This window comes from Actinoplanes sp. NPDC051859, from assembly GCF_044452725.1.
Classification (GTDB): Bacteria; Actinomycetota; Actinomycetes; order Mycobacteriales; family Micromonosporaceae; genus Actinoplanes.
This window is the reverse complement of record NZ_JBITBX010000002.1, coordinates 260,202-372,842: the sequence shown is the minus strand read 5'-3', so window position 1 is coordinate 372,842 and position 112,641 is coordinate 260,202. Positions and strand designations below refer to the sequence as shown.

At 70.2% G+C, this 112,641-nt stretch carries 114 protein-coding genes and 2 pseudogenes (1 of these 116 cut by a window edge); 50 read left to right on the top strand and 66 right to left on the bottom strand.

The features are described from left to right. From ACIA1L_RS05720 to metF, 3 genes are all read right to left on the bottom strand, one after another. Positions 1-133, bottom strand: partial view of an HNH endonuclease gene (locus ACIA1L_RS05720; RefSeq protein WP_396071340.1) — the beginning only. 311 nt of this gene lie to the left of the window's left edge; only the first 133 of its 444 coding nucleotides appear in the window; it begins with the start codon at positions 131-133; its stop codon lies off the left edge, out of view. Positions 134-346: 213 nt separating this feature from the next. After that, positions 347-997, bottom strand: a complete 651-nt coding sequence (locus ACIA1L_RS05715; RefSeq protein ID WP_396071339.1) for a CDP-alcohol phosphatidyltransferase family protein — start codon at positions 995-997, stop codon at positions 347-349. A gap of 8 nt (positions 998-1,005) precedes the next feature. After that, entirely contained in the window at positions 1,006-1,932 is a 927-nt protein-coding gene (metF, locus tag ACIA1L_RS05710) for a methylenetetrahydrofolate reductase [NAD(P)H] (protein ID WP_396071338.1), read from the bottom strand. 64 nt (positions 1,933-1,996) lie between these two features. Between metF and ACIA1L_RS05705 the strand changes: the two genes are divergently transcribed. Further along, complete coding sequence (locus ACIA1L_RS05705) at positions 1,997-3,052, top strand: polyprenyl synthetase family protein (RefSeq protein ID WP_396071767.1); 1,056 nt, start codon at positions 1,997-1,999, stop codon at positions 3,050-3,052. Between the two features lie 101 nt (positions 3,053-3,153). Here the strand turns inward: ACIA1L_RS05705 and ACIA1L_RS05700 are convergent, their stop codons facing one another. From ACIA1L_RS05700 to ACIA1L_RS05690, 3 genes are read right to left on the bottom strand one after another with little or no spacing between them, the layout of a single operon-like run. Further along, positions 3,154-3,507 (bottom strand): lycopene cyclase domain-containing protein, encoded by a 354-nt coding sequence (locus ACIA1L_RS05700; protein WP_396071337.1) that lies wholly within the window; start codon positions 3,505-3,507, stop codon positions 3,154-3,156. Beyond that, on the bottom strand, positions 3,504-3,836 hold the full coding sequence (locus tag ACIA1L_RS05695; protein WP_396071336.1) for a lycopene cyclase domain-containing protein: 333 nt from the start codon (positions 3,834-3,836) through the stop codon (positions 3,504-3,506). The genes ACIA1L_RS05700 and ACIA1L_RS05695 overlap by 4 nt, the downstream gene beginning before the upstream one ends. A 7-nt stretch (positions 3,837-3,843) precedes the next feature. After that, positions 3,844-4,203: an Rv2175c family DNA-binding protein gene (locus ACIA1L_RS05690; protein WP_396071335.1), complete on the bottom strand. Its 360-nt coding sequence runs from the start codon at positions 4,201-4,203 to the stop codon at positions 3,844-3,846. Between the two features lie 333 nt (positions 4,204-4,536). On the opposite strand from ACIA1L_RS05690, the gene ACIA1L_RS05685 reads away from it, so the two are divergent. The 3 genes from ACIA1L_RS05685 (at position 4,537) to ACIA1L_RS05675 (ending at position 8,288) form a co-directional block, all read left to right on the top strand. Then, complete coding sequence (locus ACIA1L_RS05685; RefSeq protein WP_396071334.1) at positions 4,537-5,325, top strand: hypothetical protein; 789 nt, start codon at positions 4,537-4,539, stop codon at positions 5,323-5,325. Positions 5,326-5,478: 153 nt separating this feature from the next. Continuing rightward, positions 5,479-7,431 carry a Stk1 family PASTA domain-containing Ser/Thr kinase gene (gene pknB / locus ACIA1L_RS05680; protein ID WP_396071333.1) on the top strand — a complete coding sequence of 651 codons (1,953 nt, stop codon included), beginning with the start codon at positions 5,479-5,481 and terminating at the stop codon, positions 7,429-7,431. Next, the gene (locus tag ACIA1L_RS05675; RefSeq protein ID WP_396071332.1) at positions 7,422-8,288 is read left to right on the top strand and encodes a deoxyribonuclease IV; all 867 of its coding nucleotides are present in this window, start codon (positions 7,422-7,424) and stop codon (positions 8,286-8,288) included. Before pknB ends, ACIA1L_RS05675 begins: the two co-directional genes overlap by 10 nt. 91 nt (positions 8,289-8,379) lie before the next feature. Here ACIA1L_RS05675 and ACIA1L_RS05670 read toward each other — a convergent pair whose 3' ends face one another. From ACIA1L_RS05670 to ACIA1L_RS05655, 4 genes are all read right to left on the bottom strand, one after another. Further along, positions 8,380-8,769, bottom strand: a complete 390-nt coding sequence (locus ACIA1L_RS05670) for a DUF3224 domain-containing protein (protein ID WP_396071331.1) — start codon at positions 8,767-8,769, stop codon at positions 8,380-8,382. Between the two features lie 47 nt (positions 8,770-8,816). Then, positions 8,817-9,842, bottom strand: coding sequence for a threonine aldolase family protein (locus ACIA1L_RS05665; RefSeq protein ID WP_396071766.1), 1,026 nt, complete (start codon positions 9,840-9,842; stop codon positions 8,817-8,819). 28 nt (positions 9,843-9,870) lie between these two features. After that, a complete protein-coding gene (locus tag ACIA1L_RS05660; protein WP_396071330.1) occupies positions 9,871-11,277 on the bottom strand; it encodes a class II 3-deoxy-7-phosphoheptulonate synthase in 1,407 nt (468 codons plus the stop codon). 71 nt (positions 11,278-11,348) lie between these two features. Beyond that, positions 11,349-12,806: a glycosyl hydrolase family 18 protein gene (locus ACIA1L_RS05655; protein WP_396071329.1), complete on the bottom strand. Its 1,458-nt coding sequence runs from the start codon at positions 12,804-12,806 to the stop codon at positions 11,349-11,351. Positions 12,807-12,965: 159 nt separating this feature from the next. On the opposite strand from ACIA1L_RS05655, the gene ACIA1L_RS05650 reads away from it, so the two are divergent. Next, positions 12,966-13,475, top strand: coding sequence for a glutathione peroxidase (locus ACIA1L_RS05650; RefSeq protein ID WP_396071328.1), 510 nt, complete (start codon positions 12,966-12,968; stop codon positions 13,473-13,475). Positions 13,476-13,486: 11 nt separating this feature from the next. Beyond that, a complete protein-coding gene (locus ACIA1L_RS05645) occupies positions 13,487-14,164 on the top strand; it encodes a DUF429 domain-containing protein (RefSeq protein ID WP_396071327.1) in 678 nt (225 codons plus the stop codon). Between the two features lie 73 nt (positions 14,165-14,237). Here the strand turns inward: ACIA1L_RS05645 and ACIA1L_RS05640 are convergent, their stop codons facing one another. The 5 genes from ACIA1L_RS05640 to ACIA1L_RS05620 all read right to left on the bottom strand — a co-directional run bounded on the left by ACIA1L_RS05640 (position 14,238) and on the right by ACIA1L_RS05620 (position 20,072). Then, a complete protein-coding gene (locus tag ACIA1L_RS05640; protein WP_396071326.1) occupies positions 14,238-16,655 on the bottom strand; it encodes a hypothetical protein in 2,418 nt (805 codons plus the stop codon). 119 nt (positions 16,656-16,774) lie between these two features. Next, the gene (gene proC / locus ACIA1L_RS05635) at positions 16,775-17,587 is read right to left on the bottom strand and encodes a pyrroline-5-carboxylate reductase (RefSeq protein ID WP_396071325.1); all 813 of its coding nucleotides are present in this window, start codon (positions 17,585-17,587) and stop codon (positions 16,775-16,777) included. Positions 17,588-17,643: 56 nt separating this feature from the next. Beyond that, positions 17,644-18,672, bottom strand: coding sequence for a 6-phosphofructokinase (locus tag ACIA1L_RS05630; protein WP_396071324.1), 1,029 nt, complete (start codon positions 18,670-18,672; stop codon positions 17,644-17,646). 139 nt (positions 18,673-18,811) lie between these two features. Then, a complete protein-coding gene (locus tag ACIA1L_RS05625) occupies positions 18,812-19,312 on the bottom strand; it encodes a pyridoxamine 5'-phosphate oxidase family protein (RefSeq protein ID WP_396071323.1) in 501 nt (166 codons plus the stop codon). A 67-nt stretch (positions 19,313-19,379) separates the two neighbouring features. Further along, positions 19,380-20,072, bottom strand: a complete 693-nt coding sequence (locus ACIA1L_RS05620; protein WP_396071322.1) for a Crp/Fnr family transcriptional regulator — start codon at positions 20,070-20,072, stop codon at positions 19,380-19,382. 280 nt (positions 20,073-20,352) lie between these two features. On the opposite strand from ACIA1L_RS05620, the gene ACIA1L_RS05615 reads away from it, so the two are divergent. Next, positions 20,353-21,234 (top strand): phosphotransferase enzyme family protein, encoded by an 882-nt coding sequence (locus tag ACIA1L_RS05615; protein ID WP_396071321.1) that lies wholly within the window; start codon positions 20,353-20,355, stop codon positions 21,232-21,234. A gap of 65 nt (positions 21,235-21,299) precedes the next feature. Further along, a complete protein-coding gene (locus ACIA1L_RS05610) occupies positions 21,300-21,794 on the top strand; it encodes a polyadenylate-specific 3'-exoribonuclease AS (RefSeq protein ID WP_396071320.1) in 495 nt (164 codons plus the stop codon). Between the two features lie 9 nt (positions 21,795-21,803). On the opposite strand, the gene ACIA1L_RS05605 is transcribed toward ACIA1L_RS05610, so the two are convergent. Beyond that, a complete protein-coding gene (locus tag ACIA1L_RS05605; protein ID WP_396071319.1) occupies positions 21,804-22,193 on the bottom strand; it encodes a ChaB family protein in 390 nt (129 codons plus the stop codon). A gap of 21 nt (positions 22,194-22,214) precedes the next feature. After that, positions 22,215-22,943, bottom strand: a complete 729-nt coding sequence (locus ACIA1L_RS05600) for a lysophospholipid acyltransferase family protein (RefSeq protein WP_396071318.1) — start codon at positions 22,941-22,943, stop codon at positions 22,215-22,217. A 148-nt stretch (positions 22,944-23,091) separates the two neighbouring features. Between ACIA1L_RS05600 and ACIA1L_RS05595 the strand changes: the two genes are divergently transcribed. Both ACIA1L_RS05595 and ACIA1L_RS05590 read left to right on the top strand, forming a co-directional pair. Then, on the top strand, positions 23,092-23,913 hold the full coding sequence (locus ACIA1L_RS05595; RefSeq protein ID WP_396071317.1) for a DUF308 domain-containing protein: 822 nt from the start codon (positions 23,092-23,094) through the stop codon (positions 23,911-23,913). 69 nt (positions 23,914-23,982) lie between these two features. Further along, complete coding sequence (locus ACIA1L_RS05590; protein WP_396071316.1) at positions 23,983-25,398, top strand: trehalose-6-phosphate synthase; 1,416 nt, start codon at positions 23,983-23,985, stop codon at positions 25,396-25,398. A 9-nt stretch (positions 25,399-25,407) separates the two neighbouring features. Here the strand turns inward: ACIA1L_RS05590 and ACIA1L_RS05585 are convergent, their stop codons facing one another. The 7 genes and pseudogenes from ACIA1L_RS05585 to ACIA1L_RS05555 form a co-directional block, all read right to left on the bottom strand. Beyond that, a complete protein-coding gene (locus ACIA1L_RS05585; protein WP_396071315.1) occupies positions 25,408-27,168 on the bottom strand; it encodes a hypothetical protein in 1,761 nt (586 codons plus the stop codon). Positions 27,169-27,215: 47 nt separating this feature from the next. After that, a complete protein-coding gene (locus ACIA1L_RS05580; RefSeq protein WP_396071314.1) occupies positions 27,216-27,986 on the bottom strand; it encodes an alpha/beta hydrolase in 771 nt (256 codons plus the stop codon). Beyond that, positions 27,983-29,326, bottom strand: a complete 1,344-nt coding sequence (locus ACIA1L_RS05575; RefSeq protein ID WP_396071313.1) for a flavin-containing monooxygenase — start codon at positions 29,324-29,326, stop codon at positions 27,983-27,985. Before ACIA1L_RS05575 ends, ACIA1L_RS05580 begins: the two co-directional genes overlap by 4 nt. Positions 29,327-29,357: 31 nt before the next feature. Further along, positions 29,358-30,047, bottom strand: coding sequence for an endonuclease/exonuclease/phosphatase family protein (locus tag ACIA1L_RS05570; protein ID WP_396071312.1), 690 nt, complete (start codon positions 30,045-30,047; stop codon positions 29,358-29,360). Between the two features lie 10 nt (positions 30,048-30,057). After that, positions 30,058-31,008 carry an ROK family glucokinase gene (locus ACIA1L_RS05565; RefSeq protein ID WP_396071311.1) on the bottom strand — a complete coding sequence of 317 codons (951 nt, stop codon included), beginning with the start codon at positions 31,006-31,008 and terminating at the stop codon, positions 30,058-30,060. A gap of 669 nt (positions 31,009-31,677) precedes the next feature. Next, a pseudogene (locus ACIA1L_RS05560) lies at positions 31,678-32,274 on the bottom strand (hypothetical protein); the annotation flags it as partial. A 541-nt stretch (positions 32,275-32,815) separates the two neighbouring features. Next, positions 32,816-33,268, bottom strand: a complete 453-nt coding sequence (locus ACIA1L_RS05555; RefSeq protein WP_396071310.1) for an SRPBCC family protein — start codon at positions 33,266-33,268, stop codon at positions 32,816-32,818. Between the two features lie 282 nt (positions 33,269-33,550). On the opposite strand from ACIA1L_RS05555, the gene ACIA1L_RS05550 reads away from it, so the two are divergent. The 3 genes from ACIA1L_RS05550 (at position 33,551) to ACIA1L_RS05540 (ending at position 36,573) form a co-directional block, all read left to right on the top strand. Then, complete coding sequence (locus tag ACIA1L_RS05550) at positions 33,551-35,242, top strand: GAF domain-containing sensor histidine kinase (RefSeq protein ID WP_396071309.1); 1,692 nt, start codon at positions 33,551-33,553, stop codon at positions 35,240-35,242. Between the two features lie 7 nt (positions 35,243-35,249). Beyond that, complete coding sequence (locus ACIA1L_RS05545; RefSeq protein WP_023359837.1) at positions 35,250-35,918, top strand: response regulator; 669 nt, start codon at positions 35,250-35,252, stop codon at positions 35,916-35,918. A 70-nt stretch (positions 35,919-35,988) separates the two neighbouring features. Next, positions 35,989-36,573 carry a pyridoxamine 5'-phosphate oxidase family protein gene (locus ACIA1L_RS05540; protein WP_396071308.1) on the top strand — a complete coding sequence of 195 codons (585 nt, stop codon included), beginning with the start codon at positions 35,989-35,991 and terminating at the stop codon, positions 36,571-36,573. Here the strand turns inward: ACIA1L_RS05540 and ACIA1L_RS05535 are convergent. The 5 genes from ACIA1L_RS05535 to ACIA1L_RS05515 form a co-directional block, all read right to left on the bottom strand. Beyond that, complete coding sequence (locus ACIA1L_RS05535; RefSeq protein ID WP_396071307.1) at positions 36,570-37,502, bottom strand: GNAT family N-acetyltransferase; 933 nt, start codon at positions 37,500-37,502, stop codon at positions 36,570-36,572. The genes ACIA1L_RS05540 and ACIA1L_RS05535 overlap by 4 nt on opposite strands. Next, positions 37,499-38,638: a glycosyltransferase family 4 protein gene (locus ACIA1L_RS05530; RefSeq protein WP_396071306.1), complete on the bottom strand. Its 1,140-nt coding sequence runs from the start codon at positions 38,636-38,638 to the stop codon at positions 37,499-37,501. Before ACIA1L_RS05530 ends, ACIA1L_RS05535 begins: the two co-directional genes overlap by 4 nt. Next, positions 38,635-39,891 carry a M48 family metallopeptidase gene (locus tag ACIA1L_RS05525; protein WP_396071305.1) on the bottom strand — a complete coding sequence of 419 codons (1,257 nt, stop codon included), beginning with the start codon at positions 39,889-39,891 and terminating at the stop codon, positions 38,635-38,637. Before ACIA1L_RS05525 ends, ACIA1L_RS05530 begins: the two co-directional genes overlap by 4 nt. Positions 39,892-39,951: 60 nt before the next feature. Next, positions 39,952-40,107, bottom strand: coding sequence for a hypothetical protein (locus tag ACIA1L_RS05520; protein WP_396071304.1), 156 nt, complete (start codon positions 40,105-40,107; stop codon positions 39,952-39,954). Between the two features lie 175 nt (positions 40,108-40,282). Continuing rightward, a complete protein-coding gene (locus ACIA1L_RS05515; protein WP_396071303.1) occupies positions 40,283-41,680 on the bottom strand; it encodes an NYN domain-containing protein in 1,398 nt (465 codons plus the stop codon). A 104-nt stretch (positions 41,681-41,784) separates the two neighbouring features. Here ACIA1L_RS05515 and ACIA1L_RS05510 point away from each other — a divergent pair, with 104 nt between their 5' ends. The 5 genes from ACIA1L_RS05510 (at position 41,785) to ACIA1L_RS05490 (ending at position 47,196) form a co-directional block, all read left to right on the top strand. Continuing rightward, on the top strand, positions 41,785-43,584 hold the full coding sequence (locus ACIA1L_RS05510; RefSeq protein ID WP_396071302.1) for a DEDD exonuclease domain-containing protein: 1,800 nt from the start codon (positions 41,785-41,787) through the stop codon (positions 43,582-43,584). Positions 43,585-43,676: 92 nt separating this feature from the next. Then, entirely contained in the window at positions 43,677-45,449 is a 1,773-nt protein-coding gene (locus ACIA1L_RS05505; protein ID WP_396071301.1) for a RelA/SpoT family protein, read from the top strand. A gap of 84 nt (positions 45,450-45,533) precedes the next feature. After that, the gene (locus ACIA1L_RS05500; protein WP_396071765.1) at positions 45,534-46,037 is read left to right on the top strand and encodes an NUDIX hydrolase; all 504 of its coding nucleotides are present in this window, start codon (positions 45,534-45,536) and stop codon (positions 46,035-46,037) included. Next, the gene (locus tag ACIA1L_RS05495) at positions 46,034-46,876 is read left to right on the top strand and encodes a sugar phosphate nucleotidyltransferase (protein ID WP_396071300.1); all 843 of its coding nucleotides are present in this window, start codon (positions 46,034-46,036) and stop codon (positions 46,874-46,876) included. Before ACIA1L_RS05500 ends, ACIA1L_RS05495 begins: the two co-directional genes overlap by 4 nt. A 32-nt stretch (positions 46,877-46,908) precedes the next feature. Next, a complete protein-coding gene (locus ACIA1L_RS05490) occupies positions 46,909-47,196 on the top strand; it encodes an Lrp/AsnC family transcriptional regulator (protein WP_189201987.1) in 288 nt (95 codons plus the stop codon). Between the two features lie 142 nt (positions 47,197-47,338). Here ACIA1L_RS05490 and ACIA1L_RS05485 read toward each other — a convergent pair whose 3' ends face one another. Next, positions 47,339-50,518: an NACHT domain-containing protein gene (locus ACIA1L_RS05485; protein WP_396071299.1), complete on the bottom strand. Its 3,180-nt coding sequence runs from the start codon at positions 50,516-50,518 to the stop codon at positions 47,339-47,341. 136 nt (positions 50,519-50,654) lie between these two features. On the opposite strand from ACIA1L_RS05485, the gene ACIA1L_RS05480 reads away from it, so the two are divergent. Further along, positions 50,655-50,975, top strand: coding sequence for a hypothetical protein (locus ACIA1L_RS05480; RefSeq protein ID WP_396071298.1), 321 nt, complete (start codon positions 50,655-50,657; stop codon positions 50,973-50,975). A 149-nt stretch (positions 50,976-51,124) separates the two neighbouring features. Here ACIA1L_RS05480 and ACIA1L_RS05475 read toward each other — a convergent pair whose 3' ends face one another. Genes ACIA1L_RS05475 through ACIA1L_RS05460 form a run of 4 tightly spaced genes read right to left on the bottom strand, consistent with a single transcriptional unit; the run spans position 51,125 to position 55,336 of the window. Beyond that, positions 51,125-52,744: a cytochrome bc complex cytochrome b subunit gene (locus tag ACIA1L_RS05475; protein WP_396071297.1), complete on the bottom strand. Its 1,620-nt coding sequence runs from the start codon at positions 52,742-52,744 to the stop codon at positions 51,125-51,127. After that, on the bottom strand, positions 52,741-53,844 hold the full coding sequence (locus ACIA1L_RS05470) for a ubiquinol-cytochrome c reductase iron-sulfur subunit (RefSeq protein WP_396071296.1): 1,104 nt from the start codon (positions 53,842-53,844) through the stop codon (positions 52,741-52,743). Before ACIA1L_RS05470 ends, ACIA1L_RS05475 begins: the two co-directional genes overlap by 4 nt. Continuing rightward, the gene (locus ACIA1L_RS05465) at positions 53,841-54,689 is read right to left on the bottom strand and encodes a c-type cytochrome (protein ID WP_396071295.1); all 849 of its coding nucleotides are present in this window, start codon (positions 54,687-54,689) and stop codon (positions 53,841-53,843) included. The genes ACIA1L_RS05470 and ACIA1L_RS05465 overlap by 4 nt, the downstream gene beginning before the upstream one ends. 50 nt (positions 54,690-54,739) lie before the next feature. Beyond that, on the bottom strand, positions 54,740-55,336 hold the full coding sequence (locus tag ACIA1L_RS05460; protein WP_396071294.1) for a heme-copper oxidase subunit III: 597 nt from the start codon (positions 55,334-55,336) through the stop codon (positions 54,740-54,742). A 109-nt stretch (positions 55,337-55,445) separates the two neighbouring features. Here ACIA1L_RS05460 and ACIA1L_RS05455 point away from each other — a divergent pair, with 109 nt between their 5' ends. The 4 genes from ACIA1L_RS05455 (at position 55,446) to ACIA1L_RS05440 (ending at position 58,805) form a co-directional block, all read left to right on the top strand. Then, the gene (locus ACIA1L_RS05455) at positions 55,446-56,417 is read left to right on the top strand and encodes a cytochrome c oxidase assembly protein (protein ID WP_396071293.1); all 972 of its coding nucleotides are present in this window, start codon (positions 55,446-55,448) and stop codon (positions 56,415-56,417) included. Between the two features lie 52 nt (positions 56,418-56,469). Then, a complete protein-coding gene (locus tag ACIA1L_RS05450; RefSeq protein ID WP_396071292.1) occupies positions 56,470-56,916 on the top strand; it encodes a hypothetical protein in 447 nt (148 codons plus the stop codon). Between the two features lie 220 nt (positions 56,917-57,136). Beyond that, a complete protein-coding gene (gene trpD, locus ACIA1L_RS05445; RefSeq protein WP_396071291.1) occupies positions 57,137-58,201 on the top strand; it encodes an anthranilate phosphoribosyltransferase in 1,065 nt (354 codons plus the stop codon). A gap of 394 nt (positions 58,202-58,595) precedes the next feature. Further along, positions 58,596-58,805 (top strand): hypothetical protein, encoded by a 210-nt coding sequence (locus ACIA1L_RS05440; protein WP_396071290.1) that lies wholly within the window; start codon positions 58,596-58,598, stop codon positions 58,803-58,805. A gap of 81 nt (positions 58,806-58,886) precedes the next feature. Here the strand turns inward: ACIA1L_RS05440 and ACIA1L_RS05435 are convergent, their stop codons facing one another. Next, the gene (locus tag ACIA1L_RS05435) at positions 58,887-59,075 is read right to left on the bottom strand and encodes a DUF397 domain-containing protein (protein WP_396071289.1); all 189 of its coding nucleotides are present in this window, start codon (positions 59,073-59,075) and stop codon (positions 58,887-58,889) included. Positions 59,076-59,083: 8 nt separating this feature from the next. Beyond that, the gene (locus tag ACIA1L_RS05430; RefSeq protein WP_396071288.1) at positions 59,084-59,926 is read right to left on the bottom strand and encodes a helix-turn-helix domain-containing protein; all 843 of its coding nucleotides are present in this window, start codon (positions 59,924-59,926) and stop codon (positions 59,084-59,086) included. A 536-nt stretch (positions 59,927-60,462) separates the two neighbouring features. Here ACIA1L_RS05430 and ACIA1L_RS05425 point away from each other — a divergent pair. After that, positions 60,463-60,768 carry a hypothetical protein gene (locus ACIA1L_RS05425; protein WP_396071287.1) on the top strand — a complete coding sequence of 102 codons (306 nt, stop codon included), beginning with the start codon at positions 60,463-60,465 and terminating at the stop codon, positions 60,766-60,768. Between the two features lie 35 nt (positions 60,769-60,803). Here the strand turns inward: ACIA1L_RS05425 and ACIA1L_RS05420 are convergent, their stop codons facing one another. Beyond that, on the bottom strand, positions 60,804-61,226 hold the full coding sequence (locus ACIA1L_RS05420; protein ID WP_396071286.1) for a cytochrome c oxidase subunit 4: 423 nt from the start codon (positions 61,224-61,226) through the stop codon (positions 60,804-60,806). Between the two features lie 10 nt (positions 61,227-61,236). Then, positions 61,237-62,163 carry a cytochrome c oxidase subunit II gene (coxB, locus tag ACIA1L_RS05415; RefSeq protein WP_396071285.1) on the bottom strand — a complete coding sequence of 309 codons (927 nt, stop codon included), beginning with the start codon at positions 62,161-62,163 and terminating at the stop codon, positions 61,237-61,239. Between the two features lie 172 nt (positions 62,164-62,335). Between coxB and ACIA1L_RS05410 the strand changes: the two genes are divergently transcribed. Then, entirely contained in the window at positions 62,336-63,484 is a 1,149-nt protein-coding gene (locus ACIA1L_RS05410) for a cysteine desulfurase family protein (protein ID WP_396071284.1), read from the top strand. Further along, positions 63,481-63,693, top strand: a complete 213-nt coding sequence (locus ACIA1L_RS05405; RefSeq protein WP_396071283.1) for a sulfurtransferase TusA family protein — start codon at positions 63,481-63,483, stop codon at positions 63,691-63,693. Before ACIA1L_RS05410 ends, ACIA1L_RS05405 begins: the two co-directional genes overlap by 4 nt. Before the next feature lie 4 nt (positions 63,694-63,697). Here the strand turns inward: ACIA1L_RS05405 and ACIA1L_RS05400 are convergent, their stop codons facing one another. From ACIA1L_RS05400 to ACIA1L_RS05385, 4 genes are all read right to left on the bottom strand, one after another. Beyond that, the gene (locus ACIA1L_RS05400; protein ID WP_396071282.1) at positions 63,698-64,198 is read right to left on the bottom strand and encodes an AAA family ATPase; all 501 of its coding nucleotides are present in this window, start codon (positions 64,196-64,198) and stop codon (positions 63,698-63,700) included. Between the two features lie 4 nt (positions 64,199-64,202). After that, the gene (locus ACIA1L_RS05395; RefSeq protein WP_396071281.1) at positions 64,203-65,180 is read right to left on the bottom strand and encodes a carbohydrate kinase family protein; all 978 of its coding nucleotides are present in this window, start codon (positions 65,178-65,180) and stop codon (positions 64,203-64,205) included. Positions 65,181-65,314: 134 nt separating this feature from the next. Further along, complete coding sequence (gene erpA, locus ACIA1L_RS05390; protein WP_396071280.1) at positions 65,315-65,686, bottom strand: iron-sulfur cluster insertion protein ErpA; 372 nt, start codon at positions 65,684-65,686, stop codon at positions 65,315-65,317. A gap of 104 nt (positions 65,687-65,790) precedes the next feature. Then, positions 65,791-66,903, bottom strand: a complete 1,113-nt coding sequence (locus ACIA1L_RS05385; protein WP_396071279.1) for a glycerate kinase — start codon at positions 66,901-66,903, stop codon at positions 65,791-65,793. Positions 66,904-66,953: 50 nt separating this feature from the next. Here ACIA1L_RS05385 and ACIA1L_RS05380 point away from each other — a divergent pair, with 50 nt between their 5' ends. From ACIA1L_RS05380 to ACIA1L_RS05365, 4 genes are all read left to right on the top strand, one after another. Further along, on the top strand, positions 66,954-67,103 hold the full coding sequence (locus ACIA1L_RS05380; protein ID WP_396071278.1) for a hypothetical protein: 150 nt from the start codon (positions 66,954-66,956) through the stop codon (positions 67,101-67,103). A gap of 51 nt (positions 67,104-67,154) precedes the next feature. Further along, the gene (nadA, locus tag ACIA1L_RS05375) at positions 67,155-68,333 is read left to right on the top strand and encodes a quinolinate synthase NadA (RefSeq protein WP_396071277.1); all 1,179 of its coding nucleotides are present in this window, start codon (positions 67,155-67,157) and stop codon (positions 68,331-68,333) included. 179 nt (positions 68,334-68,512) lie between these two features. Beyond that, on the top strand, positions 68,513-69,868 hold the full coding sequence (gene murA / locus ACIA1L_RS05370) for a UDP-N-acetylglucosamine 1-carboxyvinyltransferase (protein ID WP_396071276.1): 1,356 nt from the start codon (positions 68,513-68,515) through the stop codon (positions 69,866-69,868). 88 nt (positions 69,869-69,956) lie between these two features. Continuing rightward, complete coding sequence (locus ACIA1L_RS05365) at positions 69,957-70,583, top strand: DUF3043 domain-containing protein (protein ID WP_396071275.1); 627 nt, start codon at positions 69,957-69,959, stop codon at positions 70,581-70,583. 77 nt (positions 70,584-70,660) lie between these two features. On the opposite strand, the gene ACIA1L_RS05360 is transcribed toward ACIA1L_RS05365, so the two are convergent. Together ACIA1L_RS05360 and ACIA1L_RS05355 are read right to left on the bottom strand one after the other, a co-directional pair. Further along, the gene (locus ACIA1L_RS05360; protein ID WP_396071274.1) at positions 70,661-70,969 is read right to left on the bottom strand and encodes an AzlD domain-containing protein; all 309 of its coding nucleotides are present in this window, start codon (positions 70,967-70,969) and stop codon (positions 70,661-70,663) included. After that, complete coding sequence (locus ACIA1L_RS05355) at positions 70,963-71,682, bottom strand: AzlC family ABC transporter permease (protein ID WP_396071273.1); 720 nt, start codon at positions 71,680-71,682, stop codon at positions 70,963-70,965. Before ACIA1L_RS05355 ends, ACIA1L_RS05360 begins: the two co-directional genes overlap by 7 nt. A 66-nt stretch (positions 71,683-71,748) precedes the next feature. Between ACIA1L_RS05355 and ACIA1L_RS05350 the strand changes: the two genes are divergently transcribed. After that, on the top strand, positions 71,749-72,306 hold the full coding sequence (locus ACIA1L_RS05350; RefSeq protein WP_396071272.1) for a helix-turn-helix domain-containing protein: 558 nt from the start codon (positions 71,749-71,751) through the stop codon (positions 72,304-72,306). Here the strand turns inward: ACIA1L_RS05350 and ACIA1L_RS05345 are convergent. From ACIA1L_RS05345 to ACIA1L_RS05335, 3 genes are all read right to left on the bottom strand, one after another. Continuing rightward, positions 72,303-72,503 carry a hypothetical protein gene (locus ACIA1L_RS05345; protein ID WP_396071271.1) on the bottom strand — a complete coding sequence of 67 codons (201 nt, stop codon included), beginning with the start codon at positions 72,501-72,503 and terminating at the stop codon, positions 72,303-72,305. The two genes, ACIA1L_RS05350 and ACIA1L_RS05345, sit on opposite strands and share 4 nt — an antisense overlap. A 1,438-nt stretch (positions 72,504-73,941) precedes the next feature. Continuing rightward, on the bottom strand, positions 73,942-74,133 hold the full coding sequence (locus tag ACIA1L_RS05340) for a hypothetical protein (protein ID WP_396071270.1): 192 nt from the start codon (positions 74,131-74,133) through the stop codon (positions 73,942-73,944). Between the two features lie 471 nt (positions 74,134-74,604). Further along, entirely contained in the window at positions 74,605-74,931 is a 327-nt protein-coding gene (locus ACIA1L_RS05335; protein ID WP_396071269.1) for a hypothetical protein, read from the bottom strand. Positions 74,932-75,015: 84 nt separating this feature from the next. Here ACIA1L_RS05335 and ACIA1L_RS05330 point away from each other — a divergent pair, with 84 nt between their 5' ends. Next, positions 75,016-77,613: a WG repeat-containing protein gene (locus ACIA1L_RS05330; RefSeq protein WP_396071268.1), complete on the top strand. Its 2,598-nt coding sequence runs from the start codon at positions 75,016-75,018 to the stop codon at positions 77,611-77,613. 21 nt (positions 77,614-77,634) lie between these two features. Continuing rightward, positions 77,635-78,633 carry an aldo/keto reductase family protein gene (locus ACIA1L_RS05325; protein ID WP_396071267.1) on the top strand — a complete coding sequence of 333 codons (999 nt, stop codon included), beginning with the start codon at positions 77,635-77,637 and terminating at the stop codon, positions 78,631-78,633. Here ACIA1L_RS05325 and ACIA1L_RS05320 read toward each other — a convergent pair. Together ACIA1L_RS05320 and ACIA1L_RS05315 are read right to left on the bottom strand one after the other, a co-directional pair. Then, on the bottom strand, positions 78,630-79,460 hold the full coding sequence (locus ACIA1L_RS05320) for a site-2 protease family protein (RefSeq protein ID WP_396071266.1): 831 nt from the start codon (positions 79,458-79,460) through the stop codon (positions 78,630-78,632). The two genes, ACIA1L_RS05325 and ACIA1L_RS05320, sit on opposite strands and share 4 nt — an antisense overlap. Beyond that, entirely contained in the window at positions 79,457-79,654 is a 198-nt protein-coding gene (locus tag ACIA1L_RS05315) for a hypothetical protein (protein WP_396071265.1), read from the bottom strand. The genes ACIA1L_RS05320 and ACIA1L_RS05315 overlap by 4 nt, the downstream gene beginning before the upstream one ends. Before the next feature lie 171 nt (positions 79,655-79,825). On the opposite strand from ACIA1L_RS05315, the gene ACIA1L_RS05310 reads away from it, so the two are divergent. Then, positions 79,826-81,673: a bifunctional adenosylcobinamide kinase/adenosylcobinamide-phosphate guanylyltransferase gene (locus ACIA1L_RS05310; protein ID WP_396071264.1), complete on the top strand. Its 1,848-nt coding sequence runs from the start codon at positions 79,826-79,828 to the stop codon at positions 81,671-81,673. Beyond that, positions 81,666-82,436, top strand: coding sequence for an adenosylcobinamide-GDP ribazoletransferase (locus ACIA1L_RS05305; protein ID WP_396071263.1), 771 nt, complete (start codon positions 81,666-81,668; stop codon positions 82,434-82,436). The genes ACIA1L_RS05310 and ACIA1L_RS05305 overlap by 8 nt, the downstream gene beginning before the upstream one ends. A gap of 89 nt (positions 82,437-82,525) precedes the next feature. Here ACIA1L_RS05305 and gcvT read toward each other — a convergent pair whose 3' ends face one another. Next, positions 82,526-83,629, bottom strand: a complete 1,104-nt coding sequence (gcvT, locus tag ACIA1L_RS05300) for a glycine cleavage system aminomethyltransferase GcvT (RefSeq protein WP_396071262.1) — start codon at positions 83,627-83,629, stop codon at positions 82,526-82,528. Positions 83,630-83,774: 145 nt separating this feature from the next. On the opposite strand from gcvT, the gene ACIA1L_RS05295 reads away from it, so the two are divergent. Further along, positions 83,775-85,325 carry a leucyl aminopeptidase gene (locus tag ACIA1L_RS05295; protein WP_396071261.1) on the top strand — a complete coding sequence of 517 codons (1,551 nt, stop codon included), beginning with the start codon at positions 83,775-83,777 and terminating at the stop codon, positions 85,323-85,325. A 308-nt stretch (positions 85,326-85,633) separates the two neighbouring features. Here the strand turns inward: ACIA1L_RS05295 and ACIA1L_RS05290 are convergent, their stop codons facing one another. Continuing rightward, on the bottom strand, positions 85,634-86,041 hold the full coding sequence (locus tag ACIA1L_RS05290) for a hypothetical protein (protein WP_396071260.1): 408 nt from the start codon (positions 86,039-86,041) through the stop codon (positions 85,634-85,636). An 87-nt stretch (positions 86,042-86,128) separates the two neighbouring features. Between ACIA1L_RS05290 and lpdA the strand changes: the two genes are divergently transcribed. From lpdA to ACIA1L_RS05240, 10 genes are all read left to right on the top strand, one after another. Beyond that, positions 86,129-87,544, top strand: a complete 1,416-nt coding sequence (gene lpdA, locus ACIA1L_RS05285) for a dihydrolipoyl dehydrogenase (RefSeq protein WP_396071259.1) — start codon at positions 86,129-86,131, stop codon at positions 87,542-87,544. A gap of 34 nt (positions 87,545-87,578) precedes the next feature. Then, complete coding sequence (sucB, locus tag ACIA1L_RS05280) at positions 87,579-89,537, top strand: 2-oxoglutarate dehydrogenase, E2 component, dihydrolipoamide succinyltransferase (RefSeq protein WP_396071258.1); 1,959 nt, start codon at positions 87,579-87,581, stop codon at positions 89,535-89,537. Positions 89,538-89,645: 108 nt separating this feature from the next. Next, positions 89,646-90,563 carry a TIGR01777 family oxidoreductase gene (locus tag ACIA1L_RS05275; protein ID WP_396071257.1) on the top strand — a complete coding sequence of 306 codons (918 nt, stop codon included), beginning with the start codon at positions 89,646-89,648 and terminating at the stop codon, positions 90,561-90,563. Positions 90,564-90,612: 49 nt separating this feature from the next. After that, on the top strand, positions 90,613-92,475 hold the full coding sequence (locus tag ACIA1L_RS05270; protein WP_396071256.1) for a DUF2079 domain-containing protein: 1,863 nt from the start codon (positions 90,613-90,615) through the stop codon (positions 92,473-92,475). Between the two features lie 14 nt (positions 92,476-92,489). Further along, positions 92,490-93,164: a lipoyl(octanoyl) transferase LipB gene (gene lipB / locus ACIA1L_RS05265; RefSeq protein WP_396071255.1), complete on the top strand. Its 675-nt coding sequence runs from the start codon at positions 92,490-92,492 to the stop codon at positions 93,162-93,164. Next, the gene (locus ACIA1L_RS05260) at positions 93,161-93,325 is read left to right on the top strand and encodes a peptide ABC transporter substrate-binding protein (RefSeq protein WP_396071254.1); all 165 of its coding nucleotides are present in this window, start codon (positions 93,161-93,163) and stop codon (positions 93,323-93,325) included. The genes lipB and ACIA1L_RS05260 overlap by 4 nt, the downstream gene beginning before the upstream one ends. Further along, positions 93,322-93,816 (top strand): ASCH domain-containing protein, encoded by a 495-nt coding sequence (locus ACIA1L_RS05255; protein ID WP_396071253.1) that lies wholly within the window; start codon positions 93,322-93,324, stop codon positions 93,814-93,816. The genes ACIA1L_RS05260 and ACIA1L_RS05255 overlap by 4 nt, the downstream gene beginning before the upstream one ends. A 102-nt stretch (positions 93,817-93,918) precedes the next feature. Further along, positions 93,919-94,443, top strand: coding sequence for a SigE family RNA polymerase sigma factor (locus tag ACIA1L_RS05250; protein WP_396071252.1), 525 nt, complete (start codon positions 93,919-93,921; stop codon positions 94,441-94,443). A 2-nt stretch (positions 94,444-94,445) separates the two neighbouring features. Beyond that, a complete protein-coding gene (locus tag ACIA1L_RS05245; RefSeq protein WP_396071251.1) occupies positions 94,446-95,120 on the top strand; it encodes a hypothetical protein in 675 nt (224 codons plus the stop codon). A 43-nt stretch (positions 95,121-95,163) separates the two neighbouring features. Beyond that, positions 95,164-95,505, top strand: a complete 342-nt coding sequence (locus ACIA1L_RS05240) for a hypothetical protein (RefSeq protein WP_396071250.1) — start codon at positions 95,164-95,166, stop codon at positions 95,503-95,505. A gap of 107 nt (positions 95,506-95,612) precedes the next feature. Here ACIA1L_RS05240 and aspS read toward each other — a convergent pair whose 3' ends face one another. Beyond that, entirely contained in the window at positions 95,613-96,860 is a 1,248-nt protein-coding gene (gene aspS / locus ACIA1L_RS05235) for an aspartate--tRNA(Asn) ligase (protein WP_396071249.1), read from the bottom strand. Between the two features lie 375 nt (positions 96,861-97,235). On the opposite strand from aspS, the gene lipA reads away from it, so the two are divergent. Then, entirely contained in the window at positions 97,236-98,132 is an 897-nt protein-coding gene (gene lipA, locus ACIA1L_RS05230; protein WP_396071764.1) for a lipoyl synthase, read from the top strand. A 346-nt stretch (positions 98,133-98,478) separates the two neighbouring features. Continuing rightward, complete coding sequence (locus ACIA1L_RS05225; protein WP_396071248.1) at positions 98,479-99,171, top strand: DUF4191 domain-containing protein; 693 nt, start codon at positions 98,479-98,481, stop codon at positions 99,169-99,171. A 24-nt stretch (positions 99,172-99,195) separates the two neighbouring features. Here ACIA1L_RS05225 and ACIA1L_RS05220 read toward each other — a convergent pair whose 3' ends face one another. Both ACIA1L_RS05220 and ACIA1L_RS05215 read right to left on the bottom strand, forming a co-directional pair. Next, a complete protein-coding gene (locus tag ACIA1L_RS05220) occupies positions 99,196-99,828 on the bottom strand; it encodes a hypothetical protein (protein ID WP_396071247.1) in 633 nt (210 codons plus the stop codon). 72 nt (positions 99,829-99,900) lie between these two features. After that, positions 99,901-100,461, bottom strand: a complete 561-nt coding sequence (locus tag ACIA1L_RS05215; RefSeq protein WP_396071246.1) for a dihydrofolate reductase family protein — start codon at positions 100,459-100,461, stop codon at positions 99,901-99,903. Between the two features lie 77 nt (positions 100,462-100,538). On the opposite strand from ACIA1L_RS05215, the gene ACIA1L_RS05210 reads away from it, so the two are divergent. Beyond that, complete coding sequence (locus tag ACIA1L_RS05210; protein ID WP_396071245.1) at positions 100,539-101,105, top strand: TetR/AcrR family transcriptional regulator; 567 nt, start codon at positions 100,539-100,541, stop codon at positions 101,103-101,105. Positions 101,106-101,160: 55 nt separating this feature from the next. On the opposite strand, the gene ACIA1L_RS05205 is transcribed toward ACIA1L_RS05210, so the two are convergent. The 8 genes from ACIA1L_RS05205 to glnA form a co-directional block, all read right to left on the bottom strand. Continuing rightward, positions 101,161-101,484, bottom strand: a complete 324-nt coding sequence (locus ACIA1L_RS05205; protein ID WP_396071244.1) for a hypothetical protein — start codon at positions 101,482-101,484, stop codon at positions 101,161-101,163. A 19-nt stretch (positions 101,485-101,503) separates the two neighbouring features. Then, complete coding sequence (locus tag ACIA1L_RS05200; protein WP_396071243.1) at positions 101,504-101,788, bottom strand: hypothetical protein; 285 nt, start codon at positions 101,786-101,788, stop codon at positions 101,504-101,506. 338 nt (positions 101,789-102,126) lie between these two features. Next, on the bottom strand, positions 102,127-102,717 hold the full coding sequence (locus ACIA1L_RS05195) for a hypothetical protein (protein ID WP_396071242.1): 591 nt from the start codon (positions 102,715-102,717) through the stop codon (positions 102,127-102,129). After that, complete coding sequence (locus ACIA1L_RS05190; protein WP_396071241.1) at positions 102,710-103,474, bottom strand: hypothetical protein; 765 nt, start codon at positions 103,472-103,474, stop codon at positions 102,710-102,712. Before ACIA1L_RS05190 ends, ACIA1L_RS05195 begins: the two co-directional genes overlap by 8 nt. Positions 103,475-103,491: 17 nt before the next feature. Further along, positions 103,492-103,812 carry a PE domain-containing protein gene (locus ACIA1L_RS05185; RefSeq protein WP_396071240.1) on the bottom strand — a complete coding sequence of 107 codons (321 nt, stop codon included), beginning with the start codon at positions 103,810-103,812 and terminating at the stop codon, positions 103,492-103,494. Positions 103,813-103,842: 30 nt separating this feature from the next. Further along, positions 103,843-104,460 carry a hypothetical protein gene (locus tag ACIA1L_RS05180; RefSeq protein WP_396071239.1) on the bottom strand — a complete coding sequence of 206 codons (618 nt, stop codon included), beginning with the start codon at positions 104,458-104,460 and terminating at the stop codon, positions 103,843-103,845. A 66-nt stretch (positions 104,461-104,526) separates the two neighbouring features. After that, entirely contained in the window at positions 104,527-104,793 is a 267-nt protein-coding gene (locus ACIA1L_RS05175) for a transcriptional regulator (protein WP_396071238.1), read from the bottom strand. A gap of 451 nt (positions 104,794-105,244) precedes the next feature. Then, on the bottom strand, positions 105,245-106,669 hold the full coding sequence (glnA, locus tag ACIA1L_RS05170; RefSeq protein ID WP_396071237.1) for a type I glutamate--ammonia ligase: 1,425 nt from the start codon (positions 106,667-106,669) through the stop codon (positions 105,245-105,247). A 184-nt stretch (positions 106,670-106,853) separates the two neighbouring features. Between glnA and ACIA1L_RS05165 the strand changes: the two genes are divergently transcribed. Further along, positions 106,854-107,228 (top strand): RDD family protein, encoded by a 375-nt coding sequence (locus ACIA1L_RS05165; RefSeq protein WP_396071236.1) that lies wholly within the window; start codon positions 106,854-106,856, stop codon positions 107,226-107,228. Here the strand turns inward: ACIA1L_RS05165 and ACIA1L_RS05160 are convergent. From ACIA1L_RS05160 to ACIA1L_RS05145, 4 genes and pseudogenes are all read right to left on the bottom strand, one after another. Continuing rightward, positions 107,169-108,320 carry a glycosyltransferase 87 family protein gene (locus tag ACIA1L_RS05160; protein WP_396071763.1) on the bottom strand — a complete coding sequence of 384 codons (1,152 nt, stop codon included), beginning with the start codon at positions 108,318-108,320 and terminating at the stop codon, positions 107,169-107,171. The genes ACIA1L_RS05165 and ACIA1L_RS05160 overlap by 60 nt on opposite strands. 11 nt (positions 108,321-108,331) lie before the next feature. Further along, a complete protein-coding gene (mptB, locus tag ACIA1L_RS05155) occupies positions 108,332-109,828 on the bottom strand; it encodes a polyprenol phosphomannose-dependent alpha 1,6 mannosyltransferase MptB (protein ID WP_396071235.1) in 1,497 nt (498 codons plus the stop codon). Continuing rightward, positions 109,825-111,276, bottom strand: a complete 1,452-nt coding sequence (gene mptB / locus ACIA1L_RS05150) for a polyprenol phosphomannose-dependent alpha 1,6 mannosyltransferase MptB (RefSeq protein ID WP_396071234.1) — start codon at positions 111,274-111,276, stop codon at positions 109,825-109,827. The genes mptB (ACIA1L_RS05155) and mptB (ACIA1L_RS05150) overlap by 4 nt, the downstream gene beginning before the upstream one ends. A 27-nt stretch (positions 111,277-111,303) precedes the next feature. Then, a pseudogene (locus ACIA1L_RS05145) lies at positions 111,304-112,641 on the bottom strand (hypothetical protein); the annotation flags it as partial.

The following is a 112,641-nucleotide window of genomic DNA, read 5'->3' as shown; positions in this document are numbered from 1 at the left end:
AGACGCCGATGCGCGCGTCCGGTGCGGCCTCTTCGACCACCGCGACCTCGCGGAACAGCATGCGGATGGCGTGCCGGACGCTGACCCGGTGCAGCGGCCCGAAGTCGGCGTTGAGTACGAGGACCACGCTCATGGCGGGTCACCTCCCTGGGGTCCGGACACGAAAAAGCCGCCCGGCCCCCGTCAACAGAGGGCGAGCGGCGACGGTTGGCGCCCCGTGGCGTCAACCGTGTCCGTAGCCCCTGCAGCAGAGCCGGCAGGCCGTCATGTCGTCTCCTCGCTCACCCGGCGGTTCCGGGCGCGTCGTCGCCTAAAAGTAGGGGCGGCGGCGGAATCGGACAACGGATTAATCGATCAACGCGCGACGGACGGCGGCCAGCAGTTGAGCGAGGCCGACCGCGCCCAGGGTGATCCAGAGGGATACCGCCACGGTCGACGCGGCGGCTGTCCACTCCGGCTTGATCAGGTTGGCGGCGCCGAGGACCAGGAGACCGGTCACGGCCAGCGACACGCGGGTGGGACGCTCCCCCACGGTGATGACGCCGACGTCCGTCATGCCGCCGGCGGTGGCGCGGGCCCGCAGGTATTCGTGCAACCAGCTCACCACCAGGGCTGCCACCACGGTCCAGCCGGGGGCACCGGCCACCCAGAACGCGGCCAGCCAGGCCAACTCGCCCAGCCGGTCGGCGAGCGAGTCGTAGACGAAGCCCAGCCGGGTGGTCCGCCCGGCGACCACCGCCACCGCGCCGTCCAGCGCATCGGCGGCACTCGCCAGCAGCACCAGCAGCGCCCCGGCCAGGGGCGGCACGAACGGCACCGCTGCGCAGAGCAGCAGCCCGACGACGGTCACGGCGGTGGGTCCGATCCGCATCGCCGCCAGCAGGCCGCCGCCACGGTACGCGAGCCGGATCCAGCCACGGACGAGCGGCGAGGCTGACCGCGGGTCGAATCCGCCGTGCAGCGCCGACCAGGCGGTGGCGTACTGCTCCCAGGTCACCGGTCCGGTCAGGCGGCGGCGGGCGTGGCGGTCGCGCCGGTCAGGTGCTGCCAGACCTCGCGCGTCGCCGGAGAGCGGTTCATGGTGATGAAGTGGATGCCGGGGACGCCCTCGTCCAGCAGGGTCTGGCACATCTCACTGCACAGGTCGATGCCCAGGCGGCGGACACCGGCCTCGTCGTCGGCGATCCGCTCGAAGCGCCGGAGCAGGGCGGGTGGGAACGGCGCGCCGGACAGCTGGGCCGAGCGGGCGATCGTCGCCATGCGGAGCACCGGCATCACGCCCGGCACGATGGGGGTGTCGCAGCCGGCGGCCGCCACCCGGTCGCGCAGGCGCAGGTATTCGTCGGCCTCGAAGAACATCTGGGTGATCGCGAAGTCGGCGCCGGCCCGGCACTTGCGGATGAAGTTGCGGGTGTCGCTCTCGACATCGGCCGAGCGGGGGTGCTTGTAGGGGAATGCCGCCACCCCGACGCTGAAGTCGCCGGCCTCGCGCAGCAGTCGCACCAGGTCCTCGGCGTAGAGCACCCCTTCGGGGTGCTGCACCCACTCGCCGTTCGGGTCGCCGGGCGGGTCGCCCCGGACGGCGAGCACGTTGCGGATGCCCGCCCCGGCGAGCCGGCCGACGACGTTGCGCAGCTCGGCGACCGAGTGGCCGACCGCGGTCAGGTGGGCCATGGGCAGCAGGGTGGTCTCGGACGCGACCCGCTCGGTGACGTCGACGGTGGTGTCACGGGTGCTGCCGCCGGCGCCGTACGTGATCGACACGAAGTCGGGCCGCAGCGACTCGAGCTCGCGGATCGTGCGCCATAGCAGCTGCTCCGCTTCGCGGGACTTCGGCGGCATGAACTCGAAGGAGAACGTGGGCGCCGGACGACGGATCAGCTCACCGATCGCCGGAGACGTCGGTAGGCGGGAGGGCAGTCCGAGAGACACGGGGGCATTCTACCGGCTGGCGGTTGCCGGGCGACCCGCTAGGTTTGGCGCCGTGACCTCCCCACTGGAACGAGCCGGCCTGCGGTCCCGGGTCGACAAGGCCCTCACCACCTTCCTTGCCGCGCAGCGCGAGCGGCTGCTGTCGATCGACGAAGCACTGGCTGACCTGGCCGATGCCATGGATGCGTTCGTGCTGGGTGGCGGCAAGCGGCTGCGGCCCGCGTTCGCCTACTGGGGCTATCGCGGCGCTCGTGGCCTGGACGGCGATCCGGTGGTGGCAGCGGTGGCCGCACTGGAGTTGGTGCAGGCCAGCGCCTTGATCCACGACGATTTGATGGACCGGTCGGATACCCGACGCGGAGAGCCGTCGGTGCACAAGCGGTTCGCGGCGCGTCACGCCGCGGCCGCCTGGAACGGCCCCGCGGACGCTTTCGGCGACAACGCCGCGGTCCTGCTCGGCGACCTGGCCCTGGTGTGGTCGGACGAGCTGCTGCACAGCTCCGGGATCGCCAGCGGGGACCTGGCCCGGGCGCGTCCGGTCTTCGACGAGATGCGTACGGAAGTCACGGTCGGCCAGTACCTCGACGTCCTCACTCCGGTGACCGGCGACACGTCGCTGGAGCGGGCCAGCAAGGTCGCGCGGTACAAGTCGGCGAAGTACACCGTTGAACGCCCGCTGCTGCTCGGTGCGGCGTTGGCCGGTGCCGACCCGACGCTCAGCGCGGCCTACTCCGCGTACGGGCTGCCGCTGGGCGAGGCGTTCCAGCTCCGCGACGACGTCCTGGGCGTTTTCGGCGACCCGGAGCGCACCGGCAAGCCGGCGGGCGATGACCTGCGGGAGGGCAAGCGCACGTACCTGGTCGCGGCGGCGTACGAGACGGTGTCGGAGGCGGGGCGGCGGGAGATCGACGGCGGCCTGGGCGACCCGGCGCTGGATGCGGCGGGCGTGGCCCGGCTGCGGGCGATCATCACGGACTGTGGGGCACTGGCCCGGACCGAGGCCCGCATCGCCCTGCTCACCGAGGAGGCGTTGGCTGCCCTGGCTACCGCCGACGTCGAGCCTGAGGCTCGGGGCGTGTTGCTGGAGCTCGCCGACGCCGCGACCCGCCGGGTGGTGTGAGCGCGCGTCACGCGACCCGCCGGGTGGTGTGAGCGCGCGTCACGCGACCCGCCGGGTGGTGTGAGCGCGCGTCACGCGACCCGCCGGGTGGTGTGAGCGCGTCAGCGGTCGAGAAGCCGGCGCAGCAGTGCGCTGCCTTCGCCCGCTCGGGGCTCGCGCTGCACGCCGCGGCGGCCCAGCCACACCCAGACCGACAGCGTGAGCAGCACCATCGCGAAGCCGAAGAACAGGTCTTCGACGGGTGCATAGGCGATCCGCCAGCCGACGATGGCCGCCGGGTCGTAGATCACGATGTGCCGCCCGGTCAGGATCCCGTTCGACAGCAATTGAAAACCGATGATGATCGGGTACGTGGCCCAGAACACCGCCCGGCGTACGAGGCGGGTCCGGAGCACGAACAGGTCGACCAGCACCGCGCCGACCGTGCCGAGCAGGGCGGCCAGGGTGTAACTCACCCGTCACCGTCGCCGGCCGGGCGGCGCAGCACTGCGCGGACGGCTTCGAAGCCCAGCACCGCGCAGATCGGCACCACGACGAAGAACAGCAGCTCGTCGAGGGGCAGGCCGCCGGGGAACAGGATGCCGGTGGTCTGCTCGGGGTCGAACGTCCAGTGTCCGGCGGCGATAGCGCCGAGGTCCCAGAGCACGAACACGACGATGACCGGCAGCAGGGTGAGGCCGAGGCGCCGCCACCGGCGGAACACGTTGACCTTGAACACCGGTTCGAGCCACCCGGCGCAGATCAGACATCCGGCGAGCACCGCCAGGTAGGACAGGTGGCGCATCCGACGCTCAGAAACCGATGGCCTGTGCGCGCCGTTTGACCTCGCGGGCCCAGTCCCCACCGAGTGCGGCCGCGCCGGTGCCGCCCAGCGTCTCGTCGGGCTCGTACAGCCACCCGAGCGCCTCTTCGTCGTTGTACCCAGCGTCGCGGAGCAGCGTGAGGATGCCGGGGAGGTGCTTGAGCACGATGTCGTTCGCTACCAGTTCGGCCGGGACGACCCGGACGCCGTCGCGCTTCACCGCCAGCAGGTGGCCGTCGCGGATCATCTGGTGCACCTTGCTGATCGACACGCCGAGCCGTTCGGAGACGTCCGGCAGGTTGACCCACTCGGTCGGGCCGGCGGCCGGGTTCACAGTTGCATCGGTCACCGAACCAGCGTGCCATGCCGGCTTTCGGCCGCCGCACGCGGAGTCGGCTGGGCCATGCCCTCCTGGCCCTTGCTTCGCTGCGGTGCAGTCGGTCATGGCTGAGTCGGCTGGGCCATGCCCTCCCGGCCCTTGCTTCGCTGCGGTGCAGTCGGTCATGGCTGAGTCGGCTGGGCCATGCCCTCCCGGCCCTTGCTTCGCTGCGGTGCAGTCGGCCATGGCTGAGTCGGCTGGGCCATGCCCTCCCGGCCCTTGCTTCGCTGCGGTGCAGTCGGTCATGGCTGAACCCCTGACGGCGCCGGGACGGACCCGGCTGACAAGCGGAGAGGTGTCCCGATGACCCTGTGGCGGAGAACCCGCAACGAGGTGGCCGGTGCGTGGCGGTCGCTGCGCTACGACCTGGGCCGGCGGGAGGCGGAATCGGCCGGGCGTCCGGCGGGGGTGTTCCCCGCTCGGCGGGACCCGTACCAGGACGTGACGGCTACGGGTTTCAGCACCTTCGGCGGTGTCGGGCTGACCGGCGGCGTGCCGTCTTACGTCGAGGTGCCCACGCGGCGCCCACGTCGGGTGGTCGCGGCCGCTGCGTTCGGCGTGCTGGCGGTCGCCGGCGGTACGGGCAGCTACTTCGCGGTGGTCAACGGCCTGGGCGCACTGCTCGGTGAGCCGGGGGCGGCGCCGTACCCGCTGGCTGCGGCCGCGCCGGGCACCGACGGGGGCGAGGAGTCCAACGAAGGCCTGGGCCGGGGGTCCGGAACTGCGCAGGCGCCGGCGCCGCAGGCGACCGGCGGAACGATCCGGGTGCTGCCGAATCCGGCCGCGACCACTGCGGCGCCCGCAGCTCCCGCACCTCGACCAGGCCGGACCACGGCCGGTGGTGGTGTTCCGGCACCGACTCAGCCTCAGGAGCCGTCGTGCTGTCTGGCGCCGCCGGTGCCGACCCCGACCGCGGCTCCGACCCCGACCTCGCACAGCCCGTCGCCGACACCGGAGCCGAGTGAAACCACGGCGCCACCTTCGCCCGAACCGACCGATTCACCCAGTTCGCCGTCGTCGTCCCACTCTGGAGATGGCGAGGGCGATGGTGGTGGGCGGCCGGAGCGGGCGCGTCACGCTCGCGCGGACTGATCCGATTTGTCACGATAAACCGCCCCGCGGTGCCCGGCACCGCGGGGCGATCCCTGCGATATACGCCACTCGGCGCATCGTGCAATACCCATTAGGTCTCAGCTCGGACATCCTGGGCCGCCTTTTCCCGAGAGACACATACACTTCACGCCGATGGACACGACTGTCGCCGACACGTTGATCGGCACGACGATTGACGGGCGCTACCGGATCACCGGTCGCGTCGCCCGCGGTGGCATGGCGACCGTGTACACCGCCGTGGACGACCGGCTCGAGCGCACGGTCGCTCTCAAGATCATCCACCCGTCGCAGGCCACGAACGTCCACTTCGTGGACCGGTTCACCGACGAAGCCAAAACCATCGCCCGGCTGACCCACCCCAACGTCGTCGCCGTCTACGACCAGGGCCGCCACCTCGGCCTGCCCTACCTGGTGATGGAGTACGTCCAGGGCCGCACCCTGCGCGACCTGCTCACCCAGCGACGCCGCCTCAACCCGGTCGAGGCGCTGGCGATCCTCGAGCAGATGCTCGCCGCCATCGCCGCCGCACATCGCGCCGGCCTGGTGCACCGCGACGTCAAGCCGGAGAACGTGCTCGTCGCCGAGGCACCCAGCGGCGGCATCGCCAACCTGGTCGACAGCGTCGTCAAGGTGGCCGACTTCGGCCTGGCCCGCGCGGTCGAGGCGAGCACCGCCGACGAACCCGGCCAGCTGATGGCGACCGTGGCGTACGTCGCACCCGAGCTGGTCACCAACGGCCACGCCGACGCCCGCACCGACGTCTACTCGGCCGGCGTCGTGCTCTTCGAAATGCTCACCGGCCGGGTGCCGTACGACGGCAAGGAGCCGGTCGAGGTCGCATGGCAGCACGTGGACAACGACGTGCCGGCGCCGTCCAGCATCGTCCGCGGGCTGCCGACCGTCCTGGACGACTTGGTCGCCCGGGCCACCCGCCGCGACCCCGGTGCCCGCCCCACCGACGCCGGCGCCCTGCTGGCCGAGGTCCAGGTGGTCCGCGACGACCTGGGCGCCGCCAACGTCGAGACCGCGCTCCTGCGCCAGGTCCCCGCGCGCTCGCCCATCGCCGATGCCACGACGATCGTGCCGGCCGTCTCCTCGGTCTATCCCGCCGCCAACCGGCCCACCTGGGCTCGCCTGCCCGAGCAGAACAAGGGTGGCCGCGGCCAGCGCCGGTCCGGGCCGATCGAGGCCCCGGCCCCGGTCGGCCGGTTCGGAGACCGCCGCCGGATGCTCATCACGGCCGCCATCGCCATGATGGTCCTCACCGTGCTCGGCAGCACGTGGTGGGTCGCGTTCGGCCGCTACACCGAGGCGCCCCAGCTCGTGAACATGACGAAGACCCAGGCCGAGCAGGAGGCAAAATCGGGTGGCTTCAGCCTGACCTTCGTGGATGGCCGGTTTGACGAGACCATTCCCAAGGATGTGGTGCTCGCCCAGGACCCGCCGGCCACCGAGAAACTGGTCAACGGCGGCGAGCTCACCCTCACCCTGTCGCTCGGCCCGGAGCGCTACCCGGTGCCGGACATCGTGGGCCTGGAGAAAACCGCCGCCCAGGGCGAACTCGAGCAGAGCAAACTCGTCTTCCAGGAAGGCACCGGCGCCTACAGCGACGCCGTGCCGCAAGGCGTGGTCATCTCCACCAGTCCCGCGCCGGGCGAGTCGCTCAAGCCCGGCGATACCGTCACCGTGGTGCTCAGCAAGGGCAAAGCCCCGATCAGCGTGCCCGGCGTGGTCGGCCAGAACATCGACGCCGCCCGGAAAGCGCTGCAAGACCTCGGCCTGTCGGTCGTCGAGCAGTACAAGGACAGCGACCAGCCGGCCAACCAGGTCATCGGGCAGACCCCACAGCCGGGCACCGGCGCCGAGAAGGGCACCGAGATCAAGCTCGAGGTCAGCAAGGGCCCGGCGCAGATTGCCGTCCCCGACCTCACCAACCAGCCGTGCAAGGCGGCCGCGGAGTCCCTGAAGAACCTGGGCCTGACCGCAAAGATCAACCTCAATGAGAACGGTACGGTCCGGCTGCAGAGCCCCGCAGCGAACACACCCGTACCGCCCCAGACGGAGGTCGTGCTCAATTGCCTCTGAGCCGCCGCATCGGTTCCCACACCAAGACCTCCGGCGGGCTCGCGAAAGCCGCCCTGCCGTACGCCGACGCCGCGGGCTCCGAGGCGGTCCAGGTGTACGTCTCCAACTCCCGCGGCTGGGCGCTACCGCCGGGTGACCCGAAGCAAGACGGGCTGTTCCGGGACGGGTGTGGTGAGCGCGGGCTGCCGGCGTACATTCATGCCTCATTGCTCGTGAATCTCGGCTCCCCCACCGAACTGACCGTGACGAAATCGGTCGACACCCTCGAACACGCCCTGCGGCGTGGCGCAGCGATCGGCGCGACCGCCGTCGTCTACCACGCGGGCAGCTCCGTCGACCCGGCCCACGACGACAAGGCGCTGCACCAGCTCCGCGAGGCGCTGCTGCCCCTGCTGGACGTGGCCGCCGCCGAAGGACTGCCCAAGCTGCTGGTCGAGCCCAGCGCCGGCGGTGGGCGCAGCCTCGCCTCGAAGATGAGCGACCTCGGCCCCTACCTGGCTGCTGTGGACCAGCACCCGTGGCTGGGCGTCTGCTTCGACACCTGCCACGCGTGGGCGGCCGGGCACGACCTCGCGACGCCCGGCGGCATGACCGCCACCCTGGACGAGCTCGTCGCCACGATCGGCCCGGACCGGCTGATGCTGGTCCACGCCAACGACTCCAAGGACGCATGCGGCTCGACCCGCGACCGCCACGAAACGATCGGCGCGGGCCGGATCGGCGCGGCCGCCTTCGGCGAACTGCTCGCCCACCCCGCCACGGCCGGCATCCCCGTCATCGTCGAAACCCCCACCAAGGAACACGAGGGCCACGCCGCGGACATCGCCCTCCTCAAGGACCTGCGCCCCGGCGAGTAGTTCAACTGCTGACACCCTCACCCTTGCCGCTCGGCGCCGGTGTCGAAGAAGGCCCTCAGGTAGGCGTCCGGGGTCAAGGTGCTGTCTCGCGTCAGCGCACCGTGATGTCGTAGTCGAAGGTGTAGCGGTGCTCTTCGGAGTCGTTGTCGATGCGGAAGGTGCCGGTGAGGCCGGTCAGTTCGTCGGTGCCGGAGTCGGGCACGACCTGACAGATCAGCGTGGCCGCGCCCCGGTCCATCAGGCCGTAGTGCTGGAGCACGAAGCTGCCGGCACGGCCGTGCAGGGTGCCGGTGATCCGGTCGAGGGCGACGTAGCCGGCCGAGCCGTCGATCGGGGTGCCGACCGACAGCATTTCGGCGCGGCCGGTGCCAATGAGATCGCCCTCGATGGTTTTGTCGATGCGCATCCGGCCGAGGGTGTCGTCGTCGATCGGCAGGGCTTCGAAGACGGTGGTGAAGTGGCCCAGGGCGCGGCGGGTCATCGGGACTCCTCGGCGGTCGGTGGCGGTCCGCCTCCGATGTAAGCAGATCAGGCGGTGCGCAGGAGCTCGGTCAGCACGCCGATCGCCCGGTCGGTGGCGTCGTCGTCCAGGTCGAGGTGGGTGACCAGCCGGGCGGTGCGGGGCAGCATCGCCGCGATCAGCACTCCCTGCTCGGCTGCCGCGGCGGCCAGCGCCGGGGCGTCCAGGGCCGCCTTGGTCAGGTCCAGCAACACGAGGTTCGTGCGGACCGCGGCCGGGTCGGTGACGCCCAGGGGTGCCAGCGACTCGGCGAGGCGGCGGGCGCGGGCGTGGTCGTCGGCGAGGCGGTCGACGTGGTGCTCCAGGGCGTACCTTCCGGCGGCGGCCAGGATGCCCGCCTGCCGCATGCCGCCGCCGAGGCGTTTGCGCAGCACCCGGGCGCGGGCGATCCGGTCGGCGGAGCCGACGATCAACGAACCGACCGGCGCGCCGAGGCCTTTGGACAGACAGACCGAGAGCGTGTCGAAGATTTCACCGTACGCGGACAGCGGCACGCCGTCCGCCACGTGTGCGTGCCAGATCCGGGCGCCGTCGCAGTGCAGCGCGACCCCGGCGGCAGACGTCGTCGCCCGCAGCGCGCGCAGCGTCTCGAGGCTGGTGACGGTGCCGCCGCCGAGGTTGTGCGTCTGCTCGACCGCGATCGCCCGGGTCGGCACCGACGGGTAGCCCACCGGCCGGATCATCGCCTCGATCTGCGCGACGTCGAGCGCCGCGCCGACCGACGGCCAGGTCCGGGTGGAGATGCCCCCCAGTGCGGCGGCACCGCCCAGCTCGTACGTGACGACATGCGCGTCGGCGCCGGCCAGGAGCTCCTCGCCGGGCGCGGCCACGAGCTGGAGGGCGATCTGGTTGGCCATCGTCCCGGACGGGGCGAACAGTGCCGCCTCGTGTCCGAACAGGGCCGCCACGTGCGCTTCGAGGGCGTTGACGCTCGGGTCGTCGCCGAAGACGTCGTCGCCGACCTCGGCGGTCGCCATGACGTCGCGCATCGCTGCGGTGGGTCGGGTGACGGTGTCCGAGCGCAGGTCCGCCACCACCGCCCCGCCGGGTCCCCGGCCGAGATCAACCACGCAGCATCTCCGCGACGAGGAAGGCCAGTTCGAGGCTCTGCTGGGTGTTGAGCCGCGGGTCGCACGCCGTCTCGTAGCGGCCGGGCAGGTCGAGGTCTTCGATGCCCTGTGCCCCGCCGAGGCATTCGGTGACGTCCTCACCGGTCAGTTCGACGTGGATTCCGCCGGGGTGGGTGCCGAGGCCGCGGTGCACCTCGAAGTAGCCGAGGACCTCGTCGACGATCCGGTCGAAGTGCCGGGTCTTGTAGCCGTTGGACGACTCGTGGGTGTTGCCGTGCATCGGGTCGCACTGCCACACGACCTTGGCGCCGGCGGCGCTCACCTTCTCCACGATGGCCGGCAGCGCGTCGCGGACGTTGCCGTTGCCCATCCGGCTGATCAGGGTGAGCTTGCCCGGGATGTTCTCCGGGTTCAGCTTTTCGCACAGCTCGATGGCGGTCTCGGGGGACGTGGTCGGGCCGAGCTTCACGCCGACCGGGTTGGCGAGGCGGCTGACGAAGTCGATGTGCGCGTGGTCGAGCTGGCGGGTGCGCTCGCCGATCCACAGGAAGTGGCCGGAGAGCCCGTACGCCTTCTCCTGCGAGACCCGGGTGAGCGCGCGGTCGTATTCGAGGGCCAGCGCCTCGTGCGAGCAGTAGAGGCTGACCGTCCGCAGGGCTTCGTCGTCGGTCATGCCACAGGCGCGGATGAAGTCGAGGGCGCGGTCGATCTCGCGCGCGATGGCCTCGTAGCGCTCGCCGGCGGGTGAGGCGCGGACGAAGTCCTTGTTCCAGTCGTGCAGGCCGGCCAGGTCGGCGAGGCCGCCCGCCAGGTACGCCCGCAGCATGTTCATCGCCGCGGCACTGTTCGCGTACGCCCGGATCATGCGCTGCGGGTCCGCGATCCGGGCGGACTCGGTCGGCTCCAGCGAGTTGATCATGTCCCCGCGGTACGCCGGCAGGCCCAGCGAATCGGTCGGCGCCGAACGCGGCTTGGTGTACTGCCCGGCGACCCGGGCGACCTTCACCACCGGCATCGACGCGCCGTACGTGAGCACGACCGCCATCTGCAGCAGCGTGCGCGCGTTGGCGAGCAGGTGGCTCTCGGTGTTGTCGGCGAACGTCTCGGCGCAGTCGCCGCCCTGCAGCAGGAACGCGCGGCCCTCGCACACCTCGGCTAGCTTGTGCCGCAGCTGGTCCACCTCGTAGGGCGCGACGATCGACGGCACGTTGTCGAGGACCTTGCAGACCTCGTTGACCTCGTCGAGGTCCGCCCAGGGCGGCATCTGCACGCGCGGCAAGGTGCGCCAGTGGTCGAGGCCCAGCGCCGAGTCCTCGGCGGAGTCGGTGGACGGACGGGAGGTCTGCAGCGCGGTCGCCGCGACCCCCGGATGACTGAGCTGATGCCACTCTCGGCGCATGCCAGCAGCCTAAATGAGGGCGAAGAGCGGGGCGCCGGGAGGATCCCTCGGCGCCCCACTGGATCGATGTCTCAGCCGAGACCGTCACGCATCGCGGTGATCAACTCACCGTTGCTGGTGTCACCGGAGAATTCCCAGAAGAACGCCCCACCCAGACCCTGGTTCTTGGCGTACGTCATCTTGCCGCCGACAGTGGCCGGAGTGTCGTAGCCGTACCAGTTGTTGCCGCACTTCGCGTACGCGGTGCCGCCCACGGTGCCGGTGCTCGGGCAGGTGTTCTTGAGCACCTTGTAGTCCTCGATGCCGGGCTCGTAGGTACCCGGAGCCGGGCCGGTGGCCGTACCGCCGGGGGTGGCCTGGGTGACGCCGGTCCAGCCGCGGCCGTAGAAGCCGATGCCGAGCAGCATCTTGCTCGCCGGCACACCTTTGCCCTTGAGCTTCTGGATCGCCGCGTCGGACCAGAAGCCCTGTTGCGGAATGCCCGCGTACGAGGTGAGCGGCGAGTGCGGTGCGGTGGGTCCCTGCGGGCTGAAGGCGCCGAAGTAGTCGTAGGTCATCGGGAAGACGAGGTCGAGCTTCGCGATGCCGGACGCGTAGTCGGCGGCGTCGAGCTTGCCGTCGGTGGAGCCGTCCGCCGAGATCGCCGAGGTGACGAGGAAGTTGCTGCCGAACTTCGTGCGCAGCGCCGAGACCACGGCGTTGTAGCTGCCGGGGCCGCTGGCGTCGCAGGTGAGGCCGCAGTCGTTCGGGTATTCCCAGTCGACGTCGATGCCGTCGAAGACGTCGGCCCAGCGTGGGTCCTTCACGAGGTTGTAGCAGGAGTTCGCGAAGGCGGTCGGGTTGGCCGCGGCCTGGGTGAAGCCGCCGGACCAGGTCCAGCCGCCGAAGGACCAGAGCACCTTGATGTTCGGGTACTGCTTCTTCAGCTTGCGCAGCTGGTTGAAGGAGCCGCGCAGGGCGCCGTTGTCCCAGGTGTCCGCAACGCCGTCGACGCTTTCCGCCGCCGTGTACGCCCGGTCGTAGTCGGCGTACGAGTCACCGATCGTGCACTGGCCGCCGGTGGTGTTGCCGAAGGCGTACAGGATGTGGGTGAGCTTGGCCGCCGAGCCGCTCGTCACGATGTTCTTGACGTGGTAGTTGCGGCCGTAGACACCCCACTGTGCGAAGTAGCCGACGAGGTTCTTGCCGGCTTGTCCTGGCGGGGTGGTGGGCGGGGTTGTCGGTGGGGTGGTGGGCGGCGTGGTCGGTGGCGTGGTCGGCGGGGTGCCGCCGCCGCAGGTGCCATTGTCGATCCACACGTCCCACTGGCCGCTGTGCGTGGCCGGGGATTCGTTCTGGGTCCACCACTTCGCGGTGTAATTGTGACCGGACTGCGAAGCGGTCATGTCCTTGGTGTAAACCGCTGACGAACTCCACGTGGGAGCGCAAGCGGCGGCGACGGCGGCGGACGCCGTGACCATGGGTACGCCCGTGGCAGCGACCACCACGATTGTCCCGGCCCACAGCGCACGGCGGAGGGTTTTGTGCACGGCGCCTCCTCCAAACTCTTAGGAAACTTTCCAAAGGGAAGATGAAGAGACGGTAGTCACATCTATGAACATCAGTCAAGAACGTGACGGTGGTTTTAACTTCTCGCGACTGAGTGCCACGGCGTGCACTCGCACAGGCACAACGCGTAGTCTGCGGTCATGACCATCTTCGACGTCGCCATCGGAGCCCTCACCGGCGGTTCGGCCGAACTGTCCCAGTACCGCGGCAACGTCGTCCTGGTGGTCAACGTCGCGTCCCGCTGCGGCCTCACCCCGCAGTACGCCGGGCTAGAGCAGCTCTACACCACCTATCGCGACCGCGGCCTGGTGATCCTGGGCGTCCCGTCCAACCAGTTCGCCGCGCAGGAACCCGGCACGGCCGACGACATCGCGCAGTTCTGCTCGGTCAACTACGGCGTGACCTTCCCGCTGACCCAGAAGATCGACGTCAACGGTCCCGGGCGACACCCGCTTTATCAGGAGCTGGTCGGCGAAGGGGAACCCATCGAGTGGAACTTCGAGAAGATCCTGGTCGGCCCGGACGGCACCATCGAGGCCCGCTTCGAACCTGGCACAGAGCCGCAGGACGAAGCCCTCGTCGCCGCCATCGAGAAGCTGCTCCCCCCATCCGACCACCCCGCCGCCGCCCACGACCCGACTCAAGGCTGAGCTGACGGCGGATGAGCCTTCACGTGATCGGCGTCGACGCGTACGCCCTGGGCTGGGTTGGAGTGGAACTGCGAGACGGCCGCTTCGGCCGCGCCATGCTGGCGTCCACCCTCTATGAGATCGTCGCCGGCAGCTCCGGCTCCGCCGTCATCGGCGTCGACATCCCGCTCGGCATGCTCCCCGACCGCTGGCGCGCCGCCGACACCGTTGCGGCCGACCACTTGGGACCGCGCCGCAGCAGCGTCTTCCGCGTCCCGCCGCGCGCGGTCTGGCAGGAGTCCGACTTCGCCGCCGCCAACCGGCTCTGCCGCGAACTCACCGGCGCCGGACTCAGCCGCCAGTCCTGGGCGCTGCGGCCGAAGCTGCTCGAGGCCAACGCGATCTGGGAACGCCATCCCGGCCTCCTCTTCGAGGCCCACCCCGAGGTGTCCTTCCGCGAGATGGCCGGCGAGCCGCTCGCGTACGCAAAAAAGACCTGGACCGGTCAGGCCCGCCGCCGCGAGCTCCTCGCCCGGCACGGCATCGTCCTGCCCGACCAGCTCGGCCCGGCCGGTCAGGCCCCGCCCGACGACATCCTCGACGCGGCCGCGGTCGCCTGGACCGCGCACCGGATGGCCACCGGCACCGCGCTGAGCCACCCCGATCCGCCCGAAGAGGACAACGGAACCCGCATCGCCATCTGGTACTGAAACGACCCGGCGACCGGGGCGCGAGGCCCCGGCCGCCGGGCCGGTCATCCGTGGTGCGGTGGTACGCGGTACGTCAGAGCGCGTCGACGAGTGCCGTGGCCGAGTTCTGCCCGGTCGTCGCGTGGTAGGAGACGACGTGGTAGCGGTTGCCGGCGGTGCCGTTCGGGTCCACGAACTGCTCGGTGGCGGTGCCGGCGGTCAGGCCGATCCGGTCGACCAGGTGCACCTCACCCGCGACGGTGCTGTCCACCGTCACGAAGGCCTGCGCGAAGGCGGCGTTCGCCGGAGCAGCCTCGGTGTACGAGCTGGTGGTCCAGAGACCCGCGACGTCGACCGACTCCCTGTTCGAGGTGAGCATCCGGGCGATCCGGGTGCCGTTCGCGGTGAACCAGACGATGCCGGTACGGGCCCGGTGGCTCGCGCCCAGCGCCTGGTACGACGCGGTCGAGGAGTACTGCTGGCCCGGCGTCACCGCGACCATGCCGCTGGTGGCGCTGATCTGCCCGTCGGCCTTCGAGGTGAGGGCGAGCGAGGAGCCGCCCAGGGCCTCCGGCCCGGTGTGCTGCGACACGGTGGTGCCGGTGCCGGCGGTCCAGCCGCTGACGCCGTTGGTCAGGTTCGCGTCGTCGGCGCTGAGCAGGTTGCCCGGGATGGCGGCGCTACCGACCGGGAAGTCAGCGACCTGGACGCCGTTGCGGTAGACGCGGTAGCCACCGATCGGGAGGTTCTGCAGGGCGTAGGACTCGCTCCACACGACCGAGTCTCCGGTGACGGCCAGCGCGGTCGGCGCCTCGGTCACCTCGGAGGTGCTGGTGTCGCGGATCAGGGTGGCGACGTTGCCACGGATCACGTTGGCGCCGAGCACACCGGCCGGGTCGGTCAGGACGGTGCCGCTCGTGACGGTCTTGGCGTTGCGACCACCGACGTGCACGCCGTAGAGCGTGGTGGGCCGGGCCTGGTTGTCCTCGATCGTGTTGCCGAAGATCCGGTCGCCGATGCCGAGCGAGACGCCGATGCCGGCGGTGTCGAAGCGGGCGGCGCCGGTGCTGTACGACAGCGAGCCGTCGGCGCCGGCGTTGACGATCGTGTTGCCGGTGATGATGTCGGGGGCGCCCTTGGCCGGGTTCCGGGTGCCGGTCAGCAGGATGCCGGAGACGGCCGGGCTGACGATCTTGTTGTCCCGGATGACGTTGTTGCCGCCCGGGCGCACGTAGTGGAACGTCTCGGCCGCGCTGGTGTCGTTCCAGGTGCCGGGACGGCCCCAGCCGGAACCGTCCTCGTAGTCCTCGTAGGACGCGGTGATGCCGGCCCAGTTCGAGTTGCGGATCTCGTTGTTCGCCACCAGCGTGTCGCGCGGGTTGGTGACGTCCTTGTTACGGCCGGTGTGCTCGTACCGGGCGTTGGACTGCAGGATGATGTGGCCGCCGACGAGCAGGTTGCCCGTGACGGTGGCCTCCGGGATGCCCTCGAAGAACATGCTGCCGTAATCCTCGACGTTGCGCTTCGCCATCAGCTCCTTGACGTCGGAGTGCACGACGTTGTTGCGGACCGTGGTGCGGATCGCGTTGGTGAAGTCGAAGGCGTTGCCACGGATCGTACGGTCCCACTGGTTGTACTCGATGACGACGTTGTCGTTCAGGTAGCCGCCACCGCCACCGATGTTGTCCTCCTCGTGCGACTCGGCACCGCCCCAGTTGTCGAAGCGGTTGTCGACGATGTGGACGTTCTTCGCGCTGTGCACCCACAGCTTGAAGGACTCGAGGTTGGTGAAGCGGACCTGGCGGACGGTCCAGTTGTCGGCGACGCTGATGCCGCCGCCGGTGTTGTCCTTGGCCGGGTTCGGGTAGCCCTTCTTGCGGAAGTCGCACGGCTGGCCGGGGTCGGTGACCGGGATCGACGGGTCGGGGTTGCCCATACCGATGCGGCAGCTGCCGTTGACGGTCAGGTCGGAGACCAGGTTGCTGCTGCCGACCTCGTCCACGTCGGACTTGGCCCGGATGATCGACCCGAAGTTGACCCAGTAGTTGGTGTCGAGCACCAGCATGGTCTTGGCGATGCCGCTGCCCCGCAGGTTGACGTTCGTCGGCAGGTCGACGGGCCGGCTCAGCTTGAAGGTGCCCTCCGGGATCAGCACGGTCGCCGTCTTCGCGGGGGTCACGATAGCGCCGTTCGCGTCCAGCACCGCGGGCGCGGTCTTGGCGGCGGCCCGGGCGACGGCCTTGTAGAGCACGGCGTGGTTCTCCACGCTGCTGGGGTCCGGCACCTTCGTCACCTCGCAGGAGGCGTCGGCGCGGCACTGCGCCGCGGTCAGCGGGGCGGGTGCCACGGTCGCCGCCAGCGAGTAGGGGCGGTCCTGGAAATCATCGCCGGCGGCCTGAGCGGGCGAACTCCCACCGAACGCGGATACGGCGGTGAACGGCAGGAGGGCTACGGCTAGACCGCGGGTGGCGGCGCGCCGTGCTCGACGCGCAGCGTTTGGGGACTTGCTCATAGGGTTGGCAGCTCCGGGTTGGGGGGCATTCCGACGTCCATCAGAGTGCGGTCCCCACCTCAAGCGCACCTCAAGCGGGAGCACGAAAGTAGTGTGACAAAGTCCTTTTGGCGGAATACTTATGTTTGGCTGCTTTGTGCCGCGATCTCCCGCGCCCGGTCCCGGGCTGCCTCCAGGGCGGCGAGCAGCGCTGCGCGAACCCCGTGATTCTCCAGCTCCCGAATCGCGGAGATCGTCGTGCCCGCCGGGGACGTGACCGCCTCGCGCAGCTTGACCGGGTGTTCCCCGGAGTCACGGAGCATGACCGCCGAGCCGATCGCCGTTTGCACAATCAGGTCGTGGGCGACCTGGCGGGGCAGCCCGAGCAGGATTCCCGCGTCCACCATCGCCTCGACCAGCAGATAGAAGTACGCCGGACCGGAGCCCGACAGCGCCGTGACCGCGTCCTGCTGGGACTCGGGCACGCGGATGGTCGCGCCCAGCGGCTTGAACATCTCCTCCGCGACGGCGAGGTGGTCGCCGGTGGCGTGCGGGCCGGCCGAGATGGCGGTCATCGCCTCGTCGACCAGGGCCGGTGTGTTGGTCATGACCCGGACCACCGGCGTGCCCTCAGGCAGCCGGGTGGCGAAGAAGCTGGTCGGCAGGCCGGCACAGAGCGACACGACGAGCTTGCCGGCCGGGATCGAGGCACCGATCTCGGCGAGCAGGGCACCCGCGTCCTGCGGCTTGACGGCGATCGCGAGGACGTCCGCCCGCGCGACGGCTTCCGCGTTGCCGACGACACCGATGCCGTAGCGCTCGTGCAGCTCGTCGCCGCGGCTGCTGCGCCGGGTGGTGACGAGCAGTTTGTCAGCGGGCCAGCCGGCACGGAGCAGGCCGGACAGGACCAGTTCGCCGATCTTGCCGGCGCCGAGTACCGCAACGACGGTCATGGGACCTCCCACAGGGAAAGGGCGGGCGCTCGGCGCCCGCCCTCGTACCGATTGACTCAGCTGCCGAAGAAGACTTCGGCCTCGTCGTACCGCTCGATCGGCACGGTCTTCAGCTCGCCGGTGCCGTCGGCGAGCGGGACCCGGACGATGTCGGTGCCGCGCAGCGCCATCATCTTGCCGAAGTCACCCTCGTGGACCGCGTCGATGGCCTGCAGGCCGAAGCGGGTGGCGAGCACCCGGTCGAAGGCGCTCGGGGTGCCGCCGCGCTGGATGTGGCCGAGGACGACCGTGCGGGCCTCCTTGCCGGTCTTCTCCTCCAGCTGCTCCGCGAGCCACTGGCCGATGCCGCCGAGGCGGACGTGGCCGAACGAGTCGAGCTCCTGGTTGTGCAGGACCATCTGGCCGTCGAGCGGCTGGGCACCCTCGGCGACCACGACGATCGGGGCGTACTCGACCTGGAAACGCTTGGTCACGTAGGTGGCGACCTGGTCCACATCGAACTTGCGCTCCGGCAGCAGGATGACGTTGGCACCGCCCGCGAGGCCGGCGTGCAACGCGATCCAGCCGGCGTGCCGGCCCATGACCTCGACGACCAACGTGCGGTGGTGCGACTCGGCGGTGGTGTGCAGCCGGTCGATCGCCTCCATCGCGATGTTGACCGCGGTGTCGAAGCCGAACGTGTAGTCGGTCGCGTTGAGGTCGTTGTCGATGGTCTTCGGCACGCCGACGACCTTGACGCCGAGATCGGTGAGCTTGGTCGCCACGCCGAGGGTGTCTTCGCCGCCGATCGCCACGAGCGCGTCCACGCCCTGTTCGACCAGATTGGACTTGATCTTCTCGACGCCGCCGTCGATCTTGAACGGGTTGGTCCGGGACGAACCCAGAATGGTGCCGCCGCGGGGCAGAATGCCGCGGACCTCGGCGATGCCGAGCGGCTTCGTCAGGCCCTCCAGCGGACCTTTCCAGCCGTCCCGGAAGCCGACGAACTCGTGTCCGTAGACGGCGACGCCCTTGCGCACCACCGCCCGGATCACGGCGTTCAGTCCGGGGCAGTCGCCGCCGCCGGTGAGCACGCCGATACGCATGATGACTCGTCCTCCCTCAAAGGGTCGCGAGAATGCCCTGCTCCCGGGGAAGATCGTCGTCCGGCCTCGCTGCCGGGTCCGGGGGCGGGCCGCATGCGCACTGTAGTCGCCGCGCCCACCCCGGACCACCACCGCCCCGCTACAAACGTACGGTTTCGTTCTCGCCGCCCTGGGTGATTTTCCCGGTCACCGCCGCCTTGGCGTACCCAAGCAGGGTCACTACGCGTGAACTGTGCGCGGCCTCCCAGTACTCAGCGCTCTCGGCACGCACTTTGATCAGGGTCAGGTTCGGCGTCTCGAGGCCGTCCGGGAACCATGCCTTCATCAGCGGGTTCCACAACTCCTCAGCCTTCGCCCGGTCCTCGACCTGCGCTGCCGCGCCGGAGACCGATGTCCAGGCATGCTGCTTGGCGTCGCTGAAGGAAACGTTCACCTGCGGGTGGGCCCGCAGCTCAGCGACCAGATCGGAATCCGCGTACGCGAAGAACCAGAGGTCACCGTCGAACTCGACATCCTGCAACGCCATCGGCCGGCTGAGGTGGCGACCGTCCGCGGTCATCGTGGTGAGCATCCCGATCCGGGCGTCCTTCACCAGTTCCTTCAGCTTTTCGCGCTTCTCCTGCTCGGTGTGCTCAGCCATCAGGGGGCTCCCTTCGTCGGTGCCCCCTGGACTTCCCGCCTGGCCGCCGGCGAAACGAGTCCTCGCCTTACCGGTCGGCCATGCCGGCCCGGCGACGCAGCGCCGACACATCGGTGACCACGATGCGGCGGCCCTCGGTGCGCAGCCAGCCGCGGGTGGCGAACGAGCCGATGGCCTGGTTGACGCTCTGCCGGGAGCCGCCGGCCATCTCGGCGAGCTGGCTCTGGTTGAGCTCGATGGTGATCATCGGGGCCTGGCTGTCGCCGGCCAGCCGAACCAGGGTCTTGGCAACCCGACCGGGGAGGTCCAGGAAAACGTGGTCGGCGTTCTGCTCGGTGAGCCGCCGGATCAGGCCGCCGACCGAACGCATGACCGCGTCGAGGATCCGCGGATTGGAGTGCACCAGGTCCATGAACGCGACCCGGGACAGCGCCAGCGCCTGACTGTCCTCGATCGCCTCGGCGCTGGCGGAACGGGTGGACGCATCGAGCAGCGAAACCTCGCCGAGCACGTCGGGCGGGCGGACCACGTGCAGGACGGCCCGCTCGCCGGTCGGCGCGGTGCGGAAGACCGCGATCGCGCCGCGGCGCAGCACGATCAGCGAGTCGCCCGGATCGTGCTCGACAAACAGGATCTGGCCCTTACGGTACGTCCGCGGCACGGCGGCAGCGATGACCCGCTGCCGCACGTCGGGCTCCAGCCCGGCGAACATTTCCACGCCCGTGAGCGCGTCACCCGGCTCCGGCAGCCGATGATCCACGGTCAGTCCTTCCCCCGGTCGGAACCGACGCCGATACCCCCCACCGACGTCGCCCCCGTGACGTGAACGATCACTCTTAGCATGAAGAGCGCCATCAACGCCATTTGATACCTTCAGCGCCTGCCTTTCGATCATTTCGCGTATGTCGCTCGCTGTATAGCCCCAATCGTCTGGGTGTCACTAATGCATCGAAGCCGTACTCGGGGCAGACGGCGAAGCCACCGACAAAACACCCACGGTGTCCGTCGAAATTACTCAGGGTGCCGAGATAATCGCCGCCGTGCCGGACCATGACCTCCTTCGATCAACCCTGCGGGAGCAGTGGCATCTCGTACCCGCCGAGATCGCGCCCCTGCCCGGTGGCCTGCTGTCGCACGGCTGGGACGTGACCGCGGGTGGTGAACGCTTCATCGCCCGCCTCGCCGAACCAGCGGCTCGGCAGCCCGTGGAGGCGGGCCTGGCCGCGGCCGAGCATCTGCGCACCACCGGCATCGAAGCCGGCGAGCCGATCCGAACCCTGGCCGGCGGGCTGACCGCCGACACTCCGTACGGCGCGATGGCCGTGCTGCGCCGGGCCCCGGGTCGCACCCTCGACGGCCGCGACCCGATCGACCAGCAGTTCTGGGGCGACCGGCTGGGCGCCGTACACCGCACGTTGCAGTCCTTCCACCACCCCGGCCTGCGCGGCTGGAACCTGCTCGACACCGACGCCCCGCACCTCGGCGTGGAACCTTGGCTGCGGGATGCGGTCCACGGCGCGGTCACGGCGATGACCCGGCTCACGGTCACGGACCGGCTCACGTACGGGGTCCTGCACGGCGACCCGGCCGCAGAGATCTTCCTGGTGGACCCGGCAACCGGCCGCGCCGGGCTCCTCGACTGCGGGGCGAGCGGCACCGGCCCGCTGCTCTACGACGTCGCCGCCGCCGTGGTCTACGCGGGCGGCCCGGACACCGCCGCGGAGCTCCTCGACGGCTATCTCGCCGCCGGCCCGGTCGACGCGGGTGAGCTGCACGCCGCCCTGCCGGTTCTGCTGCGGTTCCGCTGGGCCGTGCAGGCGGACTGGGCGGCTCGACGGCTCGTCACCGGCGAAGGTGACGGCAACCGCGAAACACTGCGCAGCGCACAGGTGGCCCTGATCGCGGAGCCCGACCCGCGATAGCCCAGTCGGGCCTCAGGTGGCCCTGGTCGCGAAGGCCGACCCGCGGTAGGCAAGGATGGGCGGCGATGGTCTACCGCTATTTTTACGACTGCGAATTTATCGAGGACGGCCGCACGGTCGACCTCGTGTCGATTGGCGTCGTCGACGAGTACGGCCGCGAGTTCTACGCGGTGTCCACCCAGTTCGACGACTCCCGCGCGGTCCCGTGGGTCCGACGCAACGTGCTGGACAAGCTGCCCTCCCCGGCAGACCCGGCGTGGCGCTCCCGCGAGCGCATCCGCGACGACCTCTACGCGTTCCTCACCGAGCCGGTGCACGGCCGAGACGAGCAGATCGAGCTGTGGGCGTGGTACGCCGCGTACGACCACGTGGCGCTCGCCCAGCTGTGGGGCGCGATGCCGGCGCTGCCGCGGGAGATCCCGCGTTTCACCAAGGATCTGCGCCAGCGCTGGGACGACCTGGGCCGCCCGGCGCTGCCGTCCGCGGACGGCCGCCACGACGCCCTGGTGGACGCGAAGCACAACCTGGCCCGGTGGCGGGCAATGGACGCCGGGGCCTGAACCCCGGCGTCAGCGTGCGTCAGCCTGGCGGTCGCTGCGCTTGTTGGCCTGCTGGATGGCATCGACCAGCTCAGGCTTCGTCATCCGGGAACGCCCGCGGATCTCCAGCCGCTTCGCGACGTCCATGAGGTGCGCCTTGCTGGCATTCGCGTCGACGCCACCCTTGTGCCGCGCCTCCCGGCCGAGGCCGCCGTCGTCACTCGGACCCTTCTCGGCCTTCGCCTCCCAGTGGTCACCGACCTTCTCGAAGGAGTGCTTCACCGCGGCGAACGCGGTGCGGTGCGCACGCTCGCCTTCGCCGTACTGCTCGACGGCGGAGTCGTGGGTCTTCGCGTACGTGTGCTGGGCCTTCTTCGACGACCGCTGCAGGGTGCGGGGCAGGTCCTCGGCTGCGGGCATGGCGACCTCCTCGGGACCTGATCAGCGTGCCCGGTCCTGCACCTGCTCAAACGCCGGGGCGACGGGGCGGGGTGCCTCCACCGAGGTCTTCAGCGATGCGGCGTACACGTCGACGTACTCGCGGCCGGAGAGGGTCATCAGCTCGTACATGATCTCGTCGGTGACCGCGCGCTCGACGAAGCGGTCACCGGCCGAGGCGGCGTACCGGGAAAAGTCCAGGGGTGCGCCGATCCGCAGCTTGACCCGCTTGATCTTGGGAATGAGCGTGCCGGTGGGTTGGATCTCGTCGGTGTTCAGCAGCGCCACCGGCACGACCGGGGCTCCGCTCTCCAGAGCGAGCCGGGCGACTCCCGTCTTCCCGCGGTAGAGCCGGCCGTCGGGCGAGCGAGTGCCCTCCGGGTAAATGCCGGCGATGTTACCGGACCGCAGCACCCGCAACTGGGTGTCCAGCGCCGCGCGTGCCGCCTTGCCGCCCGAACGGTCCACCGGGATGGTCCCGGTATTGACGAAGAACTGGCGCATCAGCCAGCCCTTGATCCCCTTACCCGTGAAGTACTCGGCTTTGGCGACGAATGTCACCTTCCGTCGCATGATCAGGGGTGTGAAGATCGAGTCGGAGAACGAGAGATGGTTGCAGGCCAGGATCACCGGACCCGTCAACGGCACGTGCTGCAGCCCCACAACATCGGGGCGGAAAAGGCATTTCAGGACAGGTCCGAGCACCACGTACTTCAGCAGCCAGTAGAACACTGAGGTCCTTTCCCGCACTCCGCGGTCCATGAGGCAGGGAAAGCGTACGAAGCGGGAGCGGCACGCCACAACGCACTCCCGCAAGCGGCACCTCTCGTGTCACCATTCAAGGCACGCGCGGGCAGCGCGGGGCGAGGAGTGTGCAGGGGTGTCTGCGGGTGGCGCCCGCCGGGGGCGGCGGGACAACGGGCTGGACGCGGCCGACTACGCGGCTGCGGGTGACGTCGATCCCCGGGTCGGCGAGCACCTGCTCGACGTCCTGGCGGCCGGCGGCATCGCCGCATACCTCCAACCGTCCGCCGATCTCAACCCGATCCTGCGGGCCACCACGCTGCCGGCCCGCCCCACCGACCGGCTCTACGTGGACCGCGCCCATCTGGACGCGGCCCGAGAGCACCTGCACAAGCTGACCGGAGGCACCGTGCCGACCCCACCGCCCCCGCGCCCGGACGAGCGCAAGGACGGTGACCAGAACGAGGTCGACGCCGCCTGGGCCAAGCTCGTCGCGGGTTTCCACACCGTCGACCCGGCGACCCCGCCGTGGCCCGCCGCGGAAGGCATCGACCGCGGCAAGGTCGCGGAGCCGCCGGCCGAGCCGGGCGACAAGCTGACGTCGGCCACCGACATCTCCGGCATCCAACTCAACCGGCGCCGCACCGACCAGGTCGACGAGCCGACGCTGCTGGACGGGCTGGACACCTTCGGCACCGGGCCGGACGGCGACGACGACGACCGCTACGTGCCGCCGCCCCCGCCGCCGCTGCCGCACATCTCGAAGTACGCCATCGCCGGCGTGGCGGGCGTCGTGCTCGGTTTCGTGCTGTTCCTGTTTCCCACCCTGCTGCCGATCGACCGCAACCTCGTCACCCTGGTCGGCTTCACCGCGATCGTCGCGGGCGCCGTCACCCTGGTCTGGCGGCTGCGGTCGGGCGACGACGATGACGATTTCGACGACGGCGCGGTGGTCTGAGCCCGGACCGCGCGGGAAATAGATCTCCACCATTGTATCTCTGGGTAGTCATCCATTAACGTCTCGTGAATGCGCCAGAGCTCGCTCGTGGTCGTCGCCAACCGCCTCCCCCTCGACGACAGCACCGCACCCGACGGTGCCTGCGAGTGGCGACGCAGCCCGGGCGGTCTCGCGAGCGCTCTGCACGCCATCCTGCAACAGACCCCCGCCACCTGGGTGGGCTGGGCCGGCGGCGTCGGCACCGCCCCCACCCTCGCCGACGTCGGCAGCCTGCGGTTGCGTTCCCTGGCTCTGTCCGAGCCGGAACTGCGCGGCTACTACGAAGGGTTTGCCAACTCCACGCTGTGGCCGCTCTATCACGACGCCGTCGAGCAACCCGTCTTCCACCGCGGCTGGTGGGAGACCTACCGAGACGTCAACCGGCGCTTCGCCCAGGCAGCCGCCGAGGTCGTCGAGCCCGGCGGGGTGCTCTGGGTGCAGGACTACCACCTGCAACTCGTCCCCGCGCTGCTGCGCCAGCTCCGCCCGGACGTACGGATCGGCTTCTTCCTGCACGTGCCGTTCCCGCCACCCGAACTGTTCATGCAGCTCCCCCGGCGCATCGAACTACTCCGCGGCATGCTCGGCGCGGACCTCGTCGGCTTCCAACGGCCGCAGGCGGCGCACAACGTGGCCCAACTAGCCGTCAAACTGCTCGGCGCGCAGGTCACCGCCAACGACCAGATCACCCTCGACGGCCGTACGGTGCGCACCGGCGCCTTTCCCGTCTCGATCGACGTGGCCGAGATGCAGGCGCTGGCCGCCCGCCCCGATGTCCGGGACCGAGCCGAGCAGCTGCGCGCCGACCTCGGCCGGCCCCGGCGGGTGCTGCTCAGCGTGGACCGGCTGGATTACACCAAGGGCATCGAGCATCGGCTGACCGCGTACAGCGAGCTGCTGCACGACGGGCGGGTGAAGGTCCGCGACACGGTGATGGTGCAGGTCGCGGTGCCGAGCCGGGAACGCGTGGAGAACTACCGGGTCCTCCGCGACCGGATCGAGGGCGAAGTCGGCCGGATCAACGGCGAGTACGGCCGGGTCGGCGAAGCCGCCATCCACTACCTCAACCAGCCGTTCGACCGCGCCGACCTGGCCGCGCTCTACCAGACCGCCGACGTGATGATCGTGACCCCGCTGCGCGACGGCATGAACCTGGTCGCCAAGGAGTACGTGGCGGCCCGCGCGGACGCCTCCGGCGCGCTGGTGCTCAGCGAGTTCACCGGCTGCGCGGCGGAACTCGAGGACGCCTTCCTGGTCAACCCGCACGACGTCGACGGACTCAAGGACACGCTGCTGCGCGCGATGGAGGCCGACCCGGCCGACCTGGAGCGGCGGATGACCGCCATGCGCGCCCACCTGACCCGCCACGACATCCTGGCCTGGGCCCGTGCCTACCTCACCGCCCTGGACCGCACCGGACGGCTGGCCGCCCGGCTGCGGCGCTGAACCGGCGGGTCAGGGCGTCCAGACCCAGACGTCCCGGTCCTGCCTGGCGGGGCCGTAGACCTGTTCCACGAGGGCGCGCATCTGCTCGTGCTGCCGGTCCGCACGCATCACCAGCACGCCGGGCCGCCAGCGCTGCACCTCGGCTTTGACGGTCTCCCGCTGGGCCTCATCGAGCTGCGGCGCCTGCCCGGTCCGGTAGGTCTCGGTGACGAAATAGCTGAACCAGCTGTCCCGGGCCGGCCCCATCCGGCCGATCCCCTCCGGGTCCGGGCCGAGGAAGTAGCCCTCCGGCATCCGGAACTCCTGGCGCGCCACCGCACTCCAGCTCAGGCTGTCGCGGCCGACCCAGGCGCTGGGCAGGGGCACCGGCACCAGGGTCTCGCCCTCCTGCAGGTACGGACGCCAGGCGCCCGAGGTGATGAACTCCGGCGTCCCCTCGTCCCCGTGGGTCGGCACGGGGGTCGGGATGAGTGGCAGCAACGCGACGGCGACGAGCACCCGCGCCACCGGCACCTTGCCAACCTGCCAGCGCAGGTGCTCCCAGGCCAGGGCGAGCAGCACCGCGGTCGCCGCGATCACCACGAAGGTCAACCGGCTCGGCATGAGCAGGCCGAGCACCGGCATGTGCTCCGGCATCGCCGCGAACGGACCGTGGATCTCGGTGAGCTCGCCGTTGAAGCGCAGCGCCGGACCCAACGAGAGCAGGAAGCCGGCGATGCCGGTCACGACGACTACCCGGGCCACCAGCGACCGCCGCCACAGGAAGGCGGCCAGCAGGGGCAGCAGCAACACCAGCGGCGGCCCGAACCAGCTGTTCTGCTCGGTCCGCCCGACGACCAGCTCAGACTCGGGAGTGCCGGCGACGGTGTCCCGGGCGAACGTCAGGTACGCCATCGGGTCCTCGCCCCAGTCCACGAACAGCGGCAGGGCCGAGAACGAGCCCGGGCCGTTGAACTGGAACCAGATCGGGTACGCGCACAGCACACCCGCCACCACCGCGGTCACCCCGAGCGCCCGCCCGAAGTCCGCCCACCGCCGCCGCGCCTCGGCCCGGTTCAGGAGCGCGTACGTGATGGTCAGGACCAGGCAGCCGACCGCCGTGATCAGCAGCAGCTCCTCGTTGAGGAAGAGCTGGTAGGTGACCAGACCGCCGAGAATCAGGCCGTCGCGGCGCCACCGGCCGTCGATGCCCAGCCGGGCGACCCGGGCGACGATCAGCGGCAGCAGGAAGTTGGAGATGAAGTTCGGCTGGCCGTTGGCGTGGTGCACGATGCCCGGCGCGAAACCGATGAAGGCGCCGCCGAGGAACGCCGCGACCCGGGACTTCACCAGGTAGCGCTGCAGCACCCAGTAGCCACTGAAGGCCGTGCCGGCGAGGGCACCGATCATCCAGACGAGGTACGCGACACGTGGCCCGAAGATCAGGGTCACCGGCGCCATCGGCAGGGTGACACCGAGCACCGACGTGTTCGCGATCATGTTCACGCCGTCCGGCGCGTTCTGCTGATGCGAGAACAGCGGGTTGCTCAGGTGCTCAACCGAGTACGCCCCGTGCGCGAGCAGCCACTGGAACCAGGTGTTGTCACTCTCCAGATGGTCAGAGATGATCGCGTTCGGAGCGCTCAGATAGCCACCCATGACGATCAGCGCGAACCCGAGGTAGACGCCTGCAGCGGGCAGGTGCGTGCAGGCACGCCGCCAGCGCGACTGAGCGGGCGCGGGCTCCGCCTCGGCGGGCTGCGGGCGCTCGGAGGTGACCGGACTGACCATGGCCGCCGACAGTACCGGATCCGCTCGTCAGACTGCAGTCAAGGTTCCTACCGTGCGAGCTCCTTCACGAGCCAGTCCAGGAGGGCATCCACAGGCTCCTTCCAGCGAGTTTCCAGCATCAGCGCGTGCCCCATGCCTGGGAACAGCAGCGGGGCGCCACCACCGTGCCGGGCCGCCGCCCGATCCAGTGCCGCCCGGGTGACGATCCGGTCGTCCGGACTACCCAACACCAGCACCGGCGGTGCCCCCACCGGGCGGCCCGGCTCGGGCGCCCGCAGCAGGGAACGGCAGGTCGCGGCGGGCGTCCGCACCAGACGGGCGACGGTCGCGTCGACTGCCGTGGATTCTTCGCCGAAGAGCTGCCCAGCGGCGAGGGAAAGGTGCCCGCCGAACAGGGCCGGCAGCGTGCCGACCGGGTTGGCACGCAGCATGGCGCCCAGCGCAGACCAGCCGTGCACCACCGGGGCAGCCAACACGGCGGCCCGGGCGGGATAGCGGCCCAGCGCATGCGCGACGACGAGGGCACCGGTGCCGTGGCCCACCAGCACCGCCTGCCGAGGCAAGGCAGCGGCGGCCTGCACCACATCATGCGCGTACGCCCGCAGTGTCCCGTTCTTTCGCGGACTGAGGGCGTACGCCGGAAAGCCCCGCTCGGCCACGTGACCGAGCCAATGCTCCCGGAAAGCCCAGGCGCCATGTCCGAGCCCCGGCACGAACAGCAGCGGCGGACGACCCTCGTCGGGGTGGGGCAGGGCGCTGAGCACCTCCCGACGCACCGGCGGCACCGGGCGGGTCCAGTCCGCGAACCGCACGATCATGCCCGCTCCAGCCGTTCCAGCAGGCCTTCGAGGGCGCGCAGATAGCTGACGAAGCTCACCTCGAACCAGTGCCGGGACGACGGGACCATCCGCTGCCGCACCCACGAGCGCAGCGGCCGCGTCGACTCCTGCTGCTGCACCGCCGCGGCCCGGTCCGGGCTCTCCCGGCGCAGCCGCAGCCAGCGGGCGACAGCCACACTCTGCCAATGGGCCACCGGCAGCAGTCCACCGTCGGCTTGGACGAGGCCGACCACGGCCAGGGTCGGATGCCGCCGGGCAAACGCGTGCAGGTGCAGATCGGGCTTGCCGTCCGCGTCGGCGTCGAGCAGCTCCGGCGCGAGGAAGTCGAACCGCGGCAGATAGCCGGTCGCGAGGACGACCAGGTCAGGGTCGACGCGGCGCCCGTCCGCAAACTCGACCGTGGTGCCGCTGCACCGCACGACGTCCGGCATCGGGCTGATCCGACCCTGGCCCACGTGGAGAACGAGCTGACTGTTCACCACCGGATGGCTCTCGTACGGCCGGTGGTCCGGCGCCGGCAGCCCGAAGCGGGAGCCGTCGCCGGTGGTGAGCCGCACCGTCCGCGCGTAGATCCACTGCCGGACACGCAGGGGCAGCCGCCACCGCTGCAGCAACGCGGCGATTTGGTCGGCGGGGCGGCCGAACACGTAGGCGGGCGCGTACCAGTAGCCGCGTCGGGTCGAGTGCCACACCGTGTCGGCTTGTGGGGCGGCAGCCACGGCGAGGTCGCAGCCGGTGTTGCCGCCGCCGACCACCAGCACTTTCCGGCCGCGCAGCTGCGCCGGGTCCTTGCAGGCGGAGGCGTGCAGAACCTGCCCCCGGTAGCCGGACACGTCCACGTCCCACGGCTTCGGTGACCAGAGGTGGCCGGTCGCGACCACCACGGCCGCGTACCGCTGGATGCGCTCGTCCCCGCCGCCGGTGCCGCGGGTGGTGACGTCCCACCGGCCGTCGCCGACCGGCGTCACCGCCACCACCTCGGTCCCGAACCAGATGCTGTCGCGCAGCCCGAAATGATCGGCGTAGCGTTCGAGGTAGGCCAGGAACCGACTGTGGTGCGGATAGTCCGGCCAGTCGTCCGGCATCGGGAAGTCGGGAAACTCGGTCAGCGGCCGGGACGTCACCAGGTGGGTGCCCGCCGCCACCGGGCTGCGATCGTGGCGCCAGTTCCACGCGCCACCGACGGACGTCTCCCGCTCATAGCAGTCCACGGAGAATCCCTGCTCGCGCAGGTTCTTCAGGGCCGCGAGGCCGCTCCCGCCGGCACCGATCACACAGACCGCGTCGTGCCGGTCGGCGAGATCCGGGGTGTCGTGCATCGAGGCATCCTCGCAGAACCCGCGGGCAGCCTCAATCGGTCGGCAGCAAAAGATCCGCACAGACCGGCAGGTGGTCGCTGGCCCGCCGGGCGACGTCGGAGTCGATCACGTCGTAGCGGGCGACCTCGATGTCCGCGGAGACGAAGAGTCCGTCGAGGCGCTGTCGCGGCAGGGTCGCCGGGAAGGTCAGCGCCGCACCCCCACCCCGCCCGCCGGTGTCCACCAACCCGTCGGCGACGGTCCGCCAGGCTCCCCCACCCGGCCCCTCGTTGAGGTCGCCGCCCGCGATCAACGGACCCTCCACGACAGACAGCGCCGCTTTCCACTGCGCCGCCTGGTCGGGACGCTCGGCGGGGTCGGTGGCGAGATGCGAACCGGAGACGGTGAACTGCCCGCCGCGCACCGAGCAGCGAGCGAACGCCGCCCCGCGCAAGTGCCGGCCCGGCGTCAACGGATAGCGCAGGCACCAGGTGTCGTGCACCCGCACCCGCAGGCTCACCAGCAGCAGATTGCCCAGCGACGGCAGCCCACCCGCCGCGACCACCATGCCGAAGTCATCGGCCAGGGCCGCACACTTGTGCCGCCACCGCCACCGCCGCGGCGCCTCCTGCACGATGACCACATCCGGGGCGGCCGCGCGGACCAGCTCGATCAGGGCCGCCCGGTCGTCACGCAGACCGTGCACGTTGTAGCTCAGCACCCGCAGCGGGACCCCGGACACGTCGTCTCCTTCAGATCCGCCGAGCCAAGTCGGCCGCCCCGAGCACCCCAGCGGTGTTACCGGTCTCCGCGGCCTTGATCTCGGCGACCGGGAACCGGTTACGTTGGGCCAGTTGTTCCCGATAGGTCCGTTCCGTCGGCCCCATCAGCAGCTCCCCCGCATCGATGACGCCGCCACCAACCACCAGCACCTGCGGATCGAACGTCTGGGCCAGATCGGCCATCGCCACCCCCAGCCAGTACCCGATCTGCGCGAACGCGTCCCGGGCCACCCCGTCGCCCCGCTGCGCCGCCTCGGTGATCATCCGGCCGCTGATCAGCTCCGGATCACCGCCCGCGAGTTCCAGCAGCGCCCCGGCCCGCCCGGGCTCCTGCCGCGCACCGGCCCGCGCGAACCGCACCAGCGCATTACCGCTCGCGTACTGCTCGAGACAACCCAGCCGACCGCAGCCGCAGGGATGACCACCGTTCACGGATTGAATATGACCCAGCTCGCCCGCGATCCCGTTCGCGCCACGCCACAGCCCACCGCCCAGAACAATCCCACCACCGATCCCGGTCCCGACCGTGATCATCACCATCGAGTCGTCGGCAGCCCGCGCCGCCCCGAACCGGAACTCCGCCCAGGCGGCCACGTTCGCGTCGTTCTCCAGCACGGTCGGCAGCCCCACGGCCTTCGCCACGTGATCGCGCACCGGCTCGTCCCGCCACGCCAGGTTCGGCGCGAACAGCACCGTTGCCCCGGCCGCATCAATCCAGGCCGCAGCCCCGATGCCGACCGCCTTCGCCGCCGGATACTGCGCCGCCAACTCGGCGGCCACCGCCACGATCGTGTCCCGCGTCCCCGCCGGATCCTCCGCCGGCGTCTCCCGCCGCGTCTGCGCGATCACTCGGCCCTGATCGTCGACCACCCCGCCGGCCACCTTCGTGCCGCCGACGTCGATCCCGATGGTCAGCGTCACCGTGCCCCCTTAGTCCCACTCATCCGCCTACGGCGCTTCATCATGATCTACGCCATCCGATCTCGCCACGGCGCTTTCCTCCCGCGAATCCCCGTCTGCGTCATCCCGCCCTCGTTCCATCGCGCAGCCTTGTCGCGGTCCGCCGGCTGGGTGCGCTTCAACGAATCCTTCAGGTACGGGTCGAGGCGTCCCCACAAGCAGCACCGGCGTGCCCGATCAACGGGAACGCGACCCGTCATCATCCGATCCCGGCTGCCGCGCCCCAGCTTCGCGGGCGTCGGGCGAAACCGAGGTTCCGCGCACAGCCGCATCGTCCTGCCGAACCGCATCGTCCTGCCGAACCGCATCGTCCTGCCGAACCGCATCGTCCTGCCGAACCGCATCGTCCTGCCGAACCGCATCGTCCTGCTGCCCCACCACATTGCCCGACGCAACCGCGCCGCCCGGCCCCTCCGCGCCGCCCGGCCCCTCCGCGCCGCCCGGCCCCTCCGCGTCGTCGGTGTGGGCGCTGCTTTGCCGGGGTCCGCTGTCCGATCGGGCCGGTTTGTCTCGCCGGGGAGCACTGCGAGTTGCTGCAGCCCAGGGGTCCCTGGGTCGGGTGCTCCCCTGGCCCGCGTCGGCTGACTCCGGCCAAGCGTCGTCGGTTGCCTGCACTGCGGCCGAGCTTTCGGCGGCACTCTCCGGAACCAGCGGACGAGGCGAAGCGGTGGGCCGAGGTGGGGCCGGCGAACGCGGTGGGGCAGGTGCGCGAACCGCGGCGGCCCATGGGTCAGCGTCGTCGACTCTGCCTGGCTGTGCATCCGGCCGAGTTTCGGCACTGGAGCCTCGCGCAGGAGAGTTGTGGGCCGCGCGGGTGGCGGTGGACCAGGCCTGGTCTGGGGTGGGTTGGGGGCGCGGCGCGGATGGGGGGTCGGCGGTGGGCGTCGGGCGTGGGGTGACGGTGGTGGCGCCGACGATGGCGGAGAGGCCACGCATCAGGGTGGCTACGCCGCCGGCCAGGTCGGCGGCGCCGGTGGCGAGGCGTTCGGCGGTTTCGGGGGTGGGATCACGGAGGGCGGCTATCGCTCGGCAGATGGGGCAGACGCAGCATTCGGCCGTGCCGGTGGCCCAGCCGGTGCTGCTTTTGTGGTGCGGTGTGCCCGTACCGGAAAGGAATGGGCCGAGCAGATCACCCAGGCCGCCGCGACCGCTTTGCGTGGCTCGAGCGAGCAGGGCGGCGACGAGCCGCTCGGCTTCCTCGCGGGCCGACCCGGTGGTCCCTGTCATCGCGCTGCTCCCTGCCGTCGTGCCGCCAGTGGCGGCGCGCCACGCCGCCGCCGCAATGGACGTTCGCCGCTATTGTGCCGCCGCCCGCACAATGCCGCCGGCGCCAGGTCGCGGTTGTGGATAACCGCACCGCTGTGGACAACTGCTCGCAGGTCCGACCGTTCCCGACGCCGAAGCGCCGAACATGGCACCCCGCCCAACCATGACCGCGATCCCAGTCCGGATCGCGACGCCACCGGCACACGACGACGACCCGGGTGGGACACGTCACGAGCACCAGCGAGACCCGCCACTACGACCAGCCGGACTCACCGCCCGTGACCAGCGAGACCCGCCACCAAGCCAGCCTGGCCTTCGCCGCAACGACGAGGGGAATCCGCCACCACAACCAGCCGGACCCGCCACCACAACCAGCCGGACCCGCCCCCACAACCAGCCGGACCCGCCCCCAAACCCAGCCGGACCCGCCCATGACCAGGCGAACCGTTACCGCAACGGCCAGCCCGACCTTGCCGCGACAACAAGCGGGATCGGGGCAGCGTCAGGAGCGGGCGAGGGCTTCGACGCGGCGCTTGAGCTCCTTGAGTGCCGTATCCATGATCATTTTCTCGGCTTTGCGTTTCAGCATGCCGATCATGCCGATGATGAGTTCCACCTCGAGGGAGTACGTCACCGTCGTCGTGCCGTCGGCGGCCTCGACCAGGTCGTACGAGCCGGTCAGGGTCTTCTGCATCTTGGACGGCGCGACGAGGTGCCATTCGATGCGGGACAGGTCCTCGGCGTACGCGTACTCGAGGGTGTAATCGTCGGAGAGCGGCCCTGCGTCGATGACGAAGCGGACCTGGGCCGCGTAGCCGTCCTCGTATTCTTCGAGGACCTCCACCCGCTTCATCGCGTCCGCCCACTCCGGGTAGCGGGGGAAGTCGCAGATCACCGCGGCCACCTGGTCGAGGGGCGCCTGTACCTGGATGGACTGCGTCGAGGTGTCCGCCATGGCAGGCAGGCTACCCCGTGCCGCGCCGGATGTGACCAAGAGCCTCCCACCGATGGCGCCCGAGCTCGTCCAGCGGAGTAAAGCCGGAGGTCGTCCAGCGGAGTAAAGCCGAAGGTCGTCCACCGGAGCACAGCCGGAGCAAGAGCCGGAGCAAAGCCGAGCGGAACCGAAGCTAGGCCGAGCGGAGCCAGAGCGGAGCCAGAGCGGAGCCAGAGCGGAGCCGGACCCGCGAGCACATCGGGCGATGGGCCGATTCCCGATGAGGCGGCTACGATCCGTCACGTGCCCGCCTCAGCCAGCGTCCTCGTGCGCGTCCACCCGCTCGCGGTGGCCGCCCGTCTCGTCATGCTCGCCCTCGTTGCCGCGCTCACGCTGATCGCGACGCAGGACACCGGGCAGCTGCGCTGGATCGCGTTGCTGCTGGTTGCGGCGCTGCCGGCGTTCTTCCTGCCGCATCACCGGGTGGCTGCGCCGCTGGGCCGGGTGGCTGAGGTCGCGGTGACGGGGCTGGCCGCCGGGTCGGTCGCGATGGCCGCGAACATCTCGGGCACGGTGTCGTTCGGGTTCGGGGCCGAGGCGGTCCTTCCGTACCTGGCGGTCCCGCTGTTGACCGCGGCGTTGCGGCGGCGGCCGACCGAGGGCGCCGCGCTGCTCGGGGTGGCAGCGGTGGCGATGGTGATCGGTGGGGTGATCGTCGAGGACGGCGATTCGATCATCACCCAGCCGGGCTATCTCGCGGCGGGCGGACAGTGGCTGGTGCTGGGCGCGATCGTCACCTTCGCCGCGGACACGATGCGGCAGCTCATGGCGCCGGCAGAGCACAAACCGCAGCCGTACGCGGAAGCGACCCGGCTCCTGACCCAACTGCGCAGCGTGGCCCGTTCGCTTCCCGGCGCGACCCTGGACCCGGGCGGCATTTCCGAGCACCTGCTCGAGGAGCTGCGCGTCGTCGCACCCGGGCACCGCGCGGCCGTGCTTTCGGCCAGCGGCGGCGGGCGACTGGTTGTCCTGGCCCAGACCGGCGCCGAGCGGGTCGACTGGGAGGTGACACTGGACGCGGACTCGGCGATTGCGGACGCGTGGGCCACCCAGCAGCCGCAGACCGCGTCCCGGTCGCAGGCCCGGTCGCATCAGGGCGGTGAGGCTTCGTCGCTGGTGGTGCCGCTGGTCGCGGGAGTCCGTACGATCGGCTTGGTGATCCTCGAGGCGGACGTGCCCAGCGCGTACCCGTCTGCGGTGATCGCGCGGGTGACCGAGGTGACCGGCCCGGCTGCTCTGCGGCTGGAGGCCGCGCTGCTGTTCGACGAAGTGCGCTCGTTGGCGACCAATGAGGAGCGTCAGCGACTCGCCCGGGAAATTCACGACGGGGTGGCGCAGGAACTCGTCATGGTCGGGTACGGCATCGACAACGCGCAGGCCACCTTGCCGGAGGGCGCGGAGGAGACCGCCCAGGAGCTGCGGGACCTGCGCGGCGAGGTCACCCGGGTCATCACGGAGCTGCGGCTGAGCCTGTTCGAGCTGCGTTCCGAGGTGGACCGCAACGGCGGTTTGGCGGCGGCGATCGCCGAGTACGCCCGCACGCTGGGTACCTCGGCGGGGCTGCGGGTGCACTTCACCTTCGACGAGTCCACCGCCCGGCTGCCGGCGGCGACCGAGGCGGAGCTGCTGCGGATCGCGCAGGAGGCGATCACCAACGCGCGCAAACATGCTGGCGCGTCCAATCTGTGGGTGACCTGCACGGTCGACCCGCCGTACGCGGAGATCGAGGTCTCTGACGACGGCAAGGGCTTCGCCGACGACCGCCCAGACGGGCGCTACGGCCTTGCGATCATGGCCGAGAGGGCGGAACGTATCCGAGGCCGGCTGGAGATCAGACCACGACACCCCAGCGGGACAACCGTTGCGGTAGTGCTCGGAACCTCCGCTCGGCGCGATAGCGTGCGGGATAGCGTTTCCGCACCAGAAGGGGAGTAACCCGAGCATGTCGACCAGTCCGATGCCGACGACCCGCACGAAGGTGCTTCTCGTCGACGATCACGACCTGATCCGTAAGGGGCTGCGGCACGCGTTCGAGCGGGACCGCCAGTTCGAGGTGGTCGGCGAGGCAGCCACGGCCGCCGAGGCCGTCCGCCAGGCCGGCGCGCTCCAGCCCGACGTAGTGATCATGGACCTGCGCCTGCCGGACGGCAGCGGTCTCGAAGCCACTCGCGCGCTCCGCAAGAACAACGCCAACATGGGCATCGTGGTCCTCACGATGTATGCCGGCGACGACCAGCTTTTCGGCGCGCTCGAGGCGGGGGCCAGCGCTTTCGTGCCCAAGACCGCCCCGGCCGATGAGGTCGTCGCGGCAGCCCGGCATGCCGCGTCGGCGCCCAGCGCATTCACGGCGGCCGACCTGGCTGAGGCGATGAAGCGCCGGCTGGCCCCGTCGGGACCGCAGCTGTCGCCGCGCGAGGGCCAGGTGCTGCGCCTGCTCGCCGACGGCATGAGCGTGGCGGGCATCGCCAAGCAGCTGTTCGTTTCGGAGTCCACGGCCAAGACGCACATCTCCAAGCTGTATGAGAAGTTGGGCGCGGCGAACCGGGCTCAGGCGCTGATGACGGCGCTGCGGCTGGGCCTGCTCGAGGCGCCGGACGCCCCGAAGTTCTGACCACGCGCGGATCCGCCCGCTGCCCCGGCCGGGGTGGCGGGCGGTGGCGTGTCCCGCAGAGAATGCCCGCATGGGGAAGACACATGAGCGCATCTCCGGCCGGCTCCGGGAGTTCATCGAAGCCCAACCGATCTTTTTCACCGCGACGGCGCCGCTGTCCGGTTCGGGCACGGTCAATCTGTCACCGAAGGGGCTCGTCGGCTCCTTCGCGGTTCTCGACGAGCTGACTGTGGCCTACCTGGACTTCGCCGGCAGCAACGCCGAGACCATCGCGCATCTGCGCGAGAACGGCCGCGTCACGCTGATGTGGTGCGCTTTCCAGGGACCGCCCAATATCGTACGGCTCCACGGCCGCGGCGAGCCGGTCTTCCGGGACGATCCACGCTGGACGGATTTCCTCGCGCACTTCCCCCACATCGATCCCACCGAGCACGGCCTTCGCGCGATCATCGTCGTCCGGGCCGAGCTGATCCGCGACTCGTGCGGCTACGCCGTGCCGCTGCTGACCTACGACGGTGATCGTGACCTGCACGGCAAACGGTTCGCGCGGGAGGACGACGAGTCCCTCAGCGCGTACTTCGAGAAGAAAGAATTCATCGCGACCAGCCTGGACGGCCTCCCCGGGCTGCCCCTGCCCTTGCCGCCGACTCCCTAGCGCCAGACCATGTCGATCTGACGCTCGAAGGTGACGTAGCCGGCCTGGGCGAAAGCGGCGGCCATGGGCGCGTTGCCGACGTCGGTGGACGCGCGGATCCTCGGCACGTCCTGCGCGGCGAGCAGGCGGGTTCCCGCTGCCAGGATGTCGTGAATGTAGCCCCGGCCGCGCTGCGCGGGCACCACCCCCACGTAGGCGATGATCGGGTTGTAGCCGTTGTGCGCGGGAATCACGAACCCGACCGGCTCACCGTCCGCCAGCGTCGCGACCTGCCACCAATCGTGCGGGCTGGTGTAGCGGGCGAGTTCGCCGTGGTACTGCTCGTGGGCGGCCTGTTCGGGGCTCATCCGGGTCAGGTCGTCGCGGCTGTGCGCGTCGAGGGTGCTGTCTAGGACGAGTGTCATGAGGCCGATCAGTTCCGCTGGGTCGCGGACCGGCCGGAAGGTGAGCCGTCCGCTGTCCGCGGGAATCGGCGCGCCGGGTCGCCATTCGAGCCGGAGCCGTTCGACGAACAGCTCGGCGCCGACCTGGCGCAGGGCTGTCATCCGCCGCTCGGCGGCGATCCGGGTGGCCGGGTCGTCGCGCCAGTCCGGCGGCAGGAATCGGCTGTGCTCCGGCGGCGTCGTGCCCGCCGGGACCACCGCGGGCAGGGCTGTCTGCAACAGACGGACGCCGTCCTCCACGTCGCCGGCCAGGTCGAAGATGTCCAGGATGAGCGGCTGCTCGTCGCCGGGACGCGACCACCAACCCGCGCGGGCAACCACGTGATCGTCGCGCAGGGCGAGCCAGAGCCACTCCGGTCGGCGGCGGCCCTCGGCAAGGTCCGTACGAATTTCGGCGTTGAGGACGTACGGCAGGTGGTTGAAGCGGTCCAGTTCGTCGAGTCCCGTGATCGGCCGCAGGCTCAGCTCACCGCGCGCTGACGTCATGAGTTCTCCGACATGGTGGTGAGGCGGGTGAGTTCGGCCGCCTTGGTTTCCCAGCGCCATTCGCGCTCGACCCAGGCCCGGCCGGCCGCTCCCATCCGCCGGGCGGCAGCCGGGTCGGCCAGCAGTCCCGCCAGCCGGTCGGCGATCGCGGGCACGTCGCGGCCGCCCACCACATAGCCGGTCTCGCCGTCTCGAACGGCGTCGGGTGCACCGCCGGAGTCACCGGCCAACACGGGCAGTCCGGTGGCCGACGCCTCCAGGTAGACGATGCCCAGGCCTTCCACGTCCAGACCAGCGCTCCTGGTCCGGCACGGCATCGCGTAGACGTCGCCGGCCGCGTAGTGGGCCGGCAGGTCTTCCCACGGCACCGTGCCGGTGAAGACCACATCGGACTCGACGTCCTCGGACCGGGCCAGCGCCTGCAACTTTTCCCGGTACGGCCCGCCGCCCACAATGAGCAGCGCCGCCCCCGGCACCCGGCGCCGGATCTGCGGCATGGCCCGGATCAGCATGTCCTGGCCTTTGCGGGGCACCAGCCGCGACACGCACACCACGACCGGCCGGTCGCTGAGCCCGTGCCTCGCCCGCACCGCAGACCCGTCAACCTCCGGGTGGTACGCGTCGATGTCCACCCCGGGCGTCAGCCGCTGCAGCGAGGTGAGCCCGTGCAGCGCCCGGTCGAGCCGCACTCGTTGGAACTCGGTCAGGTAGGTCACCACGTCGTTGTCCCGGGCGATGCGGCGCAGCAGGTGCCGGGCGCCGGGCAGGGCGGCCCAGCCGATCTCGTGCCCGTGGGTCAGCGCCACCGCCCGGGTGATGCCGGTCCGCTTGCGCAGCCCGCCGGCCAGCAGCCCCAGGGGCGCCGCGGCACCGAACCAGACGCTGTCGCAGTCGTGGGACCGGGCAATCTCCGCGGCTCGGCGGGCGACGGCCGGGGTGGGCAGCAGCACGCCGGTTTTCTCCCGGACCACTTCGAACGGCTGCTCGGCGTCGAACTTCGCGGCGCCCCGCCAGCTGGAGGCGTAGACCACGACCGAGCCACCGGGTTGCCGCACCGCCAGGTTGTGGACGAACTGCTGGATCCCGCCCGGCCTGGGTGGGAAGTCGTTGGTGACCAGCAGGGTCCGCGCGCTCACCGCTCTCCCCTGGCGTAGGCGCGGGCGGCGGCCATGCGCTCGACGGTGGACGGGTGCGAGGCGGACATGAGGTACTCCCAGGCCGGCGGGTCGGGGTCGGAGAGGTTGATCATGCCGAGGCGGCGCTGCATGGCCTCGAAGGTGGCCGGGTCTTCGGTCAACGCGAGTGCGTGGGCGTCCGCGCGGGCCTCGACCCGGCGGGACACGAGTGCTTGCACCGGGCCGCCGGCGAGGCCGGCGAGGGTGACCAGCGCCAGCAGCAGCGCGATCGCCCGCGGTTCGCCCATGGCGTCGACGCCGGCCCAGCGCAGCAGCCACCCGAGCGAGCCGAGCAGGTAGAGCGCCACCACCGCCGCGGCGGCGCCGAGCGCGCCGATGATCGTGCCGGTGAGCACGTCGTTGCGTTTGGCGTGGCCCAGCTCGTGCGCTGCCACGGACACCACTTCGCCGGGGGTCGCCTCGGTGAGCATGGTGTCGTAGACGACGATGCGCCGGGTCGGGCCGAAACCCGAGACGTAGGCGTTGACCGCGCGCGTGCGGCGGGAGGCGTCGGCGACCAGAACATCTTTGACGGGTACGCCGTCGCGGTCGGCGAGGTCCATCAGCTCGGTGCGCAGCGGCCCGGCGGCCATCGGCGTGAACTTGTTGAAGACGGGCTCCACCAGGACGGGCAGCACGAAGGACAGCAGCACCACGAGCGCGGCCGCGCCGGCCGCTCCCAGCGCCCACCACCAGCGCGGGAACAGCCGGGTGACGGTGAAGAAGCCCAGCAGGGCCAGCGCGCCGATGACCGCGCCGACGGCGAATGACTTGAGCACGTCGACCGCCCACGGCCCCCAGGTCTGGGTGGAGATGCCGTAGCGCACCAGGACCGTGTGCCGCCACACCGCGAACGGCAGGGTCAGCACCTCGGCGGCCAGCACGACCAGCAGCCCGCCGAGCACGGCCTGCGCGATCCAGTGGTCACCGAACGGGCGCCCGGCCCACGTCACCAACCGCGCGCCCAGCGGCGTGAGTCCGAGCACCAGCGCCCCGAGCAGGCCGATGACCAGCCCGCCGTACGCCCCGGGCCGCAGGACGGCGTGAAACTCCCGGGCTCTCGCCACCTGCGTGGCGGGGAGATCGTTCAGCGCGGCGAGTTGGTCGGCGCGGGGTGCGGGTGGTCGGTGCCAGGGGATCGTGACGGCGGCGTACCCGATGAGGCCGACCAGCAGCACGCCCAGCGTGCAGGCAGCCCACAGCCGAGGGGTCACGCCCTGTCTCCATCCTGGTCGGTGCCGGGACCGCCCATCCTAGGGCGCACCCCTTCATGATCACGCCACGTGGTCGTGGCGGCGGTAGATCGGGACCTCGACGGGTGGTTCGGGGGTCTCCAGCAGCTCGATCTCGAAGCCGGCCAGCTCGAAAACCTCGATGGCCCGCAGCTCGCCCGGCGTGAGGTCGCCGATGCCGTCCGGAGTGTCGGCCATCGCCTTGATCAGGCATCCTTCGCATCCGCGCCCCCTACCGGGGCAGCGGCCGCAGTCGATGATCATCGCTTCCTCCTCGTGCCCGGCGGTGGCCGCACCGCGATCCGGGGGAAGTGCCTGTCGCGGACCGACCACCATCGGTGACAGTCACGCTATGGAGGGGGTACGACAATAATTAGGACCGGGCGAGCCTGCGCAGCAGAGAATCGGCGCCCATGGGGTACGCGCCGTGGCGGCGAACCCCGTCGGCGACCTCACGGTCCGACGAGATGACGACGAGCGGGCGACCCGCCGGCTCAGCCCGGACCAGCTGCCTGATCAGCTCGTCGGCGGTATCGCCCTTGCGGGAGAACAGCACCCGGACACCGCGCGGCGCGGGCGGCAGGCCGTGTACGCGTTCGGCACCGTCGAACACCACGGTGACTTCGTCGCCGGTTTGCGCCGCGATGCCGCCGAGCCCGGTGATGAGTCGTTTGCGCTGATGCTCCAGCGACATCTCGGCGAAGCCGCGCTTGGTGACGTTGTAGCCGTCCACGATCAGGTGCGCGCGGGGCAGGGCCAGCAACTGGTCCAGCCGACCCGGGTCGTCGGTGTCCTGTGCCCGCGGCCGGGACCGCTCCTGGGCGCCCGGCTTGTCGGCGGCAACCTCCGCGACCAGGTCGGCGGGCAGTTTGTCGGCGGGGCCGAGCGCCAGCTCCCGGCGCAGCCCGGAGGCGGCCTGCCCGATCGTTTCCACCAGGAGCCAGAGGCGAGCGTCGTCGGCAGCTCGGGCGTCCTTGGCGCTCTGCTTGCCGGAGGCGGCCGCGGCCTCCGCTTCCGACAGGCGCGTCCGCAGCCGGCGTAGCTCGGCGTCATGGTCCGCGGCCACCTTGGCGACCCGACCCTTCTCGGTAGCCAGCAGGTCGTTGGCCCGTTTGTGGGCCGCCTGCGTCTCGCGCAGCGCGCGGGCCGTGGTCCGGGCTTCCTCGCGGAGTTGACCCAGTTCCTCGCGCACCCGGGCGAGCTCGTCGCGGAGCTTGTCCGCCTCCACCTTGGCGACGGCCCGGTCGTGCTCGGCCCGGGCGGCCCGCTGCTCGGCGTCCCGAATCTGGTGGGCCGCGGCGGCGATGTCCGTCTCGGCACGCACCGATTCCCCGGCTGTCTCGATCAGGGTTCGCCAGCCGTCCGGCCGGGCCAGGTAGGCCAGAGCCGCGACTTCGACGGGATCTGCTGCTGCGGGCGCCGTCCCCCCGGCGACGGCGGCACCCAGGTCGCCCGCTTCACCGACCACCCTGCCGCCGATGCGCTGCCGGAAGAGCGGATCGGCGGTGAGCTGTGCGGCGAGCGCGGCAGCGCCGAGCCGAGCCCGGCGATTCGGGGCGAACCGGGCCACCCGCCGCAACGCGACCGGGATCTCCTCGGCGGGCAAGCCCGGCAGTGCGGCTGCGGTCAGCGCGGTGATCCGCTGCCGGACCGCCTCCGGCAGCGCTGGCTCGGGCGCCTCGTCGTCCGCTTCGAGAGCAAGCCCAGCCTCCGCCTCGACCGGGGCGGGCGCCTCGGAGGGGCGGTCGGTGAACTCGTGCGGCGCGGACATTTTCTTATTCTCCCACCGTGGGCTGCGGAAAGCTTGCGGAGGCAACCGATCTTTTCGGGTACGGACCCGGCAGAATGTCGTACCCCACCCCTACATTCCCCGCCGTGGCACAACCGGCATATGTCCAGGGCACTCTGGACACCCTCCTGACCGCGGACGGCTCGGTCGACCCGGCGGCGCTGTCGCTGCGGGACACCACCTTCGTGGTGCTCGACCTCGAGACCACCGGCGGTGCACCGGACGGCGGCGGCATCACCGAGATCGGCGCGGTCAAGGTACGCGCCGGAGAAGAGCTGGGCGTTCTCGGCACCCTGGTCAACCCGGGCGAACGGCTGCCCCCGTTCATCACCGTCCTGACCGGCATCACCGAGGCCATGCTCGCGCCAGCGCCACCCATCGAGGCCGTCCTGCCGAGCCTGCTCGAGTTTCTCCGCGGCGCCGTGCTGGTCGCCCACAACGCCCCCTACGACGTGGGGTTCCTCAAAGCCGCCTGCGCTCGACACGGGCACACCTGGCCGCAGGTGCGGGTGCTGGACACCGCCGCCCTGGCCCGGCGGGCGCTGACCCGCGACGAAGTGCCCAACCGCAAGCTCGGCACGCTCGCCCAGTTCTTCGGCGCCCGGGTGCAGCCCACGCACCGGGCGCTGGACGACGCGAAGGCCACCGTCGACGTGCTGCACGGGCTGATCGAGCGGCTGGGCAGTTTCAAGGTGCACACCCTCGGCGACGCCATCGAGTTCAGCCGCGCGGTCACCCCCACCCAGCGGCGCAAACGACACCTCGCCGACGACCTGCCGCACGTGCCCGGCGTCTACGTGTTCCGGGCCGCCGACGACCGCCCGCTCTATGTCGGCACGTCGGTGGACATCGCCACCCGGGTCCGCAGCTACTTCACGGCGAGCGAGAAGCGGGCCCGGATGTCCGAGATGATCGCCGCCGCCACCCGGGTGGAGGCCGTCGAGTGCGCCCACTCGCTGGAGGCCGAGGTCCGGGAGTTACGGCTCATCGCCGCGCACGCCCCGCCGTACAACCGCCGGTCGAAATATCCGGAACGGGTCGTCTGGTTGAAGCTCACCACCGAGGCGTACCCGCGGCTGTCCGTGGTGCGTCAGCTCACCGACGACGGCGCCGCCTACCTGGGGCCGTTCTCGTCACGACGCACCGCCGAGCTGGCCGCCGCCGGGGTCTACGACGCGGTGCCCCTGCGCCAGTGCACCCACAAGCTCTCCACCCGGACGATCACGCCCGCCTGCGCGCTGGCCGAGCTGGGTCGATGCGCGGCACCCTGCGAGCACCGCATCACCCCCCACGAGTACGCCCTCAGCGCCGCCCTGCCGTTCAGCACCGCCACCGAAGGCGACCCGGAACCGCTGGTCGATGCTCTGATGGCCCGGATCGAGACGCTCTCCGACCGGCAACGCTACGAGGAGGCGGCCATCGTCCGTTCCCGGCTCGTCGCGCTGCTGCGAGCCACCGTGCGGATGCAGAAGCTGGGGGCGCTCACCCGGGTCGGCGAGCTGGTGGCGGCCCGGCGCAACGACGCGTACGGATGGGAGATCATCGTGGTCCGGCACGGCCGGCTGTCCGCCGCCGCGACGTCTCCACCGCGGTTGCATCCCCGGCCGACCCTCGACCTGGCCCGGGCGACGGCCGAAACGGTCCTACCCGGACCGGGTCCGGTCCCGGCCGCCTCCGCTGAGGAAAGTGAACGCATCCTGGCCTGGCTGGAGCGCCCGGACACCCGGCTGGTGGAAACTTCCGGTGACTGGGTAACCCCGGCACGTGGTGCAGCCCGCTTCACTACCCTGCTCAGCAGGGCCGAAGCCGCGGCGTCGAGAAGAGACTCGACCGTTCGCTCATCGGTAACTGACCGTTCGGGTGACGCCCGCTCGCTTAGGCTGTAAGGCACGCCGCGACGTTGCCGAGCAATCGACGGCAACACCGCGTAAGGTGCCTGCATCTGTTAGGCGCAGTGATTCGGTGAGGAGGGGTCCGAGTGGACGTCGACGCCGGCCACGGCGCCGCGTTGGGACGTGCCCTGCCGACAGCCCCGCTGTCCCAGCGGCTGAGATCATTCCTGAGCTTTCAGGGCAATGACGACGATCCGGTCACCACTCTGACCCGTACGCACCGCGCGATCCACCCGTCTGCCGACTCCGGGGTTCTGCGCCGCAGCTATGCCGTCGCGGAGAACATGCACCGCGGCCAGTTCCGCAAGAGTGGCGACCCGTACATCACCCACCCGCTCGCGGTCGCACAGATCTGCGCCGAGCTGGGCATGGACACGACAACCCTGGTCGCGGCCCTGTTGCACGACACGGTCGAGGACACCAGCTACACCCTGGAGACGCTGCACGGCGACTTCGGCCCCGAGGTGACCCACCTGGTCGACGGCGTGACCAAGTTCGACAAGGCGTTCTACGGCAAGGTCGCCGAGGCCGAGACCATCCGCAAGATGATCGTCGCTGCCGGCAAGGACGTCCGGGTCCTGGTGATCAAGCTGGCCGACCGGCTGCACAACATGCGCACCCTGGACGCCCGCTCCCCAGCCTCCCGCGCCCGCATCGCCACGGCCACGCTGGACGTGCTCGTCCCGCTCTGCGACCGCCTGGGCATCCAGGCCCTCAAACGCGACCTCGACGACGTGGTGCTGTACCACCTCGAGCCAGACTCGTTCTCCCGCATCGACGACCACGTGCGCAACCGCCCAGGCTGGGACGAATACCTCACGGGCGTCTCCACCCAGGCGCGGACGGCCCTGCGCCGGCAACGGGTCAGCGCCGACGTCACACCCCGGCCCCGGCACTACTACTCCATCTGGAAAGACACGGTCGCGGGAAGCCACACCGTCCCGTTCGACCTGCCCCGCATCGCGGTCGTGGTGGACGGCCCAGAAACCGACTGCTACGCCGCCCTCGGCGCGATCCACGGCAAGTGGCGCCCGGTCGCCGGCCGTTTCAAAGACTTCATCGCCTCACCTAAGAACAACCTCTACCGGTCCCTGCACACCACGGTCATGGGCCCCGAAGGCCGCCTGGTCGAGGTGCTGATCCGCACAGTCTCCATGCACCGCTGCGCGGAGTACGGCGTCGCCACCGGCTACCGCTACCCCAAGTCCGACGCCGACACCGCCCCCGGTACCGACCAGCTGACCTGGCTCAAACGAGTCCTCGACTGGGAGCAGGACACCACCGACGCGGGACAATTCCTGGCCTCGCTGCGCTGCGATCTCGCCGAGGCACAGATCACCGTCTTCGCCAAAGGGCGCACCGTGGAGCTGCCCGCGGGTTCCACACCGGTCGACCTCGCGTACGAACTCCATCCCGATCAGGGCGACCAGACGCTCGCCGCGACCGTCAACGGCCGCCTCGCCCCGCTGAGCTCCCAACTCCGCGACGGCGACGTGGTGGAAATCTTCGCCGAGACCGACAGCCGCACCACGACCGGCCCGGGCCGCGGCGGCCCGCGCAAGGAATGGCTCGGCTTCGTCAAGTCGACCCAGGCCCAGATGCAAATCAACCGCTACTTCGCGGAAGAGAACGCCCCCGGCATCAGCATCGCCGACAAGGTCCGTCTCGGCCGCGCCACCATCGGCCTCACCCTGCGCAAGCACGACCGCGGCCTGGCGAGCGAGGTCCCGCTGCGCCGGCTGGCAGACGAGCTGGGCTATCCCGACCTGGAAACCATGCTGGTCGCCGTAACCGAACGCAACCTCGAGCCGGACCAGGTCGTCGAGCAGCTCATCGCCCTGGTCGACCACCCCGACTGACCGGCGCTGCTCGCCGGGCAGCTGGTGATCGGTGCACCCGGGCCGAGGACTGAGCGCGGTCCGGCTAGCCTGGGGGTCGTGAAAATGCCTCGGCGGTTGCGCGGCGCCGCATATCAGGCGTTCTACCGGTTGCCGCATGGTGTGCGCCGGCGGATCGTGCGGTTTGTCGTCCCCAAGTATCTGGTGGGGGCGGTGTGTATCGTGCGCGACTCCGAGGCCGCCGAGCCTGGGCGACTTCTGTTGCTGCGCCAGCCGCCGGGCCGGGGCTGGGGTTTACCCGCGGGCCTGCTGAAGAAGGCGGAGAAGCCGGCCGTGGGCGCCGCCCGTGAGCTGCGCGAGGAGTCGGGCGTCGTCATTGACCCGGACGACCTGACCCCGGCCGTCCCCAATGCGATCGTGCACGCCAAGGGGTGGGTGGACACCGTCTTTTTCGGTACGGTCCCCGCCTCCACCACCGAACTCGTCGTCGACGGCGGCGAGGTTCTCGAGGCGAACTGGTTCCCCCTCGACGATCTGCCCCGACTGACCCCGGCGACGGCCAATCTGCTCGGTCTCTACGGCATCGGCCCGCTCGCCGCCCGGACATGAAGCCGGCCGTCTCGGCGGTCGTGCTGGCGGCCGGCGAGGGGCAGCGGCTGCGTCCCCTGACCACCCTGGTGCCGAAGGCGCTGTGCCCGGTCGGCAACGTGCCGCTGCTGGACCGGGCGCTGGCCCGGCTGGCCGGGCTGGGTCTCGACGGGCCGGCAACGGTTGCGGTGAACGCGGCTTACCTGGCTGACCAGATCGTCGCGCACGTCGGAGACCGCGCGCACCTGTCCGTCGAGCGGGACGGGCCGCTGGGCACGTCCGGGGGCATCGGCCAGCTGCGCGGCTGGATCGACGGTCGCGGTGTTCTCGTGGGCAACGCCGATGCCTACCTGGCTGATCCGCTGCGCGAGCCGGGCAAAGATATCGCTGCCCTGTTGGATGGCTGGGGCGGCGACACGGTCCGCATGCTGACCAAGCCGGTGCTGCCCGGTGACACGGGCGGCTTCAGCGGCCGCCGGTTCGCCGGTTTCTCGTTGCTGCCCTGGCGTTACGTCCGCGAATTGAGCCCGGAGTTCGCCGACCTGGTACGCACGGTGTGGCGCCCGGCTGAGGCTGCGGGCGACCTGGAGCTGATCCCCTACGAGGGCAGCTATCTGGACACCGGCACCCCGGAGACGTACCTGGCCGCGAATCTGCACGCTGCCGGGGGCGGTGCTCTGGTCGCGCCGGATGCGACGGTGTCGGGTTCGGTGGACGAGTCCGTGGTGGGGGCCGGAGCGGTCGTGGCGGGCCGGATTCGGCGGTGCGTCGTCTGGCCGGGAGCCCGGGTGACCGCCGGTGAGGATCTGTGTGCGGCGATCCGCGCCGGTGACGGGATGACGGTGGGGACAGGTCGCTAGCATGAACCGACGCCGACCTGAGGGAGCCCTGCGTGAACACCGCGATCGTGCACATCGACTGCGCCACCGATTCGATCCCGGAGGTAGCTCAGGCGCTGGCCGAGCTGCCCGGTGTCAGTGAGGTGTATTCCGTCGCCGGGAATGTGGATCTCATCGCGATCGTGCGGGTGCCGCAGTTCGACGATATCGCCGAGGTGATCGCCGGGCGGATCTCGAAGACGCCTGGTGTGGTCGGCACCGAGTCCCACATCGCCTTCCGCGCCTATTCTCGGCACGACCTCGAGGACGCCTTCGCCATCGGCCTGCCCGACGCCGACTAAACCGCGACGCCGACTGAGCGGTAGCCCGACGCCGACTGAGCGGTAGCCCGACGCCGACTGAGCGGTAGCCCGACGCCGACTGAGCGGTTGCCCGACGCCGACTGAAAAGCGCGACGATGACTAGGTGCGCGACGCCGGCTGGTCAGTCGTCGAGGCGCGGTCGGGTGAGCAGCAGTCCGGCTATCCGGAGCAGCGAGAGCAGGGTCCAGTCGTCCCCGATCTCGTTCCAGGCCTGCTCGATCGCGGTGAACCCGGTCCAGGCCGCGGCGGCCAGCGCCGGTTCGTCCGGCTCGATGACGGTCCGATGCAGCAGCCGCCAGGTGGTGACGCGTGGCAGCCACCGGTCGCGGACAGCTTCGCGGACCAACGGCTCGGCATCCTGTGGCAGCCACGCGGCGAGGGTCACCAAGGCCTGCCGGCGCGTCCCCGCCCGGACTGCCCGCTGTCGGATGAGCCGGGTCAGCGCGCCGGCCGCGGCGGGGTCGGGGAGACAGGCGGCAGCGGCGGTCAATCGCAGCTGCGGCGCCGCCGCCGGGTCGTTGGCGATCCGCAGCAGGCTGGCGGCGCGGGCCGCTGGCTGCCGCGGCCGAATCGGGAACGGGAAGCCCGGTGCGAAAGGGTCGGTTCCTGCCGCGGTCCATCTGCCCCAGTCACCGTGGGCAAGAAGCTGCTGTTCCGTACGCGGCCAGGTCGGGTTCAGCCCGTCGGTGACGAATTCGACGAGGAGCTTCCGGTGCCGTGCGTGCATCGCCGGGTCGGCGAGGAGACGGTCGATCGCCCGCTCGTCGCCGAATCGTCGGGCCAGCCGGGTCGCCGCGGTCAGCCGTACCCGTGCCGGCCCGACGAGTGTGGAGAGTGCCGCGCCCGCCTGGGCCGGTTCTCGGCATGCCGCTTCCGCAGCACGCACCCGGACGCGCGCCGGCAGCCAGCGGTTCCCCGCCATGGCGTTGAGGGTCTGCGCTGCGGCCGGATCATCGCCGAGCGCTACGGCGGCGGCCATTCGCCGGCTGCTCGGCTGCCACGGCCGCACCCGGCGGTGTAGCCATCGGCGAGAGCCGAGCCGCCCATGTCTGGCGAGCACACCGTGCAGCTCGACGCGCTGCCAGGCCGGCAGACGGTGCTCTCGGAGGTGCAACTCCAGGTCGCGGGCGGCCTGGAGGTCGCCCAGCTGCATCAACCCGGCCAGCAGGTACGCCCGAGCTGCCGGCTCGGGGTTACCCGCCAACGCCCGGTGCAGACTTTCCGGCACGCCGCGGCGCCCCACCTCGCGAGCGGCGGCGAGGCCGAGCAGCGCGGGAACCGCTGTCGACTGCGACCAGATAGCCTCGGCGATCGGTGTGTGGGTGAGACGTTCCAGCTCCCCCGAATCGCCCAGATCGCTCAGCAGTGCGGCAGCGAGGACCGTGCACGGCGCCAGGTCGGACCGCGAGATCAGCTGCCGGATCACCGGGCCGGAGCCGGGATCGCGCCGAGCGAGGTTACGGGCCGCGAGAAGGGGGCCGCTGCCACCGACGCCCCACGGCCGCGGGGATTCGGGGCCGGCGGCTAGCACACGAAGCGGCTGGTCGTCGCCGTAGTCGGCGAGGACCACCGCCGCCCGCAGTCGGACGAAGCGCTCCGTTCCGGACTCGTCGAGGAATGCCCGCAGCGGTGCTTGCTCGCCGTCAGCGCAGAGTCGGATCGCGGCATCGAGGCGCTGGAGTTCACCGACCTCCGGGTTCGACGCCTGTTGGGCGAGGGCTGCGCGGCCGATCCGACCGAGCGCCTGGCCCGTTCGGGGCCGCCCGGCGGTGATCTCCTCCCGCTCACTGTCGCCCGTGACGATCCCGCGGGTCTGCAGGGCCGCCGTGATCCACTGTGCCACCTCACTGGGCGCGGTCTGGCGCAGATCTCGCAGCGCCCGGGCACCGGTGGGCAGATCGACGTCCGCGATGGCGTCGGCGACGACCGCCCGGATCCAGAAGTCCACTCGGCTGTCCTCGGCGACGCGAACGAGCCGAGTAAGAATGTCGCCGTCGACACTGAGTTCCCGCAGCACTCGCAGGCACTCCCCCGCGGCGGGACCGTCGTCGACCAGTGCCCGGACGAGTTCGGCGAGAACCCGTTCCCGCAACCGTTCCCCGATCCGTACGCCGTCGGCGATCATGTCGCCGGCCGCCACCACGTTGCCGCTCTCGTCGAGCAGCGCACCGACCAGCTTGTCGGCATCGTGGCGCTGGGCCGCAGCGAAGCCTGCCCGGCTCCGCGTCCCCGGATTGGCCGCGAGGGCCAGCCAGGCCTGCGGGTCGAACGAGGTCTCGGCGGTGCGGGTGACCAGGAACTCGGCGAAACTCTGGTGCACGAAGGCGAGTCGGCCCTGCCGGGGAACCAGCAAGGCGGTCGCGCGCAGAAGATCCGCGACGATGCGCCGGGCGTCGGGGAGGACGCTGGTCAACGGCTGCGGTGCGGTCCGGTCGAGCCAGTCGACAGCGACCTCGACCAGATCTCTGTCCGGGTCGTCGAGGTGGGCGGCCGCCACGGCATGCAGCAGCGCCAGAACGTACGCGTGGAAGTCGGTCTCGATCCAGTCAGCCAGGGTGGCCCCGGCTCGGCCGCGCGTGGACAGTGCCGTGGCGAGTCCACGTACGGGGGCGCCCCGCTCGCCCCGACCGTCCAGCATGCACTCGACGAACTGCTCGTACAGTTCGGCTCGACTGGTGGGCAGTGCCCGGTCCTCGGCCTGCTCGTAGACCATCGCCGCGATGGTCGCCAGCAGCGGCACCCGGGCGACCGGTCCCAGCCGGGCTCCCGCAACTCGGGCGAGGAACATCGCCGCTCGCCGTTCCGGGGCCTCCGGGTGCCCGGCCTGCCGTGCGGAGAACCAGCGGGCCGCGAACTCCGCCAGATCGGCGCGGTCGAAGGGCCTCAGTTCGTACTCCGCGACGCCGGTGACGCGCAGGTCTGCCAGCTCCTGCGCGGGCAGCGGACGGGACGTCACCACGATTTGATGCAGCTCGGAGTCTTTGTCCAGCAGGTCGTGCAGCCGCCACAGGGTGCGGGAGCGGGCGTCCGCGTCGACCACCTCGTCGACCCCGTCGATGAGCACCTGCCAGCGTCCACCGAACATCGGGGGCTGCTGGAACAGTGCCGCCGGGACCGGTTGTCGGTAGTCGCGGGAGCAGGCCACGGCGAGCGCCTCGGCGAGCTGGTGCCGGGCGAGGTCCGCGGCCGGACAGGCCACGGCCACCACGCGTCCGTTTCCGTGGCGGGCGTTCTCGGCGATCTCCCGGACGATCGTGGCGACCAGGGTGGACTTGCCGGATCCGGCGCTGCCCAGCAGCACGGCGTGCGCGCGACGGTCGAGCAGGTCGTTGATGCCGATCAGCAGGTGTCGGCGGGCTCCGGTGTGGGCGATCGACGCGCCGGCGCACGTACAGCCTGCTCAGTGGGGGTGCGTGGAAGCCGGAGAACCGGTACTGGTGGCTGACGTCTTCGTGCAGCGAGGTGAGCAGGTCGGCCAGTCCAGGCGCCCAGCTCGCCCGGAAGCGCGCGGGGCGGGCCAGCCGGAACCGGAACGCCAGCACTACGGCGATCACGCCCAGCACCGGCAGCGCCCACCGGGCCACGGAATCCAGCGCTTCCGGCGCGGCCGGCACGAAGCGGATGCCGAGAGCGGCGCCGGCCAGCAGGAGTACGGCAACCAGCCCCACCCCGTGCCGCTTCGGTCGGCGTTCGGCATCGCGGGAACTGCGGAAGGCGACGATCAGGGAGAGCACACCGGCGGTGGCGCCGATGACTGAACCGATCTTGTCGGCGATCTCGAGCGCCGATGCGGAGCCGCTCATGGTGGCGAGCCTAGGGCTTTGGCCGGTTCAGGCCGAGAGCTGCGACCCGAAGGTGGCATGCACGAAAAGGGACCCGCCGAAGCGGGCCCCTTTTCCGTGCTTGCTCAGCGTCCGGAGGTGATTTCCTCGCGCTTGTCCTTGCCGGTCACCGGCGGGACGGCCGGCGAGACCGGGGCCTCGGCCGGCTTTTCGACCGGGAAGAAGAAGCCCTTGATCGCTGGCGCCAGGGCACCGAGCCGGTTCATCTTCTTCGGTACGACCCAGCCGGCGTACTCGAGCGGCACCGGGTGGCCGTGGTCGTCCACCGGGCCGAGTGGCTGGTGAACCTCCATGAACCGGCCGTCCGGCAGGCGCTTGATGATGCCGGTCTCCACGCCGTGGGCCAGCACTTCGCGGTCGTGCTGCTGCAGGCCGAGGCAGATGCGTACGGCCACGTAGTAGGCCAGCGGCGGCAGGATCACCAGGCCGATGCGGCCAGCCCAGGTCATCGCGTTCAGGCTGATGTGGAACTTGTCGGCGATGACGTCGTTACCGCCGGACAGGGTCGCCACGATGAAGAACGTGAACGCCATGGCGCCGAGGCCGGTGCGCTCGGGTGCGTCGCGGGGCCGCTGCAGGATGTGGTGCGACGCGGTGTCCTTCAGCCGCTTCGCTTCCATGAACGGGTAGAACATCGGGACCGTGGTCAGCGCGCCGAGGCCGACGACCGCGGGCCAGAACAACGGCGGGATGACGTACCCGTCGCCGATCGGGATGTCGATCTGCCAGGCCGGCATGAGGCGGACCAGGCCGTCCATGAACATGACGTACCAGTCGGGCTGGCTGCCGGAGGACACCTCGGAGGCGCGGTACGGCCCGAACAGCCAGATCGGGTTGATCTGGAACACGCCGGCCATCAGGGCGATCGTGCCGAAGACGGCCATGAAGAAGCCGCCCTGCTTGAGGGCGTACCGGGGGAACATCCGCTCGCCCACGACGTTGTCGTTGGTCCGCATCGGGCCGGGCCACTGGGTGTGCTTCTGCTTGAAGACCAGGCCCAGGTGGATGCTGATCAGGGCGAGCAGGCCGCCCGGGATGAGCAGCACGTGCGCGATGTAGAACCGGCCGATGATCAGCGTGCCGGGGAACTCGCCGCCGAAGATCGACGCCGAGAGCCAGGTGCCGACGACCGGGATGGACAGCATGATCGCCGAGGCGATGCGCAGGCCGGTGCCGGAGAGGCCGTCGTCGGGGAGCGAGTAGCCGGTGAAGCCGGCGAGGAAGCCGAGCAGGAACAGCGCGACGCCGATCGCCCAGTTCGCCTCGCGGGGCTTGCGGTACGCACCGGTGAAGAAGACGCGCGCCATGTGCACGACGATCGACGCCATGAACAGCAGCGCGGCCCAGTGGTGCATCTGCCGCATGAACAGACCACCGCGCACCTCGAACGACAGGTGCAGCGACGACTCGTACGCCTTGGACATCTCGATGCCGCGCAGCGCGGTATACGAGCCGTTGTAGGCGACCTCGGTCATCGACGGGTCGAAGAACAGGGTCAGGAACACGCCACTGAGCAGCAGCACGATGAACGAGAACAGTGCGATCTCGCCCAGCAGGAAGGACCAGTGGTCGGGGAAAACCTTGTTCAGCAGGGCCCGCAACGGGGTCGCGGCCTGGAAACGGTCGTCAACTCCCTTGCCGACGGCAGCGGGGACCTGCGCGAGGTCCAGCTTACGGCGCTTCACGGCCGCTCCCAGAAGTCGGGTCCGATTGCTTCCCGGTAGTCAGAGGCTGCCACGAAGAACCCCTCGGCGTCCACATCCAAGGGCAGTGCGGGCAGGCGGCGACTGGCCGGGCCGAAGATCGGACGGGCGTTGTCGGTGATGAGGAACTGGGACTGGTGGCACGGGCAGAGCAGCCGGTTGGTCTGCTGCTCGTACAGGCTGGCGGGGCAGCCGGCGTGCGTACAGATCTTCGAGTACGCGACGTAGTTGCCCGACATCATGCCCTTGTTGACCTTGTCGGCGTCGAAGGCCTCGCGGGTTTTGGTGGCGTCCTCGTCCCGCAGGTGAATGAGCAGCGTGGGCGAGTCGGCGTAGTGGTTGGTCGCACCGTGCGGGATGCCCGGGAAGACGGTGATCTGACCGCCGACGCTGACGTCCTCGGGCCGGATCGGGGTGCCGTCCTCGCGGGTCAGCCGGACCAGTTTGCCCTGGTTGGCAACCGGGTCGAAGCCGGTGTGGTACATCATCGGCTGGTCGGCCTTGTGCGGGTTCTCGATCAGCCCGCCGATCAGCGGCGCCGCGGCGGCGACACCGAGCGGGGCCATGCCCAGCGCGATTGCGCCCTTGAGCAGCGGCCGGCGCTGCACACCCAGCTCGTCCGCCACGTACGCGAGGGTCTGCCCGGTGATCAGGCGGTCCTCGTCGCTGGACGGGCTGTTGTGCCGGTCCTGGATCGAGACCTCGTGCGGCAGCAGCTTCTTGGCCCAGGCCAGGATCGCGAAGCCGAGGGCGAGCAGCGAGATGCCGAGGCTGATGCCGAGGATCGGCGTGAAGTAGTCGCTCTGAGCGTTCCCGAGCTCGAACTCCCACGGCCACACGATGTAGAAGACGACGAACGCGGACGCGCCGAGCCCGGAGATCAGGAACAGCAGGGCGATGTTGCGGACGACCCGCTTCTCCGCCTTGGAGTTCGTGCCCTGGAAGTGCGACTCGTACGTGACGATCTCGATGTCGTCACGCCGGGCGCCTTCCCGCACGATCTCGAATCGAGAGAGCCGGGGGTCGTTGACGTCGACCGGCTCGGTGCCGGAGCCGGCAGCTCCGTGCTTGGTGGCCGTCATGACTTCCCCGCAATCCAGAGCGACGTGAACACCAGGATGGTGATGCCGACCAGGAAGATGGCCAGCCCCTCGGTGACCGGCCCGTAACGGCCGAGGTTGAACAGACCGCCCGGGTCCTTGTCGCCCTGCAACTGCTGCGTCACGTACGTGATGAGCTCACGCTTCTGTTCGGGCGTGATCTCGTTGTCGCCGAAGACCGGCATGTTCTGCGGTCCGGTGAGCATCGCCGCGTAGATCTCCTCGGCGGTCGCGTCGTTCAGGCTCGGCGCGAACTTCCCGGAGGAGAGGGCACCGCCGGCACCGCCGAAGCTGTGGCACGAGGTGCAGTTGATCCGGAACAGCTCGCCGCCCTTAGCCAGCGCCTCGGGGTTTGACTTCAGGTCCTCGATCAGCTCGCCGGCCGGGATCTGCGGGCCTCCGCCGAGTTCCTGGATGTACTGGCCGAGCTGCTTGGTCTGTGCCTCGTCGAAGTGCGGCGGCTTCTGCTCGGCCTGGGCCTCCTGCCGGGTCATCGGCATGCGGCCGGTGCCGACCTGGAATTCCACCGAGGCGGAGCCGACGCCGACCAGGCTCGGTCCGCGGTCTGCGACACCCTCGGCGTTGCGGCCGTGGCAGCTGATGCAGCTGTTGTCGTAGAGCGCCTTGCCCTCCTGGGCGGCGGTGGAGAGCTGCCGGGTGTCCTCGGCGAACGCTCCCGGCGTGAAGGCGGTGTAGACGCCTCCGGCGAGAGCCAGGGCGGCGACCATGCGGACCGCGGCGCCGAGGCGCCGGCGCGCCCGGCTCGGCGCGGACCGCCGCCGGTTGAACACCCGGAAACGCCGTGCGGCGGGGGTGTCAGAAGTCATGGGCTGTGTCCCTCTGGGTCTTGACCTTGAAACTCACGGACGGCGGCGGGTTACTGAAGCCAATAGATCATGGCGAACAGCGCGATCCACACGATGTCGACGAAGTGCCAGTAGTAGGACACGACGATGGCCGACGTCGCCTGCGCCGGCGTGAACCGGCCCATGGTCGTACGGATCATGTAGACGATGAAGGCGACCAGACCACCCGAGACGTGCAGGCCGTGGAAGCCGGTGGTCAGGTAGAACATCGACCCGTAGCCGTCACCGTTGATCTTGACGCCGTCGTGGACCAGGTGGATGTACTCGTTCGCCTGGCCCAGCACGAAGATCAGGCCCATGACGAAGGTGATGGTGAACCAGCGTCGCAGCGCGTGCACGTCACCCTTCTCCGCCGCGAACACGCCGAGCTGGCAGGTGACCGAGGAGAGCACCAGGATCACCGTGAACGTCGTCGCGTACGGGATGTTCAGGGCCTCGGTGTGCTTCTCCCACTGCTCCGGCGCTGCCGCGCGGATCGAGAAGTACATCGCGAACAATGCCGCGAAGAACATGAGTTCGCTGGAGAGCCACACGATGGTCCCGACGCTGACCATGTTGGGTCGGGTCAGCGAATGGATCCGGCTCTTGTCGATGGCTGCCGCTGTCACGGGCTCATTATTGCCCCGCGATCACCTCAACATGTCGCGGGGGGCCTAATCCGGCATGTGTCGCAGCCCGGTGACACCTGGACCACCAGGTTGGGCCTAGCCTCGAACGGTGCAGCTCGCCGAAACGCCCTCCTCCGCCGTCGCCGCGGGGGATACTGTCCCCCCGCCGTTCAGCGCCGCGCAGATCTTCACGGAGATCCGGCTGACCAGCCTGATCGCGCTGTTCCTGCTCGTCGCCGCAGCCGTCTACCTCTACGGCGTGTACCGGCTCAAGCAGCGCGGCGACCACTGGGCGCCGGGACGCACGGCCGCCTTCCTGGCCGGCGGGCTCGGCAGCATCGCGGCGGTCTCGGTCACCGGGATCGAGGCGTACGACACCACGCTCATCAGCGTGCACATGGTGCAACACATGGTGCTGTCCATGGTGGGACCGATCTTCCTGGCCCTCGGCGCGCCGGTCACGCTGGCCCTGCGCACCCTGCCGGTCCAGCACCGCAAGCGCCTGCTCGCCGTTCTGCACAGCGGCGTCGTCCGGGTCGTGACGTTTCCGCTGGTCGCGTTCGGGATCTTCATCGCGAACCCGTTCGTCCTCTACTTCACCGACCTCTACCGCGCGACGCTCGAACACGCGTGGCTGCACGAGTTCATCCACGTGCACTTCATCGTGACCGGCTGCCTCTTCTTCTGGCCGCTGCTGGGTCTGGACCCGCTGCCCAACCGGTGGCCGTACCCGGCCCGCGCCCTGCTCATGGTGCTGTCGGTGCCGTTCCACACGGTGCTCGGCCTGACCATCATGCAGAGCACCACGCTGCTCGGCGGCGACTGGTATCCGAACCTGCACCTGACCTGGATGGATCCGAAAGCCGACCAGGTCACCGCGGGCGGCATCCTGTGGGCCGGCGGCGAGATCGTCAGCGTCACCATGCTCGGCATCCTGGTCCTGCAGTGGATCCGCCAGTCCGAGCGCGAGGCCAAGCGCATCGACCGCGCCCTCGACCGCGCCGAGGCCGAAGATCAGGCCACGGCGACCAAGATCACAAACCCGACCGCCACCGTACGCCCACAGCCCGACGCCGACTGACCGGTTCGGTACGATCACGAAGCACCTACGAGCGTGGGGAACCGGGCACATCATGAGCGACGCCAGCAAGCCCAAGCCGGACACGTACACGGTCCTGCTGTACAGCGATGACATCAAGGTCCGCGACAAGATTCGGCTCGCCATCGGCGTGCGCCCCGCCGCCGACCTGCACGTCGAGTTTGCCGACGCCGCCACCTGGGAGGACTGCCGGCGCCTGCTCGACGACTACGAGATCGACTTGATGGTCCTGGACGGCGAGGCCAGCCCGGCCGGCGGCATCGGCATCGCCCGGCAGACCAAGGACGAGTACGCCACTCCCCCGCCCGTCTGCCTGGTCATCGCCCGCGCGGCGGACCGCTGGCTCGCGGCGTACGCACAGGTCGACCAGACCCTGGTCTACCCGCTCGACCCGGTCACCACCGGCCAGACCGTCGCCGCCATGCTCCGCGCCCGCCGTGACGGCGCTGTGCCGCTCGGCACGCTCGGCACCCTGGGCTGACACCGCCAGTCCCGCTCGATCAACCCGGCGTCACCGCCAGGTCCGCTCGAGTCCCGTTCGATCAACCTGGCTGACGCCGGCCTGCCCCGCCCGACCGGGCTGGCAACCGGCGACCACGCCCCCGGCGCTGCTTCCTGGCACGGCCTCCGGGCATGGCCTGGTAGACCGGCCGGGTGTCACCGCACTCCCCCGCCCGATCCCTGCCCTTCGGAGGCCCCTCATGGGCGCACCTACCTGGCCCCACCTGCTGAGCGTCCTGTTGCGGGGCGAGGAACTCTCGGCGCAGGACACCGCCTGGGCCATGGGCGAGATCATGGCGGGCAACGCCTCACCGGTGCAGGTGGCCGGGTTCGCGGTGGCGCTGCGCGCGAAAGGCGAGACGTCGCAGGAGCTGTCCGGCCTGGTCGACGCCATGCTCGCCAACGCCACCACGGTGAACCTGAGCGACGACGTCCGCGCCGGCGCGGTGGACGTGGTCGGCACCGGCGGCGACCGGGCTCACACGGTGAACATCTCCACGATGGCGGCCATCATCACCGCCGCCGCCGGGGTCACCGTCGTCAAGCACGGCAACCGGGCCGCGTCGTCCGCCTGTGGCACCGCTGACCTACTCGAACACTTCGGCATTCCGCTGGACCTGGGCCCGGCCGGCGTACGCCGCACGGTGGCCGAGGCGGGCATCGGCTTCTGCTTCGCCGCCCGCTACCACCCGGGCATGCGGCACGCCGCGGTCACCCGCCGCGAGCTGGGTCACCCGACCTTCTTCAACGTGCTGGGCCCGCTCACCAACCCGGCCCGCCCGCGCAACGCGGCGGTCGGCTGCTTCGACCAGCGGATGGCCCCGGTGATGGCCGAGGTCTTCGCCCGCCGCGGCGACTCGGCGCTGGTGATGCGCGGCGAGGACGGCCTGGACGAGTTCACCACGGCCGCGCCGACCCGGGTCTGGCTGGTCAAGAACGGCACGGTCACCGAGTCCGTGGTGGACGCCGTCGACCTCGGCGTGCCCCGCAGCAACCCCGGCGACCTGCGCGGCGGCGACGCCGCCTTCAACGCCGACTCGGCGCGGCGCACCTTCGCGGGCGAGCCCGGCCCGGTCCGCGACGCGGTGCTCCTCAACGCCGCCGCCGCCTTCGCCGCCCAGTCCGGCTTCCCGGACACCTTCGCCGACACGATGCGCGCAGGGATCGCCCGCGCCGCCGAAACAGTCGACTCCGGCGCCGCCACTGCACTGCTGGACCGTTGGGTCGCCGCCGCCCAAGCCGCCAAGGCCGCCGAACAGATCTGAGCCGAGTCGGCGGGTCAGATCGCGGGCCAGCTCAGCCGTCATCAGATGTGAGGCAGGCGCTGCCGTCGAACCTGCATTCCCAGGTGATCGGCACTTCGGCGGCGACGGCGAACGGGGGCGCGTTGACGGATCCGGCGGAGTCGGACGAGTGGCGCCCACCGCCCGGGACGCACGCTTCAGAGCTGGCGGCAGGGTCGGGCAGCCACGGAGCCGGGCAGCACGAGCCGGACACTGCGGGACAGCTTCGAAGATCGGTAAACCGGTACCGGCAAAATGTGAGGAGCGCCGCTTTTGTCACAACACGCCGGGTCGCGTCCAGCGCTCGGCGGGAAATCCGTGACAACGTTCGAATGACATTCGGGTAATCCCACCTTCCGACGAAGAGGAGCCACCCGTGAACGAACGAGAGCTGCGCTGCATCATCTGCGACGCGGAGATGCCGTTCGAGACGCCGCCCTGCGCGGACGGCCACGACGTGGACTGTCCAGAGCTGGTCTGCACACGCTGCGACTCCGCCGAGATCCTCGCTCCACTGGAGGTCCGGGTGTGGCTGCGACCGGGCGTCGACCGGATCGCCCCGCTGCAACGCCGAGCCGCCGCGTAACCCGCTCCGGCATCCCCGCCGAAGAGCAACCCATCAACCGTGCAGGCCCGCACCGACCGGTGCGGGCCTGCAGCACGTCTCTCAGCGGTCGAACTCTCCGGACCTCACGCCTCCCAGCATGGCGTCCCACGCCTTGCACGTGAAGGCGATAACCGACCCCGAGCGGTCCTTGCTGTCCCGCACCTCAACCACGTCTGCTGCACGCCGAACCTCGACGCACTGGCCGTTGCTGCCGCTCCGGCTGCTGGTCCGCCAGTTCTCGTTGAGCATGTCGACTCCTAGGGCTGGTGCTCCGCGTCACGGATCCGTTGGATCATCTCAACTGACGCGTGGGGCGACAACGCCGATGAGCGCAGATCGTTGAAGACCACCTCGCAGCGCCGCACGTCGTCACCCTCAGCGTAGAGGTCCCCGGTCAGTCCCTCCATATAGACCACACCCGGGTTGTCCGGGAAATTGAGGATGGCGAAGCTCGACAACATCGAGGCGTAGGCGCCTTCCGCGAACGGGATGATCTGGAGCGTGACGTTTCGCAGGGCCGCTACCGAGATCATGGCCGTGAGCTGCTCGAACATGACCTGCGGTCCACCGATCTGCCGGTGCAGCACTGCCTCGTCCATCACGGCGACCAACCGCAACCGACCCTCACTGATCAACTTCTGCCGTTCCAGCCGCACCGCGACGCGCTGTTCGATGGCCTCGGGCGACGGCTTGAAGGCATCTTCGGCCGTCATCGACCGCGCGTAAGCGGCCGTCTGAAGCAGGCCAGGCACGACGATCGTCTCGAAGTTCTGCATCTCCTGGGCGGCGGATTCGAGGCCGATGTATTGGCGGTAGACCTGGGGCAGGTCGCTGTATTTGGCCCACCAGCCGCGTTGCTTGCCTTCGCGGGCCATGGTGAGCAGGGTTTCGCGCAGTTCGGGATCGTCCACGCCGTACTCGTTGAGCAGGGCAGTGAGGGCGGGACCCTTGACGCCGACCCGGCCGGACTCGATCCGGCGCAGCGTGCTGGGTGAGACCTCGATGACGTCGGCGGCGCGCTCGGTGGGGACTTTGGCCTGGTCGCGGAGTCGGCGGAGCTGGGCGCCGAGCTGGAACCGCACGAATGTCGGACTGTCCACGCGGCACATTGTGCCTCATTCGGCGCGCGCGGACAGCCCCTGCATGAGTGCTTCTGATTGTGCCAACATGCTTCCGCGTGATTGACAGCCATAAATTGCGCGCGCAAAGTGACGGCACGACCGAAACCACGGAGGGAGACGGACGTGCGACAACATCGGCCCGTGCGAAGGTGGTTCAGGCCCTGGCGAAAACGCTGTGCCTGCGGCTGTGGCTGGTTCCCCTGCCCCGACGCGGTGACCCTCGAATCCCCGCCCGTCGCCCAGTCTCTACGCCACCCGTATCCCGCCTGGAACATGCCAACAGCCCGCTACCCCGCCACCCGCACGGAGCAACACCCAGCCACGCACACGGAACACCCGACGCCACACGCAGAGCACCCGGCCCCACGCGCAGGGAAGGACCCAGCCGCGCGGGGAGAGAAACATCCGACGCCGCCGAATGAGCACCCGTCAGCAGGCTCTCAGGAGCATCCGGCGGCACATGGAAACGAGCATCCGCTCATGACCCGCGGCCAGCAATGGCGCAGCCAGCCGCGGTGACCGCGGCGAAGCACATCGCGGCGAAGCACACCGCGATGGAGCACACCACAACAGCGCACCACGCGACCGCGCACACCCCGCACAAGCCGTCCTGGGACTGTCTCGCCTGCGGCCGCCCATGGCCGTGCGACCCGGCCCGGGAAGCCCTGTCCGCGGTGCTGGACCTCGTCGCGCTGGCCGGGCTGATGTGGGATGCCTTGGAGGAAGCCGTCCGCGACCTGCCGCCCACGCCGGCGGCGGAACTCTTCGACCGGTTCCTGACGTGGACCGTTCCCCCCAACGCGGCAGGCCCGCACCCCTGAGTGGGGTGCGGGCCTGCGACGAAAGCAGGTGAAGCTCAGTGCTCCACGGGGTGGCGCGATCCCGAGTAGTACTCGAAGAGCAGTCCACACGACGCGAAGATCACCATGATCATGCCCAGCGCGATCAGCCACCACATCCAGAAGACCAGGCCCATGGCGGCGACCGAGGCGGCCAGTGCGAGGCCGAACGGCCAGTAGCTGCCCGGGCTGAAGAAGCCGATCTCGCCGGCGCCCTCGGCGATCTCGCCGTCTTCCCGGTCTTCGGGCCGCAGGTCGATGCGGCGCGCGACGAACCAGAAGAAGCCGCCGCACATCGCGCAGAGCAGCGCCGACAGGATCAGCGCCACGGTGCCGACCCACTCGGTGTGGGTGGTGTTGTGGGTGTAGATGCCGTACACGGCCGCGCAGCCGAACAGGAAGACGGAGACGCCCGCGAAGATCTTGTATTCGGTCTTCACCTGAAGTTCCCTACTTCCCTGCAGCCACGGAGTTGTTCCAGGTCGAGCCCCGGCGGCGGGAGTCGAACGGTGCCGTCTTCACGGCGTAGCGCTCGGCACCGGTGAAGCCGATGGCGCCCATCGCGTCCTGGGTGCTCGCGCCGCTCTTCTTGGCCGCGAGGAACTGGTCGAACTTCTCCGGCGAGACCACGACCAGCTCGAACTGCATGAAGGCGTGGTACGTGCCGCAGAGCTCGGCGCAGCGGCCGACGTAGCGGCCCTCCCGGTCGAGGGTGACCTCGAAGACGTTGCGCACGCTGCCCGGGAACACGTCCCGCTTGAACAGCATCTCCGGCACCCAGAACGAGTGGATGACGTCGCGGCTGGTCTCCTCGAACCGGATCTTCTTTCCGGTCGGAAGCACGAGCAGCGGGATGACATCCGTGGAGCCGAGGTTCGACGCCACGGTGTTGGCCTCAGCACCGACTCCGTCGCGGTAGTTGAACTGCCAGTTCCACTTGAACGCGACGACCTCGACGGTCTGGTCCGGCTTGGCCGACAGCTTGTCCACATCGGTCTGCACGATCGCTGTGTAATAGAAGAGCACCGCGACGATCAGCACCGGCGTGACCGTGTAGAGGACCTCCATCGGCATGTTGAACCGCGTCTGCACGGGCAGCGTGTCGCCGCGCTTGCGATAGCGGATCACGCACCAGAAGATCAGACCCCACACGAGGAATCCGACGACCAGTGCCGCGATCGTCGACGCGATCCACAGGTCGTACATCTTGTGGGCCTGCTCGGTGATGCCGTGCCGGGGCCAGCCGAAGCCGCCCAGCTTGTCACCGATGTCATTGGGGGAACAGCCGGACAGCAGTGCCAGCAGCACGGCACCACTGACACCGAGCCCGGCGAGCCGTACGACGCGCGGCCGTGCGACCGAACTCCTTGAGACCACCTGCTCCTGCCTCCCTAGAGCACCGCCCGGTGTGCGAAATCCGGACACCGGCGGCAAGGTGTCACCGACTGTCGCACAGTACTCGACCTGGCCCCGCGGCTTGGCTACCGGGGGTCGGATCTTCGACCGGGCGCGAGATACCCCTGATCCTGTGGACGATACCGTTCCGGGAGTGGAATACAGGGCGGAACAGGCCGGTGGCCCCACCTACCTGGACGCGGCCAGTGCGGCACCGCTGCATCCGGTGGCCCGGCAGGCATTGCTGGCCGCACTGGCGGACGGCTGGGCCGACCCGGACCGCCTCTATGCCGCGGGCCGGCGGGCCCAACAGCTCCGGGACGCGGCGACGGCCGCCACCGCCGAGTCGCTGGGCGTACGCCCCGACGAGCTGACCTTCCTCCCCTCGGGCACCGCCGCGGTGCACGCCGCGGTCCTGGGTGGCCTGTCGGGACGCGCCCGAGCTGGGCAGATGTTCGTTCACTCGGCGATCGAGCATTCTTCGGTGCTGCACGCGGCAGCCCGGCACGGCAGCGCCACGACGGTCGGTGTGGATCTGCGGGGCCACCTCGATCTGACCGCCTGGAGTGCGGCCGTCGCCGGTCCCGGCGTGGCACTGGCGAGCTTGATCAGCGCGAGTCATGAGGCCGGCACGGTCCAGCCGGTCGCGGCTGCGGCGGAGATTTGCGCGGAGGCCGGGGTGCCGCTGCACGTGGACGCCGCCCAGTCGATCGGGCGCCTGCCCGTGCCGCCCGGTTGGTCGCTGCTGACCGCCAGCGCTCGCAAGTGGGGTGGGCCGCCGGGAGTGGGCGTGCTGGTGGTACGGAAGGGCACGCGCTGGCTGTCGCCGTACCCCGGTGATGATCTTCACAGGCCGCGCCCACAGGGCGGGCTGGACCTGCCTGCGGTGGTCGCGGCCGCAGCCAGCTTGCGGGCCGTTCTGGGCGAAGCCCAGCAGGAAGGCGTACGCCTCAGCGCGCTGGTGGACCGGATCCGGGACCGGATCGCGGCGACCGTGCCGGACGTCGAGATCGTGGGCGACCCGGTCGAACGGCTGCCGCACCTCGTGACGTTTTCGTGCCTTTACGTCGACGGCGAGGCGCTGCTGCACGAACTGGACCGGCATGGCTTCGCGGTGTCGTCGGGTTCCTCATGCACGGCGTCGACGCTGCGGCCCAGCCACGTCCTCGAAGCGATGGGCGTGCTCAGCCACGGCAACATCCGGGTGTCGCTGCACCGCGACACGACCGGGGCGGACGTCGACCGTTTCCTGGCCGTGCTGCCCGGTGTGGTGGCGCGGATCCGCGAGGAGGCGGGAATGTGATCGAGGTGGACTCGCGCGGCCGGCGCTGCCCGCTGCCGATCATCGACCTGGCCCGCCAGCTGCCGGACGTGCCGGTGGGCGAGGTGATTCGGGTGCTCGCCGACGATCCGGCCGCGGCCAACGACATCCCGGCCTGGTGCCGACTGAAAGGTCAGGAATACCTGGGCAGCTCCGCGCCGGACGCCTACGACGTCCGGCGGGTCAGCTGAACTGTCAGCCGAGGTAGTCGGCGACTGCCGAGACCGGGTCCACGGCCAGGGACGTGTCGACCACCAACCGTGGGCCGAGGTACGGCTCGTATTCGCCCTGTCGTTCCAGCACCCGCACCCAGTCCGGAACACCGTCGTGGGCGCGGGCGGCATACCGGGCTTCGACCCGGCGGCGGTGCTCGGCCTCGTCGGCGCACACCACCTCGACCACGCGCAACGGGACGCCCCGCCGTTCCGCCAGCTCGATCCAGAGCTGGCGGGCCGCCTTTACCGGGCTCACCGCGTCGATGATCACACTGTGACCCATGGTGAGCTGCGTCTCGGCAAGCGCCGCCACCACCCCGTACGCGGCGTAGCCGGGCCGGGGTTCGGTGACGTCGTAAGCCTGCAACGTCTCGTCGACGGTGTCCACGGCGAGCACCGCGGCGGGCAGCATGCCACCCACCTGCTGGGCGAGGGTGCTCTTCCCCACGCCCGGCAGGCCAGCGAAAACGGCGAGGACCATGTGGTTACGCGGGGAGGTGCGGCTGGATCTCGGCGGCAGCCTCGTCGCCGTACGAGTCGGCGAGGCGCTTGAGGAAGTCGTCGCGGCGGACGTCGTACTCCTGGGGGCCGACCGTTTCGAGGACCAGGGCGGCGACGAGCGAACCCACCTGGGCGGCCCGTTCGAGGCCGATCCCCCAGCTGATCGCGGCGAAGAACCCGGCCCGGAAGCCGTCGCCGACGCCGGTCGGGTCGTCCGGCACCACGTCGCGGGCGACCGGCACGTGGATCGTCTCGATCCCGCGCCCGGTGATCTCCACGCCGTCCTTGCCCAGCGTGGTGACCCGGATCTTGACGTGCTCGAGCACCTCGTCGGCGCTGAGGCCGGCCTTGGTCTCCAGCAGCGACCGCTCGTATTCGTTGGTCATCAGGAACTCGGCGCCGGAGATCAGCGTCATCACGTCGCTGCCCTCCATCCGGGCGAGCTGCTGCGACGGGTCGGCGGCGAACGCGTAACCGCGGGCCCGGCACTCCTGCGAGTGGCGGATCATGGCAGCCGGGTCGTTGGCGCCGACCAGGACCAGATCCAGACCGTTGGCGCGGGCCGCGACCGGCTCCAACTCGATGTTGCGGGCCTCGGACATCGCACCCGCATAGAACGAGGCGATCTGGTTGAGGTCGTCGTCGGTGGTGCAGACGAAGCGGGCGGTGTGCGCCACCTCGCTGACATAGACCGAGTCGCAGTCGACGCCGTGGCGCTCGAGCCACGAGCGGTAGTCGGCGAAGTCGGCGCCCACAGCGCCCACCAGCATCGGCCGCAGGCCGAGCTTGCCCATGCCGTACGCGATGTTCGATGCCACGCCGCCGCGCCGGACCACCAGGTCGTCAACGAGGAAGGACAGCGAGACCTTGTGCAGCTGATCGGCGATGAGCTGCTCGGCGAACTTGCCGGGGAAGTGCATCAGGTGGTCGGTGGCGATCGAGCCGGTGACGGCGATCTTCATGTCGGCCCTCGGGGGTCGGGTGCGATTACCCCCGGAGCCTACCGGCCTCATCCACACCTGACACCTTCGCGTCGCGCACGACGGCCGCCCACCCCGACAGAGGTGGACGGCCGTCTACGTGCGTATGGGGCGGCTCAGTGGAACGAGTCGCCGCAGGCGCAGGAGTTCTGCGCGTTGGGGTTGTCGATGGTGAAGCCCTGGGCGTCGATCCGGTCCGCGAAGTCGATCGTCGCGCCGGCCAGGTACGGCGAGCTCATCCGGTCGACGACCACCTCGACGCCGTCGAAGTCGGCGACGATGTCCCCGTCGAGCGAGCGCTCGTCAAAGAACAGCTGGTACTTCAGGCCGGAGCAACCACCCGGCTGCACGGCGATGCGCAGGCGCAGGTCGTCGCGGCCCTCCTGCTCGATCAGGGCCTTGACCTTGGTCGCCGCAACATCGGTCAGAAGGATGCCGGTCGGCGCCGCCTTAACCTCGGTCGACTCGGTGTGCGATTCAGTGGTCACGAGCGGTTCTCCCTGCCGGTCCGGTGATGTGCCGTACCGGCTAACGCTAGCTCCGCCGGGGCTTATTCCCAATTCGGGCCGGGCGAGATGTCCGACACCGCCGCTCACCTGCTCCATTGTCCGGCCATCCGGGCGGCGATCTCGCGCAGACCCCGGGCCGGCTCGGCCAGTGCCCGCTCCTCGGTGCCGAAGTGCTCCAGCAGTGCGTACGTCTCCGTGACACCCGCGTTGGCGGCTTCGCGGTAGCCGGTCTCGTTGCGTCCCGCAACGACCACGCAGGGCAGGCCACGGTCCCGGGCGCCGTTCGCGACCCCGGCAGCGACCTTGCCGCGCAACGACTGGTGGTCGAAAGATCCCTCTCCGGTGATCACCAGGTCGGCCCGGTCGAGCTGGTCTTCCAGACCGATGATCCGGGTGACGAGGTCGATACCGGACACCACCTGCGCGCCGAGGGCGAGCAGCGCCGCGCCGACGCCCCCGGCGGCCCCGGCACCCGGGCGGACGGCCAGGTCCTCGAGTTCGAACGCCCGCTCGAGGATGCCGGCGAAGTGCTCCAGCGCGGCGTCGAGGCGCAGGACATCCTCCCTGGTCGCGCCCTTCTGCGGGCCGTACACGTTGCTGGCGCCGTGCAGGCCGAGCAGCGGGTTGTCCACGTCCGTGGCGGCGACCAGGCGAACCTGACGCAGCCGGGGCGCACCTTCGAGGGCGGCTGCCGCGCCGAGGACCGCCCCGCCATAGGGCAAGGCGTACCCGCTCTCGTCGACCGGACCGGCACCCAGCGCGGCCAGCATCCCCGCGCCGCCGTCGTTCACCGCCGACCCACCCAGCCCGACCACCACCTCGGTCGCACCCGCCTCCACCGCCGCGGTCAGCAGCACGCCCAGTCCGTAGGAGGTGGCGGTCCCCGGGTCGAGTTCCTGCCGGGTCAGCAGGTGCAGACCACAGGCCTGAGCGCTTTCCACGTACGCCGTAGTGCCGCTGAGCAGGACCTCGCCGCGCACCGGGCGCCCCAGGGGGTCCACCGTGTCGACAGCCAGCCGCCGGCCGGTCAGAGCACCGCCGATGACCTCCACGAACCCGGGGCCGCCGTCCGAGAGGGGACGCAGCACGCACTCGTCGTCCGGGGCCGTCTCGCGCCACCCCTCGGCCAGGGCGGCGGCAACCTCGGAAGCGCTCAGCGTTCCGGCGAACTTGTCGGGGCAGATGAGTACGCGCACGGGGAAGAAAGTACAGGTTTCACACAGGGAGTCCTGGCAACCTTGATGTCATGCCCACGCTCCTGCAACGCCTCCAGACGTTCCTGCGCAGCCCCCAGGGTCAGCGCCTCATCCAGCAGGGCCAGCAGCAGCTCGCCAAGCCCGAGAATCGCGCCAAGCTCCAGAAGCTCGCGACCAGATTCACCAACCGCCGTAGGTAGTGGTTCACAACACCGTCGGGGGCGCCGAGCGCTGAGCGGGGTTGTGGAACCATGGATGGCGTGACGTCGACCTGGACCGAACCCTCGAACACCCCGCTCGCGCTGCTGCTGCTCGGCAAGGGCACCGACCCGGCCAGTGAGCGCGGCGTCGACTGCCCCGGCGATCTGCCCGCCCCCAGCGATCCCGACCTGGTCGCCCGCGCCACCGCCGCCAAGGCCGCGCTCGGCGACCGCGTGTTCGTGCTCGGCCACCATTACCAGCGCGACGAGGTCATCCAGTTCGCCGACGTCACCGGTGACTCCTTCAAGCTGGCCCGCGAGGCCGCCGCCAAGCCGGACGCCGAGTTCATCGTCTTCTGCGGCGTGCACTTCATGGCCGAGAGCGCCGACATCCTGACCACCGACGCGCAGCGGGTCATCCTGCCCGACCTGGCCGCCGGCTGTTCGATGGCCGACATGGCCGTCCTCGGTCAGGTCGAGACCGCCTGGGACCACTTCACCGAGCTCGGCATCGTCGACGACGTGGTCCCCGTGACCTACATGAACTCCTCGGCGGACATCAAGGGCTTCGTCGGCCGCAACGGTGGCGTGGTGTGCACCTCCTCCAACGCCAAGCGCGCGCTGGACTGGGCGTACGAGCAGGGGTCGAAGGTGTTCTTCCTGCCCGACCAGCACCTGGGCCGCAACACCGCCGTGTTGGAGATGGGCTACTCGCTCGACGACTGCGTGCTCTACGACCCGCACAAGCCGCACGGCGGGCTCACCCCCGAGCAGCTCCGCGACGCCAAGATGATCCTGTGGCGGGGCCACTGCTCGGTGCACGGCCGGTTCACCCTCGACAGCGTCCGCGAGGTCCGCGAGCGGGTCCCCGGGGTGACCGTGCTGGTCCACCCGGAGTGCCGCCACGAGGTCGTCCGCGCCGCCGACATGGTCGGTTCGACCGAATACATCATCAAGGCCCTCGAGGCCGCGCCCGCCGGCTCGGCCTGGGCGATCGGCACCGAGCTCAATCTGGTCCGCCGAATGGCCCTGGCCCACCCGGACAAGCAGATCATGTTCCTCGACAAGACGGTTTGTTACTGCTCGACGATGAACCGCATCGACCTCCCCCATTTGGTCTGGTCTTTGGAGGAGCTCGTCGCGGGTCGGGTGCCGAACCAGATCACTGTCGATCCGGACACCGCGAAGTATGCCCGGATCGCCCTCGATCAGATGCTGGCGCTCCCGTAAGAAATCACTTTCTGTAATCGGCGTGGCGCACTGCGCTGCGGCGAAGCTTTTTGTTGCCTTAATCATCCGCAATTCGTGCCGTCCTGGGCGTTGTGATGATTTCTGCAACGGTCACGCAGCGCTATGCTGCCCGGGCGGCTGCCGCGGATTCCCCTGCGCCCGTGTTGATGGAGGTTGCGTTGACCGACGACGTTTTGGCCGTACACGGCGGATCACCCCTGATGGGACAGATCCGGGTCCGTGGCGCCAAGAACCTGGTCTCCAAGGCCATGGTCGCCGCCCTGCTGGGGGAGTCGCCGAGCCGCCTCTACGACGTGCCGGGCATCCGTGACGTCGAAGTCGTCCGGGGTCTGCTCGAGCTGCACGGCGTCAAGGTCACCGACGGCGCCGACGACGGCGAGCTCGTCATGGACCCCACCAACGTCGAGCGCGCCAGCAGCGACGAGATCAACGTGCACGCCGGGTCGTCGCGGATCCCGATCCTGTTCTGCGGCCCGCTGTTGCACCGGCTCGGCCACGCCTTCATCCCCGACCTGGGCGGCTGCCACATCGGCCCGCGCCCGATCGACTTCCACATCCAGGCGCTACGCCAGTTCGGCGCGGTCGTCGACAAGACGCCTGAGGGCATGCACCTCACCGCGCCGAACGGGCTGCACGGCACCAAGTTCGAACTGCCGTACCCGAGCGTCGGCGCCACCGAGCAGGTGCTGCTGACCGCGGTCCGCGCCGAGGGCGTCACCGAACTGCGCAACGCCGCCATCGAGCCGGAGATCATCGACCTCATCTGCGTCCTGCAGAAGATGGGCGCGATCATCACCGTGCACACCGACCGGGTCATCGAGATCCTCGGCGTGCCCAAGCTGACCGGCTACAACCACAAGCCGATCCCGGACCGCATCGAGGCCGCCAGCTGGGCCGCCGCCGCGCTCGCCACCCGCGGCGAGATCGAGGTCCTGGGTGCCCAGCAGGCCGACATGATGACGTTCCTCAACGTCTTCCGCTCCATCGGCGGCCAGTTCGAGGTCACCGAGGCTCGCGTGCCGCGCCCCGGCGTGACCGGTGTCGAAGGCGGCATCAAGTTCTGGCACCCGGGCGGCGAGCTCCAGGCCGTCGCGCTGGAGACCGACGTGCACCCCGGCTTCATGACCGACTGGCAGCAGCCCCTCGTGGTCGCCCTGACCCAGGCCCGCGGCCTGTCGATCATGCACGAGACGGTGTACGAGCAGCGGCTCGGCTACACCGAAGCGCTCAACTCGATGGGCGCCACGATCCAGGTCTACCGCGACTGCCTCGGTGGCACGCCCTGCCGCTTCGGCCGCCGCAACTTCATCCACTCCGCGGTCATCGCCGGCCCCAGCAAGCTGCACGCCGCCGACCTGGTCATCCCCGACCTGCGCGCCGGCTTCAGCCACCTGATCGCCGCACTCGCCGCCGAAGGCACCTCCCGGGTGTACGGCGTCGACCTGATCAACCGCGGCTACGAGCACTTCGAGGCCAAGCTGGCGGCGCTGGGCGCACACACCGAGCGCCTCTGACCGCCGTTCGGTATCGATACCGCGTCGTTGATCCGAAGATCGGCGGCGCGGTTTCGGCTTTCCGGCATTGCTTGGCTACGCTGCTGGGGTGCCCTCGCTGTTTCGCCGAAAGTCCACCGAACTCGTCGCCGATGCCGTCGAGGAGGTGACGCCTGACCCCGCCACGCCGCGGCCCAAGGGCTACACGCCCTCCAAGAAGGAGCTCGGCCAGCAGACGCCCAAACGCGTCAGCGTGCAGCGCCGGCACGACGTGACCCAGGCCCCGGCCAACCGGCGCGAGGCGTACAAGCAGATGCGCGAACGGCAGCGCGAAGAGCGCGCCGAGGCCTCGGCCGGCATGCGCGCCGGCGACGAGCGCTACCTGCTGGCCCGCGACCGCGGCCCCGAGCGCGCCCTGGTCCGCGCAATCGTCGACTCCCGGCGCACCGCCGGCACCTGGTTCTTCGCCGGTGCCATCATCGTGTTCGTCGGCTCCTACAGCACGATGCCCATGCAGGTCCGGCTCGCCGCTAACGCGCTCTGGGCGGTCCTCGCGATCACGGTGGTCGTGGACAGCATCCTCATCTCCCGCCGGATCAAGAAGCTGGTCACCGCCCGCTTCCCGGACACGACCCAGCGGATGGGCTCCCTCTACCTCTACGGCATCATGCGCGGCCTCACCTTCCGCCGCATGCGCGTCCCCAAGCCCCAGGTCGAATTCGGCGCCAAGATCTGATCCGACGCCGGGCCGGTCGGCCCAGCGTGCGTGGTCGTCCGGGCGGCTGGTCGGGCACACCGTCTCGTCCAGCCTGCCTAGGGAACTCCGGCCAGGCGCAGCAGCGCCGCCGTCAATGCGGCTGCCAGCACCACCACGACGAACGGCGCGCGCCGCCAGGCCAGGAGGGCACCAACGGCCACGCCGGCCGGGCGGGCCACCCCGGCGAAGCCGCTGCCGTCCATCAGCGCCGCGGTGCCGGCCAACGCCGCCAGCAGCGTGGCGGCGGCCATCGGGAGTAGACGCTGCAGGCGGTCGGAGAGCTCCAGCCGGTCCCGCAGCAACACCCCACTCAGCCGCATGACGTAGGTGCCCACCGCGAGCACGATGATCGACGCGATCAGCACGACGCCTCCCCCACGCCACGCGGTTCGGGGGTTTTCGTGGGGTCCGGCCGGTGGGGGCGGAAGACGGCGAACAGGCCCAGGAGCGCGCACAGCACCGGCAGGCCGGCGGGCAGCACCGGAGTCAGCGCCACCGCCAGCGCGGCGCCGCCGAGGGCCGCGATGCGGGTGTCGCGGTCCCGCAGCGATGGCAGGATGAGGGCGATCAAGCCTGCCGGGAACGCCGCGTCCAGGCCCAGGGTGGCCGGGTCGCCGGTCGCGCCCCCGAGCAGCACCCCCAGTGCCGTTCCCGCGTTCCACGAGGTGAAGAGCGTGACGCCGATCAGCCAGTAGGTGCGCCGACGGCGCGCCGGATCCGGCTCGCGCAGGGTAAAGGCCACCACCTCGTCGGTCATCAGGTGGCTGCCGATCAGGCGGTCGCGCCAGCGCGGTCCGATCGTGGCGGCGACGGCCAGGCCGAAGGGCAGGTGGCGGGCGTTGAGCAGCAGGCCCGCCGCGACCGCGGCGATCGGGTTACCCGCGGCGAAGAGGCCCACCGCCAGGAACTGGGAGCCACCCGCGAACACCACTGTCGACATGACGAACGGCACCCAGGTCGGCAGCCCGTACGCGATCGCGATGGCACCGAATGACGCCCCGACCGCGACCATGGCGGCGGCGATGGCGGCCGCGTCGCGCAGCAGAACGCGGTCCGGTGTTCGGGATGGCGTACGCATAGTTCAAAATAATGAACGGCAGACCGTGCGTTCGTCAAACCGAACGAATCGACCGATGGAGTGAACATGTCGGAGCCGGCTCCCCCGCTGGCCACCATCGCCGCCGCACTACGCCGAGAACGGGAGCGGGTCGGGATCTCGCTCGCCGAGCTGGCCCGGCGGGCAGGGTTGGCGAAATCCACGCTGTCACAGCTCGAGAACGGCAGCGGGAACCCGAGCATCGAGACGCTGTGGTCACTGGGCGTCGCGCTGGGCGTACCCTTCAGCCGGCTCGTGGAGCCCCCCGCGCCCAGCGTGCGGGTCGTGCGGGCCGGCGACAAACCGCGGTTGCGGGCCGACCGGGCCGACTTCGCCGCCAGCCTGCTCGCGGCCGGGTCCACCCACGCACGCCGCGACCTCTACGTCATGGAACTCGAACCCGGGCAGCCGCGCGAAGCCGAAGCACACATTCCCGGCAGCGTCGAGCACGTGATCGTGGCCGCCGGGCGGCTCAGCGCAGGCCCGGCCGGTGAGCTGGTCGAACTCGGCCCCGGCGACTACGTGGCGTTTCCGGGCGACGTGCCCCACCACTACGAGGCGCTCGAACCGGGGACGTGGGCGGTGCTGCTGATGGAACACCGCTAGGAGCGATAGAGACGGGCCACCACGTCCTCGATGTCCGGTTCGACCAGGGACAGGTCGCGGACCGAAGCCAAGGCGGTCAGCTCGCCCACCACCGCGCCCGCCGCCGAGGTCAGCAGGTCGAACGAGGCCCGCTGCCCGTCCGCGATCCGGCTACAGTCGCCTGCCGGTAGGACGCATACCTCCGGAAACCCGACCAAGAAAGCGCACCGAACGTAGCGACCCCAGCTCGGAACGGCCGGCGGGGAGAGATCGCCGGCACCCTGGCGTCCAGCCCGTCCACGCCGTTAATCTCCTCTCACGACCCCGCACTGGAGCCGGGCGACTGTACCCGGTGCGCCGCCCCGCCACCGAGCAATTTTCGACAAGGTGGAACGTCGTCGTGACGCAGCGTGATCAGCCCTCCCGTACCCGACCGGGTCCGGCATGAACGGCTGGAGCTCCCACGCAGGCGTCGGCGGCTGGGACGACGAACCCGCCTGGGTCTACGAAATCACCTGGGAATGGCAACCCCTGCCCGGCCAGCGCTACCCCGGCGACCCCGGCAGCCGCCGAGCGGTCCACCACCCGGTCTACGACGCCTCCGCCGCAGCCACCGCCGCCGCAAGCTGGGACGCCGACTTCCGCACCATCGCCCAGGCCTCCGGGCCGCCGATCTCCACGCCCGACCACCCCGCCCCGATCTCCGCGCCCGGATTTCCCGCTCAAGTCTCCGGACCAGGCCACCCCTCGCAGGCCTCCGGGCCGGGCTACCCGCACCAGGTTTCCGGGCCGGGCTACCCGCACCAGGTCTCCGGGCCGGGCTACGGGAACCAGGACTCCGGACCGGGCCGCCCCTCTCAGTTCTCTGGGCCGGGCTACCCGCACCAGGACTCCGCGCCGGGCTACGGGAACCACAGCTCGGGTGCGGGCTCTTCGCACCACGACGCCGGCGTGGGCAATTCGGCATCCGCTTCCCGAGCGGGGCATCCGTCGCAGGTTGCCCCACACAGCTCCGGCCCTGGGTATGCGACGCCGATGTCCGCGGCAATGGGCTGGCCGGCCGGGTCGGGTGCCGGCCGGCAAGAATCCGCGGGAACCAGCCGGCCCGTGTCACCGAGCGCGGGAAGGCCGGTTTCGCCCGGGGCCGGCCGAGCCACCGTCGGACGGCCACCGGAGCCACCGCCGTCCTGGACAGCACCGACCGACCAGGCACCCGCGCCGCAGCAGCCAGCCTGGAACCGCGCCGTGCCGCTGCAGCAACGCCAGGCCGACGACGATCACCAGCGAGGCCACCCTGGCTACCCGGGCGCCTCGTCCCTGCCCACTCAACCCGATCCGCGGCAGCGCACCCACCCCGGGCCGCGCGAAGCCCGATTCGCCGGGCCACGCCCCGAGCCGCGATCCGCCAAGCCCTACGGCGACCCACGCATAGCGCACCACGAATCCGGCGAACTAGCCCCGCCGCGCTCCACCCCGCCCACCGGGCAGCCACCGTTCGCGCAGCACTCCCAGGCCTCGCCTGCGGGGCAGGCACCGTTTGCGCCGCAACCGCCGGCCCCGCCCGCAGGGCAATCACCATTTGCGCCGCAACCGCCGGCCCCGCCCGCAGGGCAATCACCATTTGCGCCGCAACCCGCCGCCCCGCCCGCAGGGCAATCACCATTTGCGTCGCGGCCGCCCGTTGGGCAGGCACCGTTCGCGTCGCAGCCGTTCCCTGGTCGGCCAGAGCAGCGGCCCTACCCGCACCCTGATTCCCGCGAACAGAACTCCCCGCAGCAACTCCCGCGGCGCCAGGAACAAGCCGTCACCCGCCACCCGGAACACCCCGACCAGCGGCGCTCCGACCACGCCGACACCCGCCCGGCCTGGGAACCCCAAAGCGCCGAACACGGCGCCGGCCGGCCGGCTGCACCTCGGCGTGGATCGCACAGCGCCGAGCCTCCGACCGACCCCCGTTTCCCTGCGCCGCTCCAGGCCCGGCAGCAGCAACAGGCTGCTCCCCAGGCCTGGTATCGGCCGGAGACGACCCGGCAGCTGCCACCCCCGCCCTACCAGCCCGCACCCACGGCGCCGCCGACCGTAATGCCCCTGGCAACGAGCCAGCCTGCGATGCCGTCTCCCGCCGAGCCGCCGGCCGCCTGGCATCCAGCCGTGACGACACCATCCCCCACCCAGCCGGCTGCTGAACGGCAGCCACCCACCACACCGTTCTCCACCCAACCGCCAGCCGCCTGGCAACCAGCCGCACCGCAACCCCCTACCCAGCCGCCTGCTGAACGGCAGCCGCCCGCGGCACCGGAACAGCCGGTGTTCCACCGCTCAGTTCCACCGACTCAGCCGTCCGGGTGGCAGCCGCAGTCCGACCTGACCCCGCCGGCGCATCCGTGGGCGCCGCCAGTGCACCTGCAGGCCGGGGTCGGCGACCTGACGTTCCCTCAGTCCGGTTTCGGCCCGCGAATCGAAGCGGATCAAGAAGTCGGAGACACGCTCGCGAGGCAGGAAGCCGTGCAGGCGACCGTCACCGGGCCCGCGGTTGAGGAAACGGCCGAGGTAGTTGAGGAAACGACCGCTGTAGCGCCGGCTGTCGCGGCAACGGTGATCGCCGGGCCGGGCGAGGATCAAGGGACAACCGGGGAGTCTGCGCACGCCGAGACGGCATTCGCCCCATCAGTCGGTGGTACGCCAGCCGTCGCAGAGCCGACCAGTGCCGCCATCGATGCAGTGCCTGTGGTGGAAAAGCCGATCAATGCAGAGCCAAATGTCGCAGAGCCGGCCGGCCTCAACGCCGACGAAGACAACGCCGAGATCAGCGGCGGCGAAGACACCGGCCAGGCGCGTGACAGCCAAGACAGCGACGCGCGTGACAGCGACGTACGTGACAGCCAGGACAGCGACACGCGTGACAGCGACGTACGTGACAGCCAGGACAGCGACGAGCCGGGTGACGGCGAGACCGGGGGTGCAGGAGCCGACGAGGATGGCCGTGGGCTGGGGTGGTTGCTTTCGCTGAGTGGCCTCGGTGCGCTGACCTCCGCGCCCGAGTCGATGCCGGTGTCCGCGGCGCCATCCGTGGCCGACGATGCTGACGCCCGCCAGGGCAATGGACCGGACGCTGCCGAGCCAGTAAGCGGCGTTCCGACCGGGATTATCGCTGGCACACCCTCCGGCGACGCACCAGTCAGTGGCCCGCCGGTCAGTGGCCCGCCGATCAGCGCGACACCGGTGAGTGGGGCAGCGCCGACCGGTACGCCGAAGTCGGATTGGTTCTCGTCCGTCGACGTCTCGGACAGCCCTGCCGCGGATTCGCCGGATGCGGTTCGGGTCGAGCAAGAAGCAGAGGCACCGAGCGTGGCAGAGGCAGTTCCAGCTGCCTCCACCATGGACCACGTCGATGCCGCGGCGGCATCGGACAGCGAGCCGAGCCAAGAAGAATCAGTCGACGCAGCTCACGGGGCACTGGACGACCCCGAACCTGCCGACGTGGCGAAGAACGACGCCGCGGCCGACACCGACGATGTCGAGATCAAGGTCGACGACGTCAAGGTCAAGGTCGACGCCGACGACGTCGCAGTCGACGCCGACGAGGTCGAAGTCGCGGTCGTCGCGGTCGACGCCGACGAGGTCGAAGTCGCGGTCGTCGCGGTCGACGCCGACGAGGTCGAAGTCGCGGTCGCGATCGACACCAACGATGTCGAGATCAAGGTCGACGAGGTCGAGGTCGAGGTCGAGGTCGACGAGGTCGACGAAGGCACGGCGGCCAGGAAGGACATCGCGAAGCCGGCGGCCATCGCCGCCGCCGATATCGCCACCCCCGAATCCGAAAGCGCCGCCCCCGAACCCGACGCCCCCGGTGCCATCGCCGAGGCGGACCATGCCGAGTTCGAGAACGCCGCCGAGCCAGAAGATCCGGCTGCACCCGAGGAAGCCGCCGACCCAGCAACCCCCGCCGAGGCCACCCCCGCTGTAGGACAGGACGACGCGGAGCGTACGGAGGAAGAGTGGGAGGCCGCGCCGAGGCTGGTGGATCCGGAGGAGGTGCTGAGCGCGTACCCGTGGCAGGTTGATCCCGTCACGTTGCGGGAGACCGCCGCGGAGCTGGACCAGCTGCGGGCTGTCCGGGATCGGTTGACGGACAAAGTGGAGTACGCGGAGCGTGACGCGGTGCGGGCGCGGCTGCTGAGCCTGCGGGCGGTGGTGAGTCGGGTGCTCGGGGAGCACGGCCGGGCGTTGGCGGATGCGCGGGAGGCGCTGCGGCATGCCGAGGCGGCTGGGGAGTTCCGGCAGGTTGCGGTGGTGCAGGCGCGGTTGGCGCTGGTGCAGCAGTGGCGGGGTGACTTCGCGGAGGCCGATCGGCTTTATGCGGAGGTCAATTCCGTCGAACTGCCGGGGATGCTGCGGGCCGAGCTGCACCTGAACGCGGGTAAGTCCTGCTATGAGCAGGGTCGTTACCTGGAGGCGTGCAACCATTTCGAGCTGGCCTCGGAGCTGCGGCGGGGCGAGGATCCGGAGCTGGCGGCGCGGGCTGGTGCCGCGCTCGACGCCGTCATGGCGCGGGTGCAGGAGGGTGGCTGGGGTCCGTATCCGCGCTCGCGCGAGGAAGTTCTGCAGCAGAGCCGTCCGCCGCAGCCGGCTTCCGACCACGAAACCCGCCTTTCCGGGTACGCGGACAGCGACGGCAACCTCGTCATCCCCGCGTCCTACTCGGAGACTCAGCCCTTCCACGAGGGCGCCGCGTGGGTACGCCGACCGGACGGTGACGCGTGGGAGTTGGTCGACGAGTCGGGGACTTTGCTGATCGATGCCACGTCCGGCTACCGGCAGGCGCGGGCGTTCTCGGACGGGTTGGCGTGGGTGTCGCGGGAGGATGCCGGCGGGTGGTTTGCTGTGGACTGGCACAACCGGGTGATCGTGCCGGGTGGGTTCGACGATGTGCGGCCGTTCCGGCATGGGGTTGCGGCGGTCGGTAAGGGCGGCTGGGGCGCACTGGACCGGCACGGGCGGGTCGTGGTGCCGTACGAGTACGCGGCGTTTGCTACCGCGCTGACGTCCGGCGGGGAGGTCGAGGACGGCTTCACCGCGGAGGGCCTCGCGGTGGTGGAGGCTGGCGGGCTGTTCGGGGTGGTCGACCGTGCGGGGCAGGTGCTGGTGCCGCCGGTGCACGCCCGGGTGCTGATCCACCCGGTGGCGTATGTGATCGGTGACGTTCAGGGGCGTTGGGGTGCCGTGGACCGCCACGGTGTGCCGCTCGTCGACGTCGTCCACGCGGAGCCGGCGGATGTCATCCGGGAGGTCGACCGGCTGCGCGCCGGCACCCGTCCTGTGCTCTGACGCCGGGTAGGGTCGGCGGACATGGAGTTTCGTCATCTCGGCCGTTCCGGGCTGTTGGTCAGCGAGATCGCGTACGGCAACTGGATCACTCACGGTTCCCAGGTGGAGGAGGACGCGGCCGCCGCGTGTGTGCGCGCCGCGCTCGAGGTGGGGATCACAACGTTCGACACTGCTGACGCGTACGCGGGGACGCGCGCCGAGGAGGTGCTGGGCCGGGCGTTGCACGGGGAGCGGCGCGACGGGCTGGAGATTTTCACGAAGGTCTTCTGGCCGACCGGGCCGGGTCCGAACGACCGGAGCCTGTCGCGTAAGCATCTGATGGCGTCGATCGACGGGTCGTTGCGCCGGTTGCAGACCGACCACGTCGACCTCTATCAGGCGCACCGCTATGACCATTCGACGCCGCTCGAGGAGACGATGGAGGCGTTCGCTGACATCGTGCACGCCGGGAAGGCGCTTTACATCGGCGTTTCGGAGTGGACGGCCGACCAGATCCGGGCCGGGCACGCGTTGGCCCGCGAGCTGAAGTTCCGGCTGGTCGCGAACCAGCCGCAGTACTCCATGCTGTGGCGGGTCGTCGAGGCCGAGGTGATTCCGGCCTGCGAGGACCTGGGCGTGGGCCAGGTGGTGTGGTCGCCGGTCGCTCAGGGGGTGCTGACCGGCAAGTATCTGCCGGGCAGCCCGCCGCCGGCCGGGTCGCGGGCCACCGACGACAAGTCGGGTGCGGATTTCATCAGGCGGCTGATGACCGACGAGGTGCTGGAGGCCGTGCAGAATCTGCGGCCGCTCGCGGACCAGGCCGGTTTGTCGCTGGCGCAGCTCGCCATCGCCTGGGTGTTGCAGAACCGGAACGTCTCGGCGGCGATCATCGGAGCGTCCCGGCCCGAGCAGGTCCGCGACAATGCCCAAGCTTCCGGGGTACGGCTCGACGCGGAGCTGCTGGCGGCGATCGACCGAGTGCTTGGCCACCTGCCCGAACGTGACCCCGCCAAGACGGTGAGTCCGGCGCGACGACCCTAGACGTCCTCCCAGAACCGCATGAGGAAGAGCCCGTAGTCGGCGATCTCCGGCACGCCCAGCACCCCGGCGAGCCAGGTCACCAGACCGAAGAACGCCGCGTTGATCTTCGATTGCCAGAGCAGCACGAACAACAAGATGAATCCGTACGGGGCGAACATGTCGTACGCGCGCTGGTAGGGCGGGCTCAGCCAGGGGTGCAGGATGTTGCCACCGTCCAGACCGGGCACTGGCAGCAGGTTGAGCACGCTCGCCATGACCTGCAGGAAGGCCAGTGCCGCCAGGGCGAGCCAGAACGCGCCGTGCTCGCCGGTCACCACGACGTCGCCGTTCGGGCCGTGGGCCAGCCCGAGGTCGTCGCCCGCCCCGAAGGCGAACGGCGCGGCCAGCAGCAGGGCGAAGACCACGTTGGTGGCCGGCCCGGCGGCACTGATCAGCGACTGTTTGACCTTGCTGCCGATGTGCGTGTGGTCCACCCACACCGCGCCGCCGGGCAGGCCGATGCCGCCGAGCACCACGGCGACCAGCGGCAGCACGATGGACAGCACGGGATGGGAGTACTTCAGCGGGTTCAGCCGCAGGTAGCCGCGGTCGGCCACGCCCCCGTCGCCGGAGAAGTAGGCGACCAGCGCGTGGGCGTACTCGTGCAGGCACAGCGACAGCACCCAGCCGGAGAGGACCAGCAGGAAGATGTCGACGCGGACGTTGCCGTACCCGGTCCACGCCATCCACCCGCTGACCGCGACGATCGCGAGGATGCCGACGAAGACCGGGCTGGGGACGAAAGCGCTGCGCGGTGCGTTGCGGCTGACCTGGTAGCTGTTGCTCATTCGGTCGGCAGCAGGCTCATCGTGTAGTCGACCCGGTCGTCCTCGACCAGCGTTACCTGAGCCACCCCGCCGGCGCCCAGATCGCGCCACGCCTGGCCGATCCAGGATTCCGCGTCGGCCTGGCTGCTGAACGATTCGGCCGGGCCGTCGACCGGCTGCCCGTCGACGCCTTCGTACCGCCAACTCCACGCCATGCGGGTCGCCCTCCTCGATGCCGGGACTGTGATTGCGTCCCACCCTACGGTGTGCGCGCCGCCGCGCAGCGTCAGGCAGCGCGCGGAATTGCCGGATTGCCGTGCGGGCCGAGCGCCGAACGGACCGGGTCGGCCCGCATGATCGCCGGGCACGGATCTAAGGTACGGGGCATGTCTGCAGACGGGTGGAGTTCGGTCCTGGTGCTCGGCGGGATCCGGTCCGGCAAATCCGCTTTCGCCGAAGCCCTGGTCGCCGAAGCCCCCTCCGTGCGGTACGTCGCGACCGCTGTCGGCGGCGAGGACGACCCCGAGTGGCGCGCGCGCATCGAGGCGCACCAGCGGCGCCGCCCGCAGTCTTGGAGCACCGAGGAGACCGGTGCCGGCCCGGACCGGCTCGCCGAACTGCTGTCCGACGCCAAACCGGGCGAGATGCTGCTGGTCGACGACCTGGGCGGCTGGGTGGCTGCCCTGCTCGACCCGGCGAACCAACCGAACGACGACGTGGCGACGGTGACGGCGTTGGCCGAGGCGGTCCGCGGTTGCGCCGCCCGGGTGGTCGTGGTGAGCCCCGAGGTCGGCCTGTCCCTGGTCCCGGCCACGCCCGTGGGCCGCGCCTTCGCCGACGCCCTCGGCACGGCCAACCAGGCCCTCGCCGACGCCTGCGACCGGGTGGCGTTCGTGCTGGCGGGCCGCCCGACCTGGCTCAAGTCCGGACCCGACGACCGCGGCATCATCACGGACGTCCAGGCCGAGGACAGTGCTGTCCCGGCCGATCACCGACCGCGGACCGTCGAGCCCGCCGCCCACGACGCAATGTCAGCAGCCACCCCCACCGCGGCTGCAGCAGCCCGCACCACCGCACCGGCCTCGGCACCTGCGGCACCCGAGCAGGCACGGATCTCCGCAGCGGCGGCAGGGGCACCGCTCACCCTGCCCGGGGACGAGCAGAACGCAGCCGGCCCGAGTGGCCCGGACGAGCTGGCCGACACGGTCATCGAGGCCGGGATGGACCTGCCGCTGCCGGACAGCGATGCTGGACCGGACGCCCGGGATCGGCTCGACCGGCTCGACCTGCCCGGTGCCGGCATCGGCGTGCTCCTCGAGGCCGTCGAGTTCGCCGCGGCCACCCAGTGCACGGCCATTCCCCGGCCGTGGGGTCCGGTCCGCGTACTGCTGATCGACGGCCGGCACGAGGGGGGCGCTTCCGCCGGGTCCGACCCTGCTGAGGCCGACCGGCGTACCGCGCAGGCCGAGGCGGGCGAGGGCGCGCTGGCCCGGCTCGCCGCCACCGCGGACGCCGACATCACCGTGGTCCGGGTGGCCCGCTCCGGCGCGATGGAGGACGGCCCGGTGCTCGACGAGGCCGCCGTGGACGCGGCGCTGCGCGAAGGCTGGGAGTTGGCCGGCGCTGCCGCAGCGGCCGGGCGCGAGGCCCTGGTCATCGGCGCCTGCGGTACGGGCACGGAGGCCGCCGCCACCGCGGTCGTCGCCGCCATCACCGGCGCCGAACCCGTGGCGCTGCTGCCCCGCGTGCTCGTGCCCGGCGCCCGGTACGACGACGAGGCGTGGATGCGGCGGTGCGCTGCGGTCCGTGACGCCATGCACCGGATTCGGCAGGAGACGCGGGGCGCCAAAGACATGCTGGCCCAGCTCGGCGGCGCGGACCTGGCCGTGGCGACCGGCGCGGTGCTCGGCGCGGGCGCCCGACGCATGCCGGTCCTGCTCGACGGCCCGGTCGGCATCGCCGCCGGCCTGGTTGCCCGCGACCTGGCCTCGCAGAGCCGGCACTGGTGTCTGCTCACCGACGCCGGGCGGGAGAACCTGGTGCGGCAGGGCGCGGACGTGCTCGGTCTGACGCCGGTGCTCGATCTCGGTCTCGACCTGGGCGAAGGCGCCAACGCGCTGGCCGCCCTGCCGCTGCTGCGCTCGGCTATCGCTCTGGCTGGCGTGCTCGGCGTCCACCCGGCCTTGCTGGCTGCGCCCGGGGACGACGAGCTGAGCGAGGAGCGCGGTGCTTGACGGGCTCCGCCTGTCCCTGACCACGCTGACCGTACTGCCGGTCCGGACCGGCCGGGTCGACCGCGGCTCGGCGCGAGCAGCGATGGCGCTGGCTCCACTGGTCGGCGCCCTGCTGGGTGTGGTCCTGGCCGGTGTGCACGCCCTGTTGCCGGCTGGCCTGCTCGGGGCCGCGCTGACCGTGACGCTGGGCGTGTTGCTGACCCGCGGACTGCACCTGGACGGGCTGGCGGACACGGTGGACGCGCTCGGCTCCTACAAGTCCGGCGCCGAAGCCCTAGAAATCATGAAAAAGCCGGACATAGGGCCGTTCGGCGTGGCGGCGATCGTCCTCACCCTGCTGGTCCAGGCCGCCGCGCTAGCAGCTCTCACCGCCCGACCCGCCACGAGCACCAACTGGTCAGCGGCCGGCGGGTCTGCCGCCGTAGCGATCGTGGTCGCCTGGGCCACGGGCCGGCTCGCCATCACGCTGGCCTGTCGCCGCGGCGTCCCTGCGGCCCGACCGGGCGGCCTCGGCGCCCTGGTGGCCTCGACCGTCCCGCTGCCCGTGGCCGCAGCAGCCACGGCCGCAGTCGCCGCCGGTGCCATCTGGGCGGTGCCCGGACGCCCGTGGGCCGGCCCGGCCGTCGTCGCGGCCGTCGTCCTGGTCGTGCTGCTGCTGGTGCGGCATGCCGTCCGCCGCTTCGGCGGCATCACCGGTGACGTCCTGGGCGCAGTGGCCGAGCTGGCAACGACCCTCACCCTGGTCGCGCTTGCCACCAGCTGACCCGGCAGCGGCGTGATCGGGTCGGGACGGCAGCGCCGCGGCGGGTGCCACGGGCGCTGCCTGTGCCCGTACCTATAAAAAACCGGGACTCAGCGCACCGAGGTCTCGACGAACGGGGGCTTCACGACCTTCGCCTCGATGCGGCGGCCGCGGATGTCGATCTCGACGAGGTCGCCCTCGGCCAGCCCCGCCGACGTGTCCAGCAGCGCCAGCGCGATGCCCACCTTCTTCGTCGGCGAGAACGTGCCGCTGGTCGTCTCCCCGACCTGGGTCTCCCCCACGAACACCTGCATGTGCCCACGCGGAATGCCCCGACCGGTCAGCTCCAGGCCCCGCAGGGTCCGACGCGCGCCCGCGGCCTTCTCGGCCAGCAGCGCGTCGCGGCCCCAGAACGCCGGCTTGGACCAGCCGACCGCCCAGCCCGACCGCGCCTGCACCGGGCTGATCTCCAGCGAAAGATCCTGGCCGTGCAGCGGGTAGCCCATCTCGGTCCGCAGGGTGTCGCGCGCACCCAGGCCGCAGGGGCGGACCCCGGCCTCAACCAGCGCGTCCCAGACCTTGGTCGCGTCGTCCCATGGGACGACCAGCTCGTAGCCGTGCTCACCGGTGTACCCGGTGCGGCAGACGATCAGTTCGACGCCGTCGAGGGTGGCCGTGGAAAACGACATGTACTCGTGGTCGACCGGCAGCCCCAGCCCCTTGACGATCTCGGCCGACTGCGGGCCCTGGACGGCCAGCACCGCGTATTCCTGGTGCTGATCGGTGATCGTCAGCCCGTCAGGCGCGGCCGCGGTCAGACGACGGACCACCTCCGCCGTGTTGGCGGCGTTCGGGATGAGGAAGACCTCGTCGGGACCGATCAGATAGGCGATGAGGTCGTCGACCACCCCGCCGGTCGCGTCGTCGCAGCACAACGTGTACTGCGCCTTGCCCGGCGCGATGCGGCCCAGATCGTTGCTGAGGCAGGAGTTGACGAAGTCCGCGGCGCCGGGACCGGACACCCGCGCCTTGCCCAGGTGCGACACGTCGAAGACGCCCGCAGCCTCCCGGACCGCGGCGTGTTCGCGCAGGACTCCTCCCCCCGCGTATTCCAGCGGCATCTCCCAGCCGCCGAACGCGGCGAACTTGGCTCCCAGGGCAAGGTGGCGCTCGTGCAGCGGCGAACGAAGCGCAGGCGTGGTGTCGGCAGACATGAGTGGCAACTTACCCGTGACCTTGCATGTGGTTAGCATCGGCGGGACAACCACCGCCGCCCGTCGCGACCCGCGCCGGGCGCAGCCACGCCGCCGGAGCCACCTACGAGGGCGCTCCGGCCCAGCCGCCGCGGAGTTCATTCCAGTGACCCTTCCCGCCCCCACCGTGAGCCTGGTCGACAGCGACCCCGCCGAACTCGCCGTCGACGCGGTCGTCATCGGCCTGCACAGCCAGCCCGAGGAGGGCGGTGCCCTGCTGCCCGCGGCCGGCGCCGAAAGCATCACCGCCGCGTTCGACGGCAAGCTGATCGCCACCCTGTCCCTGCTCGGCGCGACCGGCGCCCCCGGCGAGGTCACCAAGCTGGCGACCCTCGGCACCGTCGCTGCGCCGCTGATCGTCGCGGTCGGCCTGGGTGACGAGCCCACCGGTTCCGCTCCCGCCACCGAGACGCTGCGCCGGGGCACGGGTGCCGCCGTACGCGCCCTCGCCGGCAGCGCCACCGTCGCCCTCGCCCTGCCGGTGCCCGACGACGCGGACGCCCCAGGCTCGCTGCGTGGCATCCTCGAAGGCGCGCTGATCGGCTCGTACCGGTTCGCCGGTTACAAGACCAAGCCGCTGCCCGCCCGCCGCGAGCCGGTCAAGGCACTGCAGGTCGTCGTGGCCGACGCCGCCGACGCCGCCGCCACCACCGAGGTGACCCGCGCCGAAGCCGTCGCCAAGGCCGTCCGCCTCACCCGCGACTGGGTCAACACCGCCCCCAACGAGCTGCGCCCGCCGTCGTTCGCCGACGCCGTCGCCGCGGCCGCCGAAGGCACCGGCCTCGAAGTCGAGGTGCTCGACTTCGACGCGCTGAAGGCCGGCGGCTACGGCGGCATCGTCGCGGTCGGTCAGGGCTCCGAGGCCCCGCCGCGCCTGGTCAAGCTCACCTACACGCCCGCGGGCGTGGCGAACCCCAAGCGGGTCGCGCTGGTCGGCAAGGGCATCACCTTCGACACCGGCGGCATCAGCATCAAGCCCACCGCCGGCATGTGGGAGATGAAGTCCGACATGGCCGGCGCCGCCGCCGTGGGCGCCACCATGCTCGCCGTCGCCGCCCTCAAGCCCAAGGTCGCCGTCACCGGCTACCTGGCGATGGCGGAGAACATGCCGTCCGGCACCGCGTACCGCCCGGGCGACGTCATCACCATGTTCAACGGCAAGCGCGTCGAGGTGCTCAACACCGACGCCGAAGGCCGCATGGTCCTGGCCGACGCCATCGCCCGCGCCTGCGCCGACGGCACCGACTACGTCTTCGAGACCTCCACGCTGACCGGCGGCCAGGTCGTCGCCCTCGGCAAGCGCATCGCGGGCGTCATGGGCTCCCCCGAGACCTGCGAGCGGGTCAAGGCCGCCGGCGACGCGGTCGGCGAGCCGGCCTGGCCGATGCCGCTGCCCGACGACGTCCGCAAGGGCATGGAGTCCGACATCGCGGACATCTGCCAGACCAACGCCAGCATGGACCGCGCCGGCCACATGCTCCAGGGCGGCGTGTTCCTGCGCGAGTTCGTCGCCGAGGGCGTCGAATGGGCCCACATCGACATCGCCGGGCCGTCGTACCACACCGGCGAGCCCACCGGGCACTGGACCAAGGGCGGCACGGGAGTCCCGGTCCGCACCCTCCTCACCCTCATCGACGACGTCGAAAAGAACGGCTGACCTTCGTCTTCTGGCTTTCTTTCGGGCGCCGTCCAGCTTCGTGCTGGGCGGCGCTTCCTATAACTACGGCCACAGCAGGCGCACGTGGCACACGCCGCGCATCTGCCGTCCCGGCCTGATCACGCTGCTGCCGGCCGAGGTCGGTGGCTCGCCCGGCCGAGGTCGGCGCGCTCTTGCCCGGCGCGCTCTTGCCCGGCGCGCTCTTGCCCGGCGCGCTCTTGCCCGGCGCGCTCTTGCCCGGCGCACTCTCGCCCGGCGCACTCTCGCCGGCGCGTGGGCTGCTCTCGTCGCCTTGTTGCTCTGCTTGCTCAGCCTTCGTCGGCGGGTTGGGCGCGGTCTCGGGTGTCGCCGTCGGTGGGGCGGAGTTTCTGGCGGGCGTTGTAGTCGCGCATGCGTTGGGGGTAGCCCATGAGGCGGATGTCGTAGATGGGCATGGCGAGTTGGTGGGCGAAGCGGCGGGCGCCCTCGGGTGAGTCGATGCGGCGGCGGGTCCATTCGCCGTCGTGGGCGATCAGCAAGATCGTGGTCTCGGTCACGGTGGTCCGTGGTTCGATATAGGCCTCGACGCCACGCCGGGAGCGGACGAACTCCGCGAGGTGCTCGAGAGCTGCCTTGTCCGCAGGTCGGCCGCCCCTTGCGGCCGGTTCCCTGCGCCGCCGGAACCAGGCCACGGACGACTCCTTCACGTCAACTGCGGCAAGGGTACGACGAACCATCGTGTCGTTGGGCACCTGACTGCATCGATTGGTTCATCAAGTGACAAGATGAGCTGGAAAGCTGTGACCGTTTCCACCATGCGACCCATGTGGCAACGACGCGATCTGGGAGTAGACGTGAGCCAGCCCGGCGGAACCTTCGACATCGTGATCCTCGGCGCGGGAAGCGGCGGTTATGCCGCGGCCCTGCGTGCGGCCGAGCTGAATCTCTCGGTGGCGCTGATCGACAAGGCGGAGCTGGGCGGCACCTGCCTGCACCGCGGATGCATCCCGACCAAGGCGCTGCTGCACGCCGCGGAGCTGGCCGACCAGACCCGCGAGAGCGAGCAGTTCGGCATCAAGGCGGAGCTGGTCGGCATCGACATGGCCGGCGTCAACGCGTACAAGGACGGCGTGGTCAGCCGGCTGTACAAGGGCCTGCAGGGCCTGCTGAAGCAGGACAAGATCACGATCGTGCAGGGCGCCGGCAAGCTGGTCTCCCAGGACACGGTCGAGGTGAACGGTCAGCGTTACACCGGCCGCAACGTCATCCTGGCCACCGGCTCGTACTCGCGCAGCCTGCCCGGCCTCGAGGTCGACGGCACCCGGGTGATCGCCAGCGAGCACGCCCTGAAGCTGGACCGCGTGCCGAGCTCGGCGATCGTGCTGGGTGGCGGCGTCATCGGCTGTGAGTTCGCCAGCGTGTGGAAGTCGTTCGGTGCGGACGTGACGATCCTGGAGGCGCTGCCCCGGCTCGTCGCCGCCGAGGACGAGGAAGTGTCGAAGGCCCTCGAGCGGGCGTTCCGCAAGCGGAAGATCAACTTCAAGGTCGGCAAGCCGTTCGAGAAGGTGGAGCACACCGAGAACGGCGTCCGCGCCACGCTGGCCGGCGGCGAGACCGTCGAGGCTGAGATCCTGCTGGTCGCCGTGGGCCGGGGTCCCACGACCCAGGGCCTGGGCTACGAGGAGCAGGGCGTCACGCTGGACCGCGGCTTCGTGATCACCAACGAGCGGCTGCACACCGGTGTCGGCAACATCTACGCCGTGGGCGACATCGTCCCCGGCCTGCAGCTCGCGCACCGCGGCTTCCAGCAGGGCATCTTCGTCGCCGAGGAGATCGCTGGCATGCGTCCGGCGGTCATTGACGAGGCGGGCATCCCCCGCGTCACCTACTCCGACCCCGAGATCGCCTCGGTCGGCCTCACCGAGGCCAAGGCCAAGGAGCAGTACGGCGCCGACAAGGTCTCGACCTACAACTACAACCTCGGCGGCAACGGCAAGAGCCAGATCCTCAAGACCCAGGGCTTCGTCAAGCTCGTCCGGGTCGAGGACGGCCCGGTCGTCGGCGTGCACATGGTCGGCGCGCGGATGGGTGAGCTGGTCGGCGAGGCGCAGCTGATCTACAACTGGGAAGCGTTCCCGGCGGAGGTCGCGCAGCTCGTGCACGCCCACCCCACGCAGAACGAGGCGCTCGGCGAGGCCTTCCTGGCCCTGGCCGGCAAGCCCCTGCACGCCCACAGCTGATATCCCGTTCGAAGCGGTTAAGGAGTTCTGAGACATGCCGGTATCGGTCACCATGCCGCGGCTGGGTGAGAGCGTCACCGAGGGCACCGTCACGCGCTGGCTGAAGCAGGAGGGCGAGCGGGTCGAGGCCGACGAGCCGCTGCTCGAGGTCTCCACCGACAAGGTCGACACCGAGATCCCGTCGCCGGCCGCCGGTGTGCTGTCGCGCATCGTCGTCGGCGAGGACGAGACGGCCGACGTCGGCAGCGAGCTGGCGGTCATCTCCGGCGACGGCGAGGACGCCGGCGACTCGGCCCCGGCCCAGCCCGCGCAGCAGGAAGCCCCCCAGCAGCAGGCCCCGCAGCAGCAGGCCCCGCAGCAGCAGGCCCCGCAGGAGGCCGCCCCGCAGCAGCGGGAGCCGGAGCCCGCCGCGCCGAGCACCCCGTCGACCGAGAAGCCGGTCGAGCAGGAGGCTCCGGCGCCGCAGACCGCGCAGTCCGGCGGCGGCGAGGGCACCGCGGTGAAGATGCCCGCCCTGGGTGAGAGCGTCACCGAGGGCACGGTCACCCGCTGGCTGAAGCAGGTCGGCGAGACGGTCGAGGCCGACGAGCCGCTGCTCGAGGTCTCCACCGACAAGGTCGACACCGAGATCCCGTCGCCGGTCGCCGGCACCGTCCTGGAAATCAAGGTCCAGGAGGACGAGACCGCCGACGTCGGCGCCGACCTCGCGATCATCGGCACCCCGGGCAGCGCCCCGGCGGCGGCCCCGGCCCCGCAGCAGCAGACGCCGCAGCAGGCCGAGGCCCAGCAGGCTCCGCAGCAGCAGGCCCCGCCCGCGCCGGCTCCGCAGCAGCAGGCGCCGGCTCCGCAGCAGCAGGCCCCCGCCCCGCAGCAGGCGCCCGAGCCGGCAATCGAGTCGAAGCCGGCGCCGTCGATCGAGCCCGGCGGCTCCTACTCCAGCCCGGCCCCGCAGGCCGAGACGGCACAGAACCCGGCCGCCGCCGAGCGGGCCGCCCAGCCCGCAGCACCCAGCGCCGAGTCGGTGAACGGCAACGGTGCAGGCGACGCCGGATACGTGACCCCGCTGGTCCGCAAGCTGGCTGCCGAGAAGGGCGTCGACCTGTCGTCCCTGACCGGCACCGGCGTCGGTGGCCGGATCCGCAAGCAGGACGTCATCGAGGCGGCCGACAAGGCCAAGGCTGCCGCCGCCCCGCAGCCCGCGGCGGCGCAGTCGCAGGCTCCGCAGTCGCAGTCGGCGGCCACCCCGAAGCCGGCGGCCAGCCCGCTGCGCGGCCGCACCGAGAAGCTGACTCGCATGCGGGCCACCATCGCCCGCCGCATGGTCGAGTCGCTGCAGGTCTCGGCGCAGCTCACCACGGTGGTCGAGGTGGACGTCACCAAGATCGCCCAGCTGCGGCAGCGGGCCAAGGCCGACTTCCAGGCGCAGCACGGCGTGAAGCTCAGCTTCCTGCCGTTCTTCGCCCTGGCCGCGGTCGAGGCACTGCGGGCGCACCCGGCGGTCAACTCCTCCATCGACCAGGAGGCCGGCACCGTCACGTACCACGACGCCGAGCACCTGGGCATGGCGGTCGACACGCCCAAGGGCCTGATCGTGCCGGTCATCCGTGACGCGGGCGACCTCAACCTGGCCGGCCTGTCCCGGCGGATCGCCGACGTGGCGGACCGCACCCGCAACAACAAGATCCTGCCGGACGAGCTGTCGGGCGGCACGTTCACGCTGACCAACACGGGCAGCCGGGGCGCGCTCTTCGACACCCCGATCATCAACCAGCCGCAGGTGGGCATCCTCGGCACCGGCGCGGTCGTCAAGCGCGCGGTCGTCATCGACGACCCGAACCTCGGCGAGATCGTCGTGCCGCGCTCGATGGTCTACCTGGCACTGAGCTACGACCACCGGATCGTGGACGGCGCGGACGCCGCCCGCTTCCTGGTCACCATCAAGGAGCGCCTGGAAGCCGGCCAGTTCGAGGGAGACCTCGGCCTGCACGGCTGATCGCCGGACGACAGCACGGGGTCCGCAGGGATCCAGATCACAGGGAAGGGGCGCTTCGGCGCCCCTTCTGCTGTTTTGAGACGGTTCCCCGCCGGGAATGATGGGGACATGCGGATCGTCATGGCCGGCGCGTCGGGTTTCTTGGGCTCCACCCTCGTCGAGCGGCTCCGCCGCGGCGGGCATGACGTGGTCCGGCTGGTCCGGCGTCCCGCTGAGGCAGCCGACGAGGCCACCTGGAACCCGTCCAGCGGCCAGCTCGACCCCACTTTGCTGGTGGGCGCCGCGGCAGTCATCAACCTGGCCGGCGCCGGCGTGGGCGACAAACGCTGGACCGCCCGCTACAAGAGCCTCATCCGGAGCAGCCGGGTGGACACCACCGGCACCATCGCCCGCGCGATCCGCCAGCTTCCCGCCGAGGACCGACCCGGCGTGCTGTTGCAATCCTCCGCCGTCGGCTGGTACGGCGACACCGGCGACCGCGAGGCCACCGAGGAAGCCCCAGCCGGCACCGGCTTCCTCGCCGACGTGTGCCGAGTCTGGGAGGCCGCCGCCCGGCCCGCCGAAGATGCCGGCACCCGCGTGGTCCTGCTACGCACCGGGTTGCCGCTCGACGCGCACGGTGGATTGCTGAAGCCGCAGATGCCGATGTTCCGGCTGGGCGCCGGGGCGAAACTGGGCGGCGGCAAGCAGTGGGTGCCGTGGATCGCCCTGACGGACTGGCTGGACGCCGCGGAGTTCCTGCTGCGACGCGACGATCTCGCCGGTCCGGTCAACCTCGTCGGGCCGCACCCGGTCACCAACGCGGAGTTCACCCGTACGCTGGGAAAGGTTTTGCACCGACCGGCCTTGTTGCAGGTCCCGGGCATCGCGTTGCAGGTGGCTCTGGGCGAATTTGCCCACGAGGCGTTGCGCAGTCAGCGGGTGCTGCCCGGCGTGCTGCACCGGGAGGGATTCACCTTCACCCACCCCACGCTGGAGTCCGCGCTGCGGGCAGCGGTCGACGAGCAGGCCCCTTCCGCGGCGTGAGGCCGGGCACACAGACATCGGGCAGCGTGGTCTTGCTAACGTCCCGCTGGTGTCCGTCGTCGCCGCGCCCCCGTCCGAGTCCGCCGAGCCGCCGGCCACGTCCCCGGCCCGCCGCGGTCTGGCGGTGTGGCGTCCCCATCTGATCGTCGCGTTCGCGGCGCTGGCCCTGGCCGGCTACCTGACCTTCGGGCTGTGGCGCGACCCGTCCGGGCGCGGCCTTGCCGAGAACCTCGGTGATCAAGCGTTCTTCGAGTGGCTGCTGGGCTATGGCGTCTACACGCTCGGACACGGCGCGGACCCGTTCTACACCTGGCTGCTCAACGCGCCGTTCGGGGTGAACCTGGCCGCGAACACGTCGATCACCGTGTATACGACGACGTTCGCACCGCTGACGTTGCTGGCCGGGCCGCAGGTCAGCTTCGTGACCATCTTGACGTTGAACCTGGCCGGGTCGGCCTTCGCCTGGTACCTGTTCCTGCAGCGGTTCGTCGTCGAACGGCGGGCGGCCGCCGTCCTGGGCGGATTCTTCTGCGGCTTCGCTCCCGGCTTCGTCTCGCACGCCAACGGCCACCTGAACTGGTCGGCCGGCTGGGTCGCGCCGGTGCTGCTGTGGTGGGTGCTGCGGATGCGGGAACCCGGCCGGTGGCTGCGGCACGGGGTGATCCTCGGCGTCCTGGTCGCGGCCGCTTTCTCCATCGCCGCCGAGGGGCTGTTCTTCACCGCGCTCGCCTGCGGTGTTTTCGTGCTGGTCTGGTCGCTGGCCCCGGCTACCCGCGCCGAGGCTCGGGCCGCGGTGCCGACCATGCTCGCGGGGCTGGGTGTCACCGCAGCCGTGTCCGGGCTGCTCCTGGCGTACCCGCTGTATATGCATTTCGGCGGGCCGCGCACCTTCACGGGAACGGGCTTCGACCAGGCCTACTTCGCCGAGGACCTCAAGGCGTACATCGAGTATCCGACCCGCTCGCTCGCCGCGGCCGTGGGGTTCGGCAGCGACCTCGCCCCCAACCAGACGGAGGAGACCTCCTACTTCGGCCTTCCCCTGGTCGTGCTCGTACTCGTGGCGTTGGCGTGGTTGTGCTGGCGGGCGGCACCCGGCAGGCGTGCGACGCTGGCCGCGCTCACCACGGTCGGCGTGGTCTTCCTCGTGCTGTCCTGGGGTCCGCTGGCGAAGATCGACAAGAAGCCGACCGACGTGGAGCTGCCCTACGAAGCGCTGCGCCACCTGCCGCTGTTCGACTCGGCGTTGCCCGCCCGGCTCGCCCTCGTCGTCGTCGGCGTCATCGGCATCGTGCTGGCGTTCACCGTTGACCGGCTGCTCAGCGCACAGCGCCCGGCCCGGTCGGTACGGGCACTTTGGGCGGCCGGTTTCGCCGTCGCCCTCGTCCCCCTCTTCCCGACACCGCTGCCGACCAAAGAGCGCGCGACCGAGCCCGCGTTCATCGCCGACGGAATCTGGCGGCAGTACATCGGCGAGAACGGCATCATGACTGCGCTGCCGTTCGCCACCACCGACACCCAGGACGGGCAGCGTTGGCAGGCGTACACGATGGCCCGCGGCGGCGCCCAGTTCCGGATGCCCGGCGGCTATTTCCTCGGCCCCGGCGGTCCCAACGGCACCGGGCGGATGGGTGCGCCGGCCCGACACACCGACTGGATGTTCTTCGAGGCGGGCTACTACGGCACCGTCCCGGAAATCGACGACGGTGACCGGCGCCGGGCCCGGGCCGACTTTGCGTACTGGGGCGTCGAGCTCGTTTTTCTGCCCGACGAGATCACCGGCTCGCACACGACGCTGTACCGCCGATCGGTCGAGGCGACCGCAACGGCCCTGCTCGGCGAGCCGGAGCGGGTCGGCGGCGTGCAACTGTGGCGCATCCGCCCCGGCATCGATCCCGCCAACCGCGGAAACTAGGTCGGTCCCCGGCGATGGGCCCGACCGGCCACGCTGAACGACGGACTACGCTTGCGGTCGTGACGACATCCACGCTTCAGGTCCTGCGGCCGGGCCTGGTCGACTACCGCGAGGCCTGGGACGAGCAGCGGCGTCTGCATGAGGCCGTGGTGGCGGGCGAGCGGCCCGACACCATCCTGCTGCTCGAGCACCCCAGCGTCTTCACCGCGGGCAAGCGCACCGAGCCGATGGACCGCCCGGTCGACGGCACACCGGTCGTCGACGTGGACCGCGGCGGCAAGATCACCTGGCACGGGCCGGGTCAGCTCGTCGGCTACCCGATCGTCAAGCTCGCCGACCCGGTCGACGTCGTCGCGTACGTCCGCCGGGTGGAACAGCTGCTCATCGACGTGTGCGCCGAGTTCGGCGTGCCCACCGAGCGCGTCGAAGGCCGCAGCGGCGCCTGGGTCCGCGCTGACGACCGCGGTCCGGACCGCAAGGTCGCCGCCATCGGCATCCGCGTCGCCCGCGGCGTCACCCAGCACGGTTTCGCCCTCAACTGCGACTGCGACCTCGCCAACTACGACCGGTTCGTCCCCTGCGGCATCCGTGACGCGGGCGTCACCTCGCTCACCCAGGAACTCGGCCGCCCGGTTCCGGTCACCGAGGTCATGCCCGTGGTCGAACGACACCTGCCGACGCTGCTGTGAGCCGCTACAACAATCCGCGCGACAAGCGCGTCTTCGTGCCCAACAAAGCAGGCGGCGTCTCCCTCAACTTCGGCCACCCGATCGCCTGGACGATCCTCATCCTCATGACGATCGTCCCCGCCATCATCGTCATCGGCGTCACCATCGCGGTCCTCGTATGACATTGCCACCGGTGGACACCGCCGCAGCGGCGGAGCTCTGGACGCGGTACGCGGCGGCTCGGCCCACCGCAGCCCAGGTGAGCCCCCACTACACCGTCGAGCGGTTCGGTGACTCCGCCGCGATGGCCGACGAACTCCTGGACCACGTCGTCGCCGGCCGCAAACGGGCCACGTCCTCGCTGGTCGCCGAATACCTTGCCGAGGGTGACCCGCTGCCCTCGATCGGGGCGCACTGGATCGCCTGCGACGGCGCCGGCGTGCCCCGCCTAGTGCTGCGAACCACCGGGTTGCGGATCGGCGCCTTCCACAGCGTCGACGAGGCGTTCGCGCACGACGAAGGCGAAGACGATCGAACCCGGGACAGCTGGATCCGCGAGCATCGCCGCTTCTGGCAGCGGCGCTCGGCCGTGCTCGGCCGGGAGTGGAGCGAGGACGACGAGGTGGTCTTCGAACGGTTCGACGTGGTTTTTCCCCCGGAGCTCGCGACCTGACGCGACCCGCGCCGTGATCGACGCCTCTACGCTCCCTGAGGCTGGCGGTGATTCCTGCCGGCGGCATGCAACCTCCGGCGGTGGATGGCGGTCATGAGGGGTGTGAGACAACAAAGAGGGCCGGGCGGCAGCGAGCGTGACCGGCAGTTCCGCGATTTCGTGGCCGAGCGGCGGGGGCACCTGCTCCGCACCGCCCGGTTGCTGACCGGCGGTGACCCGCATCTAGCCGAGGACCTCGTCCAGGCAGCGCTGACCAAGCTGTACGTCTCCTGGTCGGCGTTCCTCCGGGCGGACAACCCGGAAGCCTATGTCCGGCGCGTTCTCGTCAACGCCCTGACCGACGAACGCCGACGGATCTGGCGGCGCTTCGAACGCAGCGTTCCCGATCTGCCCGATCATCCCGGTGCCGACAGCACGGCCATGGGCGATCCCGAACTCGCCGACGCGCTGCGCCAACTCCCACCGAAGATGCGCGCGGCGGTCGTGTTCCGGTTCTTCCACCAGCTGGACGTCGCCGAGACCGCCGAGGCGCTCGGTGTCACCACCGGGACGGTCAAGAGCCAGACGGCGCGAGCCCTGGACAAACTGCGCTCCATCCTGAACGCCACCCCACAAGGAGTGAACTGATCATGGATCTCCACGACCGGCTCGAGCGTCTCAGCGGACCGATCACTCCCACATCGGCCGAGGACATCGCCGCCGATCTCGGCCGGGGCCGCAGTGCCGTGCGTCGACGTCGCAACGTCCAGACCATCGCCGGTGGCGTCTTCGGTGTCGCCGCGATCGTTGCTGCCTTCGCCTTCGTGAACGGGGGTCAGGCTCCGGATTCCATACCGATCCGGACACCTCCTATCGCCGAGACCTCATCATCCGGGAAGTTGGCGCTCGTCCAATACCGGGGACCACAGCCCAAATACTTCACCGTCGACAAGGTGCCCGAGGGCTTCTTCATCCAGGTCAGCGATGAGGGCAACCTGATCATCGCCCCCAAGCCGGGGTCGGCCGCCAGCCCCACGCCACTGCCGTCCGCGGCGCCGGTGCAGCCGGACGAGATGACCAACAAGATCGGCATCTACCTGGAGTCGAAGGCGCAACGCGGTGAGCTGGAAGGCGAGAAGCTGACCGTCGGCAAGTACCAGGCCATCCTGGATCCCCCCTCCGTGAGCCGCCAGCTGCATCTGTCCGTGTCCCCCCACGCCTGGGCCACCGTCCAGGTAGCTGTCGAGCTGAGTCGCGAGCAGATCATCGAGCTGGGCGCCGGCCTGCACATCAACCAAGAGCTGATCGACCGCTACGGCAAGTGAAGAGATCGGCTTGATCAAGGAGTCGGACCGATAGGTTGGCCTCGTGGAGGGACCCGACCCCGGCTCGGTCGTTTCTTTCGTCCAGAGCGTCGCGGTGCTCGCTCTGCCGGCTGAAGCGCAGGTGGCGTGGCTGACAGCGAGCCGCTCCCCGTACGCCGACGAGCTGGCGTTGCAGTTCGACGATGGCTTTCGGCTGCTCCCCGTATTTGTCGAGCGGGGCTGGTTGCGCGACACTGCTGTGCCCGCCCTGGCCCGGCTCGACGAGCACCTAGACGCCATGAGTTGCCAGGCCCACGCCGATTTGTGGACGGTGGAGGCGCTGAATCGCGTCGAGTGGGAGCGAACAAGGTCTTTGGCACTGTCGGCGCTCATCCGCATTGCCTGAAGCGGCCGATCTCGGCCGGCGGCCGCGGGTCGAGGTCGGGGACGGCAGCGCCCGTGGCGGGTGCCACGGGCGCTGGCTGTGGCCGTACTTAATCGGTCGTTCTTGAATCAGGGAAAGACGCGGTGCAGGTCGCGCGGGAAAGCTGTTGCTTCGCGGACGTTGGCGGCGCCGGTGAGGCGGGCGGTGAAGCGTTCCAGGCCGATGGCGAAGCCGCCGTGTGGTGGCATGCCATAGCGGAGGCCATCGAGGTAGCCGGCGATCTTTTCCGGGTCCGGCGCGACCGCGAGGTAGTCGGCGTGCCGGTGCAAACGCTGGCCGCCGGTGACCAGTTCGAGGCCGCGGAAGAGCAAGTCGAAGCTGTTGCTCCAGCGCGGGTCGGTCGGCTGCGGGTGGGTGTAGAACGGACGTTTCGCCATCGGATAGCCGGTGACGAACACGAACTCGGAGCCGTGTTCGCGCTGCGCCCACTCCCCCAGGGCACGTTCGTGGGCGGGCGCCAGGTCGGGTTCGTCCGGCGGAGCGCCCGCGATACGCAATGCGTCGGCGAAGTGCACGGACGGGATCTCGGCCGGCACCTCGGGCACCTCGATGCCGGTGCGTTCGGCGACGGTTGCCGTCATCTCAGCCACGACAGTCGTCAGCACCGCCATCACGTCGCGGTGGTCGGTGATGAAGCCGAGCTCGGCGTCCAGCGACGTGTATTGGGCCAGGTGGCGGGCGGTGTCGTGCGGTTCGGCGCGGAAGACCGGGCCGGTCTCGTAGACGCGTTCGAAGACGCCGACCATCAGCTGCTTGTAGAGCTGCGGCGACTGGGCGAGATAGGCGGGCCGGCCGAAGTAGTCGAGGGTGAACACGTTCGCGCCGGACTCGGTGGCCGTGCCGACGATCTTCGGGGTGTGAATCTCGACGAACCTCTGCCGGTCCAGCGCCGTCCGGAAGCCCGCCGTCGCTGCCGCCGAAACCCGCAGGGCCAGGGCCCGGGACGGATGCCGCAAGGCCAGAGCAGCATGGTCCAGCTGGGTCGCCATGCCCGCGCTCAGCGCGGGTCGATGCACCTCAAATGGCAACGGTACGGCCGCAGCACCGCTGAGTGCGCGCACGTCAGGTTCGGTGATCTCCACGCCCGTCGCGTGTTCTTTGACCGTGCCGGTAACGGTGACGACAGTTTCCTCGGGTAACTCTTCGAGCTGGGCCCGGACGTCCGGGTCGGTGACGACGATCTGGCTGAGCCCGGCAGCGTCCCGGACGATCAGGAACGCGACCGATTTGAGCAGCCGGCGGCGGTGCACCCAGCCGGCGATCGTCACGGCCTGCCCGACGTGGGCGCTGAGTTCGGTGGAGAGCATGCGTTGCACGGTGGTGACCTCCTCTGTGCGGCAACGCGGCCCCAGGGAGATGTGGGCGAGCGGGATCCTCGCGGTGCCACCACACCTTCGCGCCCAGTCAGGCGGGCGCCTCTTTGTCATGCTGCGGCTCAGGAGTGTCTTCGCGCCCCGGCGCCGGGCCACCTTCACAGCTTCCGGTGGCTCTCTCGGACCGGCGGAGTCGGAGCGCTACTCGGTTCCGTCATTGCCGTGAGCGGCACGTTAACAGTGGGGTGAGCGGGGCGCACGGGATTATCGTGAGGGCCCTCACAGATTCGGCTACGTGAGCCTCGTCGCCCCTGCTCCGGTTGATCTAGCCTTCGGCGTAATCTCAGCAACGTGACTATTGCTCCCGAGGGCCGCCGCATGCTGCGCATCGAGGCACGCAACGCCGAGACTCCCATCGAGCGGAAGCCGCCGTGGATCAAGGTCAAGGCGAAGATGGGCCCGGAATACACGCACATGCGCGGGCTGGTGCAGAAGGAAGGCCTGCACACGGTCTGCCAGGAGGCCGGCTGCCCCAACATCTACGAATGCTGGGAAGACCGCGAGGCCACCTTCCTCATCGGCGGTGACCAGTGCACCCGCCGCTGCGACTTCTGCCAGATCGACACCGGCAAGCCGGCCGAGTTCGACGCCGACGAGCCGCGCCGGGTCGGCGAGTCCGTCGCCACCATGGGCCTGAAGTACGCCACGGTCACCGGCGTCGCCCGCGACGACCTGCCCGACGGCGGCGCCTGGCTCTATGCCGAAACGGTCCGCCAGATCCACAAACTGCAGCCCGGCTGCGGCGTCGAGCTGCTCATCCCCGACTTCAACGCCGAGCCCGACCAGCTCGCCGAGGTCTTCGGCGCGACACCCGAGGTGCTCGCCCACAACGTCGAGACCGTGCCGCGCATCTTCAAGCGCATCCGGCCGGGCTTCCGCTACGAGCGCTCGCTGGACGTCATCACTCAGGCCCGCGCGGCCGGGCTGGTCACCAAGTCCAACCTCATCCTGGGCATGGGCGAGGACCGCGCCGAGATCTCCCAGGCCCTGCGCGACCTGCACGCCGCCGGCTGCGAACTGATCACCATCACGCAGTACCTGCGCCCCACCCCGCGGCACCACCCGGTCGAGCGCTGGGTCAAGCCCGAGGAGTTCGTCGAGCTGCGCGAGGAAGCCGAGCAGATCGGCTATGCCGGTGTGATGTCCGGGCCGCTGGTCCGCTCGTCCTACCGGGCCGGCCGGCTCTACCAGCAGGCGCTGGACGCCCGCGGCTGACCGCTTTCCGGCCGGCGGCGCGCTCGCCCACCGATCGCTATCTGTCCCATGCCGTGCTCGCGTTTTGTCCCGCGACGCGCTCGCCCACAGATCGCGTTTCGTCCGGCGACGCGCTCGCCCACAGATCGCGTTTCGTCCGGCGACGCGCTCGCCCACAGATCGCGTTTCGTCCGGCGACGCGCTCCCCGCCGACCGCGTTCTGTTCCATGGCGCGGTCGCCCGCCCGGTCGCGTTTCGTCTCGCGGCCGGCTCGCCCACAGATCGCGTTTCGTCCCGCGGCGGGCCGTCCCCGCTGAGCGGGCGGCCCGCGGCAGGGCGTGCGGGGGCGGCCCTTACACTTTCGGGTATGGCAAAGCCCCAGGAGAAGGTGTCGTTCCGCGAGCGCCTGAAGCAGATCGGTCAGGTCTTCGCGTTCACGGCAAAGCAGGACAAGTGGTTCGTCCCGCTGATCGCCGCCGCGGTCCTGATCCCCCTGGCGCTCACCGTGCTGTTCGTCCTGCTGGACTTCGGCTGGGTCTGGATCCCGATCGGCATCATGGTCACCCTGCTGGCCGCCCTGATCGTGCTGAACCTGCGCTCCAACACGGCCATGATGAACGCCGCCGAGGGCCAGCCCGGCGCGGCCGCCTCGATCATGGAGAACATGCGCGGCGACTGGCGGGTCCGGCCCGCGGCCAGCTCCACCACCCAGTTCGACATGATCCACATCGTGATCGGCCGCCCCGGCGTCATCCTCCTCGGCGAGGGACAGACCCAGCGCGTCCGCACCCTGCTGGGCCAGGAGAAGCGCCGCCTCTCCAAGGTCATCGGCAACGCCCCGATGTACGACTACGTGATCGGCAGCGCGGAGGGCGAGCTCTCCATCCGCAAGCTGCGGACCACGATGATGAAGCTGCCCCGCAACCTCACGGGCAAGGACGTCAACGCGCTCGACAAGCGCCTCGGCGCCCTGATGGCCCGCCCGCAGATGCCGAAGGGCGCCATCCCGAAGAACATGCGTCCGGGCGGCAAGGGCATGCGCCAGCAGCGTCCCCGCTGATCAGGTGCTGCCGGGGTGCTGCGCTCAATCCACCTCGACCCGAAAGACCGACGAGTCATAGAGGGTGTTCGAGGGGAACAGCACGGCCGCTGGCACGGCGCCAACAGGAACGGTCCAGACTTTGACCACGCGCGCGGTGTCGCCCGGATTGAATGGTCCGTTCGGAGCCTTGTCCATCGCGAGCAAATTCGCCGATAGCGACATGTCTTCCTCATAGCTGGCGGCGAACTCACCCCGGTCCGTGTCCAGGTTGCCGAAGCTCTCGGTGCTGGTAGCAGGCGTCCGACCGGTGTTCTTCATGGTGGCATCCATTCGGCAGAATTCCTTACCTGCCGGAGGTCTCGCATCAATCCGCTCCGGCGGCACGTTGTCCGACGACCACGTGCCGCTGGTGTACTCCGGATTGTCAGCAGCGTTCTTCAACACCGTCAGACCACAACTGATGCCGGTCACGGTAACTTCCCAGTCAACGGGAGAGGTGCCGTCGCTGAAAGTCTCTTGATAAGCGAACGGCCTCCCCACCTGTTGCACAGACCTCGCTTGCACCCCCAAGCCGGCCTCTGCCGCATCCGTGGCGGACGGCGGCGGAGCCTCCGACGTCGAGGAACAGCCGGTTGCGGCGAGGAGCACGGCGCCGATCATCAGTTTCTTGAGCATGCTTGTTCAACGGACGAACGCGCAGACCGTCTCCATGAACTCAGCACGAGCGCCACCGCGGCCCCGGCCTGCTCACGCTGCCTGATAGCGGAGCACCAGCACGCCACTGTCCAGTGGGGTCACGTCGAGCAGGCAGAACTGATGCGGGTCGAATCCCCGCGCCGCCAACGGTATGCCGCCACCGGCGACAACCGGATTCAGCTTGATCACCAACTCGTCGATTGCGGGTAGCAGCTGGCCGGCGAACTCGCCGCCGCCACACAGCCAGATGTCCTTACCGGGCTCCTGCTTGAGGCTGCCCACAAACTCCACGGGGTCGCCGGTCACGATCCGCACCGCGGGATCCGGCGAGGTGGTCAGCGTCCGGGAGAAGACGATCTGCTCCAGGTGCGCGTACGGACTGGTGATCCCCGCCTGGAGCGCGGGCTCGTAGGTGCGCCGCCCCATCAGCACGGTGTCGAAAACTTGGTTCGCCTGGTCAGCACCGCGGAACGCCGTTGGCAAGGTGTCCGGGTAGTGCGCGGTCAGGTATGCCAGGACGTCGTCCTGCGCACCGAAGAAGTCCCAGGAGCCATCCGGCGCGGCAATGAAGCCGTCGATGGACTGGGCGATGAAGTACACAAGCTTTCGCATGGAGGTTCCCCTCTCAACCACTACAGGTGTCGTGGTGAATGTACAACAGCTGTAGTGGTTTCTGCTAGCGTGTATCCATGCCGAAGAACCCGGACCGCCGTCGCGCCCTCACCGACGCCGGCCTGCGGGTCCTGGCTCTCTGCGGCGCCCGGGGACTCACCCACCGAGCGGTCGACGCGGAAGCCGGCGTCCCCACCGGCACAGCATCGAACTACTTCCGCACCCGCGACGCACTCCTCGGCGCACTGGGCGAACGCATCATGGAACGCTTCGCACCCGATCCCGCCGTCCTGGACGTGCTGTCCCAGCGCACACCGAGCCGAGACCTGTTCGTCGACTACCTGCGCTACATCGTCGAACGCACCACGCGCGAACCCGAGCTGACCCGCGCCCTCATCGAACTCCGCCTCGAAGCAGCCCGCAGCCCCGGCCTCGCCACCATCCTCGGCGCCACCCTCCAACAGGGATACCGCGACGACGTCGCCTTCCACGCGACCACCGGACTGAGCGGCGGAGCCTTCGAGATCGCGCTCCTGCACTACGCCGTCGACGGTCTCCTGCTCGACCTGCTCACCACCTCGATCGGCGCAGAAGCCGACACCGACGACATCGTCGCCGCCTTCGTCGACCGCCTGGTGCGCTGATCCCGCCGCTCAAGCGGCAGGCGGGTTTGCTGTAGCGGAATCGCCGAACAGCGCGTTAACCGGCGATCTGGTTAGCCACGATCAGCGCGACAACGCCGAGCACCGTGAGCAAGGCCGACCACACGGTGAACCATCGCGACATTGTCGTGCCCGACGCCCGATAGACGCCGATACCGGCCAGGCCGCCGAACGCAAGGAGAACGAAGCCAGGCAATAGCACCGACGCCCCGGTGAAGACCACCATCAGGACAGCGATCAGGCCGAATCCCATCGACGCATCCGCGCTGCGATGCCGGATCCGGGTGATGTCCTCGTGCTCGTCCGTGACTGTCATCCTCTTCTCGAAAGCATCGAGCAATGCGATCATCGCCTGCGCCATTGTTTGGCGCTCAACAAACTCAGAGCATGTCGCGAACCCAGCTGACGCCACAGGCGAGGGCGACCAGAGCGGCGACTGTGGCGATGCGTAGCCAGGGCACGTCAGTAAGCTTCCGATCGAAGCCGATCGACAGGCTACTAGCCAGGCAGACCCCGAACATGAGACCCAGAAAGACGGTCATTGCCCGCCGCGGCAGGCTGTCGTCTGCCCAATAGGCCCAGGCGCCGAGGACGGTCGCGCCCAGCAATATGGCGGAAACAGCAGCAAGAGGCACCGCAATCCGCCAGCGCTGGAAGGTCGTCACGAGTCCGCACCGGTTTCAGCGGGATCCGCGGGAGTTCTCTCTCGCAGGCGCCGCGCCGCGCGCTCTAGATCAGATCGCTGCTCTGTGGACATCTGATCCTGTTCGTTCTGCGCCCGCCGAACAGCATCGGCTAGGCCTCGGCTATGGAACGGATGGTCGATTGCGGCGCTGAGACCCGCCGCAGGTCGATTCGGCAAGGTGATCGGCTACTTCGTACGGTTGGACGTTGAGATGTCACCAGAGACGCTGACCCCCGGTCTCGCCGGGCCGAGCGACGACGTGCCGATGCTGGCTAGTGTTATCCCCGGAGCGAGCCGAGGCTCTCGCCGGGCCGCGGTTTACAGCGAACGGTGAAGTACTCGAGTCAGGATCGTCAAGGTCGTACTGGCGGCGGCGAACCAGAGGAGGTAGTAGAGGTTCCCCGCATCCGTGAAGGGCGAATCGAGCGCCTTGATGGAGGTGAAGAGTTGAGCGGCCTCGGGCGTGGCAGCTAACTTGTTGGCACCTACATAGAGCGACGCGCATTGGGCCACCAGCAGTACTACTGCACCTATGGGCTGGACTTTCCAGAGGATGCCAAGAACCTGCCGTCCAATGTTCGAGCCTCCGCGGCGTAGGAGCAGGGTGGCTGCAGCGGCGGTCACAACTGCGAGGATCGCCAATGACCATGCTGATGTCAGAACGAGCGTTCTGGTGTGCCGCAGCAAGGATAGTTGCTGGTCGACCAGATCCGCAGCGTCGGGAGCGCACATTGGTACGGACTGGCACTCACGCCTGGCAGTATCGGCTTCGCCGGCTAGGGGCAGGAGCATCTGACGGATGTAGGCGCCCGTGGTGAGCCACGCGAAGATGACAGCGGTGGCGATGGCGAAGGCCCAACTGCCGGCGAGGTACCAGAGTCTTCGTGGGCTGCTGGTCGGGTCAGCCAACGTTGACCGCCTGCGGCCAAGTGCCGGCTGGGGGTCCTGACAGCTTCTCCACATTGTTGATCGAGGCGGTGGCGTCGCGCGCGTTCTTGAGCAGGTCGACGACTCGGTTGGCGATGTTGAACAGCTGGTTGAGGGCTTTTTCGACGAGGTCGCCGGCGGCGTCGGCGACGGCGTTGATTGCTTCGATGACGCCAAAAACGGAGGCGGCATCCACGGCTGCCTGGGTGACTGCGCCGGCGATCAGAGAGATGTATTCGCCCATCTTCACCGCGTAGTCAACGTTTGCCTTGGCGATGGTGAAGAGCCAGGTGCTGATGAAGTCGGCCTTGGTAGCCATATCGCTGGCTGCCGCCTGTTGGAAGGGCAGCTTCGCGTTGTACGCGTCGGCGGCCTGGCCTTTCCAATAGACGAGCTTGTCGCCCTTGACGGGGACTCGGCCGGCAGCGGCCGAGGCGGGCTTCTGCACCTGGTTCAGCCAGTCGAAGCTGGTGAGGATGAGTGAGACTACCGGAGTTGAGTGCTCGACCGTGTACTGGGCCTTCTCGATGATCTTCCGTAGTCCGTCCTGGGCGTCCTCGAGTTTTCCTTTGACCCACAGCAGGACAGCGCCGCCGAGCAGCCACCGTATGTCGTTGATCTCGCCGACAAGCCGATTGAAACCATCGGTGATCTGTTGTATTCCAGTGCGAACCTGCTCGATGGCGCGTTGGAACTCCGCCGTCAGTCCATCAGGGGTGATCGCGGGATCCGGCGCCATAGGTACTGCTCCTCGCCTCAGAGATTTCCGTAGATCTTCGTCAACGTCGCGGCAGACACTTCGTCGCTGCCGTCGTACTCATCGGCGGCCCGATTGAGCGCCCCGGCGATCTGATCGAACTCGGCGGCACCTTCCCTGCAGCGGTCCTGCACAAACTGCTGGTAGCCGGCATAGATCGGTGCCGCGGCGATCGAGACGCCATCCCCGCACCAGAATGCGCTCGTGTCCAAGGTCAGGTTAGTGACGTTGCCCGCGACGGTGTGCAGCTCGTCCGACAGAGCGAACCACTTCTTGGCTTCCTGACGCAGAGCGTCGGTGACGACTTCAGTTTTACTCATGACGGGGTCCCTGTTCCGCTGAGATGGCCGTCAGCCGACGGCGTGGAAGGCCGCCAGTGCGTCGGCGGCGAGCCGGTTCGGCGATTCCTGCACGGCGGCCAGGGTGTCGATCTGCACCTGCAAGATCGAGAACCCGCTGAAGATCAGGCGGACCAGGCCCGCGGGACCTGCCACCACCTGATCCGTGACCTGTCCCTGCGCCAGCCGGCGAGAGGAATCCAACGTGTCATCGGTGCGGTCAAGCCGTCGCCGCACGTTCTCGAACCAGGCGCGATCGTCAGGCTCGTCAGGCTCTTCGGCAGGCTGCGGTACTCGCACGGCCGCCCGATACACCGTAGATGCCGGATCGATCCCGGCGGCAGCGTCGACTAGAGCCGCGCGATACGCGGTCAACACCGCATCCTGTAAGCCGGTGGGTGTCAGCTCGTCGCGCCACCAAGCGCTGATCAGTACATCGGTCACCCGTCCGCGGTGATCCATACGTACGACCACAGATCGGGTCGGATCGCGACCTTCCACCTCGCGGGCTGCGGCTGTGCCCGAGGCGGTGTGATCAGCGGCGGCCGCTCGTAGCTCCTCATCACTACCGAGGACCTCGAGCGATACCAGCTCAGGACTGCTCATCATCACCTCCGCACGCAGGCGCACTACCGCTTGGCATAGTAACTACCCTTGGCGCACATCCGCCGTCCCGTGACAGCAGGTGACAGCGGCTCAGGCCGGCGTGCGGCGTCGCATGACCGCACACGCGTGGTTGCTATTGGTGAACTCTGCGACGTTGACCAGGTCCCAGCCGTACGGAAGCAACATTTCGGCCCCGGCCAGAACAGCGCTCAGGTTGTCCATCCCCGTCGCCCTTTGCGATACCACCCCAAGCAGTTGGAAGGGGTAGCCGTTCAAATCGGCTTGCCCCTCGAACAAAGCCTGAGCTGTTACCAGCCGGGCACCTGCGATCATCTCTGCTGTCTCCGGTCTGACCATGAGGCCACCCTAGAGAATGTCCCGCCGTTGCTGTATGTGACCTGCGCACACCGCCTGACTGATCCGGGCCAAGTCAGATGAACAGCCGGGAATCCATTAGTCACGGCCCCAGGTTCCGCCTGCCTACTTCGACCAACCTGATGGCTTGGTGTACGCCGCCATACCGAGCCTCAGCAGATCCGGTCGATCGGATGTCCAATCTGCTAACTCGTTCCTGGACAGACCGCCTCGGGACAGTAGGCCAATAGCAGCGAGGCTTCTAGCTCGCCTGCATGCCCTCGTGGCTGTCCGTCTCCATGCTGGCGTCAAGGCGCGCTTGACGCCGATCGTCACCTCGGGGGGAAGACGCTCGGGAAGCCGGAAACGGCGGCCACACCGGCTGGGAGCCGGGCATGGCCGCAGACGGAAGCGGCGGCCCCGCTGAGCCGGGCCGCCGTTCTGCTGGTGCCGATCAGACGTTGTAGTACATCTCGAACTCGTGCGGGGTCGGGCGGAGGCGGACCGGGTCGATCTCGTTGGTGCGCTTCCAGTCGATCCAGGTGGAGATGAGGTCGTCGGTGAAGACGCCGCCGGCGGTGAGGAACTCGTGGTCGTTTTCGAGGCTGTTGAGGACGGCGTCCAGCGAGCCCGGCACCTGCTTGACGCTGCCCCATTCCTCCGGCGGGAGGTCGTAGAGGTCCTTGTCGATCGGGGCCGGGGGCTCGATCTTGTTCTTGATGCCGTCGAGGCCGGCCATCATCTGCGCCGAGAAGGACAGGTACGGGTTGCCGGACGGGTCCGGCACCCGGAATTCGACGCGCTTGGCCTTGGGGTTGCTGCCGGTGACCGGGATGCGGGTGCAGGCGGAGCGGTTGCGCTGCGAGTAGACGAGGTTGACCGGGGCTTCGTAGCCGGGCACCAGGCGCCGGTACGAGTTGACGGTCGGGTTGGTGAAGGCGAGCAGCGACGGCGCGTGCTGGAGGAGGCCGCCGATGTACCAGCGGGCCATGTCGGACAGGCCGGCGTAACCGGTCTCGTCGTAGAACAGGGGTTCGCCGCCGAGCCAGAGGCTCTGGTGGGTGTGCATGCCGGAGCCGTTGTCGCCGAAGAGCGGCTTGGGCATGAAGGTGGCGGTTTTGCCGTGCTCCCAGGCGGTGTTCTTGATGATGTACTTGAACATCTGCATCTGGTCGCCGGCGTGCAGCAGGGTCGAGAACTTGTAGTTGATCTCGGCTTGGCCGGCGGTGCCGACTTCGTGGTGTGAGCGTTCGACGGTGAAGCCGGCGTCGAGGAGGCGGCGGCACATGGCGTCGCGCAGGTCGGAGTAGTGGTCGACGGGGGCCACCGGGAAGTAGCCACCCTTGTACGCGGTCTTGTAGCCGCGGTTGCCGCCCTCTTCTTCGCGGCCGGAGTTCCAGGCGCCTTCGATCGAGTCGATGTGGTAGTACGCCTCGTGGGCCGAGGTGGAGTGGCGGATCGAGTCGAAGATGTAGAACTCGGCTTCGGCACCGAAGTACGCGGTGTCGGCGATGCCGCTGGATGCCAGGTAGGTTTCGGCCTTCTTCGCCACGTTGCGCGGGTCACGCGAGTAGGGCTCGCGGGTGAACGGGTCGTGGATGAAGAAGTTCAGCGCCAGGGTCTTCTGGATGCGGAACGGGTCGATGAAGGCGGTCGTCACGTCCGGCAGCAGCATCATGTCGGATTCGTGGATGGCCTGGAACCCGCGGATGGAGGACCCGTCGAAGGCGAGACCGTCGGTGATGACGCTGTCGTCGAACGACTCGGTCGGCATGTTGAAGTGCTGCATCACGCCGGGGAGGTCACAGAACCGGACGTCGACGAACTTGACGTCCTCGTCCTTGAGGTATCGCAGGAGTTCCTCGGGATTGGCGAACACACGTCCTCCTGGCACAGATTTTTCGAACCGGGGCGGCCCAGGCCGCCACGTGACTAAGCTGGTCGGAACGTTATGGGCCGGGGGTTGCCCGGGCGTATCCCTATTGTTTCTGCCATGTTACGGAGCCGGTTGACCTGGTTTCGGCATATCGCGATAGCGGAGGGTAGCCGACTACCCTGGCCCCGTGAACGAGACAGGTGCACCCGCAGACTTCGGCCGGCGCTTCGCGGCACTGCTTCTCGACTGGGGGTTGTGCCTGCTGGTGGCGAGCTTCTACGCCAACCCGTTCGTGGTGGCGTGGCCGGCTGTGCTCGTACTCATCGTCTTGAACACGGTGTTGATCGGTCTGTTCGGACAGACTGTGGGCATGGCGCTGATGCGGGTGCACTGCGTTTCGGTCACCGACGGCGGTGCGATCGGGCTGGGCCGGGCGGTGGTGCGGGCTCTGCTGCTGGCGTTGGCGGTGCCGGCGGTTCTTCAGGACGGTGACCGGCGCGGCCTACACGACCGGGCGGCTGGCTCGATCGTGCTCCAGCGGTCCCCGCAACCCGCCAGCTGAGCTGGCGGGCGCGGTGGTGGGCAGCCAGATCAGCAGCGCGATGCCGAGCAGCACATAGAGGTTCGCGCCGATGACGGCCAGCGGCGGTTTCGGCCCGCCCTCGTAGAGAAACGTCACCCGCGTGCAGACCAGGACATAGGAGCCAACACCCAACCAGAAGATCTTCTTATGGGTACGCGCGACCTCGACGCACCGCACCAGCGCGGGCAGCAGCCACACCCAGTGGTGCACCCAGGTGACCGGGCTCATCAGGCAGCCGAGGATGCCGGTGAGGGCGAGGCCGCCGAGCGGATCGGCGGAGCGGACCCGCCAGGCCCACAGGCCGATGGCGGCCAGCACGAGCACCACCCACAGCTGGGACTCGACGGCGTCGACGGGGAGCCGGGCCAGGAAGCCGCGCAGCGACTGGTTGGAGACGTATTCGAGGTTGCCGACGCGGTTGGTGTCCCACAGCGCCGCGGTCCAGAACTCTCGGGACTCGTTCGGCCAGAATGCGGCGGCGGTCAGCGTCGCGGTGGCGGCGGTCGCGACGGCGGTGCCCGCCGCCCGCCAGCGCCGGGTGACCAGCAGGTAGATGAGGAAGATGCCCGGGGTCAGCTTGACCGCCGTGGCAAGGCCGATGCCGATGCCGCCCCAGCGCTTGTCGCGCCCGTAGAGGACGTCGGCGGCGACGACGGCGAGGAGCAGCGTGTTGACCTGGCCGAAGCCGAACGTTTCGCGGACCGGCTCGAAGAACAGGGCGAGGCAGGACCCGAGGGCGAGCGCGTACCAGGGGGTCCAGCCGCGGCGGGCGATCAGCGGGCCGAGGAACCACCCCATGACCAGGACCGTCGTGACCACGGTGGCGAGCGAGGCGAGTGCGATGACCAGCCACAGCGGCAGGACGGCCATCGGGCTCATCACCAGCGCGGCGAACGGTGGGTAGGTGAACCCGTACGGGGTGTTGTCGCGGAGGTAGTCGTAGATCATGCCGCCGTCACGCAGCCAGTAGCGCACCGCGCCGGCGTAGACGCCGGAGTCGAAGTAGAAGTGGTGGATCGCCGTCCAGACGAGGGACGCGACGGCGGCCGCACCCGCGGCGGCGAGGATCATGATCCGACGATTCACGCGGTTACCTTACGAGTACGGCGCATGCGCACAGCGAGTGTCGCGAGCACTACCAGGACGGCCGTCACGGCCACCGCGCCGGGGATCTTGGTGAACAGTGCCCAGTTGTAGCCGGCCGGGAGGGTGAGCGTGCCGGCGAAGGCACACAGGCCCAGCAGCAGGCGGCTCTCTGGTCGAGTCGCGGCGAGCACGGCCAGGGGCCACACCGCGTACCAGGGGTGGAAGACGGGGGCACACAGGACGGTCGCGGCCAGGGCCAGGCCGGCGCAGGCGAGCGCCTCGCCCGATCGGGCTCGCCACCACAGCCACACCAGGACCACGGCGAGGACCAGGATGCCGAGGAGGCGGGTCACCGGCACAGCCGCCACGGGTACGCCCACCAGCCGAGCGCCGAGCTCGACGACGAGACCGACCGCGGTCGAGGGCGACGTCCACGCCACCGTGTCACCGCTGCGCAGCAGGCCACCGACCCAGCCGACCCCGCGCCCGGAGAGCAGGGAGACCACCGCGACCGCACCCAGCGCACCCGCGCCGATCCAGGCGGCCGGCCGGACCAGGGCGCGCAGCGGGCTACTCGGCGGCACGGCAGCGAGCACCGCAAACGGCAACACCACGATCGCTGTGGCCTTCACCGCGACCGCCAGGCCGAGCAGCGCACCGGCGGCGACCAGCAAAAACACAGTCGTGCGCGAGGAAGCAGCCAGAGCCGACCCGCGCGCAGAAGCAGCCAAAGCCGACCCGCGCGCAGAAGCAGCCAAAGCCGACCCGCGCGAGGAAGCGCCCAGAGCCGGCGTCCGCGCGGTTGCCAGCAGCGCGAGACCCGCGACGAGCAGCCCGACCATCAACGCGTCGTTGTGGGCGCCGGACACCAGGTGGATGAGGATCAGTGGGCAGCCGAGGACGGTGAAGACCACCCGACCCGCGTCCCGTCCGGAATGCCGGGCCAGGACAGGCAGCCCTGCCGCCAGCACCGCGAGACCGAGCAGGGCGATGACCCGCAGCCCGGCGATCACGCCGGGCAGCGTGTCGCTCAGGCCGACGACCCCGCCGGCCAACAGCAGAAACAGCGGACCGTACGGGGCCGGCGAGGTCCGCCACGTGGTCGACACCGAGTCCAGCCACGGGCAGCCGAAGGCCTGAACGCCACCACCGTACGGATCGCCACCGGCTTGCTGGACGAAGCCCTGACACGCGTACGAATAAATGTCCTCGCTGCCCAGCGGAAGCATGGGCAGCACCGGGACCAGCCACAACCCGGCGGTGACCAGCGCCCACCGGGTCGAGGGAATGTGCCGGCGGCCGAACCACCAGGCGCACGACAGCGCGGTGAGGCCGACAATCCAGCAGAGCGGGAGGAGCACGCCCTGTTTCCCGGCGAGGAGCGTGCCCGGGGTGACCGTCGTCCCGCGGGCGAAGGGCGAGCCGCCGAGGTACGCGGCCACCGCGATCAGCAGACTCCCGCCCAGCCCACCCCAGCGGATCAGGGCTTTCAAGCGGTGACCTCCGCGGGTGCGAGTTCCGCGCCGCGCAGCCAGGACAGGCTGCGCCGGGCGACCCAGCCGACCAGCACCACCATGGCGAACGACAGCGGCACCAGCAGCGGCCGGAACGTGCCGGTGCCCTCGGGCAGGATCGTGGCCATTCCGAAGACGATGGTGCCGACCAGCCAACGGGCCCGGGCCTCGCTCACCGCGAACAGCACGAGCGGCCACAGCAGGTACCAGGGCTGGGTGATCGGCGCGAAGAAGATCACCGCGAGCAGGGCGAGTGCCGCTCCGGCCAGCGGATCCCGATCCCGCGACCGCCAGAGAATCACCAGCAGCGAAACCCCGAGCAGCACGAGCGCCACCAACCGGACTCCCGGCACCACGTGCAGGTCAGCGCCGAACCAGCGGCCGACCGCCTCGACGGTCAGGCCGACAGCGGTCGGCGGCGACGACCAGTTCACCGACTCGTTGGCGCCGGACAGTGCGGTCAGCCAGCCGAGCCCCAGCCCCGACGCGAACGACGCCACCAGCAGCACGCCCAGCGCCGCGCCTAGCACCACTCCCCCGGCGCGCAGGAGTCCGGGCCAGCCCGCGCGGCGCAGCCCGCCGACCGCGAACAGCGCCGCGAACGGCAACACCACCCCGATCGTGATCTTGATCGACACGGCCAGGCCCAGCAACGCTCCGCCGGCGGCGAGCACGGTCCAGCTCTTTCTCGGGTACGCCAGAACGAGAAAACCCGCGGCCAGAAACGCCACGGTCAGCGCGTCGTTGTGCCCGCCCCCGATCAAGTGGATCGGCACCAGCGGGCAGCACAGCACCAGCCACAACGCCCGGTCCTGCGGCACCCCGATCCGGCGGGCCAACGCCGGCAGGCAAGCCGCCAACACCAGCACCCCGACCACGGCGAACAGCCGAAACCCGGCCATCGCCACGACCTGCGACCCGAACGCCGCCGCCAGGCCTGCCAACACCAGAAACACCGGCCCGTACGGCGTGGGCGTGTCCCGCCACACCGTCGACACGGTGTCCAACCACGGGCACGGCTGCGCCGACACCCCGACCAGGTACGGGTTGAGCCCCGCGTTCACCAGGGCACCCTGGCACGAGTTGGCGTACAGGTCCCGGCTCGCCAGCGGCGGCACGATCAGCAGCGGCAGCGACCACAACCCGGCGGTGACCATGATCCAGCGCGGGGTCAGCACGCCCTGTCCGAGCAGCCTGCGGCCGTACCACCAGGCGGTGCACAGGGCGGCGAGGCCCCCGAACCAAAGCAGCAGGATCACGGGACCGCCGGGTTCGCGGAAGATGCTGACGACGGTCACGTTGCGCCGGATGAACGGCGCCGCGCCGTACCAGAAGGCGTCGATCGCGCAGCACACCGCGCCGAATAGACCCAGGTAGCGCAGGAAAGCGGGCCGGGCGAGCAGAGCACCCGCACCTGACCATGGCATGCGCGCCAGCGTACCGGTGCGCGGCGATCAGCAGACCGGACCCGGCCGCAGGTCGCTGGTCAGCCGAAACTCGCCGGCCGTCCGCGCCCGGATCATGGTCCAGCCGTCCGGTGCGGGCGCCAGGCAGACAGCTCCGTCCCGTACGCCGAGCCAGCGTGACCACCGCACCCGCACCAGCACGTCGCCCGCGGCAGCCACCCGAAGTGTCACCCCGCCCCGATCGCTGCGCACCAGCTCACCGGGTGCGGCAACGAGCGGCTCCGGGTTCGCCACCGCGAACAGCTGCCAGGTCGCGTCCTGCCACACCGGGCGCAGCTCGGGCAGACCACCACGGACCAGCGTCGCCTCGGTACGGGCGTACCGGTCCGGCACCGAGCCGGGGGCGAACGCGACGTACGACACCGCGTTCTCCCGCAGCCAGGCCGTGTAGTCGGCGGGGGCAAGCTCGTCGCGGTAGAACAGAGCGTTGCGGTCGGTGTCGACCTGACGTTCCCAGCCGCGGGCCAGCGGCACGACGTTCGCCACGTACGCGGCTTCCCAGTGGTCGCGCAGCGGCACCACCTCGACCCGGCCGGGCGCGCGCCGCCGCAGTTCCTCGACGAGCGGCCGATAGAACGCCGGCCCGGATTCCGCCGAGCCCGCCCGCCCGAGGTCGGGGGTCACCACGAACGGCTGCCACCAGAAGACCGCCGCCAGCAGCAAAGCCAGCGGCGCCCGGCCGACCTTGGCGTACGCGGCCACGACCGGGATCGTGAACAGCATCGGCAGCCGCAGGGCGTTGGAGCCGATCGGGCTCGCCAGGGCGAACGCGCCGACGAGCAGCACGACGGTCAGCCCGGCCCCGAACCGGATCGCCGCGTACCGGGCGGGTACGACCACCATCACGAGGACGGCCAGGGCGACGTGGATGCGCATCGACTCGGCAGTGAACGGCTGCCGCCCCCCGTTGCCGAACAGCAGCGCCATCGGCGCGAGCGCCAGCACCGGCCCCACACACAGCGCCAGCGCCTCCCGCCAGCTCGTGCCGCGCAGGCGAACAAACAGGTCAACCGCACGCCGCGGCACACCGGTGCCCGACGCCGCCGCGGCCAGTAGCACTGCCGCACCCGCCAGGCCGGCGAACAGTCCTGCTACCGGGCTCGCCCAGGTCGCCAGCGCCCCTAGAACAACGACCGCTACGGTCCGGGACCAAGCCCTTACCAGCCGAATCTCTTCCGGCCGGCCCTGACCTGGCTGGGCCTGACCGGGCTGAGCCTGACCGGGCTGAGCCTGACCGGGCTGAGCCTGACCGGGCTGAGCCTGACCGGGCTGAGCCTGACCGGGCTGAGCCTGACCGGGCTGAGCCTGACCGGGCTGAGCCTGACC

Bases quoted from the DNA above. Each gene is read 5' to 3' on its own strand.
- ACIA1L_RS05695 (WP_396071336.1), bottom strand. From the start codon at position 3,836: ATGCGCCACCTGTCCTACCTGGCGGTGCTCGCCGGATGTCTGATCTGC.
- ACIA1L_RS05685 (WP_396071334.1), top strand. From the start codon at position 4,537: ATGACCCTGTGGCGGAGAACCCGCAACGAGGTGGCCGGTGCGTGGCGG.
- pknB (WP_396071333.1), top strand. From the start codon at position 5,479: ATGGACACGACTGTCGCCGACACGTTGATCGGCACGACGATTGACGGG.
- ACIA1L_RS05670 (WP_396071331.1), bottom strand. From the start codon at position 8,769: ATGACCCGCCGCGCCCTGGGCCACTTCACCACCGTCTTCGAAGCCCTG.
- ACIA1L_RS05660 (WP_396071330.1), bottom strand. From the start codon at position 11,277: ATGCGCCGAGAGTGGCATCAGCTCAGTCATCCGGGGGTCGCGGCGACC.
- ACIA1L_RS05650 (WP_396071328.1), top strand. From the start codon at position 12,966: ATGACCATCTTCGACGTCGCCATCGGAGCCCTCACCGGCGGTTCGGCC.
- ACIA1L_RS05645 (WP_396071327.1), top strand. From the start codon at position 13,487: ATGAGCCTTCACGTGATCGGCGTCGACGCGTACGCCCTGGGCTGGGTT.
- ACIA1L_RS05640 (WP_396071326.1), bottom strand. From the start codon at position 16,655: ATGAGCAAGTCCCCAAACGCTGCGCGTCGAGCACGGCGCGCCGCCACC.
- proC (WP_396071325.1), bottom strand. From the start codon at position 17,587: ATGACCGTCGTTGCGGTACTCGGCGCCGGCAAGATCGGCGAACTGGTC.
- ACIA1L_RS05630 (WP_396071324.1), bottom strand. From the start codon at position 18,672: ATGCGTATCGGCGTGCTCACCGGCGGCGGCGACTGCCCCGGACTGAAC.
- ACIA1L_RS05625 (WP_396071323.1), bottom strand. From the start codon at position 19,312: ATGGCTGAGCACACCGAGCAGGAGAAGCGCGAAAAGCTGAAGGAACTG.
- ACIA1L_RS05610 (WP_396071320.1), top strand. From the start codon at position 21,300: ATGGTCTACCGCTATTTTTACGACTGCGAATTTATCGAGGACGGCCGC.
- ACIA1L_RS05605 (WP_396071319.1), bottom strand. From the start codon at position 22,193: ATGCCCGCAGCCGAGGACCTGCCCCGCACCCTGCAGCGGTCGTCGAAG.
- ACIA1L_RS05590 (WP_396071316.1), top strand. From the start codon at position 23,983: ATGCGCCAGAGCTCGCTCGTGGTCGTCGCCAACCGCCTCCCCCTCGAC.
- ACIA1L_RS05585 (WP_396071315.1), bottom strand. From the start codon at position 27,168: ATGGTCAGTCCGGTCACCTCCGAGCGCCCGCAGCCCGCCGAGGCGGAG.
- ACIA1L_RS05580 (WP_396071314.1), bottom strand. From the start codon at position 27,986: ATGATCGTGCGGTTCGCGGACTGGACCCGCCCGGTGCCGCCGGTGCGT.
- ACIA1L_RS05575 (WP_396071313.1), bottom strand. From the start codon at position 29,326: ATGCACGACACCCCGGATCTCGCCGACCGGCACGACGCGGTCTGTGTG.
- ACIA1L_RS05555 (WP_396071310.1), bottom strand. From the start codon at position 33,268: ATGGCGGACACCTCGACGCAGTCCATCCAGGTACAGGCGCCCCTCGAC.
- ACIA1L_RS05545 (WP_023359837.1), top strand. From the start codon at position 35,250: ATGTCGACCAGTCCGATGCCGACGACCCGCACGAAGGTGCTTCTCGTC.
- ACIA1L_RS05540 (WP_396071308.1), top strand. From the start codon at position 35,989: ATGGGGAAGACACATGAGCGCATCTCCGGCCGGCTCCGGGAGTTCATC.
- ACIA1L_RS05535 (WP_396071307.1), bottom strand. From the start codon at position 37,502: ATGACGTCAGCGCGCGGTGAGCTGAGCCTGCGGCCGATCACGGGACTC.
- ACIA1L_RS05520 (WP_396071304.1), bottom strand. From the start codon at position 40,107: ATGGCCGACACTCCGGACGGCATCGGCGACCTCACGCCGGGCGAGCTG.
- ACIA1L_RS05515 (WP_396071303.1), bottom strand. From the start codon at position 41,680: ATGTCCGCGCCGCACGAGTTCACCGACCGCCCCTCCGAGGCGCCCGCC.
- ACIA1L_RS05500 (WP_396071765.1), top strand. From the start codon at position 45,534: ATGCCTCGGCGGTTGCGCGGCGCCGCATATCAGGCGTTCTACCGGTTG.
- ACIA1L_RS05495 (WP_396071300.1), top strand. From the start codon at position 46,034: ATGAAGCCGGCCGTCTCGGCGGTCGTGCTGGCGGCCGGCGAGGGGCAG.
- ACIA1L_RS05470 (WP_396071296.1), bottom strand. From the start codon at position 53,844: ATGACGGCCACCAAGCACGGAGCTGCCGGCTCCGGCACCGAGCCGGTC.
- ACIA1L_RS05465 (WP_396071295.1), bottom strand. From the start codon at position 54,689: ATGACTTCTGACACCCCCGCCGCACGGCGTTTCCGGGTGTTCAACCGG.
- ACIA1L_RS05450 (WP_396071292.1), top strand. From the start codon at position 56,470: ATGAGCGACGCCAGCAAGCCCAAGCCGGACACGTACACGGTCCTGCTG.
- trpD (WP_396071291.1), top strand. From the start codon at position 57,137: ATGGGCGCACCTACCTGGCCCCACCTGCTGAGCGTCCTGTTGCGGGGC.
- ACIA1L_RS05435 (WP_396071289.1), bottom strand. From the start codon at position 59,075: ATGCTCAACGAGAACTGGCGGACCAGCAGCCGGAGCGGCAGCAACGGC.
- ACIA1L_RS05400 (WP_396071282.1), bottom strand. From the start codon at position 64,198: ATGGTCCTCGCCGTTTTCGCTGGCCTGCCGGGCGTGGGGAAGAGCACC.
- ACIA1L_RS05395 (WP_396071281.1), bottom strand. From the start codon at position 65,180: ATGAAGATCGCCGTCACCGGCTCGATCGCCACCGACCACCTGATGCAC.
- ACIA1L_RS05380 (WP_396071278.1), top strand. From the start codon at position 66,954: ATGCCCACGCTCCTGCAACGCCTCCAGACGTTCCTGCGCAGCCCCCAG.
- nadA (WP_396071277.1), top strand. From the start codon at position 67,155: ATGGATGGCGTGACGTCGACCTGGACCGAACCCTCGAACACCCCGCTC.
- ACIA1L_RS05355 (WP_396071273.1), bottom strand. From the start codon at position 71,682: ATGCGTACGCCATCCCGAACACCGGACCGCGTTCTGCTGCGCGACGCG.
- ACIA1L_RS05350 (WP_396071272.1), top strand. From the start codon at position 71,749: ATGTCGGAGCCGGCTCCCCCGCTGGCCACCATCGCCGCCGCACTACGC.
- ACIA1L_RS05325 (WP_396071267.1), top strand. From the start codon at position 77,635: ATGGAGTTTCGTCATCTCGGCCGTTCCGGGCTGTTGGTCAGCGAGATC.
- ACIA1L_RS05320 (WP_396071266.1), bottom strand. From the start codon at position 79,460: ATGAGCAACAGCTACCAGGTCAGCCGCAACGCACCGCGCAGCGCTTTC.
- ACIA1L_RS05315 (WP_396071265.1), bottom strand. From the start codon at position 79,654: ATGGCGTGGAGTTGGCGGTACGAAGGCGTCGACGGGCAGCCGGTCGAC.
- ACIA1L_RS05310 (WP_396071264.1), top strand. From the start codon at position 79,826: ATGTCTGCAGACGGGTGGAGTTCGGTCCTGGTGCTCGGCGGGATCCGG.
- gcvT (WP_396071262.1), bottom strand. From the start codon at position 83,629: ATGTCTGCCGACACCACGCCTGCGCTTCGTTCGCCGCTGCACGAGCGC.
- ACIA1L_RS05290 (WP_396071260.1), bottom strand. From the start codon at position 86,041: ATGGTTCGTCGTACCCTTGCCGCAGTTGACGTGAAGGAGTCGTCCGTG.
- lpdA (WP_396071259.1), top strand. From the start codon at position 86,129: ATGTGGCAACGACGCGATCTGGGAGTAGACGTGAGCCAGCCCGGCGGA.
- sucB (WP_396071258.1), top strand. From the start codon at position 87,579: ATGCCGGTATCGGTCACCATGCCGCGGCTGGGTGAGAGCGTCACCGAG.
- ACIA1L_RS05275 (WP_396071257.1), top strand. From the start codon at position 89,646: ATGCGGATCGTCATGGCCGGCGCGTCGGGTTTCTTGGGCTCCACCCTC.
- lipB (WP_396071255.1), top strand. From the start codon at position 92,490: ATGGGCCCGACCGGCCACGCTGAACGACGGACTACGCTTGCGGTCGTG.
- ACIA1L_RS05255 (WP_396071253.1), top strand. From the start codon at position 93,322: ATGACATTGCCACCGGTGGACACCGCCGCAGCGGCGGAGCTCTGGACG.
- ACIA1L_RS05245 (WP_396071251.1), top strand. From the start codon at position 94,446: ATGGATCTCCACGACCGGCTCGAGCGTCTCAGCGGACCGATCACTCCC.
- lipA (WP_396071764.1), top strand. From the start codon at position 97,236: ATGCTGCGCATCGAGGCACGCAACGCCGAGACTCCCATCGAGCGGAAG.
- ACIA1L_RS05225 (WP_396071248.1), top strand. From the start codon at position 98,479: ATGGCAAAGCCCCAGGAGAAGGTGTCGTTCCGCGAGCGCCTGAAGCAG.
- ACIA1L_RS05220 (WP_396071247.1), bottom strand. From the start codon at position 99,828: ATGCTCAAGAAACTGATGATCGGCGCCGTGCTCCTCGCCGCAACCGGC.
- ACIA1L_RS05215 (WP_396071246.1), bottom strand. From the start codon at position 100,461: ATGCGAAAGCTTGTGTACTTCATCGCCCAGTCCATCGACGGCTTCATT.
- ACIA1L_RS05210 (WP_396071245.1), top strand. From the start codon at position 100,539: ATGCCGAAGAACCCGGACCGCCGTCGCGCCCTCACCGACGCCGGCCTG.
- ACIA1L_RS05205 (WP_396071244.1), bottom strand. From the start codon at position 101,484: ATGGCGCAGGCGATGATCGCATTGCTCGATGCTTTCGAGAAGAGGATG.
- ACIA1L_RS05190 (WP_396071241.1), bottom strand. From the start codon at position 103,474: ATGGCGCCGGATCCCGCGATCACCCCTGATGGACTGACGGCGGAGTTC.
- ACIA1L_RS05185 (WP_396071240.1), bottom strand. From the start codon at position 103,812: ATGAGTAAAACTGAAGTCGTCACCGACGCTCTGCGTCAGGAAGCCAAG.
- ACIA1L_RS05175 (WP_396071238.1), bottom strand. From the start codon at position 104,793: ATGGTCAGACCGGAGACAGCAGAGATGATCGCAGGTGCCCGGCTGGTA.
- ACIA1L_RS05160 (WP_396071763.1), bottom strand. From the start codon at position 108,320: ATGATCCTCGCCGCCGCGGGTGCGGCCGCCGTCGCGTCCCTCGTCTGG.
- mptB (WP_396071234.1), bottom strand. From the start codon at position 111,276: ATGCCATGGTCAGGTGCGGGTGCTCTGCTCGCCCGGCCCGCTTTCCTG.